Source organism: Telluribacter roseus (assembly GCF_017355915.2).
Lineage (GTDB): Bacteria > Bacteroidota > Bacteroidia > Cytophagales > Spirosomataceae > Telluribacter.
In genome coordinates, this window is the sequence record NZ_JAFEUV020000003.1 from 597987 (window position 1) to 706713 (window position 108727).

Below are 108727 nucleotides of genomic sequence, written 5' to 3' on the forward strand. Positions count from 1 at the left end.
GTAGGTAAAATCCTGCTGGCTACCGTAAAAGGTGATGTACACGATATTGGTAAAAACATAGTAGGTGTAGTACTGGGCTGTAATAGCTACGAGATCATTGACCTGGGGGTAATGGTACCTACGGACAAGATACTGGCGGCGGCCAAAGAGCATAATGTCGATATTATAGGCCTGTCGGGGCTAATCACGCCTTCGCTGGACGAGATGGTGGGCGTAGCCAAGGAAATGGAGCGTCAGGGCTTCAAGATACCGCTGCTGATCGGCGGAGCTACTACCTCACGTATCCATACCGCCGTCAAGATCGACCCGCACTATTCGGGTCCGGTGGTACACGTACTGGATGCTTCGCGCTCGGTACCTGTGGCCGGTAAACTGACCCAGAGTGATAAGAGCCAGGCCGAGGTATTGAAAGATATTAAAGCGGAGTACGCCCAACTTCGCGACGATCACGCCCGTCGTAAGACGGACAAGGCGCATCTGCCGATAGAGGCCGCCCGTCAGAACAAAGTAAACATAGACTGGAAAGAGTACATAGCTCCCAAGCCTTCCTTCCTGGGGACTCGCGTATTGGAAGACTACGACCTGGCCGAAATCGCTAAGTACATCGACTGGACGCCTTTCTTCCAGACCTGGCAGCTACACGGCAAGTACCCCAAGATATTTGAAGATCCGATAGTAGGAGCCGAAGCCCAGAAACTGTACGAAGATGCCGCTGTACTATTGGGCCAGATTATCCGTGACAAGTCGCTGCAGGCGAAGGCGGTGATCGGTTTCTGGCCGGCCAATGCCATCGAGGACGACATCCTGCTGCACGATTTTGAAGAGCAGACGCGCGAAGTACCCTGCGAGCGCCATGGCTCGCATACTCACATGGAGTACAAGATCAGCCGCCGCAACGCCGAAGCAGTCATGAGTGGGCAGAGCCAGGCCGCGCCAATAGGTGGTGAAGTAGTAGTAGATACCCTTACCGTGCTGCACAACCTGCGTCAGCAGACTCAGAAAGCGGCAGGACTACCCAACTACTGCCTCTCTGACTTCATTGCTCCTCTTGAAAGCGGCCATACCGACTACATCGGTGGTTTTGCTGTAACGGCCGGTATCGGTATCGAGGCTCTTCTGGAAAAGTACGAGCGTGAGCACGACGACTACAACAGCATCATGGTCAAGTCGCTGGCTGATCGCCTCGCTGAGGCTTTTGCCGAATTGATGCACGAGCGCGTCCGGAAGGAAATATGGGGCTACGCCGCCGATGAGAAACTGGATAATGAAGACTTGATTAAAGAGAAGTACCAGGGAATTCGTCCGGCACCGGGTTACCCCGCCTGCCCTGACCATACCGAAAAGCAGACCTTGTTCAACCTGTTGGATGCAGGCAGAGCCGATATCATTCTTACTGAGAGCTTCGCCATGTACCCGGCTAGTTCGGTGAGTGGCTGGTACTTTGCGCATCCGGATAGCCGCTACTTCCCCGTGGGGAAGATTCACAAAGACCAGGTAGAAGACTACGCCCGCCGCAAGAACATGTCCGTTGAGGATGTAGAGCGCTGGCTGGCACCTATATTAGCTTATTGATAGTATAGAAATACTTAGGTTTAGAAGCATGGTACTGTGCCTGGTACCATGCTTTTTTATGATATTAGATTAATGAAACAACAAGTACTGGACCACTTTCATGCTCGTCCTGATTTGCAATCAGGACGGCTTCGAATAGCGACTACGCGTCCCGGTTTTAAACGCTACCTGATTCTTCCCCAATTACAAAGTGGGGAGCCCGTTGTGAGTTTCAATAACTACCTGATACAATTAGTACAAAGTTATATTGTTCGTATTAAGTACTTTACTGTTGTCTTGCCTGCCATTCTACTCGTTCTTTTACCCAATGAAAATTAGTAGAGTCCATCTCTTTTCTTTCTGCGGCTTGCTGCATCAGATCCAGGTACTTAGCTAAATAATGTTTGTCATTGCGCGCATGCCAGACAATGAGCCATGCTGCATCAGCGCCCTTCTCCCCAAACTGACTGATGGTGGGCCAGCCTACTTCTTCGATAATTTTATCCAGTAAGATACGATTCGCAGCATCACAAGCTCCCATCCTTTGGCTATAAAATCGGTCTCTGCCAGGTCTATTCTGGTTTAGAAGACTGTCCCGATACCGCTGGTCTACTTCGTACATTTGGTAGAGTAAGTCCTTTATCTCCGCCTGAGATCTCCCCTTAACAGATATAGTTGGATCAATATCTGTGTATAAAATCCTGGGCAACAAAGTTGATGAAGTAACTTTGGGACTATGTGAATCACTTTGGAGACTCTTTTTATCTTCTGGCGAAGAGGTACATTGAGTAATCACCAAAGAAAGAGCTACTAGAGTATATTGAATCTTTTTCATTTGTTGAAGAGATCTAGTAGTGTAACCAATAGTCTATTGTAGAAGTACTATAAATAAACCTATTATTGTAGCTATTTTCAAAATTGTATGAAAGTAACTCACTGTGATTAACCTGATCTTTCATATTATAATCTACTGCTATGTGTCCCGATTATAAAATGTAGTGAACAGGCCTACTGATAATACTTACGTAATGAAGCAACAAGTACTAGCCCACCTCAAAGCCCTGCTCGACGAGCGGATGGCGGTATCGTGGCAGGCGATGGAGGCCGCTCAGGCCTCAGCCAATGAACAAAGCAAAAGCTCCGTGGGAGATAAATACGAAACTGCCCGGGCCATGGGGCAGCTCGACCGCGATATGTATGCCCGGCAGTATGAGCAGGCCCGGCAGGAGCGCCTTGTGCTGGATCGTATTAATGAAACCGAGGTACTTACCCGTGTGGCCTTGGGTAGTCTGGTCAGGACTACGGCGGGCCAGTTCTTTGTGGCGGTAAGCGTGGGGCCGGTGACACTGGATGGTACCACAGTCATGGCGGTATCGCTGGCTTCACCCATTGGTAAACTGCTGATGGGAAAGGGAGCAGGAGAAAGCTTCCAGTTCCAGGGGAAGACGCACAGGATAGAAGCTATCGAATAAGAAGAGGCGGCCCCGTAGGGTCGCCTCAACTAATAAAAAGCTAACAGCTAAAAACTAACAGTTACCAGTTACTTACGCCATGTTATGGAATACGCGCTGCACGTCGTCGTCTTCCTCGATGCGCTCAATAAGCTTTTCTACTTCGGCGGCCTCTTCTTCGGAGAGCTTCTTGGTATCGTTGGGGACACGTTCGAAGTCAGATTCCACGATCTGGAAGCCATTCTCTTCCAGGTAGCTCTGGAGAGAGCCATAAGCGGCAAACTCACCGTAGATTACAATCTGATTGTTCTCTTCGTCCAGGAATACTTCGTCGGCGCCGAAATCAATTAGTTCCAGTTCCAGCTCTTCAATGTCCTTCTTGCCGTCGTTGGCTAACTTGAACACGCACTTCCGGTCAAAGATGAAGTCCAGCATGCCCATAGTACCCAGGCTGCCTCCCAGCTTATTGAAGTAGCTGCGTACGTTGGCTACGGTACGGGTAGGGTTGTCGGTGGTACTTTCCACCAGGATGGCTACACCATGAGGGCCGTACCCTTCGTAGACCATTTCCTTGTAGTCTTCCTGATCTTTGGCGGTAGCCCGCTTGATAGCCCGCTCGATGGTATCTTTAGGCATGTTAGCTGCTCTGGCATTCTGAAGCAGCGCCCGCAAACGAGCATTGGTATTAGGGTCGGCACCACCGCTTTTCACGGCCAGTACTATGTCTTTACCGATACGGGTAAAGGTTTTGGCCATGTGGTCCCAACGTTTAAACATTCGTGCTTTCCGGTATTCAAATGCTCTTCCCATTTTGTATGAGTTGATAAAGCTTGGTTTAGATCAAATTTATTTCGCAAAACTACAAAACCATTATTAACTGAACCAACAATTAGAGCATAAGCCGGTACAAGTGAGAGTAATTTTTAGGAGATGCTTCCGAATTTTTGTCTCCGGTGGATTTCACTACCGTTAATTTGTTTCAATGCATTTATTTTGAGGGGCTACTTGTAGGAGTAGCCTTTCCATTTTTTTAAGATTAACAACATCTACATGCAGCTTACCTGGTCGTTGAAACCCTTTTATAGTCTTACCCTTGATGAGTTGTACCAGTTCCTGCGCCTCCGGAGCGAGGTATTTGTGGTAGAGCAGACCTGCCCTTTTCTGGATATAGATAACAAAGACCAGCCGTGCCACCACCTGATGGGCTGGACGCCGGAGGGGGAACTGGCGGCCTATACCCGTCTGGTACCCCCTGGGCTCTCTTACGAGGAGGTTTCGATCGGGCGGGTGGTATCGTCGCCGCAGTACCGGCGGTACGGTATTGGGCGAGAATTAATGCAGAAGTCCATCGAGAGCATCGGGCAGTTGTACGGCCAGGTACCTATCCGGATTGGGGCCCAGCTCTACCTGAAGAAGTTTTATGAGTCCTTCGGTTTTGAGCAGGTGGGGGAGATGTACCTGGAGGATGATATCGAACACATCCAAATGCTCCTCAAAGTGGGGTGACGTATACAGTTTGGGGAACAATGGGAACGAGTGGGGAGCGCATATTGTGGAAAGTTTTCCCACAAAATTGGAGAATAAAAAATATAAAAAAAAATAAAATGCTGATTTTGAGGTACTTGCACAATGGTGTAAAACTTCTTCTGGAGGTGGCACAGAGATTTAATAAATCTTATTGTCAAACTTATTGACATGCTAAGTAAATGAACATTTACATCGCATGAAATAATAACGACAATCACAGATAGAGGAGGGTTTACGTGGAATAGCCAACTGTAATGCGGTTGGCTATTTTTATTATATGTGGACTTTTCAGAACACCTGCTACTGCCAAAAGCGTATATTACTTCCCAGATTCTTCTTTCCTGCCCTACTTACCCCACTGGAATACGAATTGTTTACTACTTCCTGACATTGGCCCTCCGGTACCGGAAGGTCCCTGCTTGCTAACAACTATTGAATCCATACAGCTATGAAGTCCAAAGAAACCATTGAAGAAAATGATAAGAACGTAGAGGGAGGAAGCCCTTCACCGGCCGGAACGGCTGATATCCAGAAGCATCTGGACGATACCTACAAGTCATCTGAAAGGTTGGATGATGATGCGGTGGATGAGTTTGAGGAGAACAATATGAACAAGCACAAAGGGTATAACGAAATGCCGCCCGACGTGCCGGTCACGAAAAAAGAAACAAGACGTTAGGCAACAGCATAAACATAGTCCGGACAGATACGTAAAGAACATGGAAAGGCATATGAAAATGTGTGAGCTGGCCTGGCGGCTGCTCTGGTTCAGTACCATGGTAGGTGGGGTAATGTACATGGCTTCTGCCTGATGGTACCCAATGGGTCATCGCTAAAAAATTTATGTGCCTGTTCCAACTTTTTGGGCTATTGTAATCTCTTTGTCTAAAAACCAATCAAATAGATGAAGAACTACCTTGTATTAGCCATGTTTGCACTGGGAGCCGTGGCCTGTGAGTCAGGCGAGCCCAAAGATGAGCTGGCCGCCCTGGCCGAAAGTCAGTGCAGCTATGCAGATCGTAAAACAGTAAGTACCCTCGACAACCGTCAGGGCGCCGTGCGGGTCACAACCACGGAGTCCGACAAGTGGGTGGATATCTACCTGAATGACGATCCCAACACACCCTATTGCCCCTGTAACATTCCGGCGTCATTAGCATTGGAAGGTACCAGGGTAGAGTTTACTGCCGAAGTAAAAGAGACATTGCCCAATGAGCGCTGGCGGTGCCAGCCCGTTGTTCTGAAGTCGATCAAGAAGTTATCTTCAGAAGGAAAATAAGTAACAGCAAAGCCCGGTAGCCATCTTCCGGGCTTTGCTGTTTAAAGTAGTCCTAAACGTTGTTAATTGGCAATAGTTTAGTTCAAAAGTTGGAAACTAAGTACCTTTGCGGCTGTTTAAGCTATATAAAGGTACTACATGACCAAAGTAACGGAGTACATTAGTCAGGCTAACGGCAAGACTCTATTTTCCATCGAGATCATCCCACCACTCAAGGGGCAAAATATCAATCAGCTACTGGATTCGGTAGAGCCTCTCATGGAGTTTAAGCCGCCTTTCGTAGATGTCACTTACCATCGTGAGGAAGTCATTGAAAAGCAATTAGAGAACGGATTGATTCGTCGTATTCCGGTGCGTAAGCGTCCGGGTACGGTGGGGATTTGTGCCCGCCTCATGGAGCGCTTCAAAGTAGATGCGGTACCGCATATTATCTGTGGTGGCTTTACCAAGGAAGAAACCGAAGATATGCTGATCGACCTGCATTACCTGGGTATCGATAATGTACTGGTACTGCGCGGAGATCCAGAAAAATCGGTAGGCGTATTCAAACCCAAAGAAGGTGGACACTGCTATGCTTCTCAACTGATTGAGCAGGTAGTCAATATGAATAAGGGCATACTGCTGCACGAAGAGACGCAGGGCTATCCTACGGACTTTTGTATCGGTACGGCCGGGTATCCCGAAAAGCACCTGGAAGCACCTGATTTCGATACCGACTTCAACTACTTCAAAGCGAAGATAGACGCCGGTGCTGATTATATAGTGACCCAGATGTTTTTTGATAACCAGAAGTACTTCCAGTTTGTGGAGCGTTGTCGGGCAGAGGGTATTACAGTACCTATCATTCCGGGTCTGAAGCCACTCTCTACTAAAAAACAACTGACGGTACTACCTAAGATATTTCATCTGGATATGCCTGAGGAACTGGTAAAGGAAGTTGAAAAATGTGAAACCGATACCGAGGTACGCCAGGTAGGTATAGAGTGGGGCATCCAGCAGAGTAAGGAGCTCATGGCCTACGGAGTACCGGTACTGCACTTCTATACCATGGGTAAGTCAGATAATGTGATGAAAATTGCCCGCGAGGTATTCTAAATCTGCTATATATAAATTTAAAAAAGCCCAGGGTACTGCAGTATTCTGGGCCTTTTTAGTGATTAGTCTATATGGGCTATCTTCCACTTGCCGTCCTCCTGCCTGAGCCGGTAGGTAAGAGTGTAGCTGGGCTCTGTGAAGGTGACGGCTACCGTAGCTTCTGGCCCGGCTACTTTGATTTGGGCGGCTGCACCTAGTTGGGTAAGAGCTGCATCGTAGGCAGGTGGGTCCTGCGAGTTGAAGTACCGGTCGTAATCTTTAGAAGCGGCATAGCCTTCCTGTTTGATAGCCTGCTGCATCCGGGCATATTCTTCTTCCAGACCATGCAGGTAGGAGGAGGCAAAAAGGCCGGTTGTGCGCAGACTCTGGATATGTTGTCTGATGCAAACGGTATCTACATCGGTCACGTCCACACCATCCATCGTGAAACAGCCTCGCTCATCCGCCTGCTCGGGATGATTTTTCAGCCACCCGATCAGACTGCTCACCGTGCTAAGGGGGGCAGCGCCCTCCTGGGCAGGAGCTTCGGCAGGCGGCTGTGACTCCGATAAAGTTGTGGAGGTAGTCTGGCAGCTACTAATGATCACAGCCAGAATCAGCAGCCAGGTGGCGGAACGGGTAGGGTACTTAGGGTGTGTGTGCATAGTGGTAGGCAGTGGGACCTATTCAGTAATAACAGCGGTACCGTTGGCACTCACCATCAGGATGGTGTTGGTGTTGCCGATGGTCTGGTAGTCGAGGTCCACGCCGACTATAGCGGTGGCCCCCAGGCGCTGGGCTTGATCCATCATCTCCCTCACGGCAATGCTCTTAGCCTCCCGCAGGCCCTGCTCATAAGCACCCGCACGGCCACCCACGATGTCGCGGATGCCGGCAAAAAAGTCCTTGATAAAATTAGCCCCGATGACGGCTTCGCCGTTGACGAGGCCGATGTACTTTACGATTTTTTTACCTTCAATGGTAGGGGTGGTAGTGATGAGCATAGGTTGGTGATGTTAATAGTGGTACCTGGGTGATTATTGAATGACACAAACCTACTTATAATATTTATTTTCTTGTCTGCCTGATGGATAACCCCGCTAAGTTTCAGGATAAAAGGCCATACATTATCCATAAATGGTACATGGGATCTAACGGTCAATGCTTCCCTGCCGGGTAGCTCCGTAGCATCCAATGTACCGGGTGCTATGTAGGCCTCTGCCCAAAAAGAAACCACCAGGAGGAGAAACAAGTCCCTTCCTGGTGGTTGTCTGATCAGGTGCCCTTCTACCGGGCAAGTGTATTTCTACTGTTCGGGCCCCTGACTAAAACAGGTCCGGGTAATCCGTAATAATCCCATCAACACCCAACTGACGAAGAGAATCGATCTCTTCTTTGGTATTCACCGTCCAGGGAATAATCTGCATACCCTGCTGGTGACAGGCCTTTACAGTTTCGGCCGTTACGGTCTTGTAGTAGGGGCTGTATACCACCGGCGTAAACCCAAGCGCCGCCAGGTTGTCGGCCAGGGGCTTCCTATTCGCCGTCAGATACGATAGGGTTACGTCAGGAAACTGCTTATGGAGCAACTGCAGCGGCCTCACATCAAACGACTGAATCGTTAGCCGTGATCCGAGGTTTTTCTGGCGGCAAACCTCCATCACCAGATTCACAAACGTCTGCGGATCGGGATGATATACACCATCTGCCGCCGGGTTTGACTTGATCTCTATGTTGAGCAGAGGCAGCGGCATCCCTTTGGCTCTGGCGTAGGTATCTACCGAATCCAGGAGTTCGGACAGCAACGGCTTGTAGATGCTCATTTTCTGCTGACGGGCAAACTCCGGGTGCGGCTTGCTACCTACGTCGAACTTTTTGATCTCGGCGTAGGGCAGCTGGTACAGATTGATCTGCTTTTCTTCACTGGCCTGCACGGGTGTACCGTCCGGTTTTAGCGCGATATTCGACGACATGTACGGCTCGTGTGAGACTACCACCTGATGGTCTTTGGATATGACTACATCCAGCTCCAGTGTCCGCACGCCCAGGTCCATCGCTTTTTTCATCGCGGGTACCGTGTTTTCAGGCATCAGCCCCCGGCTGCCCCGGTGCCCCTGCGTGTTGAAGGGCTCCTGCGCCAGCGCCATATGGGAGCACAGCATCAATCCTAACCAAGCTATCTTTTTCATAGTCTGTATTCTTTTTCCGGATTAGAAGCTATAACGAAGACCTAACTGAACCTGGTAAGGATCGCCCGATGGGTTAACAACACCTGCTGTGTTGACCCGGTACACAAACCGCTGGTTGGCCCGGTCGAAAGGAGCCACCGCAGGCGTAGTACCCGAAGCCGGCATACCCAGTGCGTACAGTGCCTGTGAGCCGAGCGATTTGTTGACGCCCCACGCTTTGTTCAGCAGGTTAGCAAAGTTAAATATATCGGCCGAGAACTCTATGCTGTGGTTTTTGTAGAAGCGGAACCGCTTGCTGGCGCGTATATCCCATACGCCATAGAAGCCGTTGATACCGCCGTTGCGCTCGGCCATCTGACCGGAATATTTCAGGATGTAATCCTTGATGCTCTGGCTGGCGTTGGGGTTGTCCAGAATAGCCTGCAGACCTGTCCGTACGTTGGTAGGTACTTCTGTACTGTTGCGGTCAAAGATGAAGGCCAGGTCGTTTTGTCCTGCCACGAAGTCGGCGTTACTGTTGGCGCCCGACAGCAGCGTGTAGCGCGTTCCGCCCAGACCTGAGTACCGCACACCTACACTAACACCGTAGAAAGTAGGCAGCGTACCGAAGAATACTACCTTGTGACGGAAGTGGTTATCCGAGTACGTAACGCGGCTCAGGTTGCGCGGATCGTCTTTTACCGGCTGCACAAGGGTGGCCGTGTTGGCTACGTTACCGTTGTACGAAGTGTTATCGCGGGTGTCATTCCAGGTATAGCTGGCGTTGAACTCGCCGTCGCGGAAGTAGCGAAAAGTCGCGTCAGCTACTACGGCAAACTGGTTTACTTTTCCATCGCTGGTCAGCTCCAGTACCCGGCCCAGTCGCTGGCTGATACGGCCCTGTAGCCAGTCGCCCGCACCGTTAGCTGGCATAGATGCCAGGGGTACATACACGCCCCGGTTGCCTTCGTTGGCCAAGCGGAAGAACGGCTCTGTTACCATGTTGCGGTCTACGTACGTATAGTTATTGCGGGCCAGCGACATAAATCCTGACAAGCTCACCTTCAGGCGGTCGCTCAGGAAGCGGGTGTAGGATACGTTGGCTTTGTAAAGCACCGGTACGCGGGCATTAGCGCCGGTCATGTTGATGGTAGGCAGCTGGAACTGGGCCAGGCTCGGGATGTTGGCGTAGTTCTGACGGTAAGCCGCGAAGTCAGGCGTAGGGACATTGGCTCCGCGCACATCCACGGTAGCCAGGTTGGTACCGTCGAACGTCAGGTTATTTATGACAGCGTAGTTGTTGATATCTGAGGCAAATACTCCGGCACCAAAGCGGATGATGTCTTTCTGACGCTCGTTTACATCCCAGCTAAACTGCAGTCGTGGCTGCACGATGAACGACCGTAGCCGGTTATCCGTACGTAGCTTCAGATCTTCCAATACCACTTGGTTCAGGGCTGCTTTGGGGTAATGCGCGTAATCCAGGCGCAGACCGGCAGTCATATCCAGGCCAGTAGCCAGTCGGGTGTGCATCTGACCGTATACGCCGGCGTTCCATATGCTACCGCGTACGCTCCAGTCGTCTTTCAGAGGTACTTCGCGGAAGTACCGGTAAGGCTGCAAGCGCTCAAATTTATCCAGAGCCGAGGCCGAGCCATCTACTGTATAGTGGAAGCGGCCATTTACTTCGCTACCATATACGGAGTTGGAGTGGGTGTACATCAGATCAGCTCCGAATGTAAACTGGGCCCGGTCGGTGTTGTAGTACAGGTTGTTTACCAGTTGCACTACGTTGTTGGTAAAGCCTTCCTGCGCGAAGCGGTGACCGCCCATCTGGATGTTGGTAGAGCGGTTGGCCCCGTCGATCGACGATACGACGTTCTCAACGATAGCGCGGGGAATGTTGGCCGAAGGCAACTGATCACCGGGGCTGCTCAACTGGTACGTATGCAGGTGCTGTAGCTTCAACTCGTTCGTTACGCGTGGATTCAGTACACTACGTAGCGTAACCAGCATGCTGTTGTCCCAGTTGAAGTCGTTGCCGTACGATTCATAGATGTTGATGGCCGTGTTATCAGCCAGACCCAGTTTGTTGCGGTCGCTGGTGAAGTTGTTACGCAGGGTCAACAGGTTGTTTCTGTTAATCTGCCAGTCGAGGCGGAGAAAACCTGCGTTGGAACCACGTACTTTATCAAACTGACCGTACTGGGGGGTATTGGCGGTACCGTACAGGTTGCGGGCTATACCCACAAATCGGTCGAGCGTCGTGCGGGTCACGTTGAAGCGGTTTTCGTCGGCGGGCGACTGTATGTCGGCTACAAACAGCGGGCGTGAGTCCTGCTGGCGGTCCCATACTACAAAGTAGTGCAGCTTGTCTTTGATGATAGGTCCACCCAGTGAGAAACCAAACTGATTGGTGGCAAACTTGATGTTACGCTTGTTACCACGAATGTCGTACGGGCTGGACAACCAGTCGGCACGGGTGTAGTTGAATACGCTACCCGTAAGCAGGTTGGTACCGGCTTTAGTTACGGTACTGATAATACCACCGCCCGCACGGCCGTACACTACGTCGTACTGGTTGGTAATTACCTTGAATTCGCGTACGGCCTCAATGGAGATGGAGTAAGGTGCTCCGCTTCGGCTGGTGGTCGCTCCCGCCGAGGTAGGGTTCTTGGCCGTCATACCATCAATGGTGAAGTTGGTCGACGAACCTATCTGGCCCGACAGGTTTCCGCCCCGGCCCGCCAGAGGCGACAGGTCCGTGAGGGTGGTGAAGTTACGGCCGTTCACCGGCAACGTCGAAATAGACCGAGCTGATATGGTGGTGGCCGCACCGAAGTTTTCAACCTTGTTTTTCAGACCCGACGCGACCACCTGCACTACTTCGAGTGTTTGCTCATCGTCTTTCATATTCGGGTTGATGCGCACAGCGTCGCCCTGGTTGAGCATGTACCCGGTGCGCTTCTGCTCACCAAAGCCCACGAACGAGAACCGTATCGTGTAAGGCCCTCCCAGAGGTAGTTCTTTGAACGAGTACTCACCTTGCGCATTGGTGATAGTTCCCGCGCTAAAACCGGTGGCTTCGTTACGTACCTGAACGGTTGCACCCGGTAGGGGCGCTTTATTATTGTCGTAAACAACCCCTGCAATGGACGCTTGGGTCGTTTGCGCCATCGAACGGGTCGTAATGACGCAGCTAAATAAGAGAAGGAAACTGAGTAAAAATAGATTTTTTTTCATGCAGCAGTATGAATGGTTTTTGCTGCCGCAAAATGACGAAGTTACTGTTACCTGAATGTTATCGCTGTATTACCAATTAATGTCTAATCTGGGTGGTCAGTGGCCTGTTTATTCACCCATGGTAAAGCCTACGGGGGAGTAGTTTTAAAACCACTACACCTTCACTATATATTGGCTAAACCTGATCATTTACCCGGAAGGTCAGTGTTTAAGCCGATGAAAGTCGTCTTTAAGGTACATTCTATTTATACTAATTTTTCATGTATCGTTGCTTGCTTATCAGTGCCTTATTTACAATAGGTAGCTTAGGGCTACCGGATCACCACGCCCTAGCCCAGAAGCCAGCGAGTGCCTCCACCGATGCGGCTCAGGCTGCCAGGGGGGAGACTCTTTTTACTACCTACTGCTCGTCCTGCCATAATCTGCAGGACGATGGCATGGGGCCCCGGCTCGGTGGTGTTACCACCATACGCTCTGACCAGGAGCTAACGGCTTTTATTCGTAATCCGGAGAAGGTAATTCAGTCGGGTGATAATCGGGCCGTAGCCCTGCACCAGCGCTACAAGACTATCATGCCGCCGTTTGACTTTCTGAAGCGGGAGGAAGTGGATGCGATCCTGGCCTATATCAAAAACGAAACGCAGCTCCACAAAATACAGCCCCTTCAGCTAACAGTGGAGGCTAATGCGGTGGCGGCTGATAAGCTGATTGCTCCGGTCCAAAAATCACCCATGCGTATTGAGCTGGAGCCTTTTGTGAAGTTTCCCAATTCCAGCGACAAGCCCCCCCATACCCGTATTGCCAGCATGCGGGCGCATCCTTCCGGTGATGGTACCTTGTACGTCAATGACCAGAACGGACTGATCTATCGCATCCAAAATGGGCAGCCAGCGGTTTTTCTGGATATCCGGAAGAAGATCGAAGGCTTTATCAATACCCCCGGACTAGCCACCGGCCTGGGGAGCTTTGCCTTCCATCCCGACTACCTCAGGAACGGCCTCATCTACATTACCCATACCGAAGCCTTTACCGGCAAGCCCGCTGACTACGAGTATGACAAATCCATCAAGGTAGCGATGCAGTGGGTACTTTCGGAATGGAAGATGAAAGATATTAAGAGTCCTGTATTTGAAGGAGAGCGGAGGGAAATGCTTCGTATCAATGTACCTTCGCAGGTACACGGCGTACAGGACATAAAGTTTGCACAAGGGGTGAAGAAGGGCGAGCCTGATTACGGAAAGCTGTACATAGGTATTGGAGATGGGGGTACTACCATCGGGCGGCACCCCGAGCTGGCCCACACGATCAAGTCGCCGCTGGGTACCATCATCCGGATAGATCCGCTGGGCCGCAACAGCCGGAACGGCAGGTACGGCATCCCGTCCGACAATCCGTTTGTAAAGGAGACTGATCCGGAGGTCTGGAAGGAGATATGGGCCTATGGGTTTCGCAACCCGCACCGCTTTGCCTGGGCCACTGACCACGGCCATAAGATGATCGCTACCGAAGTAGGGGAGGGTAATGTAGAAGAGGTAAACATCATTGAAAAAGGCGCCGACTACGGGTGGAACGTACGTGAGGGGAACTTCCGCATCTCGGCCAGCGACCTCAAGAATGTCTACGAAGTCAGTGAGGCGGAGGCAGGTCCCTACCGGGCTCCTTTTGCCCAGTACAGCCACGCCGACGGATCGGCCATCAGTGGTGGCTACGTGTATAAAGGCGATCTGAAAGTTCTCAACGATAAATTCCTGTTTGGCGACATCTACAACGGAAGGCTCTTCTACCTCCACTTCGACAGGAAATTATCCGATCCCACCATCTACGAAATGGAGATTGTGGAAAATGGCTCCAAAACCGACCTGCGTAAGCTCACCAACACCCAGCGCGTAGATATGCGCATCGAGTACGACTACTTCACCCGCCAGCTCTACATCATGACCAAAAACGACGGCATGATGCGCCGGGTTACGAAAGCATATCTGGAGAAGGAGCAGTAGGGGGGTACTTAGAAACAACAGATAAAGGCATGTGCTGACTAGCGAACCAGTCAGCACATGCCTTTATTTTACTCATTTACTATCGAGAAAACGGTTCGGTCAATAATAGTTAAAATGCCGTCTTAGTAAGTCCATTGTTATCTTAAACCGTCGCCTCGATACGCTTAGAACCGATCTGTTCGCCATCACTATTATACCTGCTTGCGAAAATTCCTGTGCGTATTTTAGGTTGATCACGTCCTTACGGTTGAGGCGTAGCAGGGGGGCGTGCTCTTCCAGATCTTCTTCGACTAATTTGAGCGTACGGGCTACCAGAAAATCTTTCCCGTTGGATTGGTAGATGCGGGTGTAGTTGCGCTCGGCTTCCAGGCGTACAATGTCATTAGGATTGACTTGTGTGTAGCAGCCGATTCGGGCAGTAGGGGTAGAGTGGGTTGGTTGTGGATTCATCAGAGGGGTGTGTATGTATAGGTACGAACAGAGCTAATCACCAGGAGTAGGTGGTGATAGGGTATGGATACTTTCAAATCTATTTTTAAATGAGCAGGTTTTCTGTTTATTTCGTGTGATTCCCGAAATCACGGACCCTCACCATTAGTGAAATAGTTGATAATGAAGAAGTTTTTGCGGCTTGCCGTGCTCATGATGGCAGTGAGCATTGAGGTAGCCAATGCGGGGGGAGTACCCCTGGTATGGAAGTGGCTGGACTGGCATAATGACACGTTTTACCGCATTAATTTTAAGACCCGCGTCTTTGAAAGGCAGACGAAGGATGCGACCTGGGAGGTGCTGGGAAAGCTCCGGACGGTGAACTTTGATGAGCTGGACCGATCTCCCACCATAGAGGTGCCGCATGTGATACCTCTGAACGAAACGCGTCGCGATTCCCTCTACATTCAGATCCCGGGTACCGGGCAGGTTTTTCTTTTTACTACCAATAATGCTACCCTCGAACGGCTGGACCGTACCTACTACCGGGGGTATAACTTCCGGGCTGAAGTCTTCATGCGGAAGGGGCAGCTTTACTCCGTAGGAGGGTGCGGGTTCTGGACGCAGATCAACTCCATGACTACCTATCTGCCGACGGCACGGGAGTGGGAAATCATAGTACCCAAGTCGGAATCGCCGGCCTATATCATGGGCGACCTGACCCATTACATTCCTTCCCGTGATGTTGTTATCTCCGGCCTGAATTTCCTGAAGGATAGTTTCCATAAGGACTATACCGGCCAGGTAGAGCCTACCTACTGGGAGTATGCATTTGCTACCAATACGTGGAGCAGGAAGGGAGCCGTAAATGCAGCCCTGGTAGAGGACATTACCGAGAACCTGTTTAGTTTTTCCTCCCACCTGGTCGAAGAAGATAAGCTAATCATAGCCCGCCATGATCGTGTTCCTTCCCTGACGTTGTATTACGTCAATCTATCAACCAATAAGCTGTATCGCTATCCGGAAATACTCAAGACAGAAGATTGTGATTCGGTAATGGTATCCAAAGGGGTTGTCTACGTTCCGGTAGACTTTACGACCTACGCCACCAGCTCTACCAAAAGGATCACAATGGACGAGATAGCCAGGGGGGCGGTACTGATAGGTGATTTTGTGCAGCCGGTGGGCGGTACACCTACCCGGCAGTATCTATACTGGATAGTACCGGGACTGGTTTTGCTGGCAGTGGGTGGCTACTGGGTAGTGAAGAAGCAAAAAGGAAAGTCCGTACCTCCCGTTCCGGTGGTGTCTGATCAGCTTTCTGACCTGGACGAGCAGGAAAGAAGGGTGTTGCGGGTATTCATGGATGCCTATCCGGCTGCACTCAGTGCGGATGAGTTGCATAATTTACTACTGCTGGAAGCAAAAAGCATGGACAACCAGCGGAAGCTGCGAAACGACTTTCTGAATGCATTCAATACCAAGCTAAAGCTGATCATTCAGGAAGAGGAGAGTATTATCCGGGTAGCGAACGAGAAGGACCGGCGTATCAATGACTATGTGTTGAAGAAAGAGGCCTGGGAAAAACTGAACGGCAGTTTGGTCATTGTTGGCCGGCGAAGTATATAGAAAGCATGTAAACAGGTAGTTATAAAGTATTATGTGTTGGCCTCTGCGCATGCAGAGGCCTTTTTTATGGCTAATCAGAGAGGTTTTACTCGCACAAAAGCAAAACCTGACGAAAGTCATACTTTCACCCCTACCACCGTCATGCGGTTTGCGGAGCCAGTGCTGCAATTTTGAAGCATGAATACGAGTGTGTTGGCCTGTGTACTTCATCATAGCAGTCAGCATACTTTTACCGCAACAACCCATGAAAGAAAGTACTCTTGCTCCTGAACCGGTGGTTCAGGAAATCCATACCTGTTACCACTGTGGTGAACCCTGCCGCGACGAAATACTCCCGCACGATAGTCACGAGTTTTGTTGTGAAGGCTGTAAGCTGGTGTATGATGTACTGAAGGAGAACGATCTCTGCCAGTACTATGCCTTTGACGATGCCAAAGGCAACTCCCCTGAGTCTACGTACTACCAGGGCAAGTTTGACTACCTGGATCTGCCCGATGTACAGCCGAAGTTACTGGAGTTTACTGACGGACGGCAGTCGCGGATCAACTGGCTGGTACCCAAGATGCACTGCAGCTCGTGTATCTGGCTGCTCGAAAAACTGGACCATCTGCACCCCGGCGTCTCAGGCTCAGTCGTGAACTTCCCCGAGAAGAAAGTACGGGTTTCCTTTTATCCCGATAAGATAAAACTGAGTGAACTGGCGGAGCTGCTGACTAAGATCGGCTACGAACCCTACATCAGCCTTAATGATGTCGAGGGGAAAGCCGGAAATAAATGGAATCGCACCCGTCTGTACAAGATGGGCATCGCGGGTTTCTCGTTTGCAAACATCATGATGCTGAGCCTGCCCGAGTACTTCCACCTCGGTCAGACTTCCGAAGACCAAAACCTGAGGGTACTTTTCAGCGCTCTGAACGTCGTACTGGCGCTGCCGGTGTTCTTCTATAGTGCTTCCGATTTTTTTGTGTCGGCCTGGAAAGCCCTGCGTGGTCGCTATCTGAATATAGATGCACCCATTTCGCTGGCCCTGTGGTCTGTATTTCTGACGAGCCTGTACCAGATCCTGTCCGAGACCGGTCCCGGTTACCTGGATTCGCTGACAGGTTCTATTTTTTTCCTGCTGATCGGGCGGTACTTTCAGGACCGGACCTACGCCAGTATTTCGTTCGACCGCGACTATAAGTCGTATTTTCCCGTGGCGGTGGCCGTGTTGAAAGAGGGGGTGGAAACCCGGTTGCCCATTACGGACCTGCGCCCCGGCGACCACATGATCGTACGGAACCGGGAGCTGATACCCGCCGATGCGGTACTGGTAAGTCCACAGGCCATGATTGATTACAGTTTTGTTTCGGGTGAGGCTGAGCCCGTAGAACGGCGCAAAGGAGATACCATCTACGCCGGAGGCCGGCAGAGCGGAACGGCGGTAGAGATGGAGGTACTGCGCCGTGTATCCCAGAGCTACCTGACCCAACTCTGGAACAATGATGCCTTTACCCGTAAAAAAGAGGACGAGAACCAGACGCTGGCGGCCCGCTTTAACCGGTACTTCTCTTCGATCGTACTGGTCATTGCTACGTTAACTTTTACGTACTGGATGTATACCGAAGAAAGTTTTGCCCTGGCATTTACTTCTTTTACTGCAGTACTTATTGTGGCTTGTCCCTGTGCCCTGACGCTGTCGGCAACATTTACCAATGGTAATATGCTGAGTCTTTTTGGTAAGTACCGGTTCTATCTGAAAAATGCGTTTGCCATTGAGCGTCTGGCTAAGATAGATACCGTCGTATTTGATAAAACGGGTACCATTACCCTGGCCAGCGAAGCTGAGGTAACCTTTGAGGGAGAGCCGCTATCGGCCGATGAGCAGGTCATGATAAAAACGCTGGCTGCACAGTCGTCGCACCCGCTGAGCCGGCTGCTTGTACAATGCCTGCCCGAAGTGACGCTGAGTCGCAGGGTACTGTCTGACTTTGAGGAAATAGAAGGAGCCGGTACCCGGGCGCTGTGGGGTCGGTACCAGGTACAACTTGGCTCAGCACGCTGGGTGGGAATAGATACGTTCGACGGTGACAGCCACAACGCGTCACGGGTGTATGTATCGGTAGATGGGCTGGTGCGCGGGTTCTTCTCTATCCGTAGCAAGTACCGTCCCGAACTTGCACAGTCGGTAGTTAGTCTGCGGGAGGATGGCTATAATCTGTACCTGCTCTCCGGTGATAAACCTACTGACCAAAGTTATCTGAGTACTTTGTTCGGGAGTACATCCCGGCTATTTTTCAGACAGCATCCCGATGAGAAACTGGCCTTTATTCAGAAGATGCAGAAGGACGGGAAGCGAGTACTGATGGTAGGCGACGGCCTGAATGATGCCGGTGCCCTGCGGCAGAGCGAAGTAGGACTGGCGGTATCCGACGACGTCAATAACTTTTCACCTGCCTGCGATGCCATTATAGAAGGAGAGCGCCTGGCTGACCTGCCGCGTTACATCAGGATGGCACGCGCCGGACAGCGGGTCATAAAGCTGAGCTTTGCCTTGTCGCTGGTGTATAATATCATCGGACTCACCTTTGCGGTAACCGGTAATCTGACTCCTGTTCTGGCAGCTATTCTAATGCCGGTCAGCTCCATCATCATTGTCCTGTTTACTACGGGGGCTACCAACCTGGCGGCGCGAAAGTGTATGAAAAAGTAAGTGTGAACGATGGTTATGAAAGCGGCGGAGTGCTACTCCGTCGCTTTTTTCTTTTGAGGTATACGAATATCGGAACAGGTAGTATAAATAATCATGTACTTTTTACTTATTTTGTTATACCTCAGGTGCTTATACAGGCTACTACTTGATCCGCTACTCCATGACACAAACCGCTACGCTTTCGTCTCCCCCAACCCAAGTATTGACCCGCGTAGGTAGCATAGATGTGCTCCGTGGGCTCGTGATGATCATTATGGCGCTGGACCACACGCGTGACTTCCTGCATATCAATGGCTTCTATTATGATGCTACGGATATGGCTACTACTACACCCCCCTTATTTTTTACCCGCTGGATTACGCACTACTGCGCACCCATATTTGTATTTCTGGCCGGGACGTCGGCCTACTTGTCCGGCCGCAAGAAAACGCCCCGGCAATTGAGTAGTTTTTTGCTGACCCGGGGCCTGTGGCTCATCTTTCTGGAGATTACCATCATCAACTTTACCTTTTGGTTTAATCTTACCTTTTCTTTCCTGATGCTGCAGGTGATCTGGGCCATTGGCTTCAGTATGATGGTACTTGGTGGGATGGTGTTTCTGCCCTGGCGGGTGGTGCTGGCAGTGGGGCTAGTTATTATTGCAGGCCATAATACGTTGGACGCAGTCTCTTTTCCCGAGGGTACTACGGCTCATGTTGTATGGGCCCTATTGCACCAGCAGAGCTTTATACGCTTCAGCTCTGGTATGACGCTGGGGGTACTGTACCCGGTACTGCCCTGGATAGGCGTGCTGGTAACAGGCTACTGTTTTGGGAGGTTGTATGGCAGTGATTATACGATGGAGCGGCGAAAGAGATTTCTGCTGGTAGCAGGCCTGGCGGCCGTGGCGGGCTTTATTCTGCTTCGGTTCCTGAACGTGTACGGCGACCCCCGGCCGTGGGAGGTGCAGCGTAATGGCCTTTACACATTCATGTCATTTCTGAATACGACCAAGTACCCCCCGTCACTGCTGTACCTGCTCATGACGCTGGGGCCGGGTATGCTGCTCCTCTACGCCTTCGAAGGGCGTCAGTACCGATGGATAGACTTCGTGAGTGTGTACGGAAGGGTACCTTTGTTCTACTATGTACTCCATTTCCTGGTGATCCACCTGCTGTCGGTGGCAGGGATGCTGCTATCGGGCGTATCGTGGTCAGAGCTTGAAATGCAGGAGGGAGTGCCTCCTGAGCAGGGGTTCAGCCTGGGCGTAGTGTATATTTTCTGGGTGGGGGTAGTCTTGTTTTTCTACCCCCTGTGCCGGTGGTATGCGGGCTTCAAGGCCCGCCAAAGCAGCCAGGTATGGAGCTACCTGTAGCCCGCTCAATACGTTTAGATTGGTGGCAGCAGCTTTCCCGGATTCATCCGGTTATCCGGATCAATGGCTTGCTTAATGGCCCGCATCACCTGTAGGGCCCCCTTATGCTCCATAGGCATATAGGGGAGTTTGCCCATACCAATGCCGTGCTCACCGGAGCAGGTACCTTCCATGGCCAGGGCCCGCAGTACCAGCCGCTCGTTGAGGTCTTTGGCTTTTTCAAATCCATCGGGATCGTCCGGGTGGATGAGCATGGTCAGGTGGAAGTTGCCGTCGCCAACATGTCCGACTATGGGAGCGAGTACCCCGGTAGCCTCTGCATCGGCCTGTGTATCAACAATGCACTTCGCCAGACGGGAAATAGGTACACATACATCGGTCCCCATAAGTTGAGATCCAGGTATCAGAGCCATAGCGGCGGGAGCCGCATCAGTGCGGGCGCGCCATAGCCGGGTGCGGGAGGGTTCGTCATCGGCCCATACAAATCCGCTCACAGCCTGAGCCTCGGCGTATTCCTGTACTTTCCGGACCTGCTCATCTACTTCGCCTGCCGTACCGTGGAACTCCATAAAAAGAGTTGGTTTTTCGTCATAATCCAGGTATGAATACTGATTCACCGCTCGCATCATGACGGTATCCAGCAACTCTACCCTGGCAATGGGTATGCCTTTCTGAATGGTGGTAATGGCGGTTTTGACGGCGGCCTCCACCGTAGGGAACATACAAACTGCGGCCCGAATAGTCTCGGGGCAGGGGTGTAGCCGGAGCGTTAGTTCGGTGATAACACCCAGGGTACCCTCAGAGCCTACAAAAAGACGCGTCAGATCGTAGCCCGCGGAGGACTTCCGGGCTTTGCTTCCGGTCTGGATGATCTGTCCGTCGGGTAGCACGACCGTCAGGGCCAGTACATTATCCTTCATGGTGCCGTAGCGGACGGCGTTGGTGCCGGAGGCGCGGGTACCGGCCATACCGCCCAGCGTAGCGTTGACACCGGGACCGATCGGAAAAAAAAAGCCACCTCTTTCCAGGAGCTTGTCCAGCTGATTGCGGGTTACTCCTGCCTGTACGGTTACGTACATATCCTCGTAACTGACCTGAATGACCTGATGCATCTGCCGGAGGTCTATACACACGCCTCCTTCCAGAGCTGCTACGTGACCCTCTACCGAGGTGCCCGCTCCAAAGGGGATAACCGGTACTTTATGCCGGGCACAAATAGAGACTACTGCTGCTACTTCCTCAGTACAGCTAGGGTACACCACCAGATCGGGTGGCATACAGGTGTGGTAGCTGTAGCCAGCACCATGTTCCCGACAGATATCGGTATCCTGCGTGACGCGGTCGCCCAACAGGTCTCTCAATTCATCAAACACACTTATAGTCAGGACCTTATTCATAGCTGGGAGGAGGACTTATTTATTAGACACGTTCTTATCAGCTAATATAACAAGACTAGTGGATATAGTTGACAATCACTACTTTAATTCTTTGTAATGATTGGGTTTTTGCCAAACCTGACAAAAGTCATCTTTCCTGCCTGATGGCGCTCATCCTTTGCCGAATGGGGACCGAGTAGTTTTGAAACTGAAAACAACCAGTAACTCAACCTATTCACCAGCAACTATGAGCGCGCTATTTATCCTGATCGGTTTTAGCCTTCTGGCCGCCCTGGGCTTCCTGATCGCCTTCGTGTGGTCGGTGCGTGTCGGGCAGTACGACGACGACTACACGCCTTCGGTGCGAATCCTCTTCGACGATACCACACCGGATAGTAAGGCGGCTCCCAAAGCCTGAAATCCTCCTCTAACTTATACCAATTACTCCCAAAACAAACAACACTACAAGTAATATGAGAAATGTCTTGAATACAGGTGCTGCACCGGTCGAGCTGGACGAATTTCAGTACGACAACAAGATCGTGCGGGACTTCGCGATTGCCTCCGTGGTGTTCGGACTGATCGGGATGCTCGTCGGACTGCTGGCTGCTTTTCAGCTGGCGTTTCCGCAGCTCAACTTCGACCTGCCGTTCACTACCTTCGGCCGTATCCGTCCGCTGCATACCAATGCGGTAATCTTTGCCTTCGTGGGTAACGGCTTCTTTGCCGCCATGTACTATTCGGCTCCCCGCGTACTCAAAGCCCCCATGTGGAGCCCGCTGCTGAGCAAGTTTCACTTCTGGGGCTGGCAGCTGATCATCCTGGGCGCTGCCATTACGCTGCCTATGGGTATCACTACCTCCAAAGAGTACGCCGAGCTCGAGTGGCCTTTTGACATTGCCATCGCGGTAGTATGGGTAGCCGCCCTCGTGAACCTGGTGATGACCATGCTGAACCGCCGCGTGGAGCACATCTACGCCGCCGTATGGTTTTATGTAGCGTCGTTTGTAGCGGTAGCCATGCTGCACGTAGTGAACAGCGTAGCCCTGCCGGTGTCGTTCTTTAAGAGCTACTCCTGGTACGCCGGGGTGCAGGATGCACTGGTGCAGTGGTGGTACGGACACAACGCCGTGGCGTTCTTCCTAACTACTCCGTACCTGGGTATGATGTACTACTTCCTGCCCAAGGCGGCTAACCGTCCTATCTATTCGTACCGTCTGTCAATCGTACACTTCTGGGCGCTGATCTTCCTGTATATTTGGGCGGGCCCGCACCACTTGCTGTACAATGCCCTGCCTGACTGGGCACAGACACTGGGTACCGTATTCTCTATCATGCTGCTGGCTCCATCGTGGGGTGGTATGATCAATGGTCTGTTTACGCTGCGTGGCGCCTGGGATAAAGTACGGGAGGATATCGTTCTGAAATTCATGGTAGTAGCTATCACGGCTTACGGTATGGCTACTTTCGAAGGACCGATGCTGTCGCTGAAAAACGTGAACGCCATCAGCCACTTCACCGACTGGACTGTAGCGCACGTACACGTAGGTGCCCTGGGCTGGAACGGCTTCCTGCTGTTCGGTATCCTGTACTGGCTGCTGCCCCGTATCTACGGCCGCTCGCTCTACTCTAACAAACTGGCCAACTTTCACTTCTGGATTGGTACCCTAGGTATCCTTTTCTACGCGGTACCTATGTACTGGGCCGGCTGGATTCAGAGTGCCATGTGGAAAGAATTTACGCAGGAAGGTCTGCTGAAGTACCCTAACTTCCTCGAAACCGTAACCCAGCTGGCTCCGCTGTACTTCCTGCGTGGCGTAGGGGGTACCCTGTACATCATCGGTTTCATCGTGATGATCTATAACCTGCTGATGACCGCCCTGAACGGTAAATTGATCGCTACCGAAACCGCTAAGGCTCCTGCCTTGAGTGCTATTACGCACAACGATCCACAGGAGCACTGGCACCGGCGCATATTCGAACGTCGTCCGGTATTCCTGACCATTATGGCCCTGGTAGCCGTAGCCATCGGAGGTCTGATCGAGCTGGTACCCACCTTCATGGTCGACTCCAATGTACCTACCATTGCCAGCGTGCAACCTTACACGCCACTTGAACTACAGGGCCGCGATATCTACGTACGGGAAGGCTGCTACGTGTGTCACTCTCAGATGGTGCGCCCCTTCCGCGACGAGATTGAGCGCTACGGTGAGTACTCCAAAGCCGGTGAGTTCGTGTACGACCGTCCGTTCCAGTGGGGATCAAAGCGTACCGGTCCGGATCTGCACCGCATAGGTGGCAAGTACCCCGACTCATGGCACTACAACCACATGGATGATCCAGCCAGTATGTCGCCGGGCTCTATTATGCCTAAGTACCCCTGGTTACTGGAAGACGAGCTCGATACTACGACTACGGCCGCTAAGATCAGAGCCATGCAAACCCTGGGAGTACCTTATGACGAAGGCTTCGACCAGGTGGCTAACAAAGACCTGCAGAAGCAGGCGGAGAAGATCACCGAAAGCCTGAAGCAGAGCGGTATCAAGACCAAGTCCGACAAGGAGATCATCGCGCTCATCGCGTATCTGCAACGCCTGGGTACCGACATCAAAGCTGGGCAAGGCGTAGCTGTTAAATAAGGAATAAAGAAGAAAAGCCGGGAAGGAGAGTGGCGACATTCTCCTTCCTCCCAAGCACAAAACGTATAAACCGATGAAATTCCGTAATTATCTCGAAACCATATCCGGTGTCAGCATTTTTCCGCTGATTTCGCTGGTGATCTTCTTTGTCTTCTTTGTGGTGCTGATCTGGTACGTGATACAGATGGACCGCAGCAAGGTAGAAGCCGTGAGCAAGATGCCACTCGAAGATGGTATCCTGCGCAAGGGGGCCCTGGCTCTGTTAGCCTTCTTCGTGATTCCAGTGGCCAATGCGCAAAGTGCTACTCCATCACCCAACGAAAGCTTAAACATTGGCATTCTGACGGGCCTGCTGGGGCTGCTTATTCTGACGCTGGTGATTGTGCTGGTACAGGCGGTAATAGTACTTCAGAGAGTTAGTGCCAATCAGAAAGCGGCGGAAGCTCTGGATACTGCACCTGAGTCAAATGTCAGCTGGTGGAGCCGTTTCAGTGGATTTGGCGTGTCACTTACCGAAGAAAAGAAAATCCTGATTGCGGACCATGATTACGATGGCATCCACGAGCTGGACAACCGTATGCCCCCCTGGCTGCAGTTCCTCTTTGTAGGTACCATATTCATCGCCATTGCGTACGTCATCTACTACCACTCGGGCTTTGGCGACCTGCAGCAGGCTGAGCTGGACAAGGAAATAGCGCAGGCCGAAGTAGCAAAGAAAGCGTACCTGGCTAAGGTAGGAGCCAGCATCGACGAGAACTCCGTAACCCTGCTGGAAGACGCCGGTATCCTGAAAGAAGGTCAAACGATCTACCAGGAAAAATGCGCCGCCTGCCACGGTCCCGAAGGGGGTGGGGTAGTAGGTCCTAACCTGACCGACGAGTACTGGCTGCACGGTGGCGGAGTGAAAAGTGTCTTTAAGAGCATCAAGTACGGTATTCCTGAGAAAGGGATGATCTCCTGGGAGAAGCAGCTGAGCCCGACCGACATCCAGAAGGTGTCCAGCTATGTGATCTCTCTCAAAGGTACCAAGCCGGCTAATCCTAAGGAACCTCAGGGTGAGCTATATACCGAAGGCGGCGACGCTCCTGCCAGGGACAAGGCCGTAGCTATGAATCAATAAAAATGCCCCGGAGGAGGCACCAGCTCTCCTCCGGGAAACAACCCATACCACGTAAAGAAATCATTAAAATGCAACCTTCCCCAACCGCCTGGTCCGTTGCCGACGAGTCATTCCGCGACCACTTCAACGAAGTGCGGGAGGATGGCAGGCGCAACTGGTTCTATCCGCAGAAACCAACCGGTACCTGGCATACCCGCCGGGTGTGGTTTACGGTAGCACTGCTGACGGTCCTGTTTGTGACACCCTTCATCAGGGTCAACGACCAGCCGCTGTTTCTCTTCAATATTATCGAACGCAAGATCATCGTGTTCGGGCTCTTCATCGGTCCGCAGGACTACTGGCTATTCGGCCTTACAATGCTGTCGTTCATGGTATTCATCGTGCTGTTTACGACCATTTTTGGCCGGTTGTGGTGCGGCTGGGCCTGTCCGCAGACCGTGTTCATGGAAATGGTGTTCCGTAAGATCGAGTACGCCATCGAAGGCGACCGACCCAAACAGATGGCCCTGGACAAAGCCCCCTGGACCTCGGATAAGATCATGAAGAAGGGCGCTAAGTGGACTATCTTTCTTTTTATCTCATTTCTGATCGCCAACCTGTTGCTGGCCTACGGGGTGGGCGTGGATGAACTGCAAAAGATAGTAACTGAGCCTGTTGCTGAAAATCCGGGACTTTTTTTCGGTGTGGTAGTTTTTACGGCCATCTTCTTCTTCAACTTCACCTGGCTGCGCGAGCAGGCCTGTACCGTAGTGTGTCCGTACGGCCGCCTGCAGGGAGTACTGATGGATCGCAACTCAGTAGTGGTAGCCTACGACTACAAGCGCGGCGAACCCCGCGGAAAGTTGCGCAAAAATCAGGAGCGTACCGGCGGCGACTGCATCAGCTGTATGCAGTGTGTGAATGTATGCCCTACGGGTATTGACATCCGCAATGGTATCCAGATGGAATGCGTTAGCTGCACGGCCTGTATCGACGCCTGCGACCATATCATGGAAAAGGTAGGCTTCGAGAAGGGACTGATTCGCTATACCTCCGAAAATGCCATTACCAACGGTACCAGCAAACTATTCACCACCCGTACCTATGGCTACATCGCCGTGCTGGTCCTGTTGTGGAGTGTGCTGGGGTACATGGTCGTAACCCGTACTAATACCGAAACTACCCTGCTACGGGCACCCGGTACTCAGTACATCGAGAACCCCGACGGCAGCATCAGCAACCTGTATACATTCAAGATATTCAACAAAACCAACCGTATCATCCACCCTACGCTGCGGGTCGATACGCCCGGCGGTACCCTCCGCTTTGCGGGTAAGCCGGACCTGAGCCTAGAGGGAGCGGGTATGTCGGAAGGAACAGTGTTCATCACAGTACCTAAGTCATCCCTGACGGGGCGTAAGAATGAAGTAAAGCTATCGGTACTGGAAGGGAGTCAGATGCTGGAAGCATTCAGTACCACCTTCATCGCACCGGAGGAATAGTAATTAGCTAAATCAAAATAATAAATAACCACAGAGTAGCAGGAGGCAGGCACAGAGGTAAAGAGTACTCGGTGAAACTCAGTGCAAGAAACTCTGTGGCAAAAAAAATAATATTCACCAACAGCCTACTGCCTAAAGCATACGGCCTAAAGCACTAAAACCATGAAATTCAATTGGGGAACTGGCATTGCGATGCTCTATCTGGGATTTGTGATCGGTATGTTGACCCTGGTCACTATGAGCATGCGCCAAAAAATAGATCTGGTAGCCGACAACTACTACGAGCAGGAACTGGGCTTCCAAAAAAAGCTGGACAAAATGAACCGCGCCAATACCCTGGCTGAGCCGCTCCGCTGGGAGGTTACTGAGCAGGGGGTACTGGTTAGGTTTCCGCAGGGCATAGGTAAGGAAAAGGTAGGAGGTACGATCAACCTGTACTGTCCGGCCGACAACCGCAAGGACACGCGCTTTGAAGTACTTCCCGGTGCGGACGGAGTACAACTGATCCCTGCCAACAAGCTGCAGGCAGGCCGCTACCAGTTGCAGATCGACTGGCAGGCCGGTGAGGCTACCTACTGGAACGAAGGTACCATTGTAATCAATGAGTAGATTGGAGTAACCATGGAAACTCTGCTTCCTTACCTGGCTTTGAGCATGGGGCTGATGAGCAGCTTCCACTGCGTAGGTATGTGCGGTCCCATCGCGCTGGCGTTGCCGGTGCATAAGGGCAGCCGCTGGCAGCAGGTGGTAGGTCTGCTGGCCTACAACGGCGGCCGGGCTACTACCTACGCCCTGCTGGGTGGGCTCTTCGGTCTGCTGGGTAGTTCGTTTGCCCTGATGGGGTACCTAAGGTACCTCACCATCGGGGCGGGCCTCCTGATGCTGGCTTATGTGTTGTGGCCCGCCAATCTGGAAAGCCGCCTGCACCCGCCCAGGGTATGGCAGCAGTTTGTACAGACTATTAAGAGCCGCATGGCCCGGCTGCTAAGCAGCCGCAGCGTAGCGGGTTGGATAGGCCTGGGTATGCTCAATGGACTACTGCCCTGCGGGCTGGTGTACATGGCCGTGGTAAGTTCGGTAGCTACGGGGAGTGCTATGCGCGGGGCAGGCTTTATGTTCCTGTTTGGCCTGGGTACCGTGCCCGCCATGATGGCCGTAGGCTTCTTTAAGCAATGGTTTACACCTACGCTTCGTACCCGCATCCGCCGCCTCACACCCGTACTGGTAGCGGTAGCCGGCATCTGGATCGTGATGCGCGGGGTACTTATTCAGCCTCCGGCTACGGGGGGAGTGGGGCACGGTACCCATACCGAAATCCCAATCTGCCATAAAGGAATTGGACAGTAATAGTACTGACGAGTAAGAGGTGAGGAGTCAGGGAAATCGTCAGGCAGATTTCTCTGACTCCGCTTTTGTAATAAAGTACCTCCATGTAGTAGTTTGGGTACTTGTGGGTCTTTCCGTAGTAGATTCAGGTTACACCATAGCTGCTCATGAAACAGTTCAATTCGCAGGAAGAGGTACTCCGGTACTTTTCAGACTTGCCCTATGAGGCTCTACTAGAGGCCCGACACGAGAATCACGTACCTATACCCAAACAGATGGGTATCTACTTCTGGTTTCTGCGCGAAGAGGGGTTCGATAAGTTGAGCGGGAAGTTACCGGTCATAGTCCGGCCTCCCCAAAGTACCTTCAGGATTGGTGATGCGTACCTGGTATACTACGGGTATGTGGGTATCGATACCAGTTTCAAATCTGTGCAGAATGCCAACAATCTACAGTACTACTTCCAGTCTACTATTCCGCACAAGCAGCTAGAGTGTAATCTCGAATGCTACTCTTTTCTCTCCTGTTTTCGAAAAACGGTGAGTGGTCTGCTCTGTGATGATATCCTGGCCGGGCAGGAAGAGGTAAAAGCCTTCTTCCACGACTACTTCCGGATCTACTATCTGGCCTACGAAGCTACCAGTCCGGAAGAGGCGGCGGCGGCCAGCCGAGCTATAAAGGCAGACTTTCAGCTGATACAGCGGGCCCTGTTCTCTCTGAACCATTCCTTCGGTGCGATAAGTCATCCTACTACAAATGAATTTGTCTATGATACGGACGGGCTTGATGTACGATTCATCGTTGAAAATCGCCGGTTCCGGGCTGAGCTAACTACATTAGAGAACCTCCGTCAAAAGTTTAATCTGGATATGGATGCGGGGCGTGATCTGGTGGAACCCAGGCTGTTTTTTGAGGGTAAGCACCAAGCGGATACTTGATTCCTTAAGTCATTCTTAAAGCTGACTTCTGTCATGTTTTAAGGGGTGGAGCCTGTGTAGTTTTGATAAAAAATACGGAGCCATAACAGGCTCTTAAAAATCAAAACTAACAACCCAGCTCCCTATGGACCACAACCTGCTTCAGAAATACAACGTGCCGGGACCTCGGTATACCAGCTATCCCACCGTACCCTACTGGCAAAAGACACCTCCTTCCGCTGAGCGGTGGAAAGAGCTCGTATCGGATACCTTTGCCGTTACCAACAGCAAGCAAGGCATTAGCCTGTATATTCATATTCCTTTTTGCGAAAGCCTCTGTACCTACTGCGGTTGCAACACGCGCATCACCGTCAATCATAAGGTAGAGCGGCCTTATATGGAAGCGCTGCTTAAGGAGTGGGCCCTGTACCTGCAGGTATTTGGCGATACCCGCCCTCTGATCCGCGAGCTGCACATAGGTGGAGGTACGCCTACCTTTTTCAGTCCGGCTCACCTCAAAGAACTGATCAATGGTATACTGGCCGGAGCCGATGTACACCCACAGGCTGAGTTTAGCTTTGAGGCGCATCCCGGCAACACTACCGATGAGCACCTGGAGGCCCTGTACGAAGTAGGCTTCCGCCGGGTGAGCATAGGGGTACAGGATTTTAATCCGCTGGTACTCGAAATCATCAACCGTCACCAGACCTACGATCAGGTCAGACACCTGACCGAAAAGGCGCGGGAGCTGGGCTATACCTCCGTCAACTTCGATGTAGTATACGGGCTGCCCCAGCAGAAGGTGTGCTCCATGACCCAGACTATCTTTCAGGTCATCAACCTGCGCCCCGACCGCATCGCTTTCTACAGCTACGCGCATGTACCTTGGGTGAAGCCGGGACAGCGACGTTTCACGGAGCAGGACCTGCCCGACTCGATGAAGAAGCTAGCTATCTACGAAACCTGCCGCGGTGCTCTTGAAATGGCCGGCTACATGGATATAGGTATGGACCACTTTGCCCTCAGGACGGATGGCCTGTACAAGGCGTACACCGAAGGCCGCCTGCACCGCAACTTCATGGGCTATACCGACACCCAAACCGCCCTGCTCGTCGGACTGGGTACTTCTGCCATCAGTGATGCCTGGTGGGGCTACGTCCAGAACGAAAAGGGCGTAGAAGCCTATTACAAGCGGCTGGAGGAAGGCGAACTGCCCTTCTTCCGGGGACACGTGCAGTCGCGTGAGGACCTGATCCTGCGTCGTCACATCCAACGCATCATGTGCAACTTCGAAACCCGCTGGGATGGTACCGGCGATGTGTGCGGAGGCTTCTACGACGGTCTGGAGCGACTGGAAGAAATGGAGAAGGACGGGCTGATTGATATCAATCCCTTCCACCTTCGGGTGACCGAAAAAGGAAAGAGCTTCGTCCGGAACGTCTGTATGGCTTTCGATGCCCGCCTTTGGGCTGATGTACCCCAGACTACTCTGTTCAGTCAGACTATTTAGTTGTAGTATACCCATACCCTGTTCAGCCTTAGGTGGTTAGGGGGTATGGGTAAGTTATAATAAAGCATTGGTAATCAGTAGGTGACGAAAGTCGTTGTTATCTATTTATGTGGTAAAAGTTGGTCAATTGAAGTTCACCTCCTAACTTGGTATGTTAGATCTATATATTAAACATACAGAAGCAATGAAGCGGCATATTGAAATGCTGGATGCACTTTTCAAGCATGCTACCGAAGGAATCGTAGTGGTTGACGGCGATGGGAGTATCTTTATGGTCAATCCCAAGGCCCGCGAGATGTTTGGATATGATGAAGGTGAACTGGTTGGAGAAAAAATAGAAGTACTGGTTCCACGGCGCCACGCCAAAGCCCACGTGCAGAACCGGGTAGGCTACTCGCTGGGGCCCCACGCCCGGGGTATGGGTAGTTCACTGGACTTGTTTGCGCGCCGTCACGATGGCAGCGAGTTTCCGGTGGAGGTGAGTCTGAGCCCTTTTTCGACCAGTGAGGGCGACTTTGTGGTAAGCTTTATCATAGATATTACCGAACGGAAAAAGCAGGAAGATACCATCCGGATTGCCAATCAGGAAATACAGAAGCTAAACGCCGAGCTGGAAGAGCGGGTGGAACTGCGAACGCGTGAGCTGGGCGAAGCCCTTAGCAAACTGGAAGAATCGCAGCACGAAGTGATGCGGGCGCTGGAGAAGGAGCGTGAGCTCAACGATATGAAGAGCAAGTTTGTCACTATAGCCTCGCATGAGTTTCGTACACCGCTGGCTACCATTCTGTCGTCGGCTTCGCTGATTGGCCGGTATTCGCGTACAGAAGACGAAGAGAAGCGCCAGAAGCACGTGCAGCGTATAAAATCAGCCGTTACAAATCTGACCGAGATACTGAACGACTTCCTTTCTATCGGCAAGCTGGAAGAGGGTAAAGTACATACAGTACCGGTAGAGGTCAAACTGCCGGACTTCTGTAATGATCTGATTGAGGAAATCAGAGGTGTATGTAAGGAAAAGCAGAAGATCTACTTTGAGCACGAGGGGGCGGAAGAGGTATGGCTGGATAAGCAGCTGCTCAAGAACGTGATCATCAACCTGCTTTCTAATGCCATTAAGTACTCCGAGGCGTGTACGGACATATACCTGCGTACCCGGGGTGAAGAAGATACCGTTTATTTTGAGATAGAAGATCAGGGCATAGGTATTCCCGAAAAAGATCAGCCCTACGTATTTGACCGGTTCTTCCGGGCGCAAAATGCCGGCAATGCCCAGGGAACAGGCCTGGGGCTGAATATTGTGAAAAAGTACATCGATCTGCTCAATGGTGAGATTACGTTTAAGAGTGAGTTCGGCAAGGGGACTACCTTCTACGTGAAGCTGCCTAACCACAAGCAGGTTTTAGTTTAGTTTCCGAAACGGAATTTCTGAGATGAGTACCAAAAAGATATTACTTATAGAAGATAATCCCGAGATGCGGGACAACACGGCCGAGATTCTCGAGCTGGCTAATTTTGATGTAACGACAGCCGTCAACGGGAAAGAAGGCGTAAAGCTGGCGCACCAGCTACAGCCCGACCTGATCATCTGTGACATCATGATGCCCGAGCTGGACGGATACGGCGTGCTGCACATGCTGAGCAAAGACGACCGTACGGCCGGTATTCCATTTATCTTCCTGACGGCCAAGGCTGAGAAGAACGACTACCGCAAGGGCATGACCATGGGCGCCGACGACTACCTCACTAAGCCCTACGATGATATAGAGCTGCTGAGCGCAGTAGAAATGCGTATCAAGAAGAGTGAGCGCATCAAGGCCGAATTTAGCCGTACGGCCGAAGGGCTGGACAAGTTCATCCAGGAGGCCCGCTCGTTTGACTCGCTCAGCAAGCTGGCCGAGGATAAAAAGATCAAGTACATCCGCAAGAAGGAAACGATCTATACCGAAGGGAGCTACCCAACCGGTATTTTTTTCCTACAGAAGGGCAAAGTAAAGGCCTATAAAGCCAACGAGTTTGGCAAGGAGTACATTACCGACCTGTACAAGGAGGGCGACTTCTTCGGCTACGTGGACCTGCTGCAGGGAGTACCCTACCAGGATAGCGTAGTAGCCCTGGAAGATGCCGAGATTGCCATTATCCCCAAAGACGATTTCTTTAACCTGCTGCAGGGAAGCCGCGACGTCTCTTCCAAGTTCATCAGGATGCTCTCCAACGAGATCAAGGAACGGGAAGATCGTCTGCTGCAACTAGCCTATAACTCCGTCCGGAAGCGGGTAGCGGAGGCCCTGGTGATGCTGGTCAACCGCTACCAGGACGACCACTCCAAGCCCTTCTCCATGGCTATTACCCGCGAAGACATCGCGTCTATAGTAGGTACCGCTACCGAAACGGTCATCCGTACGCTCTCTGACTTCAAGGAGGAGCAACTGGTAGACATGAAGGGTAGCCTCATCACGGTACTTAACTACGACAGGCTGGCTAAGATGCGGAACTGACCCACTCCCGGATCTGCCGTACCAGTACTTCGTTGATCCGCACGTAGCTCTCGTGTGACCACCCGGCTATGTGCGGGGTCAGTACCACGCGGTCGGAGGTACGGAGGTAGTCAAATGCAGCCTGCTGAACGGGACTCAATTTATCCAGCTTTTCATTTTCCAGTACATCCAGGCAGGCTCCCCGTAGTTTGCCGCTTTCCAGCCCGCGTACTACCGCCTCCAGGCTTACGACTTCGCCCCGGGATACATTCATCAGGAAAAAGGGCTTTGCCATATTGTCAATAAACGCATCATTTACCCACTGACGGGTTTCGGAGGTGAGGGGTACATGCAAACTCAGTACATCCGCCTCCGAGCAGATCTGCTCCAGCGTAGCTTCCTGAGCGTAGGCATCACCGTACTGGTCGCGATACTTATCATAGGCAAGTACTTTACAGCCGAAGCCACTCAGGCGGCGGGCGGTGGCACTTCCGTTGTTGCCATAGCCTATTATTCCCACCGTCTTTCCCATTACTTCAATACCCCGGTTGCCTTCGCGGTCCCAGACTCCCTGTCGTACCTCGCGGTCGGCCCGCAGGATATTGTTGAAGAGGCAAAGCAACATACCCAGCGCGTGCTCGGCTACGGCGTCGCGATTGCCCTCGCCCGCGTGGAACAGCCGGATGTTCTTCCCCTGCACCGCTTCCAGATCAATCAGGTCCAGGCCGGCACCGGCGCGGGCAATAAAGCGCAGATTTTGGGCCTGTGCCAACAGTTCCTCGTCAACTCTTGTTTTACTTCGTATAAAAAGTCCGTCGTAGGACGAAATATGGCTGAGAATAGCGTCGCGGCGAAACTGAGGCTGGTAGTCGTAGCTCCAGCCTTGCTCGTCAAGCATCCCCAAAAGGGAGGGATGCATTTCATCAGCAATCAGGATTTTCATGCGGGAGGTGGAATTTTCGTAACTTGCCGTTAAATTATGATGCAAAAGTAAAAGGAAGAAATCTGTAAACCCGCATATATCTGTAAACTGCGTTTTAAGACTATCCTATGAGTGAACAATATAACGATAAGCCCCTGATCGGGATAAGCCTGGGCGATTACAACGGAATAGGACCGGAGGTAATACTCAAAGCGTTGGAAAGCAACCAGTTGTCGAGTATGTGTACGCCGGTCATCTATGGCTCGCTACGCGTACTGAACCGGTACCGCCACCTGCTGAACATGAAAGACTGGAACCTGCACGGCATACAGCGCCCCGATCAGGCCAACCCAAAGCATACCAATGTCATTACCTGCTGGAACGATCAGCAGACGGAGGTAGAGCCGGGCAAAGTAACTCCCGAGGCCGGTCAGGCAGCTTTTGCTTCGCTCAAGCGGGCTGTGGAGGATCTGAAAGCTGGAAAGATACAGGCTCTCGTGACCGCTCCGATTAATAAGGACAACATCCAGAGCGAAGAGTTTAAGTTTCCGGGCCATACAGAGTACCTGGCCAGCTCATTCGGAGCCCGGGAAGCCCTGATGTTTATGGTGGCCGGTGACCTGCGGATAGGGGTACTGACGGGGCACATTCCGTTGGGAGACGTCCGGCACCAGGTAACGCGGAACAAACTAGCCGCCAAGATCAAGCAGATGCTTACTTCGCTCAGAGAAGACTTTGGAGCCGGAAAACCAAGAATAGCGGTACTGGGCCTTAATCCGCACGCGGGTGAAAATGGTCTTCTGGGCAAGGAGGAGCAGGAGGTTATCATACCGCTGCTCAATGAGTTTCGTGAGAAGGGTGACCTGGTATTTGGTCCTTTTCCAGCCGACGGCTTTTTTGCCGCCAAGACCTACCGCAACTACGATGCCGTACTGGCTATGTACCATGATCAGGGGCTGATTCCGTTCAAGACGCTGGCCTTCAACGAGGGAGTTAACTTCACAGCGGGCCTCCCGGCAGTACGCACCTCACCCGACCACGGTACTGCCTACGACATTGCCGGTAAGAATCAGGCCGAGCCAGGCTCGATGCTGCAGGCCATCTACCTGGCGTGTGATGTATCGCGCTACCGAAGTGAGCTGAAAGAGCTCCAGAAAAATGCGCTACAGGAAAAGCCGCAGCCATCCGAAAGCCAGCACCCATCCAATAAGCAATACCAACGCAATAAATTCTAAAGAATACACATGCTAAAATCCATGACCGGCTACGGAGTAGCCACCGTAGAATCGGATACGCTTACTATCACAGTAGAAATAAAAACCCTGAACTCGAAGTTTCTGGATATTTACTGCCGGATTCCCAAGAACTACTCAGAGCGGGAGATCGAAATCCGCAATATGCTTACGCAGGCCCTGGAGCGTGGTAAGGTTGAATGTACCCTTACGTTTCAGCAAACAGGAGAGGCGGCAGGTACTTCGGTAGTGAATCGTCCTCTCGTTAAGGCGTACTTCAACGATCTGAAGCAAACGGCCAGCGAGCTGGCTTTCGAACCCGACCCAACCGAGCTGCTACGCATAGCTCTGCAGCTGCCCAATGTATATAACTCAGATGTGGCCAACGAAGAGCGTCGCGAGCAGGAGTGGGGGATTATCAGGCAGGCCGTAACCGAAGCCCTGCAGAAGTGTAACAACTTCCGCCAGCAGGAAGGAGAGCTGACCGCTAATAAGTTCAAAGAGTATATAGAAACGATACGTACGCTGCTGGATCAGGTGCAGGAGCAGGATGTACTGCGTATACCGGCTGTCCGCGAGCGCCTGGAGAAGAATGTGCGGGACCTGCTGTCAGACGAGAATTTCGACCCCAATCGCTTTGAGCAGGAACTGATCTACTACATCGAGAAGTACGATATATCGGAGGAAAAGATGCGGTTGAGCAACCACCTGAGCTACTTCATCGAAACGCTCAACGCCTCAGACAGTAATGGTAAAAAGCTCAACTTCATAGCGCAGGAGATAGGCCGTGAGATCAATACCATCGGCTCCAAAGCCAACGATGCCGGCATCCAGCGTCTGGTGGTACAGATGAAAGATGAGCTGGAGAAGATCAAGGAGCAGACCCTGAATGTAATCTAATAAAAAAAGCCCGCTCTTCTGACTTTGCAGAGGAGCGGGCTTTTCCTGTATTCCTATACCAGGTACTAGTCCTTCTTGTACTGCTTCTGGATCTGCTTAATAACCTGCTCAGTGGCATTCTTAAGAAGTTGTAACCAGTCGCTTCCCTTTTCTGCCGCAAACGGATCCCGTCCGGGAATTCCTACCTTAATATGTACAGACTTATCGTTGGTAGACTGATTAGGCTCCCTTCTCAGAAAGAAAGTGGCATAAATAACATCTACGCTCGAAAACCGACGAATGCGCGCAACGGCCGCTTCAATTCGATTCAGAAAGCTTTCATCCAGTTCAAAGTCAATGGCATGTATCTCTAACTGAACGCCATCTATATTTGTGTTGTAGTGCATAGTAGTAGTAGTTTAAGTAATCCATAAAGGGGTTATGTTATTCACCCGTACTCTTTGCTTAGGTAAACAAAAGAAACATACCTCCATTTATTAAAAGGGATAAGTTGTAACCGTTTTTCGTCGTTACCACTGGATTATTATACGTTTACCTATTTAATGCACTGAAATATAGCATTTTGTGTAGGATTGAGAAGGGCAAAGCTGATCTGGAATATCATAAGCTACTGCATTAAATTTAGATTGAATAGGGAAGATTCACCCCAAAATTGAAACTACTGTCTACGTGTTACCCATGAAGGAGAAATTATCCGCCGATTTTTACCAAAGCCACGATACCCTGACGCTCTCCCGTAAGCTGCTTGGCTGCGAGTTGGTGCACGATAGTCCGGATGGTCGTACGGCGGGCATTATCGTGGAAACCGAAGCGTACCTGTGGGGGGATCCGGCCTGCCATGCCTATCGCCGCAAAACCGCCCGAAACGCCGCGATGTTCGGTACGGCCGGAACACTGTATGTGTACCTGATCTATGGGATGTACTACTGCGCCAACATAGTCAGTGGCGAAGAAGGGGTAGGAGAGGCCGTACTGATCCGGGCACTTCAGCCTACTGAGGGGGTAGAACTGATGCAGTGGAGGCGCCAACTGCACCCCAAGACACAACTCCCCCAGAACAGAAGTAAAGTTCTACTGGAAAAAGACTTGTGTAGTGGACCCGGAAAGTTGGTACAAGCCATGGGCATTAGCCTGAGGGAGCACAACGAGACTTCGCTTATTACTGGTCCTGTTTATGTAACCGCACCAGTTGTAACTGATTTTGATGTATTCACTACTACCCGCATCGGCATTACGCAGGGAGCGGAGCTTCCGTATCGGTTTTATATAAAAAACAGCAGTTACGTGAGTAGAAAGTAACAGGCGGTTGCTTTTTATTTCTGTCAAAAGTACACTTATATATTTTCTATCTTCCGCTATATCAGTAGTGTAGGTAGATTTAGGGCTTATTAAAGTATAAAATTGCTAAGTGAGGATACAGTGGGGAGTTTAGCTTTTTTATATTTATAATCAATAGATGTCTATTGTAGCTAATTTGTGGGTGGTGTACCTACCCTGCCTCAAGAAAAATATGTATCTTTCGAGCGTATAGTTTATTCGAATGAGAATATTTTTAACGTTTTTTTTCTGCTTTTTTCTTGCTGGTATAGTTACAAGCTATGCTACCAGCAGAGAGGATTCTAGTCAGTTGTTCAAGCGTATTCAGCTCCTGGAACGCAAGTCCCCTTCTTTTCGATACGATACGGCACTGGTACATGCCTACGTAGATGCAGCCTTTTTCTACCTGCACAGAGATAGTCACCTGGTTGAGAAGTATGCTCAGAAGGCGTTGCATCTATCTCAGGAGCAAAGATGGGATAAGGGAAAGGTAATGGCGTATAACGCTTTGGGGTATTCCTATTTCTACAACGGAGATTTTGATGTACTGATGGAGCTGGCAACAGAAAGCTTTCTGCTTTCTGAAAAGCTGGAGTTACCGCTTTATAACGCCCATGCTGCCCGCTTCATTGCCGATAGTTACTCTGAATACAGTCGCTGGGACTCCGCCGGCGTCTACTATAACCAGGCTATTGAGATCTACAAAGCTGCCGGTGCGGATAGTCTGATGGCTTCGGCCTACGAGAACCTGGCTAACCTGTACCGCGAACGTAACGAATATTCGCAGGCACTCTACTACTATCGCCATTCGTACAAGCTGTTTGACAAGATAGGTTCGGAATGGGGTAAAGCCAATGTCCTGCAGAGCGAAGGCTTTATGCTGGTCAAGAAGCAGAAGTACCCGGAGGCATTGAATACATTTAATAACGCCCTGGCTATATTCCGTCGGTTAGGTAACCGCTTTGGGATCATGAATGCACTCAATGATATAGCCAATGCGTACTTTTATCTGCAGCAGTACGATAAGGCCATACAGGCGGCACAGGAAGCCTTATACCACGCCGAGCAGTACCACTCCACTCAACAGAGCAACTGGGCCCTGGCTTCCATGTACAGAGCATACAAAGCCAAGGGCGATCTGGCCTCGGCCCTGAGTGCGTCGGAAAAGATTAACCACACCAAACGGAAGATACGCGAAGAGAGTGTTGAGCGTAAGTCTACTATGCATCAGCTCCTGTTTGACAATCACCAGAAGGATGTAGAGATTCAGAAAGCCATCATCGAACAGCAGGAGGTTACGCAGAAGTTTCTGATCGGTTTTTCGATACTTATCCTGCTGGTTGTGGGGTTGCTGTGGTATAACAACATCAAGCTTCGGGAAAAGAATGCGGAGATCCGGGAGGCGCTGGTAAAAGGGCAGACCCTGGAACGCAAGCGGGTAGCAGCCGAACTTCATGACAACCTCGGATCCACGATATCCTCCATCACCTGGTTTCTTCACGGTCTGGACAAGAAAACACTATCTGAGGATGAGCAGCAGATCTATGAGCGCGTAAAAGAAATGATGAGCAACGCCTACGATGAGGTACGTAGCCTGTCGCATAACCTGTTGCCTAAGGAATTGGAAAAAGATGGCCTGAGGATGGCCTTGGAAAAGCTGAAACAGAAGCTTAACGCCAACGGTAGGATCAGCTTTACGCTGGAAGTGGATGGCTTTCAGGGGAGACTGGACCGGCGAACTGAGTTTGAGCTGTACAGCATGGTACTTGAGTTGGCCAACAACATCATCAAACATTCGGATGCTACACAGGCTATTATCTCGCTGCATAACAGCGAAGAGCAGATAGCGCTTTGTGTGGAGGATAATGGCAAAGGAATGGATTCTGTCGGCTCCGAAGGGGCAGGGCTGAGTAACGTGCGGAGCCGGGTAGATAGCCTGCGCGGAAAGATAAGAATAGTCGGGAAAGATGTACGGGGTACTCGTGTACAGGTGCAGATTCCTAAGAAAATAACTGCCTAGGCTGGCGGACCAGTCCAGGCAGTTATATAGATAGGTCGGGTAGTACTATCAGAAATCGATACGGTAGTAGAATACCGGCAGGAAGCCCAGCTGGTACTCCTGCTTGATAAAGGAGCCATCCGGCTGTGGCGCATAGCTCAGTGACAGCAGGTTCTGAATCCCCAGCACATTTACCAGGTCTACGGCAATGGTGTGGGTCAGTCCGGCCCGGTTGATCTTATATTCGGTCTTGATATCAAACCGGCGGTAGGGCGCGAATTGCAGTGTATTGCGTCCGGCATCTTCATACACAATCTCCTGCTGAGCACGTGAAGCCGCTTCGTCTACCGGGCCGTACCAGCGCCCGCCAATCGCCGTAAACTTCGCTCCAATATTGAGCCGTGACCGCTCCTTAATTACGAACTCCTTCGAGAACAACGCGTTGAAAGCGTAGCGTCCGTTGAAGTCGGTGTTGCGCCATACGCCATCGTTGGCCCGGTACCTTGAGTCAAAGATGGACGAGGTAATCAGGAAGTAGTACCCCTGGCTGAAGAATTTTTCCAGTGTCAGCTCTACCCCGTAGTTGCGTCCAATGCCCTGGTTGACCAGCTGGTTGGGAAAGATGCGGGTAAAGGCCGAGCCGGTATTGAGGATAGAAAACGAGCTCGTTGGCGAAGCCTCCACGGGTACATCAAACAGGCGCTGGTAGTAGGCCTCAGCGAGCAGGCGCATGTTCTGTCCCAGCAGACGGCTGTAGCCGGTTACCCAGTGCCAGCTCTTGGTCAGTCCCACATCCCGGTTAGGAAGTTTAGCTTTGCTGGTGACAGATCTGAGATCATCCCCATAAAAGTACGTATAGGTGGGCATCATCTGGCTGTGCAGTCCTGTCGCGAAAGTCAGCTTCTGACGATCAGGCAGGTCCCACGAGAGCCCGGCCCGGGGCTCGAAAGGAGAGAAGCTGTTGGTGTTAATAGAATTGTACAGGCTGCTTGCACCCAGGCTGAGCGTCAGCTTATCCGACAGCAAGTACTTCCACTGTATATAGGGTTGCAGCATCACGAAGGCCTCATTCGCATCCCAACGGCTGCGCCAGTCGCCGAGTTCCGTATTGGCTACATCTGTGAATGTGCGGGTACTATCCGTGGCTTTGAAGTTAAATACATCCGCATTGATACCGATCTTCAGGGTAGAACGGGCGCTGAACTTCCGGTTGAGCGAGGTAACGGCCGAAACCTTCGTCTCGCTGAACAGGTAGTCGAGGATGGGCGCCTTCCGCTCCACCACAAAACGATCGTTCTCAATGACCGGATTACCCTGGTTGTCTTTGCGCATAAACAGGTAGTCGTGGTTAGCATCCTGTGTATTGTTGGATACCGCCAGCGTAGCCCGGAAGAAGGTAGCCCGGCTCAGTGGCTGGTTGTAGGTCAGTCCCATTACCCCCATTTTGGAAGTATAGTACTGGTCCCGGTCATTCTGCCCGAAAATGTTGCGGTCGTCGGCCTTCTGCTTACTGATCAGGATATCGACGGTACTGGTACCGCCTAGTCCCCACAGGGCTACGTTACCGCCGTTGCGGGTAGGGAAGTTGAGGCGGAAAAATCCATCCTGATAGGTAGGTACGGCCTGGGTACCTATGTCGATACCTGCTTTGTTGAACAGCCAGAGGTTGGCGTAGCGGTAGCTGGCCAGGTACGATGAGCCGGACTTCTTGGAGATGGGGCCTTCGGCCATACCCTCCGTACCCAGAAAGCCAAACTGCGCCATAAACTCGTGTTTCTGATTGTTACCATTGCGCAGCTTCAGGTCAAAGGCACCGGCGATGGAGTTGCCGAACTCGGCCGGAAATGCGCCGGTAAAAAAGTCGGAGTTGGCCAGATACCGGTTGTTGACTATACTTACCGGTCCACCCGAGGTACCGGCTATGGCAAAGTGGTTGGGGTTGGGAATACTTACGCCTTCCAGCCGCCACAGTACTCCCGAGGGCGAGTTCCCCCGGATCACGATGTCGTTGCGCGAGTCGTCGGCTCCCTGTACTCCCGCAAAGTTAGAGGCCATACGGGCGGGCTCGCCGCGGCTCCCGGCGTAGCGCTCCGTTTCTTCCACCGAAAACTGCCTCGCCGATACAATAGCCATTTCGTTGGTAGCCTCTCCGTTGCGGCGCGCTCGGACGGTCACCGCCGTCAGCTCCGTAACGCTCTCTTCCATCTCTACGTTCAGGATGGTCTCGCGTCCGGCATCTATGACTATGTTATTAAGCAGTACATCTTTATAGCCTACCAGCGTAAAACGTACACTGTGACGGCCTACGGGTACATGGGCAATCCGGTATACTCCGGCCGTATCCGTAATAGTACCCAATGTAGAGCTACCATCTACTACTATCGTAGCGCCGGTCAGCGGAAACCGGGATTCTTTATCAACGGCCCGCCCGCGTAGGGTTTGGGTAATCTGGGCCGTAGCGGTGAAGGCAATGCCAAGGATAAGGAGTGAGCTAAGTATAAAGTTCTTCATGCGGTGTAAAGAGGGGTACTATGCTGGAAATTAGGTGCAAAATTATATTTATTACTAAGAAAACATATATTTGCCCAAACCGCTGTAAAAGATTTGAATCCAGCCATTAACATACAGCTTGCCCATATGGCTTTTCTCCGCAGCATGAGTTCCCATGTGCCGGGCATGTAAGTACTTTCTTTTGGCCTTTCTGGTCCTTCTATCATCTATTTTATCGTAAAGTGGCTATTGAAACATCCTCTTTCGGGGAGAGTTATTTCTATACTATACCTCATACGTTCATTCTAATCAAGCACTCTATTATGAAAAAAATCCTTGTCATTGGCATGGGAAAGGTGGGCTCGCTGGTGGGTACCTTACTGGCCAAGCAGTTTGATGTTACCGGTTTTGATAAAGCGCAGCCTGCTGTTGAACTGGGCTTTCCTATAATCAAAGGTGATGTGACCAATGTAAGTACCCTGGAGCAGATAATTCCGGGTTATGATGCGGTGGTATCGTGCATGCCTTACAATCTCAACCTTCCAATCGCACTGGTAGCTTACAAAGCAGGGATCCATTATTTTGATTTGACCGAAGATGTACCTACCACTACGGCTGTCCGCGAAATGGCCAAAGACAGTAAGGGCGTGATGGCCCCGCAGTGTGGGCTGGCACCGGGCCTGATCGGCATTGTCGGGGCTGATCTGGCGGGGCGCTTTAGTAAGATACGCGATATGGAGCTACGGGTAGGCGCACTGCCCCGCTTTCCCAATGGGTTGCTGGGCTACTCCTTTACCTGGTCGCCGGCGGGTGTGATCAATGAGTACATCAATGATGCCGAAGTAATCCATAACGGAGTGCGCAAGATGGTACCTTCGCTGGAAGGCATTGAGATGATCAACATCGAAGGGCAGGAGTTTGAGGCTTTTAGTACTTCCGGTGGGCTGGGTACCATGTGCGAGACCTACGAAGGCCGGCTCGATACCCTCAACTACAAGACCATCCGCTACCCCGGTCACTGCCGACTGATGCGCTTCATGCTGTACGAACTGATCCTGAAAGAGCAGCGGGAGCTGGTAGAGAAAATATTGACCGAAGCCAAGCCCCCCGTCCAGGATGATGTCGTGTACGTGTATGCCGTCGTAGAAGGCTGGAAGGGTGACCACCTGGAGCGTGAGGAGTTTTATAGGGCCTACCATCCCATCGAGATCGACGGGCAGCGCTGGCGGGCCATATCGTGGACTACGGCCGGCTCCATAGCGGCGGTAGTAGAGATGGTCGCGGCGGGTACTTTGCCCCGACAGGGCTTCCTGAAGCAGGAAGAGATACCGCTGGAGGCCTTCCTGGCTACCCAAAACGGCAGCTTATTCGTAGATCGTGATTAAGCACTCCCTACTTAATGTATTAGACAAGATATATCAACAAACTACCATGAAAGAGATACTGGATAAATTAGGGATAAAGTCTGAGAACGCGGGCATAAGTACCGGGCAGCAAAGCTGGGAGGGAGGCGGAGGCCTTATTGAATCCTACTCGCCCGTAGATGGGCAGCTGATCGCCAGCGTCAGGGAAGCCAGCCGCGAAGACTACGACCGGGTGATCGAACAGGCCCTGGTGGCCTTCAGGGAGTGGCGGGTACTACCCGCACCGAAGCGCGGAGAAGTAGTACGGCAGATTGGGGATCAGCTTCGTGCTTATAAGCGTGAGTTGGGTACGCTGGTGAGCTACGAAATGGGCAAAAGCCTGCAGGAAGGTATGGGTGAAGTACAGGAGATGATCGACATCTGTGACTTCGCGGTAGGTTTGTCACGTCAGCTCTATGGCCTCACTATGCATAGCGAGCGGCCCCTGCACCGCATGTACGAGCAGTGGCACCCGCTGGGGGTAGTAGGCATTATATCGGCCTTTAACTTCCCCGTAGCGGTTTGGTCCTGGAACTCGATGCTAGCCTGGGTATGTGGCGATGTATGTGTATGGAAAGCTTCCGAAAAAGCACCTTTATCATCAATAGCCTGTCAGAATATCATCCGGGAGGTACTCGTCCGGAACGGGGTACCCGAAGGGGTATCCTGTCTGGTAACGGGGGGGCGTGATGTGGGGGTATGGCTGTCGGAAGATACGCGGGTACCGCTGGTATCGGCTACGGGTAGTACCCGTATGGGCAAAGCCGTGGGCGAGGCCGTAGGGCGGCGCCTGGGACGGAGCCTGCTGGAGCTGGGAGGGAACAATGCCATTATCGTAGCTCCCTCGGCGGATCTGAACATAGCTATACCGGGTATAGTATTCGGTGCAGTAGGTACGGCCGGGCAGCGCTGTACCTCTACCCGTCGCCTTATCATCCACGAGAGCATCTATGAGGAGGTAAAACAGCGGCTTGCCAAAGCGTACTCGCAGCTCCGGATCGGGAACCCGTTGGACGAAACCAATCACGTAGGGCCACTTATTGATCAAGATGCCGTAGAAGCGTACCTGGCCGCCGCTGAGGAAGTCCGCAAAGCGGGAGGTACCTTCGTGGTGGAGCCTAAGGTGCTGGAAGGGCCGGGCTACGAGTCGGGCTGCTACGTGGCGCCCTGTATTGCGGAGGTAGAGAATCATTACTCCATCGTACAGCACGAAACCTTTGCTCCCATCCTGTACCTGATCCGGTATAGTACCATCGAAGAAGCCATTGAGCTGCAGAATGGCGTTCCGCAGGGATTATCATCAGCTATCTTCACCCTCAGCATGCGGGAGTCGGAGCTGTTCCTGTCGCACGCCGGCTCAGACTGTGGCATTGCTAACGTAAACATAGGTACTTCGGGGGCGGAGATCGGAGGAGCCTTTGGAGGAGAAAAAGATTCCGGTGGGGGACGTGAATCCGGCTCCGACGCCTGGCGTGCCTACATGCGTCGACAGACTAATACCATCAACTATGGAAACGCCCTACCACTGGCTCAGGGTATCAAGTTTGATCTTTAATTCTATATTATCTATATAAATAGAAAGAGCCTCCCGGTTTGGTGCTAACTGGCACCGGCCGGGAGGCTCTTTTAATTAAGTAGTACCTATTACTTGATCACCGCTGTGATCTTGTCGTAGTACAGAGTTGTTTTTCCTTCGAAACCTGAGTCAGTACCTACGCACAGCCAGATCTCACCGTTAGCGTTAGGCTTGACCGATACAGGTGTTTCAGCGTTACCACGCTTTACCAGTTTGTAGACGAAGTCTTCTACACCGTTGCTTACATCGCCTAAAAGAATTACTTCTTTGCCACCCACAGCCTGTTGGCCTTTGTCGATGGTGACGGTGTAGAAATCGTCTACCAGTTTCTTCACGGGCTCGTTAGGTGAAGCTCCCGCTTTCAGGTACACCGAGCTACCGGGTGATCCACCGATTCCTACGCTGTTGGCGGGATAGTCGGTACCCAGGTCAATCTCGAAAGTTACTTTGTAGGTACGGTTAGGGTCGAGGCCGGTAACCTTTCTTTTGAGGAACATAAACATGTCGTCGCTCCGGTTCATACCTTCGATCTTCATGGCCTTTCTGGAGGCATCGATCGCAGCAGGGAGTGAAGTACGTTCCAGTTTAAATTCCATAATGGAATCCTGTGCAGTAGAGTATTCAGCAAAGTCTCCGGTCCAGTCGTCCGCGCTGGTTTCAAAGTCTGAAACGATCTTTTTTTCGGCATCTACTGTGTCTTGCTGAGGGTCACAAGCTGTCATGCTTACTACTGTAAGGGCGGTGAAGCCCAACCACATCCATTTCTTCATGGCGTTGAGTTGTTTGTTGAGTTAGGTTATTAAAATAATTAAAGAACTACTCAATAGACTCGTGCCTTAGCGTGTAGGTTGGAATGGCAGAATAAAATTTTGTGTATTTTTTTGTAATCACTTGGCTACCTGTATTATAGAATATACGTAAAAAATATAATTTTAAAGGAGGCCTTGCGATGAAACCCAACGTGCCCAAGTACCCCTTTAGCCAGCCTCAGCAACCTGTCGCTCCTGAGATCTGACGTTTTTGTGACGGTGTAGCAGGTGTATGGATAACAGGTCAAATAGAAGAAGAACAGCTCCCTGCAGGAGTACTGAATAGCCAAATCCGGTGAAATAGGCAGCATATTCTCCCGCTAACGTTCCTTTTTTCAGCAACCACAGACCAGCCATGAGGTAGGTACTATCCAGAAAAATATTGATCAGGAGTACTTTTCTGAACTGCCGGGATCGGGACAGGGCACTACCAGGGGTAGTGGTTTGGGTAGTCGAATACCACAGGATCAGACCTACTACCAGATTGACACTCCCCCAGGCGGCGTTCATGTGTAGAAAATGATGGAGGAGTCCTGCGCTGAAAAACATACCTACGCCACCTACCGTCAGGTTCAAAATGGCCCAAGCTATAAGCGCATACGTGTGCCTTAGAATGTGACGCTGTACGTAGTCGGATGGGATTGTCATAAGAGTAGGTGTAGTAGTGGGTGCTCTTCTTACCCGCTAAGAGTGATCAGCTGTCTGCATATCAGGTGTAGTGGCCCGGGACGAATAGCGAGCCAGGTACTGCCAGAGGTATTGATGGCTTCTTCTTTGGTAAAGTAGGTAAAAGCTGGCTGCCATCAGGAGCGTAGACGGAAATGCCGAGCCAAAGCCTAACGGTGCTATACCCAGGCAGAAGGCTATCCCTCCCACGCAGCCCCACCGGAACCAGCTTCCTTTTAGGAGCATGGCCAGGGCTATGGCTACTTGTCCCGCGGCTATACTCACTATGATAGGTACCGTAAACTGGCTGAAAGGCTCTTCAATAAACCATTTGTAGATGGACAGGAAGGTATAGTCGGCGTAGTCGTAGTACACCCAGGGAGATTCCAGAGCGGTTCGGGTATTGAAGTAGGCCGCTCCGGCAAATAACAGAAAGAACAGAAAGCGGGTCAGGTTGGGAAACCACTGGCTTCCGGCCAGCAGCAGCAGTGCCACCAGGTTGGTGATGCCATAGGCCATCCATAGGCTGGATTCGGGGATCATAGGAGATTCCATAGACAGAGGTTGTTTAGAGGATACAGATGGGTGCCGGTTATTTAAATACAGCGCCACCGCCGAGCGTAAGGGACGCATAGAAGCCCGCCGGACGACCCAGGGCCGTAAACTGCCAGCTACTGCTACTGATATCCCTTTCGTAAAACTGCGGTTGCCAGCTCCACAGGCACCCGACGCGTATCCCCAGCATCAGCAATTGTCCGGTTCGGCCCGGGCTCGCAGGGCTCTGGTGGAGGACTACGTCGGCGTTCATTCCTACGTCGGATGTGTACTGGTAAAAGTGGCGAAGCTGATCCGTAGTGACGGTACGTTCGTTGAAGCTGATGGTGGTCAGGCCAGGACCCAGGGAAGGGTACAGAGCGTAGCGCTTGGTTTGCTTTACGATCCACCCTACCTTGAGGTGGCGGGTTGAGCCGGTGATGCTACTTTCGCTCCCGTCGGGGGCTACCCAATGCTTCCCCAGCCCCGCCACATTCAGTGAGAAAACAGCTCTTTGGGTGCGGTAAAACAGCTCACAACCCGCTGTACCGTAGCGGGCAGAAGGAGTACCCGGGTACTTAAGTACTTCTTCTGATAGGGCATGTACGTTGGGCAGAGCGGCATATCCTCCGCTCAAAAAGCCACCCACTATACGTTGAGCCACGGCTGTCGAAGCAGTCAGTACGCCCAGTAGCAGTATAATAAACGCTGGTTTCATAGCTAGTGGTCAGGTTAAAGATCCGAATCGGAAAGCGTGGTGGTACACAGAGAAACTTCTATATCCATAAAAGAAGCCCCGGTAGAGGCCGCATCAGGACTGAGCAAATACCGGGATAAAGGTACTAGTCTTCGTGCTGCTAATACCTGATGAAAATCAGTGGGTTAAGTGATTGTAGGCAGGTGCTGCCGGCGCGCCTGCTGTAAGGCAAACTGATAAGGATCAGTGGCTGGACCAACTTTAGTCATTAGATACCCGGCTTGTTGACCGGATATTTGTACCGGAATAACTTCTTAAACCATAATTGTTCACTCATATGAAAACAGAAAATGTAGTACTAGGTATAGCACTGGCCGCTGTGGCGGGAATCGCCGTCGGAATGTTGTTTGCACCGGAGAAAGGAGAAAGAACCAGAAGAAAAATCAAGGAAAAGGGCGAAGACCTGCTGGATGATCTCCAGCACGATTACGATCGGTCGGTGAAGCAAATCAAGCGTAAGGTAGAGACAGCCTACGAAAACCTGAGTGCCGAAATAAGCCAGTCAGAAGTACCTGTTTAGTAAAATCCATCCATAAGTTACACATCCGAAGGGGAACTGTCGAAAGCGGTTCTCCTTCGCTTTTATACACTATCCCAGTAAAAAAATAGTTGGTTTTTTGTGCAGATCAGGTTTTTGCTGCTTCCAGGATTTGATGGCAAGAGTCCGGATCAACTGATCGGGAGCTGTAAGATTGCAGGCAATGCAGAGGCGGGTGTCGGGGTGGCAAGCCTCCAGTACCGCTTCCAGCAGTTGATTATTGCGGAAGGGTGTTTCCATGAAGAGCTGCGTCTGGTGGCGCTGGCTGGCATTCTGCTCCAGCTGCTGGATGGTCTTGCGGCGCTGTACTTTGTCAATGGGCAGGTACCCATGAAAGGCGAAGGACTGCCCGCTCATACCCGAGGCCATCAGGGCCAGCAGGATGGAGGAAGGGCCTACTAGTGGAACCACCGTATATCCCAACTGATGAGCCAACCCTACGGCTACCGCGCCGGGGTCGGCCACACCGGGGCAGCCGGCTTCGGATATGATACCGGCCGTACTGCCAGCCGGAAGCTGGCGGAGCTGCTCGTACGTTTCAAACTCAGGGGTATCTTTGGTTAGCTCAAAGAAGGTCAGTTCATCAATGACTTTGCCCAGCCTGAGGCTACTTATAAAGCGGCGGGCCGTACGTACATTCTCCACAAAGAAATGGTCCACCTGCCCTATTACTTCCAGTACCTGCGGAGGGAGTACCTGCTGGGCGGTATCTTCGGCCAGTACGGTGGGTATGAGGTAGAGGGTAGTGGCGGGTGGCTGGTGGTTAGTCATGGATGGCAAGTCAGGTACTTCGTTAGTATGATATTGAGTGGACACAAAGGTAAAGCTTCTGCGCCGAAGGCAGACATACAACTTTGGCTATTGTACGAGTACCTGCTGGTATCGGTACTAACATAATTTTTGGCCCAACCGCTTCCAACCAATGTGGAGGTGGTTGTCTCTTAAGTGTATAAACGGGTTTACAAATGATGTATATAAAGTATGTGTTAATGGTCCTGCTAATGGTGGGATGTGCCAAAGGTGATGTTTCTCCGGAAGTAGTGAAGCCTCTGGTAGGTACCTGGCGAGTGGCTGCTTATGAGCAGACTGTTAATGATAAGAAGGAATGGGTAGAACTACCGGTTGAGAATGCCTATAAGCTGCAGTTCAGGGAAGATGGAGTAGTACTTGACGTAGCGGGGCTGCCCATCTGCTGCGGGCCATCAGCCTTGCGTATCAACGGGACTCTACTCCAAATAAGACCTGCCACTGCCTTGCCCGAAAACCCTACCTGCCAGTTGGTCAATTGTGCAGTTTGTGAAGTTTGGGATATAGAGCTTAGTAAGGACGGACAGGAGTTTGTCTTTGAATGCCAGTTCAGTAGCGGGTCGTATAAAACAAGATACGTACGTGTATAAGGAGTAAGGCCCGGCCAGGAAGGCCCAGCCTGGAAGATCCTACCATTAAATAGGGCTTTCCAGGCTGGGCTTTTGTACTATTTTTTCAGGAAGCTTATCAATGACTCCACAAAAGCCTTTGGCTGCTCGGCATGGATCCAGTGACCTGCTCCCGCAATGGTATCGAGCTCGGCATTAGGGAATATCTTTTTGATCATGTTCTGGTCCGTATCCAGTACGTAGTCAGATTTGGCTCCGCGCATGAATAGGGTAGGGGCTGTGACGGCCTCCGTAGCGGCTATGGGTACACCTACCTTTTCGATGTCACGAGTCAGTACTTGTAGGTTAAACCGCCAGTCGAAGGTATCATCCTCCTTGCGGTAGAGGTTTTTGAGCAGGAATTGCCTTACCCCCAGGTTCGGCTCGTATTGCGCAAACGTCTCATCCGCCTGATTCCGATTTTCCAGTTCATGCAGCGGTACGGCATTAAGTCCTCTCAGGATGTCGCCATGATGTACCGGGTAGGCTTTGGGAGCCATGTCCACCACGACCAGTTTATCAAACGTGCCCGGATAGGTAACCGCATACTGCATCACCGTTTTGCCGCCCATCGAGTGCCCTACCAGCACCGGGTTAGATAGCTGGTGCTCTTCCAGAAACTCTTTCAGGTCGGCTGCCATGTGCTCGTACGAAAACGCATCATCGTGGGGCGAGCGTCCGTGGTTGCGCTGATCTACCAGATACACAGTATAGCCCTGGTTGGCAATGGCTTTGCTGAGGGTAAGCCAGTTGTCCAGCGACCCGAAGAGGCCGTGCAGGATGATAAGGGGCTGACCTCCTTCCCCTACTTTTTTATAATTAAGAGTCATGCGTCAATTGAGTGATATCATGAATGAGTGAATGAGTGATTGAGTGATTGAGTGATTGAGTGAAGAGAATAAGAATCCGGATCTCTTTCTCCTTTCTCCCTTATCTCCTTTAGTTAACATATACCACCTTTTCACGGGGGGCTACCAGTTGGCCGATGGGTTCGGCTTCTATGCCGTTTTCGGCTAGTACCTTTTCTACCTGCTCACGCTCCTGTGGCTCTACGGCTATCAGCAGGCCGCCGCTGGTCTGGGGATCGGCCAGGATGTAGCGTTGGATATCGCTCAGCTCATCTACTTTATGTCCGTAGCTGTTCCAGTTGCGCGTGGTACCGCCCGGGAATGACTTCAGGGCCAGGTACTCCTCTATATAAGGTAGCTTAGGTACTTTGTCGAAGTCGATCTCGGCGCTGAGTCCGCTGCCACCGGCCATTTCGATCAGGTGACCCAGTAGTCCAAAGCCGGTCACGTCGGTAAGCGCCTTTACGCCGGGTAGTGTACCCAGGGCAGCCCCTACCTTGTTGAGCTGTCGCATCTGGTCGGGAGCTATGTGTGCATGCTCCGGTTTCAGAAGCCCCTTCTTCTGGGCCGTGGTCAGGATACCTACTCCGAGCCGCTTGGTCAGGAACAGCAGGCAGCCTTCGGTGGCAGTATTGTTCTGCTTCAGATGTTCTATCCTGACCTTGCCGGTTACGGCCAGTCCGAATATGGGTTCGGGGCTATCGATACTGTGGCCTCCGGCCAGGGGTATACCCGCTTCGGCGCAGATGGCCCGGCTTCCCTCAAGTACCTGTTGCGCTACCTCGGCGGGTATCTTATCAACGGGCCAGCCCAGGATAGCAATGGCCATAAGGGGCGTACCACCCATGGCATATACATCACTGATGGCATTGGCCGAGGCGATGCGTCCGAAGTCAAAGGCATCGTCTACGATAGGCATAAAGAAGTCGGTAGTGCTGATCACAGCCTCGCCGTTGCCCATGTCCAGTACGGCCGCGTCATCACGGCTGTCGTTCCCAACCAGCAGGTTCTGAAACAGGGGGGAAGGCGTTGTGCTATGCAGTATTTTCTCCAGCACGGAGGGGGCGATCTTACAGCCGCACCCGGCTCCATGGCTGTATTGGGTAAGTGCAAAGGCAGAAATTTCTGTATTCATAAAAAAATGGGAAATCCGGTCAGAGACTAAAACCGGAGGATTTCAGGTAGTACAAAGAGCGGGCAAAATACCACTTTATCGTTGAAAAATTAGATTATATCACAAACCTTTTTTACGCTTTCGGGTTCAAACAGGTGAAATGAATTTCTTAACAAAAACTTAATATAATAAATATTGAATTAAAGGGGTACTATTCTGGACTATTCCAATAGATCAACGGGTTACGATTGTTGAGATAGTATTTTAGTAGGAAGTGTGCCGTTGTTTAGTAAGTAAAATTACGCTTATTTTGCGGGCGAAAATTCAACCATAATGTTGTGTTCAGCCTCCAACAATCTAAAACCAAATCCCAAAATCCAATGAACAGGAAAAGTTTACTTTTCAAGGCAATGGGTGCCACGTTTTTGGCGTTCGTGTTGTCGCTTTTGAGCGTACAATCCTTCGCGCAGGTAACGTCATCATCCATTACTGGCCAGGTAACTGATGCGAAGGGTGAAGCCCTGCCGGGTGCTACGGTAGTGGCCATACACCAGCCTTCAGGTACCCAGTATGGTACTATTACCAATGAAGCAGGGCGCTATGTGTTTCCGGCTGTGCGTGTAGGTGGTCCTTATCGTGTTACAGTAACGTATGTGGGGTACACGGACATAACCCGTGAGAATATCTCAGCTAACTTGGGTACTGCGGCTAACGTAGATTTCAGACTGACTGACGAAGGTACTCAGCTCGGTGAAGTAACCGTAGCTGGTTCAAGAAGTGATGTATTCAGCTCGGATCGTACCGGTGCTGCTACTACAGTGACCAAAGAAGTACTGAACAGCCTGCCTACAGTAGGCCGTACGATCAGTGACTTTACTCGTCTGACTCCTCAGGGTAACGGACGTTCGTTTGGTGGTCAGGACAGCCGTCTTAACAACATTACGGTTGACGGTGCTGTATTCAACAACGGTTTCGGATTGGGTGACCAGCCCGGTGCCCGTACCAGCGTAGCTCCTATCTCTCTGGATGCTATCGAAGAGATTCAGGTTAACGTGGCTCCTTTCGACGTACGTCAGTCTGGTTTTACCGGTGCTGGTGTGAACGCCGTAACCCGCTCAGGTACTAACGAAGTAACAGGTTCAGTATTCCACCTGTGGTCTAACAACAGGTTAGTAGGTACCCAGGCTGGTGATCAGAAAGTAACCGTACCTAGCTTTAACAAGCAGATCACAGGTTTCCGGGTAGGAGCTCCTATCATCAAGAACAAACTGTTTATCTTCCTGAACGGTGAATTTGAAAAGCGGGTTGATCCGGCCGATCAGAATAACTGGGTAGCTAACCGCGGACAAGCCGGTGATAACGTAACCCGTGTACTTGCCAGCGACCTCGATGCCGTTAGCGCTCTGATGAGAGATAAGTTTGGCTACGAAACAGGTGGCTACGAAAACCTTAGTCTCAATACGAAGGGTAACAAGTTCCTGGCTCGTGTAGACTGGAACATCAACCGTAACCACAAGTTCAACGTACGTTTCTCGATGCTGGATGGTGGTGCTGAGAACCTGATTTCAAACAGTGCTTCGGCCGGTGCCGGTAACCGTCGTACCAACGCCAACGCTATGTCATACAAGAACTCAGGCTACATCCTGAACGAAGACATCGTGTCGGTAATTGGTGAATTGAACTCGACCTTCGGCAGCAAAATGTCAAACAGCCTGATCGTAGGCTTGACCAGCAACAACGAAGACCGCGAGTACCTGTCACCTGGCTTGTTCCCAACTATAGACATCCTGCAAGGTAATAGTACGTATATCTCAGTAGGTATGGATCCATTTACTCCATACAACCTCCTGAACTATAAGACGTTCCAGTTTATTGACAACCTCTCGTACTTTGCTGGTAAGCATACCATTACTGCCGGTATCAGTGTTGAGCGGTTTACTTCTAACAACTCGTTCTACTCAGCGGCTAACGGAGTGTACGTATTCAACTCACTGCAGGATTTCTACAGTGCAATGAATGGTACCGACCCTGTTACCCTAAACCGTTTTCAGTATCGCTACTCACTTCAGGGAGGTGGTCAGCCACCCCTACAGCAGATCAAAGTACTTTACCCTGGTGCTTATATCCAGGACGAGTACCAGGCTACGCCTAATCTGAAACTGACGGCTGGTCTGCGTGTGGATGTACCTATCTTCGGTAATACTGCTCTCGAAAACCCACTGGTGTCAGAGATGAACTTCCGCGCTCCGGATGGAACTATGCTAAGGACTAACACAGCTAACCTGCCCGACGCTCGTCCGCTGTGGTCACCTCGTTTCGGATTTAACTGGGATGTTACCGGCGAAAAAACAACGCAGGTACGTGGTGGAACGGGTGTATTCACCGGTCGTCCTCCATTCGTATGGATCTCTAACCAGGTTGGTAACAACGGGGTGTTGAGCGGATTCCTGGATGTACAGAATACCAGCGCTTATCCTTTTGTGGTAGATCCTTCGGGCTATGCACCTACTACTACGGATCTTTCGCGTGCTACATTTGACCTGGCTAATACTGACCGCAACTACAAGTTCCCACAGGTATGGCGTACCAACCTGGCGGTGGATCAGCGTTTGCCACTGGGTCTGATCGGATCACTCGAGTTTATCTACGACAAAAACGTTAACCAAACTATCTACTGGAACGTCAACCAGAGAGAAGTAACAGGTACATTCGCTGGTCCTGACAACCGTACCCGCTATGCCGGTACTGCTGCGGCCAACCGTCTGAACTCTAACGTTACCCGTAACATCTACCTGACCAACACCAACCTGGGTGGAGGTACTCTGATCACTGCCAAGATCGAGAAGCCGTATACAAGAGGTTTTTATGGTATGGCTGCCTATACTTACGGTAACACCAGAGATGTTACCAGCGCCGGATCAGTGGCTTCTGGTTCATTTGAAGGTAACCCAACCGTAAACGGTGGTAACTTTGCTCCGCTTTCGTACTCAAACAACGATCAGCGTCACCGTGCGATCGCTTCGCTATCGTACCGTATCAACTACGGTGGCAAGCTTGGTGCATCAACTCAGATCGGTCTGTTCTGGGAAGCTCGTAACCAGGGACGTTATAACTTCGTATACGCCGGTGATATGAACGGTGACGGTATTTCTAACAACGACCTGATCTTCGTACCTAACAACGCCAGCGACATTCGTTTTGCCAGCCTTACTGCCAGTGGACAGACTTTCTCTCCTGAGCAGCAGGCCGCCGCTTTCGAATCATTCATCAAGCAGGATCCTTACCTGAGCAGCATCCGTGGTCAGCACTCTGAGCGTAACGGTGGTGTAGCTCCCTGGAGATTCACGGCTGACCTGAGCATTGTTCAGGAGTTCCACTTGATGATCGGTGGTAAGCGTAACACCATCCAGCTACGTGGTGATATCATGCGTGCAGGTAACGTTATCAACAGCAACTGGGGTGTAGGTGATAACCAGGTTAACAACCGTCCGCTGTCATTCGTACGGGTTGATCCGGACGGAGTACCTGTATTCCGTATGGCTACTCAGCAGAAGGCCGGACAGACTGTACTGCTGCAGGATACTTTCGTGAAGAGTGCAGGTATCAGTGATGTATGGCAGGCCCAGATTGGTGTCCGCTACATCTTCAACTAAGCGCATCTTAGCAGATACAAATACAAGAAAAGGCCCGCTTTGTAGCGGGCCTTTTCTTATTATCTATCCTCCTTAAAGCGCAACTACTATACAGCCTTATTATTCACTTCTTCGGCACGCTTCATGGCATGGAGTCCTTCCTTATAGCCTTCTACGATAAGTCGCGAAATATCTTTTTCGGTAAAGTGCTGCAGGTTCAGGATCAGGGGCTCGCTGGGCCGGATCACCGTAAGCTTCATGTTATTACCACGCAGGATGGACCGCTCTGCATAGTTCTCAGCCCAGTTGATGTCGTTATTCACAATCTGGTTGACGGTAATATCCCGTACCCGCTCAAACAGGCTGACCAGGTTGCGATGACTAAAGCCTTCCTGGTGGTAGATCTTCTTGGAGTGGCACGCTATAATAACTACCTCCGTGGCTCCGTCCTCGATAGCCTGTCGTACGGGAGCTACTTCGCGCAGACCACCATCCATAAATATATCTTTGACGCTACCGATGGGTATGGCTGGCATCAGCATGGGTAGCGAAGCACTGGCCAGCACGTATTCCAGGAAGAACTCGTCCTGGGGCGAAGCATAGATCAGCTCCCCGCTGGTAATATTAACGGCACCTACCTTCAGCTTGATGGGGCTGTTGCGCAGGATAAAGCCTTCGACATTCTGACGAATGGTATTGTGCAGAGGAGTAGGATCGAGTACGCCATCGTATCGGCTCATCAGGGTATATACACCCAGCGCCATGCGCGACCGCAGCAGAGCGATGTCCTGCGGCTGAGCGATATTCTTGATCCAGAACTCCAGCAGCTTTCGTCCTACCGAAGGCCATTTGATACCTTTTTCTTCAATGGCCTGACGTCCGGCTTCATTGACCAGGAAAGTAGAGTTTAACGCACCGACTGATATACCGTAAACCATGTCGGGCTCAAAGCCGCTTTCCAGTACCGCCTGTACGGCGCCTACCTGATAGGCGCCTTTTATAGATCCTCCTCCGAGTATGAGTGCTTTCATAGAGTAGTAATTTCCCTGGTCGGGAAGATAAGTCTGAATGGTAATTCCTGTATATGCGTACCGCCCCGATGAGGCAAATGTTCGGGTAATAAAACAGGTGCTTGGCAAAAAAACAACTACTCAGCTTTGCTTATGTTTATTTGTTCGGGCTGGCTGGCTAAACATTTTCAATCATAAATAGGTATAAACAGAAGATTTTGTAAGAAATTTGGACGTTCATTGCACTCAGCGCTATTTCGGGGCTAATGTGCCGTACCTGCCGCTACTGATACCCACTACCAGCTACGACCTGCGGCGGTCAATTTTGTTTAGTATGACCCTTTCTATACGCGAGATACAAGCTCCCATTGCCGACGAGATGAAAGTTTTCGAACAGAAGTTTCGTCAATTCATGAAAAGCGAGGTGATGCTTCTCGACCAGATCATGAATTACATTGTGCGCCGGAAGGGAAAGCAGCTCCGGCCCATGTTTGTATTCCTGTCGGCGGGAGTATGTGGGACTATCAATGAATCGACGCACAGAGGGGCTGCCCTGATCGAGCTGCTGCATACGGCTACGCTGGTACACGACGACGTGGTGGACGACTCCAACTACCGGCGTGGGTTCTTCTCGGTCAATGCCCTCTGGAAAAATAAAATTGCGGTGCTGGTAGGTGACTACCTGCTGGCCCGGGGCCTGCTGCTCTCGGTGGATAATAAAGATCACGGCCTGCTCAGGATCGTATCCACTGCGGTACGTGAGATTAGTGAAGGAGAGCTGCTACAGATCGAAAAGGCCCGAAGGCTGGATATTACCGAGGATGTGTACTACGAGATCATCCGCCAGAAAACTGCCTCGCTGATCGCGTCGTGCTGTGCGACCGGAGCCTGCTCAGTGGACGCTGACGAGACCATTGTACAGCGGATGCACCAGTTTGGCGAGAAAGTAGGGATTGCCTTCCAGATTAAAGATGACCTGTTTGATTACGGCGATGCGGAGGTAGGTAAGCCACTGGGTATTGATATCAAAGAAAAGAAAATGACCCTGCCGCTGATATACGCCCTCAATCAGGCGAGCTGGGTAGAAAAGCGCCGGATCATCAATATCATCCGGAACCAGAGCCACAAGCCTAAGAAAGTGGCCGAAGTGATTGCCTTCGTGAGGGACTCTGGAGGGATCAGCTATGCGCAGCAGGTTATGCAACGCTACGTAGAGGAAGCCCGTCTGCTACTTCACGAATTTAGTGAATCGCCCTATCGTACGTCGCTCGAGCATCTGGTACAGTACACCATCGAGCGCAGCAAGTAAAATCTGCAAAATTTATTTCTGGGTAATGGAATGAGTCAGCTCACGGGCCTTGGGTAGCCTCCACCAGGGCAGGTAGGGGTAGGCGTGGTGCTCCATATGGTAGCCAAAGAAGTAGCACGTCAGAAACGCCCAGGTGTGGTTGAGGGTTTGGCTGCGGGCGTTGAGGGGCGGGTTGTGGTGCTCGCCGCGGTGGGGCAGGTAGGTGCCGAAGAAGAACAACTGAAACGTACTGAGTACCGCCGGAGCCATCCAGAATACCACCAGATTTTCCCACGGAAATACCAGCTTCAACAGGTTATAGGTCACTGCCATCAGCAGGATCTGCTTCCACGATATATATTCTTTCAGAAAACTGTAGTACCAGGCCAGGAAGGAGGCGTTGCCTTCATGAAAGTCCGGATCATCGTCGGTACCTGAGTGCCGGTGGTGGAGGTGGTGCTTACCAGAAAGCTTCTTATAATCATTAAAAGCAAAAAGCGTAGCCGACAGCCAGCCGATGGCCCCGTTGAGGCGCTTGTTGTGCGGAGCTACTACGCCATGAATGGCATCGTGAGCCGTGATAAATACACCCGTATAGAGGTGCATCTGTACCAGCACCAACAGGTACACCAGCGGATCCGTGAAGTCGACGGGATAGTGCAGCAGGTACACCAGACTCACCATCCACAACAGCAGGACGGTGCAGGCGATGAGGAGGCCCTTATAGCCAATGGGTACGGGTGCTATGCGTGGTAGTGATTGCATGGAAGGTGTATAATCTACTGCCTTCAAAACGCAGTGTCCAGGCGATTGGTTTGGTAGCTAAGGTATTATCGCTTCATTTTATCATTAAGTTACCCTGAATGTACCTTTTTCTGAATGATAGCCCCTAACTTTAACGTCACAATCACCAACATTTCAGTACCTGATGAAAAGTAATTATGTAAAAGTACTTTGCTACTGGATGGTAAGCCTGGCTCTGGTGGGTTCGGCTGCTGCTCAGACGGCAAGGAAATCAACCCCCAATACTAGTCCCTCCCCGCTGGCTCGTCCTAAGCTAGTGGTAGGTATCGTAGTAGATCAGATGCGCTACGACTACCTGTACCGCTTTTATGATAAATACGGTGAAGGAGGATTCAAACGACTAATGAATGAAGGCTTCAACTGCCGTAATAACCACTACAACTATGCCCTCACAGTAACCGCGGCCGGTCATGCGGCTGTGTATACCGGCTCTATACCTGCCATCAATGGGGTAGTCGGAAACGAGTGGTATGATCCCATAGCCGGGCAGGGTGTATACTGCGTAGAGGATAGTACCGTAACTACCATTGGTAGCACCAATACTACTGCCGGTAAGATGTCGCCCCGTAACCTGCTGACCAGTACCGTAACGGATCAGCTGCAGATTGGTACCAACTTCCGCTCCAAGACCGTCGGAGTAGCCATTAAGGACCGGGGCGCTATTCTGCCCGCCGGACATACCGCCACCGGCGCCTACTGGTTTGACTCCAAAACAGGAAACTGGATATCAAGTACCTTCTACGGTACTGAGCTACCCCAGTGGGTAAAGGACTTTAACGCCCGGAAGCTCCCTTCGGAGTACCTCAAGCGCGGCTGGAACACCCTGTTGCCGATTGACCAGTACGTCGAAAGTACCCCCGACGATCAACCCTACGAACGCAAGCTGACCGGAGCGGCCAAGCCGGTATTCCCGTACGAACTGGCCGGTATTGCCGGTGATGCTTTCGGAGTGATTGCCACTACACCCTGGGGAAACACCATGACCAAGGATATAGCGATCGCGGCAGTGAAAGGGGAGAATATGGGTAAGGGAGCTTTTACGGATTTTCTGGCGGTTAGCTTCTCTACCCCTGACTACGTAGGCCACGCCTATGGGCCTAACTCCATCGAAGAGCAGGATATATTCCTGCGTCTCGACCGGGAGTTGGCTGATTTCTTTACTTTCCTGGATGGCTGGGTAGGCAAAGGCAACTTTACGGTGTTCCTGACGGCTGACCACGGGGTGATGGATGTGCCCGCGTTCTGGCAGGAGCATCGCCTGCCGGCCGGTCTGCTGGAAGCAACCAAGATCAATGCGGCCGTTAACAAGGCTCTGACCGATAAGTTTGGCGAAGGCAAGTACGTACGCGCCAGCGAAAACTATCAGCTTTACCTGGACCCCAAGGTACTTAAGGATAAGAAGGTAAGAGTGGAGGATGTATATGATGTAGTGCGGGAAACCCTGCTACCCATGCCCGGTATTGCCGATGTACTCAACATCAGAGAGCTGGGGGAGTCACACCTGAACCCCTACCAGCTCGAGCTGTATAAGAATGGGATCAACGTAAAACGGAGTGGGGATATCCAGATTATTCCGCAGCCAGGCTGGTTCTCGGGCGGAATGACCGGTACTACCCACGGTTCGCCCTACAACTACGATACCCACGTGCCCTTCCTGCTGTACGGATGGGGAGTGAACAAAGGTGAAACCCTGCGTCGCACCACCATTGCTGACATAGCGCCTACCATATCGGCCCTGTTGCGCATCTTGCCGCCGGATGGTGCGGTGGGGCTACCGGTGCAGGAAGCCCTGAAGAAATAGGGTAGTAGAAACCAAAAAATGAACGGGTGCCTAAATCAGGCACCCGTTCATTTTTTAAGAGGTATAAGTAAGACAACTCGTAGCAGCACTTCCCACTACAGTACCTTTCTCCCTTCCTCCTTTATACCTTTCCTCCTCTACTCACGATTCCTCTACGATCAGCTTGATACCTTCCGTCCGGCGGATAACTACTTTACTACCCGCCTCGATGGGAGAATGATTGGCCGAAATAGCGGTCCATTCGGCTCCCCGGTAAAATATACGTCCTTCACCCGTAGCGGGTATATCTTTGATGACCATAGCCGTTTCGCCGGCGTACTCGTTATACTCCTGGCTCTTCCCCCGGCTGTCGAGAAGCTGCCGGGCTTTCTTCCTGAAAAACAACAGGGACAGTAGCGAAGTCAGCGAAAAGGCAATCAGCTGCGAGTCCAGATCCGGCGCTATACCTAAAGCGGCCAGGAGAGCTGTCAGTAAGGCTCCAATCGCGAAAAAAGCAAAAACGAGCACTACACTTACTAATTCCGCGAACAGCATCAGTAGCCCGATGATCAGCCATATGTGCGGAAGTGATAAATCCATAATCCTTATATTGGTAAAAGTGTACGAACGACCTGTTGAGGGCCGCCTGTCAAAAGGTAGAGCCCTTTATTTCTTGGTTTCTGATTTTACTACGCTCATAGCTGCAGCAATAAGTGAGCCCATATCCGCGAAGTTGGCCGGAAGTATAAGCGTATTATTTGTCTTAGCCAACTTTCCGAACTGATCCACCAGGTTATCGGCTACCCTCAGCTGGACCGCCTCCATGCCGCCTTCAGTTTGGATGGCCTGTGCTACCAGTCGTATACTCTCAGCCGTAGCTTCTGCTACCGAAAGAATAGCCGAAGCCTCTCCCTGGGCTTCGTTGATAGCCCGGGCGCGCAAACCTTCCGATTCGAGTACTACTTTCTGTTTTTGTCCTTCGGCCACATTAATAGCCGCCTGCTTTTCTCCATCTGATTGCAGGATGACCGCCCTGCGCTCTCGTTCGGCCTGCATCTGCTTTTCCATAGCCATCAGCACGCTCTGGGGAGGCGTAATATTCTTGATTTCGTAGCGTAGTACCTTCACTCCCCAGCCCGTAGCCGCTTCGTCGATGGCCTCTACTACGGCCCGGTTGATGGTCATACGCTCCTCAAATGTCTTGTCCAGCGCCAGCTTACCTATTTCGCTACGCATGGTAGTCTGGGCCAGCTGGGTTACGGCAAAGGTGTAGTCAGCAATTCCGTAGGCCGCTTTTTTAGGATCAATGACCTGAATAAAAATAACGCCATCCATCCGTACCTGTACGTTGTCATTGGTAATACAGATCTGTTCGGGAATATCTATGGCTGCCTCTTTCAAGGTATACTTATAGGCAACACGGTCAAAAAATGGAATAATGAAGTTGATACCTGGCTGAAGAACAGCATAAAACTTACCCAGGCGTTCTACCACGTAGGCGGTTTGCTGGGGAACTACCTTTACCGTCATCAAAACGGCCAGAATCACTAAAGCCAGTAGTACATATAAAGCGATCATAGGTTAAGAGGGGTTAGTCCGGTTTGTATTGATACGAAAGTAGTGAGGGAGTTGTAAGCTTACAACTAGTGTCGGATAAGCGACCCGGGTGTAGGGTTGTCGGTACGCTCCGTGGATAAATGGTAAGGAGTAAAAACAAGAGTGCCGTCATAGTTATATGACGGCACCGGTAGTAGTTTAGTCTTTAAGTATCTCTCTTGAAATAACCAGCTTCTGTATCTCACTGGTACCTTCACCAATGGTACAGAGCTTACTATCGCGGTAGAACTTCTCAACGGGATAATCCTTGATAAACCCATAGCCGCCGAATACCTGTACGGCTTCGTTGGCTACCCTGACGGCCGTTTCGGAGGAGTGGTACTTGGCTACAGAGCTGGCCAGACTTACCTTTTCGCCCCGGTCTTTGCGATCGGCGGCATCGTACGTAAGCAGGGTAGAGGCCTGTACATCCGTATACATATCAGCCAGCTTGAAGGCAATCCCCTGAAACTTGGAAATAGACTGTCCGAACTGTTTGCGTTCCTTGGAATAAGCCAGAGCTGCTTCGTAAGCGCCCCAGGCGGTACCTACTCCCAGGGCCGCAATAGAAATTCGCCCCCCGTCCAGGATCTTAAGCGACTGGATAAATCCGTCACCTACTTCGCCGAGGCGCTGGCTGTCGGGTATACGGCAGTCCTCAAAGATCAGTTCGGCGGTTTCGGAAGCCCGCATTCCCAGTTTATCCTCCTTCTTGCCCGCCGAAAATCCTGGAGTACCTCTTTCTACAATAAAAGCGGTGGCTCCGTGTTTATCACCGGGCTCGCCGGTACGGGTTATTACTACGGCTACGTTGCCACTCTTTCCGTGGGTAATGAAGTTCTTGGAGCCATTGAGTACCCAATGGTCTCCATCGCGCACGGCTACGGTACGCATATTACCAGCGTCAGAGCCGGTATTGGGCTCAGTGAGGCCCCAGGCACCAATCCATTCGCCCGAAGCCAGCCTGGGCAGGTACTTGCTCTTCTGATCTTCGTTACCAAACATCAGGATATGATTGGTGCAAAGGGAATTATGAGCCGCCATCGAAAGACCGATGGAGGGGTCTACTTTGGACAGCTCTACGATGGCGGCCACGTACTCGCGGTACCCCAGGCCAGCGCCACCGTACTCCACAGGTACCAGCACACCCATGAGCCCTACTTCTCCTAGTTTATGGAAGACCTCAACCGGAAAGTGCTGGGCTTCGTCCCATTCGCGTATATGAGGACGTATATATCTTTCGGCAAAGTCACGAACCGTTTGCTCAATGAGGGCTTGGTTTTCGGCTACTTCGGTTGTCATATGGTTGCTTCTTTTTAGAATGTTGATGCGTTATGGATGAAGCTTGCTTGCAACAATATAACGATTTTAAGACTGCTTTGTTGGTAAGCATTATATAATACTCCGTAAGGCGATTTCCTGTAAAAATGACACTTAAAATGCTGATAAACCGCTTGCTAATAAGTGATGAACGGAGGTTTGAAATCTGTAGAAAACAACTATTTTTGGGCAGAGTTAAGGAAACAATTCCTAAAAAATAGTTTAGAGGACAGTTGTAATATAATATCTCACACTTATCAAACTAATCAACAAGATATGAAGATCGCAGTAGTAGGTACCGGCTATGTAGGGCTGGTAACCGGAACATGTTTTGCCGAAACCGGAAACCAGGTATGTTGCGTAGACATCGACGAAAATAAAGTAGCCCGCCTTAACGCCGGTAAGATACCCATCTACGAGCCCGGCCTGGACGTGTTGTTCGACCGCAACGTGGCCGAAGGACGCCTCAAGTTCACCACCAACCTGGCCGAAGGTATCGCCGGGGCACAGGTGATCTTCCTGGCGCTGCCTACCCCTCCCGGTGAGGATGGCTCTGCCGATCTGAAATACATCCTGCAGGTAGCCAATGACCTGGGCCCCATACTAGATCAATACGTAGTAGTCATAGACAAGAGTACCGTACCCGTAGGTACCGCCGAGAAAGTACGCGCGGCTATCGCTCAGAATGCTAAGGTAGAATTTGACGTAGTCTCCAATCCGGAGTTCCTGCGCGAAGGTGTAGCCGTGGAAGACTTCATGAAGCCCGACCGCGTGGTAGTAGGTACTACCTCAGACAAGGCCAAGAAGGTGATGGAGAAGCTCTACGCGCCGCTGGTGCGCCAGGGCAACCCGGTGATCTTCATGGACGAGCGCTCAGCCGAGATGACCAAGTACGCCGCTAACTCCTTCCTGGCCATGAAGATCACCTTCATGAACGAGATCGCCAACCTGTGCGAGAAGGTAGGAGCCAACGTGGATGATATCCGCCGTGGTATTGGTACCGACAGCCGCATTGGCAAGCGCTTCCTGTTTGCCGGTATCGGCTACGGGGGTAGCTGCTTCCCCAAGGACGTACAGGCGCTGGCTAAGACATCCGAAGACTATGACTACGACTTCCGCATCCTCAAATCGGTGATGGAGGTGAACGAAGACCAGAAGAAGAAGCTGTTGCCACGGGTGAAGGAGTACTTCGGCGGCGAGCTACGTGGCAAGACCATTGCGGTATGGGGACTGGCGTTCAAGCCCTATACTGATGATATCCGTGAGGCACCGGCCCTGGAGAACATCAAGGCGCTGCTGGCCGAAGGAGCCAACGTGACGGCTTATGATCCGGAGGGAATGGAGAATGTGAAGCGCCAGCTGCCGGAGATTACCTACTGCCATACGCCCTATGCGGCCCTGGATGATGCCGATGCACTGATGATCTTCACGGAGTGGCCGCAGTTCCGCACGCCGGACTTCGAGAAGATGACACGCCTGCTGAAGAACAAGGTGATCTTTGACGGACGTAACCTGTACGAGCTGGATGTCATGCGTGAGCAGGGCTATACCTACTACTCAATAGGTCGTGAGGCGGTGAATGCCGTAGTCAATCAGGCTGAGCCCACTTTGTAAGAATTTAATTCTCATATTCTACCCATACCTTTTATTAATGAAACGCGTACTTATAACCGGAGCAGCGGGATTTCTAGGGTCGCACCTGTGCGATCGCTTTATTAAGGAAGGCCACTACGTGATTGGCATGGACAACCTCATTACGGGGGACATGCGCAACATTGAGCACCTGATGCCGAACCCTAATTTTGAGTTCTATCATCATGATGTAACCAAGTTTGTGCACGTACCTGGCGATCTGCACTATATCCTGCATTTTGCTTCACCCGCCAGTCCCATTGACTACCTTAAGATCCCCATCCAGACGCTGAAAGTAGGTGCAATGGGTACGCATAACCTGTTGGGGCTGGCCCGGGCCAAAGGAGCACGGTTTATCATAGCCTCTACCTCGGAAGTATACGGTGACCCGCTGGTACACCCACAGACCGAAGACTACTGGGGACACGTGAATCCTATCGGGCCGCGTGGCTGCTACGACGAAGCCAAGCGCTACCAGGAGGCTATTACCATGGCTTATCACCGCTACCACGGGCTGGAGACGCGCATCGTTCGTATCTTCAATACCTACGGACCACGCATGCGCCTGAACGACGGCCGTGTACTGCCTGCCTTTATCGGACAGGCTCTGCGGGGCGAAGACCTGACGGTATTTGGTGATGGCTCACAAACCCGCTCGTTCTGCTACGTCGATGACCTGGTAGAAGGTATCTATCGCCTGCTCAAGAGTGACTACCCGTATCCGGTCAACATCGGAAATCCGGCTGAGATTACGATCGGGGAGTTTGCTGAGGAAATCATCAAAATAACCGGTACCAGTCAGAAGGTGATTTACAAGCCACTGCCACAGGACGACCCCAAGCAGCGTCAACCAGACATTAGCAAGGCCAGGGAAATACTGGGTTGGGAACCTAAAGTAGGTCGTGAAGAAGGACTCCGTATTACCTATGATTACTTCAGGAACCTACCGGAAGACCGCCTCTATGAGGAAGCCGGACACAGGGCTTTTGCAGAATTCAAGAAAGACTAAGTACAGTCAAAACGGTACTAATACATCCGGAAAAGCCTCCCACTATGGGAGGCTTTTTTATTATTTGTCTATCAGGATCGTGCCAGACAGGGCGTGGAGTACTTTACGCAGTACGGGTGTAGACCAGGAGGGACACTAGGCTTTAAACAACTTTATTTATATAGTTTACATAGCTTAGGTACGACTTTTTATCTATCTAAGACGAGCTTTGATCTATGATAATGAGCGTGTTAACGTATATATGTGATTGCAAAGCTCTTAAATGATGTTGAACTAAAATATGAATACTATCATGAAAAAGTTAAAAAAAGCACTTGTAGTACTATTAGCCTTTGTCGCGACACCTATACTAGCACAGAACACAAACTACCGGGTAGAGTCAGACAAGGATTTATCCGCGCCGTTTAGTAAGTACAAAACCTTTGCATGGGCACAGCAGGTTAATTCAGCCCAAAGCCTGGCTTATGCTGTGAATGATGCCATCTTCAAGACTGCCATAAGAGATGCCGTTGCGCATGAATTAGCCGCTCGTGAGTACAAAATGGACAGCCAGAATCCGGACATTCTGGTAAACTTCCGCGTATTTGATCAGCCTGTTGAAATGACGGGCTATGAGGGATATTTCCGTGATGCCAATTACTGGGGTGCCAATGAAGTTCGTAATAACAATCTGGGACTTATAACTCGTACGCACAATACTACAGGTACTACTGATCGGGGTAAGCAGTACTACTTTGATAAAGGTACAGTTATGATCCAGCTGGTTGATGCCAAGAAAGGTGTAGTAGTATGGCAGGGATACGCCAGCGGACTTACCGATGGTAATGCCTTTGATAAGAACACTGACCATGTAACCAAGGCCGTACACCAGATCTTCCGGGAGTATGACCTGGTACTGAATAACTAGTAACAGTTTGTTGCTGATAAAGCCTTAAAACAAGAAGGCTCTTTCCATCCGGGAAGAGCCTTCTTGTTTTATATAAGTAGTGTATAGTACTACACTTCCATGATATCCTTTTCTTTGGCAGCAAATACCTGCTCAACTCGGGCAATGTAGCTGTCGGTGATCTTTTGTACCCGCTCTTCTCCTACCTTTACCTCGTCTTCCGAAACACCTTCCTTGGTAAGCTTACGGATGGAGTTATTGGCGTCCTGACGGATGTTACGGATGTTGATCTTGGCAGTCTCGGCCTCCTGCTTAGCGCGCTTAACCAGATCCCGACGGCGCTCCTCGGTCAGCGGTGGTATATTGATACGGATAAGCTCCCCATCGTTTGAGGGAGAAAAACCGAGGTTGCTGTTACGGATTGCTTTGTTGATCTCACCTATCATGTGTTTTTCGAAAGGCTTGATGGCAATAGTACGGGCATCAGGTGTATTGATAGTGGCTACCGTATGTAGCGGAGACATTGAGCCGTAATACTCTACCTGAATTCCATCCAGCATCTGGGGAGTAGCCTTTCCTGCCCGAATTTTTGTCAATTCGATGTTCAGGTGCTTGAGGGCTCCTTCCATGGTGTCTTTGGCGTCTTCCAGATATAATTCTATCTCTTCCATGAGGTTTGGTTAAATAGTTATTTATGAAGTTACGCTGTTATTCGTTGGCTACCAGTGTACCTACTGATGCACCCATAACCAGGTCATACAGGTTACCATTCTTATTCATGTCAAACACGATGATGGGCAGGTTGTTTTCCTTGCAAAGCGTAAAGGCAGTCAAATCCATTATTTTCAGATTCTTGCTCAGCGCTTCATCAAAGGTCAGACGGTCGTACTTGGTAGCGGTGGGATCTTTCTCCGGATCAGCCGTATACACACCATCCACGCGGGTACCTTTGAGTACTACGTCTGCTTCGGACTCAATAGCCCGCAGGCTGGCGGTCGTGTCGGTAGTAAAGTAGGGGTTACCGGTACCTGCACCAAATATAACGATCCGGCCTTTTTCAAGGTGTCGGATAGCCCGGCGACGAATCAGCGGCTCACTTACCTGCTCCATCTTGATGGCCGACATCAGCCGTGTGTACATGCCGTGCTTCTCGAGCGAGCTCTGGATGGCCATGCCATTGATCACAGTAGCCAGCATACCCATATGGTCGCCCTGTACACGGTCAATACCTGATTTTTCAACGGATGCACCTCTGAAAATATTTCCTCCGCCAATCACAATGGCTATCTGAACGCCGGTTTCGGCTACGCGCTTGATTTCGCTGGCGTAGGTATCAAGGATATTGAAGTCTATTACCTGGGTTTTGTCACCACCATTTAGGGCTTCCCCGCTAAGTTTTAGAAGAATACGTTTGTATTTAGGTTCCGGCATGATGTAAGTATTGGAATGGATTCGTAAAAATAAGGACAGGGGGGGCAGAATTACAAGCTATTTACTCAAACTCTACCAATACCTGATTCTTTTCCACATTATCTCCCGCATTTATACGCAGCGCCTTTACCTTGCCTTCACCGGGAGCTTTGATGGCATTTTCCATTTTCATAGCCACCAGTACCAGTAGGGTATCGCCCTTCTGTACCTCATTACCTACCTGTACACTAACCGATTGGATCAGGCCGGGCATGGGGGCTTTGACATCATTTACCTTAGTACCAGCGGCTTTGCTCATCCCCATGCTTTCGAGCAGAAGGTCAAAACGATTTTTGGCCGAAGTAGTGTACAACTGGCCATTGATACGCAGGGTACAGGTCTTGGCGGCGCGGTCCGATTCCACTATTTCGATATTGTAGGACCGGTCATTCCAGATCACGTGGTAACGCTTGTCTTGTAGATCGACGATGTTGCCGTCAAAAGGGGTGTCTCCCAGCCACCACTGGTCTTTATCCTGGCGTAGTTCGTATGTGTCTGACTCATTAACAGTGATCTTGAGCATGGGCTATGTAGTATAGTTTGTGATGATTAAACAATAGGTTCTTCTTTGGGGGATGGGGGTATCTGAGCGGGGGGCGGATACATTTTTCGTTTCCGGTTGATCAGGTACACGCCCACCAGGATCACCAGGGTGCCCATCCACTGCTGCACACCTACCGCCTCGTGGTCCAGGATACCCCACGACAGGGCCACGATGGGCATCAGGTAGGTTACGGAGGACGCAAATACGGCGCTGGAAAGCTGGATGAGCCGGTTGAAAAGGATGGACATAAGGCCGGACGACAATACCCCCAGGCACAGTAGGAACGAGGAAGGGAGCAGATAGGCCGGATTGGACATCTTACCAAAAAAACTGGTAGAGAACAGGATGCCCAGAGCCAGTGGCCCTACTCCCGCAAAAATCCAGGCAGTGGACACCACGGCAGACAAACCACTCAGATGCCTGGCTACTATATTGATGTTGGTGCCATAAAATACGGTAGCGGCTACCGCAAAAAGAGCATAGGGGTTAGCCACGGACAAGGATGAGCCGCTTCGGGTCAGGATGAGCATGAGAGCCCCGCCAAGCGCAATAAGCAGGCCCAGTACCTGCATCCACCGGGGGCGCTGACCAAAAAACAAAGTACCTATCAGCATGGTAAACATGGGGCTGAGGGCATTGAGGGTACCAGCCATGGCGCTGCTGATGTGCTTGGCCGCCTGCGCAAACAAAAAGGCCGGCAGCAGATACCCCAGCAGCCCTGACAGGAACAGGTACTTGAATAGAGGACGCGGTACCTCTTTGTAGGAACGTAGCAGTATCGGCAGAAAGAAAACAAAAGCCAGAAACACCCGGCCCGCTGCCACCTCCGCCACGCTATATACCTGCAGGCTCTTTTTGATCAGGATAAATGAGCTTCCCCAGATCAGGGCCAGGAACAGCAATAGCCCCCAGATAATCAGGGGGGAGTCGGTCCTGGATTTGGGGAAGGTGGTGATGCTACTCATGCAGTGACAGGTTCGGCCTGGCTAAATACATCAGAGATTTCGTCCAGAATACTATTTAGTTCGAGGTACGACAGGCTCTCGACCAGCCTCATGCGATAAGGCTTGAAGTGGTTGAGTCCCTTGAAGTAGTTGGTGTAGTGGCGGCGCATCTCCAGGATACCCGTCATCTCACCCTTCCAGCGTACCGAGAACTCAAGGTGTTTGCGGCAGGCTTCTACCCGCTGTGCCAGGGTAGGAGGGGCCATCATTTCGCCCGTCCGGAAGTAGTGCTTGATCTCGTTGAAGATCCAGGGGTACCCAATGGAAGCCCGTCCGATCATGATGCCATCTATGCCGTAGCGGTTGCGGTACTCGAGGGCTTTTTCGGGGGTATCAATATCACCATTCCCGAATATAGGAATCTTGATCCGTGGGTTTTCCTTGATTTTGGCAATAAGGGTCCAGTCGGCCGATCCCTTGTACATCTGTACACGCGTGCGGCCGTGTACCGTCAGGGCCTGTATGCCTATATCCTGCAGGCGTTCGGCTACTTCCTCAATATTTTTTGTGCTTTCGTCCCAGCCCAGTCGCGTCTTTACCGTTACCGGCAGGTGGGTGGCTTTTACAACGGCTTCGGTCATCCGTACCATCTTCGGAATATCCTGAAGCAGGGCCGCTCCGGCTCCCTTACAGGCCACATTCTTAACGGGACAGCCGTAGTTAATATCAATCAAATCCGGACCGGCTTTGGTGGCAATCTGGGCGCACGAGCGCATGGTTTCGACATCGCTACCGAACAGCTGTATCCCTATCGGACGCTCATACTCAAATATATCCAGCTTCTGTACACTCTTGGCGGCGTCACGTATCAGGCCTTCTGACGAAATAAACTCCGTATACATCAGATCTGCCCCATTCTCCTTACACACGGCACGAAACGGGGGATCACTGACGTCCTCCATTGGAGCCAGCAGCAGTGGAAACTCACCCAGTTCGATTTGCCCTATCTTTACCATTCTATGACTAATTTGTTAGATTATTTTTAACTCGTCCGGTACCTCCGCTGGTTCCGGCAGACTACTATTTCAAACACCTCACTGAAGAAACTTGTTCTCGGATATGAAATTAGCCGTAAATTTACACCAATTATGGCAGAAACTAACCATCCCCCGGTACGTTCGCGCGTGCCCAATACCTGGCGAAGTCTACTGGTACTGATAGGATTTATCCTGATTGGTATGTCGGTAGGTAATATCCTGGCGGCTCTCCTGCTGGTGGCCTATCTGGCTACGCAGGGTGACTTTTCAATGGACGTAGTCAGTACTCTACTCCAGAATCCCCAGCAGGTACCCAATGGCTGGTACGCTCTGATGATCCTGCAGAGTACCGCTCATCTGTTTACCTTTCTGGTGCCTTCGTTGATGTACTGGTACTACATTGAGCGGCGCAAAAACGATGATTTTAATTTTAAGGAAGAGGCCAACGGCCGCATATGGCTGCTGGTATTGATACTGGTGATTGCCTTCATGCCATTCAACAGTCTGATCATCGAGTGGAATGCCGGGATGAAGTTCCCCCACAGCCTGCAGGGACTTGAAAACTGGATGAAAGGCAAGGAAGATCAGCTGGCACGCCTGACGAAGTTTCTGACGGAGTTTGAGAGCCTGCCCCAGCTGATCATAGCGCTGGTGGTGATCGCGCTCATTCCGGCCATCGGCGAAGAAGTACTTTTCCGGGGGGTACTGCAGCGGAAGCTGGCCGAGTCGTGGTCCAATGTGCACCTGGCTATATGGGTGACGGCGGCTATCTTCAGCGCTATCCATATCCAGTTTTACGGCTTTTTGCCGCGCCTGCTGCTGGGGGCCTTGTTTGGCTACCTGTACTTCTGGTCGGGCAGGCTGTCGCTGGCTATTTTTGCTCACTTTGTCAATAATGGCTTTACGGTACTGATGGTGTACCTGTACCACCACCGGGCCGTTGATATCAATATCGAGGATACGCGCTCAGTACCTTTCGGAACGGCTGTATTCTCCTTCGCGGCCACGGCTGCCCTGCTGTACAGCGTATGGCGCTGGACCGGACACTTCAAAGACAACAGACTCGTATAACATCGGGCAGGGCAGCAGCCTCCGATCGAACCAATAATCCTATGCAAGATAACTGGGAAAAGATATTTTCGACCAACCAACTCGTACGGGCTGAGATAGCCCGGTCGGTGCTGGAGCAGCATGGCATAAACGCCGTAGTACTCAACAAGCAAAGTAGTAGTTATCCGATATTCGGACTTTGTGAAGTGTATGTACCAACCGATGATGCCAGTAATGCCCGAAACCTTCTTGATAATGAGTCAGCACTTAAAGAATCTGAATAACTTACAACAACGAGTAATTGCCGCATTGGTTGGCGTCACGATCATCGTAATGTCCATCCTGTACAGTGATCTGACTTTTATGCTGTTGTTCTGTACGTTAAGTGCGCTTACACAGCTTGAATTTTATAAGCTTCTGGGCCTGGACGGCAACCAGCCGCTTACGCACTATGGTACTATGTGCGGAGTAGTACTGATTATACTTACCTACATCATCGAAAAAGGATTAGTAGCTTATGAGAACTACTTCATCATAAGCCCGCTGCTGGCGATGATCTTCTTTATCAAGCTCTACAAGCGTAACGATCTGAAGCCCTTTACCAACATTGGTTTTACCTTCCTGGGGCTGATCTATGTGGCGTTACCTTTTTCGCTGATCATAGTGGTAGCTATGCGCGGGGGTATCTATAATCCCGAAATTGTACTGGGAAGCCTGCTGCTGCTGTGGGCGAGCGACATAGGCGCCTACTTTGCCGGTACCAAGTTTGGCCGTCGCAAGCTGTTTGAGCGGGTATCACCCAAGAAGTCCTGGGAAGGTGCCGTGGGAGGAGCTGTTTTCGCGGCCTTTGTAGCCTTTTGTCTGGGCTTTTATTTCCGTACCTACGAGCCCTGGAAGTGGTACTGTATCGGGGCTATCATTACCGTGACAGGTACATACGGTGACCTTGTAGAGTCACTTTTTAAGCGTAGTATCGCCATCAAGGATTCGGGGAGTAGTATACCCGGTCACGGGGGATTTCTGGACCGCTTTGATGGGTTATTGCTGTCCACTCCGTTTATTGTGACCTTCATCAAGCTGTTTTCCTGAGATGGCACTCTTTTTTTTCTTAAATTTTCTTAATTACAATTAGTGGGAAGGTAGGGCGTTTATCTTTGAGAGGAATTCGTAATTTAGAATAAACAGCAGGCTCTTTCTTAGTCGATGGAGCAATCTTCAGACCCACAGATAAAGAAATGTAGTCATGAGATATAGAATAATCCTGTTATTGATAGTGTTGCTGGGGTGCCTCGGAGGCAAAGAGGCCGCTGCACAAGGTCAACAAAAGGCAATTATATTTACTGGCGTTGTAGTAGCAGGTAGTACTACTGAGCGCCTGCCGGGTACGTATATATTCATTCCCAAGGCCGGAAAAGGCACGCTGGCAAGTAGCTCAATGCAAAGCTTAGGACACTTTGCTATCCCTGTTTTTCCGGGCGATAGTATTGTGTTCAGCTACGTGGGTTATAAGACGCAGTACCATGTAATACCCCGTAACTACAATGCCGAAACCTATTCGGCTATTATAGCCATGCGTGAGGATGTACAGATGCTGGCCGAGGTACGGGTATACCCGTATGCTACCGAAGAGGACTTCAAGAAGGCTTTTCTGGAGCTGAAACTTCCCGATCAGGCCGGACGTGATGCGCTGGCCCGCAATACCGATCCTGACTACATCAACCGCATGGCGGCCCAGGTACCCAACAACGCACAGACCAACTTCAGGTACACCATGGACCAGCAGTTGTTTGGGCGTGAGTCGGCGGCCAATAAGGGTTTCGCAACCACATTTCCCTTCCTGAACCCATTCGCCTGGGCCAACTTCATCAAGTCGGTGCAGAACGGTGACCTGAAGCAGAAAGACTGGCGTAAGGAACTCAACCAGACGCCCCGCGAGAACATGACGCGGCAGGACTTCATGCGGGAAAAGTAGGGCTAGGCCTGATAGCTCAGCAGCTCTACCGTGGTACCATCAAATACAGCGTAGTGCTGCTGAGTCACCCACTCACCCAGATTGATATAACGGCTCTGCGCATTGACGCGCAGGTTGAGAGGTAGGTGGCGATGCCCGAAAATGTAGTAGTCGTGGTGCTGGATACCTTCCATAGCTACGCAGTACTGAAACAGCCACTCCCGTTCTTCACCCAAAAACTCATCTTCTGCTTTCTTATTATTTGAGATCCGGCTTCGGCGCGACCAGCCGGTAGCCAGTCGTATGCCCAGGTCAGGGTGAATCTGCCGGAACGACCAGCGCGCTAATGGATTTTCAAATACCTTTTTGAGCTGCTTGTACACGTGGTCACCCGGTCCGAGTCCGTCACCATGTCCAACCAAGATGCTGCGTGTAGTACCGGAGGAGGTAGTAAACTCGTAGCGTACCGGATCGCGGTACACCTCCGCATGGAGCTCTTCCGTCAGGTAGTCCGACATCCACATATCGTGATTACCCGTAAAGATCACCAGCCTGATTCCCTCGTCCGACAGCTCAGCCAGCTTGCCCAAGAGCCTGACGAAGCCTTTGGGTACGGCATGCTTGTATTCAAACCAGAAGTCAAAGATATCGCCCACCAGGAAGATAATCTGCGCGTTGCGCCGAATCGACTCCAGCCAGTTGACTATCTTCTTTTCCCGCTCGCGACTGACGGCGGGATTGGGAGCTCCCAGGTGGAAGTCAGATGAAAAGTATACGTGTTTTCCTGCCTGCAGGTGTACTGATTGGGAGGGTATGGTTAGCTTCATACGGTAAAATTCCAAAAGTCGCGCAAGTTACGACGTCCGACCAAACTGTGGTACTGGTAGGGGCTAATAGTTAGGTAGAGTACTTAAAACTTTGCCAAACCGGCAGGTGTGTTGTTGACTATCTGTACCACAGGCTGGTAGAAGATAAGGCAGACGTATAGGGACAAATGGCATGTTCTTTGCGCAAAAAATAGTACGTTTTGTATTAGTACTATTACTTCTTTCGGATGAATAAAATAAAAGGCTGCCATGGGTGGAGTAAAAACTGGATGGCAATCTTTATGGTCCTGTTCTTTCAATCTTACTACTCTACCGCACAAGAACTACGTTGTGGTACTCCCGAACCAACGGGAGCCGAAGTAGCCCGCCAAAAATCCAGCCTGACCGCCCTGAATGGGGCACGAAAGGGAGCGCGTACCAGTGGAGGTACTCTATACGTGCCGATCCGATTTCATGTACTGCGCCAAGGGGATGGGGCTGGAGGAGCCAGTCTGGGGGAGCTCAATCTGGTTCTGTCTGATCTGAATCAGCATTATTTACCGGGAGGTATCCAGTACTACATGGCAGGCAGCACTCCTGACTACATCGACAGCGACATCTACTATGACCTGGACATTACGGAGGAAGCGGCGCTATGCGCAACTCATGATGTACCCAATGCCATAAACCTGTACCTGCCGGGCACGATTACCAGCGAGGGCTCCCTTATCACCGGCTATGGCTATTATCCCTCCACAAGTGCCATGAGCAACCGGCTCTTTGTCCGTAAGGACAGGGCGCTTGATCATAAAACCATAGCGCACGAGCTGGGGCACTACTTTAATCTGCTACATACCTTTTATGGCAATGCCAGTACGGCCGTAGAGAACCGCGAGCTGGTCACACGCGGCGAAGGAGCCAACTGCAACCTAGCGGGTGATCTGGTGTGTGATACGCCCGCTGATCCGTACGGGCTACCTGGTACCAGTACCACCGGCTGTACCTACACGGGTACGGCTACGGATGCACGGGGAGAGCAGTTTACGCCTCTTCTTTCTAACATCATGTCGTACTACTACTCGTGTGGGAATAGGTTTACTCCCGGCCAGTACGCCCGTATAAGTGATGGGGTAGTACTCAGACTAAGCCCGCACAACCAGTATACGCTGGATTATGCACCGGCGCCGGGCGAGGTAGTAAGTAACCTGATCGCTACCTATACCGAGCAGGGAGTCCGGCTGGGCTTCACCGATAACAACTCTAACGAGAGCGGGTACCTGATCGAGCGCGCTACCTCACCCGATGGACCTTTTGTGGCCCTAACCGGGCTGGCGCCGGATGTTACCACCTACCTCGACACCCAAGTTGATTCCCATCATACCTACTACTACCGGATCAGGGCTTCGAACGGTCTCGCGTATAGCGCTACTGCGTCGGTGCAGGTACAAAAACACTACTGCCGTCCCTCGTATACCACCGCCTGCTCTCCTGTGTTCATTGCCGATTTTTTGCTAAGGAATGCCAGCCAGACGCTGATCAGTACGCTAAACTCAGACTGTGGCCAGGGCGGTTACAGCGACTATACCAGCGTCGCGAGTCCGGTGAAGGTGGGAGAAAGGTACACCTTTACGGCCAGAGCGGTAGCAGGTGGAGCAGGAAGCTACTACAAGCAGCACCTGACCATCTGGATTGATTATAACCAAAATGGTACGTTTGATGGGGCTGAGATGGTGTTTCAGTCCGATGAAAGTACCATGATGCTGCCTACCGCATCGGCGTCGTTTACAGTACCATCCACAGCCCTGCCGGGTACTACCCGCATGCGGGTACGGTCGCAGTACCATACCTACGGGCCGGTTAGTGACCCTTGCGGCCAGCTCGCATTCGGAGAAGTAGAGGACTATACCCTTCAGATCATTACGACTCAGCTGCCGACTATCGCTACCACCTCGTTGAGTACTAACGTGGTATACCCGGGGGAGAGCCTGGAAGTAGCTTTTGAGACTACGGGAGAATTTGGAGAAGGAAATAGATTTACGGTCCAGCTGGGAGGAGCTAGTGAGGAGGAGTTCTTTGCCATCCCGACTACCGGAGCGGGTAGTCCACTCACTGTAAAGATTCCGGACGAGCTGGTAGGTGGAACAAACAACCGGGTACGCGTGGTGGCCAGTCAACCAGCCACTATGGGTACCGTAAGTACGCAGCTACTACAGCTCAGGCAGTTACCGCCAGCGCCGTTGATTTCAGCCGATAAAACTACCATTTGTGAGGGAGAGAAGGTGGTGTTAAGTGCTACGGGCTGCGAAGGTACTGTTACCTGGTCGCACGGGGCTACGGGAGCATCGGTAGAGGTACTGCCTGTAACACCCTCCTCCTATACCGCTACCTGTACCGTTGAAGGCCGTACAGGCGGCGCCGCCGATAGTATACGCATCACGGTTCAGCCCAGGGTAAAGGCTACCATCGGCACTGATGCAGACATACGCCTGGGTGAAAGTACTAAGCTAACCGTAAGGCGTACGGCCGGTGCGTCGCCCTGGGGCTTTACCCTTTCGGATGGTTCTGTGTATGATAATCTGGTGGATTTGGTGGTGACTGTACCGGTTACACCTGCTGCTACCACTACGTATCGTCTGGTACAGGTGCAGAATATGGCCTGTGGAGTGGGCGAGGGGAGTGGTGAGGCTACGGTTATAGTTAGTAAGAGTCAGGTAGTGGATCTACAAATCAGGGTACTTCTGGAGGGACCGCTGCGACGCAATACAAATCAGATGGTGACCAGCCTGAATCAGCGTGGGCTACTGCCGGGACAAGTACCCGTCAATCCTGCGGCGCCACCTACACTGGCCGGACAGCCGTATAGCGGGAGCCCCTGGAACTACGCAGGCACCGAATCAGTAGACAGCTATCCGGCTGATGTGGTGGATTGGGTATTGGTAAGCCTGCGTACATCCCCTTCGGCAAAAGACTTAGTACACCGTATGGCCGCTCTGTTGCATTCGGATGGGCACCTGAGTTTCCCGGGTACATTACCCGAGCTGTACAAAGGGGAGGCGTACTACCTGGTAGTGGAGCATCGCAACCACCTGGGCGTACTGTCGCACCAGGCCGTGCCGGTACAGAATGGTACCATTTTCTATGATTTCAGCCAGCAGGATGCCTACACCGCGACCACGCCCCGCTCGGCCGGACAGAAAAAGATTGGCACCTTATTTGCTATGTTTTCGGGCGATGGAAACAAAGGTTTACCTAATCAGAACTTTGATCTGAACGTAAACGATTTTAGCCTCTGGAAGCTGTCGAATGGCATTTTTGACCGGTATCAGCAGGCCGACTACACTCTGGACGCTCAGGTGTCGGTAGCAGATAAGGTACTTTGGAGCCAGAATAACGGCAAATTCTCAATGATCGGCAGGCAGTAGTACTATCCTCGCAGCCTGACTGATAGACACGTAAACGCTACTTATGAAGTACCACTTATACTCCACGTCACCCCTCCGCTACCTGTTACTCCTCATCCTGTGCCTTGCCTACAGCGCCACGACTATGGCTCAGAGCGGCCGGTTTGATCTGAGGCTGCGGCAACAGTCTTCCGACTGTGCTACACGTAAGGTGGTGTTTGCGCTTGAAGTCCGGGCCTCCGATGCGGATCATACCTTTACCCTGGCTTCGTCTAACCTGCGCTTTTCGTACCCAACTGCCGTGCTCAACAATCCGGTACTGAGTTCGCAGGTGAGTTATGCGACTGGTAACTACGGCGCCCAGACTTTCGTGAATCAGGATGGCATTGTAACGATCAACATCAACTACCAGGGCGGTGTACATACCGATACGATCAATGTTAACACCACCTGGCGGACCGTGTCGCAAATTACGTTTGATATACCCCAGGCTTCGACCGGTTGCTACAGCCTTAACTGGAATACTACCGACTTTCCAAGCCTGGAGGTGTACCAGTTGGATGGCGGCCCCAGCAACGAAGTACCGGCTACGCTGGGAACCGCTAGTAACGCCACAGGCTGCGCTTTTACAGTTCCAACGGCTACACTAACTGGTACCCAGAGCGTGGATAAAGACGAGGCGGCTATGCTTACCATCGCATATACGGGTACTGCCCCCTGGAAGGTGACCCTCTCCAACGGCAATACCTACACCAGCAGCAACACCATGCAGATGATCGAGGTATACCCTACGGCTTCCACTTCGTATACGATTACAAAGGTTGAAGATGCCTGCTCGGTAGGTACCTCCAGTGGCAGTGCGGTGGTATCTATCAAGGACCCCGGCCCCACATGCCGGACACTCTGTGCACCGATCAGCTATCGGATCATCAGGAACTAGCTACTTAGGGTACATCTATAACACAAAAGGCCTCTGGACTTAGTCCAGAGGCCTTTTGTTGCATGAGTTATCGCTTACTGCTCAGTAGCAGCCCGCTCCGCCATTACCTCCGACAGAGGACGCAGGTTAGCCGGAATCTGTTCTTCATCTGTATCGCTGCTGTACGGAAATACATCCAGAATAGTGGTCAGGTTCAGATCCGTCGTTTCGTAGGGGACCAGCATGGTACGCAGGCTATCGGTGATACGCTCCAGGGCCTGGGTGATATCTTCGGCGTTGAGCAGCATGTAGTTGGTTACCTTCTTTTCTTTCCCGCTTTTCTCGTCGATGGAGTAGTACACAACCTTAGCCTTAAACCACTTTTCACCCTCTTCGAAGGTAAACAGGTCGGCCAGACGCATACGGGTGATACTGTTAACTGTAAAGTCCGAAGCACCCGTTACAATCTGCTTGTAGAGCCGGGCTTCGGCTTCGGTATATGAAAGGGCATCAACCAGATAAGTCTCATTGATGGTCTTTAATTTTCCGCTCTCTTCTTCCTTTTGGTATCGGATTTTTCCTAGGTACCAGCTTGCCATGATATATCGATTTGAAATGTTGAACTTCGTAGTCAGGGCCGCAAAGGTAGCTGCTAACGGGGCGCCTTGCAACGGAAGCTCCACATCTTTTCACCAACAAAAAAAGCATCGTACGCAGGCACGACGCTTCTCAGGAATCTATCAGATTTATACTGTACAACAGAGGCGATACTTAGGTAGTCGCTCTTGTCTTCTTGATCTTTTTTCCCCGGTTTTCGCCCCATTCCTCGGCCTTGGCCGTAGCAATGGCAATGGCTCTGCCTTCTTCGTATCCCTCATCAAGTAAGGCATTGGCAATCTCGATGGCTTTATTGCGTACAGGAGCCATCAGGTTTTTCATGGAAGCCGGATAGTTTTCTTTGGTCCAGGGCATAGCTGTCGATGTTAAAGTGGTGACTTGTATGGGTAGGAAAACAATTATGCCAGAAAGTCTGTATTTATGCTGAAAATCAGTTTGCAACTTCCCACATTGGTTTAGTTTTTAGTAAATTTTTGATTTCCACACAAACAAAGAAAAGCTAATTCAACTTAGATAAGGCATAAACAGACCTTAAAAATGTTATCACCCGATACCTATCTTTACGCATACTTTCTTATTACGCTTCTCCTACTTCTCCTATTTGGTATTGCTATTAGCCGATATCCCAGTACCTCCCTCTCCAAGATTACAGGGTACGGGTTGGTAGTCTTACCCATAATATACTTCTTTTATATCATTTACAGCCATGCCGTAGACATCCCCTTTACCGATGACTACGAACTGCTCCAGTCGTTTTACAAGCTACTGTATGCTCCCGAGCCCTTAGACAGGGTTAAGGCCTGGTTTGAGCAGGTCAATCAGCACCGCTTCGCCTTTGAGCGGGCGGTTATGCTGGGTATTTACCAACTGGCGGGCTCCGAAAACATAAAAATGCAGATCATAGTCGGTGATTTGTTTCTGCTGGGTATCCTGTTCCTGCTGTATAGGCTTTGGCGGGCAGAGGGCCTATCGCTGGCAGCCTTTGTACCGGTGCCTTTTCTGTTGTTCAACCTGATCTACCACGAGAATGCCATTTGGGGTATTGCGGCCATTCAGAACACCTCCCTCATCTTTTTTGCCATGCTGGCGGCCTACGCCCTAAGTCTTAATACCACCCGGGGGTACTACGGGGCACTGGCCTGTACCGTGACCATCACCTTTGTGAGCGGGAGCGGGTTGGCGGTATGGCCAATTGGACTCCTGATCCTGTTCCTGCAGAAACGGTATAAACACATGGGAATATGGATAGCTGCCGCCGTGGCGGTGGGGCTTTTTTACTTCCTGTTCGACTACGAGTACATCAAAGGTGATAATGCGGCCCTGTTCAGCCACCTGTTCTATAATCTTATCTATGGGCTGAGTTTCATGGGCGGTACTTTTTATATGGACAGGCCGCATCCACATCCCTCGAGCTACTACCTGGATGTAATTGTATCGGTGGTGGCAGGGGCTGTATTGATCACTATATTCGTCTTGTTCTTTCTGCGGATTCTTCAGCAGAAGTCGGCTTCGGTACGCTGGACCTACTGGTTCTTGCTGGGCAGTATGCTATTTCTGCTGGCTACGGGAGCCATGCTGGTACTTAGCCGGCCGGTTAGTGTCAATATCATCTGGGGAGGTGAGGTATTTGCCCGCCGGTACATGATTTTTGGTACTGTATTTCTGGTTTGCTGCTACCTGGCAGTGGTGCTCCTGATTAAAAGTTATCCTGCCACCATAATGCGGGCATGGGTTGGGGCTTCGCTTGTACTGGCGGTGGGGGTGAATCTGGCGAGCTACTATATTTCGTTGCATCAGGTACGCATCTATCGCGAAGATCTTATTGCCGACACCTACTACTGGCCTACGCACCAGATGCTGCTAACTACCGGGCAGGACTACGGGCAGAAGTTTTTTTGGAACCACCCCACCATGATGACGGACCTGACGCGTAATCTTGACCGGAGCGGGCTCTACCGGTTCCCGGTGCACCCCCTGACGCCTCTAACAGCCAGCTTAGCGTCTGTGCCGGTACAGGAAGATCCGGAGCAGAAAGGGATTATGGATATAAAGTCGGAACAAAAGCCAGGCTGGGCGGGAATGGTGAAAAACCGGGTAACCCTCGCCTATGAACTGCCGGAGGAGCCCACCGGAGAACTCAAGTACGTGGCTTTACGTTCTGACAAGCACCTGTTTCTGTTACCAGCTGTACCCAGGCCCAATCCTTTTATGGATTTTGTCAGAACGGGCAATTATTACGGTACAGAGTACAAGTATTCCTTCTGGGGGACCAAGTTGTTAACTGATACGTACGAAATCTGGTTGTTGTACGTAGACCAGGCCGGTAACTGGAGCCGAACGGCAACCGGACAAGTTTTAAACCTTTGAATGGCTGACGCATCTAACCAACCGAAGGCGTCACTGAAACAAATAGATTAGCTTATATGAAAAAAGTACTTTTTGGAATACTCGCTCTTATGGTCGCGGTGGTATTCACTCAATGTAGTGTAGGAAGACAGATCAAAGAAGCAAAGGCTTTGGCTGATTGCAAATTCCAGATCACCTCCGCCGATAGTATCTACCTGGCAGGAATTGATGTACGCGAATTCCGGACTATTACCAATCCCAGTGAATTGGATCTGGCTCGTTTCCCTCGTTTGGGTGTGGCGCTACTACGTCGTGATGTACCGCTGAACCTCCGGCTTAACCTCAGCATCATGAACCCTACTAACCGGGTAGCCGCTGTTAACCAGCTTGAGTATAAGATACTACTGGCCGACACGGAATTATTTAAGGGATTGCTGGATCGTCGTATTGAGGTATCACCTGACTCCGGCAGGACTACTATACCCATCAGCCTAAGTACCAATGCTTACCAGTTGATCTCTAATCAGCAGACGAGAGATGAATTCCTGGCGATGGTACAGGCCCTGTCGGGTAGAGCGGATGCCAAGCCGGCCATTCTGACCATACAGGTTAAGCCTACCCTGGCAGTGGGAGATAAGCAAGTAGATTATCCTGGTTATATCACCATCAAGCAGGAAATCACCAGCAAGACCTTTCTTGGATATTAAGAAAAAACAAAGCTTTCAGTCGGTCAGGTGGAGTACACCCACGTTGTGAAATTCTATCTGACCGACTATATGTAGTCCTCTGACCTGTGGACTTTGGTCCTGAATAGTAACGGTATGGCCGGGACTAATAATAGCTTTTTCAGTACCCGAAGGAAGGCAGTGGCAGGACCAGGTAGAGGGAGTACTCCAGTTCCCTGACTGTATACTTTCGATTTCATTGGTTTTTATCCGGTATATTTTTCCTTCAAAAAAAGTGGCTACGTACAACTCACCTGCCTGATCTTCCCCAAAGGCAACTGGATTTGTTAACTGTACCCCGTGGTCAGTTACAGTAGTGGTCTGATCCAGATTTCGGTAGATACTCCCTATTCTCCCGGAAGCATTGTCAGTAAACAGGTACCTGCCGTAAAGTGTTGGGTACCTTTGTCCCCGGTACACGTAACCACCTATTACCGATGCTGATTTATTTCCGTTGTTGTTAAAACCCGGGTACTCATAGATCGGGTTCGTGAAGCTACTACTCGCTGGACAATTGTTATAGGGATGGGTACCCTCGTAACAACTCCAGCCATAGTTAACTCCCCCCGCAGTTCCGGCCGGTGTAAAATCAATCTCTTCCCAGCCATCCTGGCCGTTTTCTCCGAGCCATAGATCACCTGTCTGTTTGTCAAAGCTAATCCGCCAGGGGTTCCGCAGACCCAATGCCCATATTTCATCCGGAATATTATCTCCATTACTAATATAGGGATTGGTAGGCGGTATGGAATAAGGAGTACCTTGGTCCACATTGACTCGAAGTATCTTGCCTTTTAAGGATTGAAGGTTTTGGGCAACCCCTGTGGGGTCACCTACCTCGCCCCGTCCACCGGGCTCACCGTCGCCCGTTGGAATATACAAATACCCATCAGCTCCGAACGCAATATCTCCAGCCCGATGCCCACCCTGGTAGGGTACAGTAATTATAATTTGCTCACTGGCCGGATTTGAAAAGTCCGGGTTAGTGGCATCCCTTTGGAAGCGGGAAACTACCAGGCTGCCATCCTTCCCAATGTATTTGACAAAGAAGTAGCCATTGGATGCATAGTTAGGATGAAAAGCTAATCCAAATATACCATTCCATTCCGTATCGCTTAACTTGTGACTAATGTCCAGCAGGGGCAGGGGGAGCAGGAGGCCACCGGGAGAAATGATTCTTATTTTTCCTCCTACCTCTGCCACATACAGTCTGCCGTCATGGACGGAGGCGATATCGGTTGGTCGGGTCAGGCCGCTGGCATACTCCTGTACTTGCACAACGGCCGGTTGTGCCATGACTAGACTACCCAATAAAACAACCAGTAAAAAGGTGTGTGTAAGGTGGCTCAAGATAGTAGTGTGTTAGGTACAGTGTTTATAATGGAAAAATACTAAACTGGCTGTTATTTACTTTATGCTTAATAAGAAAAGCCAGCGAGTCCCCTCGCTGGCTTTTGTATAATACTGACTGGATAATTAATGGTTGCCTTTTAATTTCCCGGTATAATTCTCCTTGAACTTGTTAAAACGGGGGAGGGACACCTGCTGTACGTAAGGGTTGTCGGGGTTATGCTCGATGTAATCCTGGTGGTACCCTTCGGCCCGGTAGAAGGCATCCAGGTTTTTGATCTCCGTGACGATTCGCCCGTTGAAGCGCTCCTGATTCATGGTAGCCGTTACACGCTCGGCTATCTGTTTTTCTTCGGGTGAGCGGTAAAACAGGATGGAGCGGTACGATGAGCCCCGGTCAGGTCCCTGCTGGTTAGGCGTGGTGGGGTCATGGGAGAGGTAGAATATTCTGGCCAGCTCTTCGTAGTTCACCTGCTCGGGATTGTAGTACACCAGTACCGTTTCGGCGTGGCCGGTGGTCTCGGTATTGACGAGGTCATAAGTAGGGTTAGGTACAGTACCTCCGGCGTAGCCCGATACGACCGAATCAACCCCTACGACTGCTTCGAAAATCTCTTCGGTACACCAGAAGCAACCCGATGCAAAGGCTGCGATGGCTCGGCCTTCGGGGGCTAGTAGTTGTACCTGGCGTACCGCGCTGGTGTCACCATTGCCTTTGTTGGTATTCTTTGAGGTATTACAGGCTGTAAAGGCTACAGCGAGTGCAACAATGCAAATGCGGGTGGCTATGCTTTTCATGGGAGTAGTACGACTAATGTACTTATCCAACAGTGTGTTCAGAAATTATGTTCGCAAATGCCCAAAAGGACAAAAAGCGGGAGCAGCAGACCCTTTCAAAGCCCTGAAAGATACTTTTTTATCCTTAAGGTAATTGGGAGGGGTAAGTTCTTGTAAAAATCGTCTTTTATTTTGTAATTGTTCATCACCCAAAAAGAAGACCCTCCTCCCGTGACACCAGCTCTTATTCCAACGCCAGGATCAGGTATACCGGAAGTGCTTCTCATCCGGTGCCAATGCAATCCAATCTTTTCAAACTTTTAAATCTTTATTAACTAGCAATGAATAGAAGAGAAGCTGTTCAGAGAATTGCTCTGCTCATGGGAGGTGCCCTGTCGGCTCCGGTCATGGCGGGTGTAATGGGAGAGAAACTGTACGATGGTCCCAGCGTGAATGTTACAGCTGAGCAGGAAGCCCTGCTGGCTGAGGTAGCTGATGTGATCATTCCTACTACCAGTACCCCCGGTGCCAAAGCAGCCGGTGCGGAGAAGTTTATCGTGCGGGTGATGCGTGACTGCTTTCCGCTAAAAGATCAGGAAACATTCTACAACGGTCTGACACGTCTGAACACCGAGAGCAAGAACAAGTTCGGAAAGAGCTTTGAGCAGCTGCCGCTATCTCAAAAGAATGAGATGGTAAAGCATACTATGACCAGCGACACCCCTTTCTTCCGCCGCATGAAGGAGCTTACCGTAACGGGGTATTTTACGTCTGAAATCGGAGCGACTCAGGCGCTGGAGTACCTGCCTATACCGGGCCGGTTTGAGCCCTGCATACCCCTCAAGCCGGGACAGAAGGCCTGGGCTATCTAAGTTTGTTTCTATCACTATTCTTACGCAAGTACATAACGAATGGCTAATCTAAATATAGATGCAGTAAAAGACATGACCTACGATGCCATCGTCGTGGGGTCGGGTGTGTCGGGCGGCTGGGCTGCCAAAGAACTGACCGAAAAAGGGCTGAGGGTACTGATGCTCGAGCGGGGTAAGCAGCTCGAGCACGTAACCGGCTACGAGAACGCGCTGAAGGCTCCCTGGCAGCTGCAGTACAACGGTAGACTGACTGAAGAGCAGAAAGAAACGCATCCGAAGCTTTCGCGTGACTACCCCTATAATGAAATGACCGAGAAGTACTGGATGAAAGATGCCGACTCTCTCTACAAAGAAACAAAGCGATTTGACTGGTTTCGGCCCAATATCGTGGGTGGTAAGTCCATCATGTGGGGACGGCAGTCGTACCGGTTGAGTGATATTGATTTTGAAGCCAACGCCAAGGAAGGTATCGCGGTAGACTGGCCTATCCGCTATAAGGATATTGCTCCCTGGTACTCATACGTAGAAAAACACGTAGGTATATCAGGTGAGAAACTGGGGCTACCTCAGTTACCCGATAGTGAGTTCCTGCCCCCGATGGAGATGTTCTGCGTGGAGAAGGAAGTGCGTAAGCGCATTGAGAAGCAGTTTCCCGGTCGTGTAATGACCATCGGACGGGTGGCCAATCTGTCGGCGGCCGGTAAGGCACAGCTAGGGATTGGACGCTCGGCCTGTCAATACCGCAACCAGTGCGCCCTCGGGTGTCCCTACGGAGCTTACTTCAGCACACAATCGTGTACGCTGCCACCGGCCGCCAAGACGGGCCGCCTCACGCTCCGCCCCGACTCTATGGTAACCAACATCCTGTACAACAAAGATACCCATAAGGCCACGGGGGTACGTGTAGTTGATGCGGTGACGCTGGAAGAGCGGATCTACAATGCCAAGATCGTATTTGTATGTGCCAGTGCACTGGGATCCACTGCTCTGCTGCTTAACTCCACTTCGGAGCGTTTTCCGGATGGCATGGGTAATGACTCGGGTCAGCTGGGACACAACCTCATGGACCACCACTTCCGCATTGGAGCGAGTGGCGAGTGGGAAGGGGATCTAGACAAGTACTACTACGGACGCCGGGCCAATGGTATCTATATACCGCGCTACCGCAACATCGGCAACGATAAGCGTGACTACCTGCGTGGCTTTGGGTACCAGGGACGCGCCAGCCGCGAAAGCTGGCAGAGAGGTATTGCTGAGCTGAGCTTTGGAGCCGACTTCAAAGAAGAAATGACCACTCCGGGCCACTGGCAGATGGGAATTGGTGGCTTTGGTGAAACGCTGCCTTACTACGAAAACAAGATGTACCTCGACAAGACCGAGAAGGACAAGTGGGGTATGCCGCTGGTAGTGTTCGACGCGGACCTTCGTGAAAACGAAATAAAGATGCGCGAGGATATGAAGAATGATGCCGCCGAGATGCTGGAAAAATCAGGTCTGAAAAATGTGAAGGCTTACGACCGGGGCTCGTACCTGGGTATGGCGATTCATGAGATGGGTACCGCCCGTATGGGACGCGATCAGAAAACGTCTGTACTTAACGGCAACAACCAGGTGTGGGGAGCCAAGAACGTATTCGTTACCGATGGTGCCTGTATGACCTCTGCCTCCTGCGTGAATCCGTCGCTTACCTACATGGCTCTGACGGCCCGCGCCGCTGACTTTGCGGTGAAGGAGTTGAACAAGAAGAATATATAGTCGAGATAAGTCACTGATAGTAAATAGAAAAGGGGCGGCCTCACTGAGGCCGCCCCTTTTTGTGTTGTATTCTACCAAAAATTGATTTGTCCAGAAAAAAAGCTTATCGAAATTCAATAAGCTTTTCTGACTTAACCAATCAATCTTCTATGATAGAAGAACTCTTAGATATCTTTGTATTATACAATATTATGCCGTTGTTCCTGTGACGATTTTAACATCCACCGTAAAATTATCATAAATCAGCTTATCCCCCAAATTTTCGAAAAACGAGCCTGAGCGGTACTGCAGGCCAAACTTGGTGCGGTCCACATCAAACTTGGCTTCGGCCGATACATTGCCCTTGGCGTCCACTTTGACCTTAGCCGGGAAAGTCACACTCTGCTTCACGCCTTTGATGGTCAGGTCGCCGGTGATGTCGTAGTTCTCTCCACCCTTAGGTACGGCCTTGGTGATCTTAAAGGTTGAAGTTGGAAATTTCTCTACATCAAAGAAGTCCGCTGATTTCAGGTGCGTCACCAGCCGCTGGTTAGGAGCATCCTTGCCGTCGGTGTTGGTCAGCGTATTCATCTCAATGGTGAAGTCACCTCCGGTAAGCTTACCCTTGTCTACTAGCAGGGTACCATCCTGGATGTTGATGGTGCCGTAGTGCTCACCCGTTACTTTCTTGGCCAGCCAATTGAAGGTACTGGCCTTGGTATTTACTTTTACCGGAGTAGGCCTGGCAATGGCCGCGGTGAGTCCTGCTACAAACAGGAGCATGAGCAATAGATTCGACTTTTTCATAGGCATTGAGATTTGGGTTATAGATGGATTACAGATACTCAGGTACTGTCAGGATCACTCTATTCTCTACAAAAGTCTTAGTTCATGTCGCCACCGCTCTTGACGTCGTCGTTGCGGACGCCACGGGTTTTCTTCTTCTCCACGAAACTCATCTTACCTATCTTATAACTGAACGTCAGTTTGATGTTCTGATTGTAGATGTAGTTGACATTCCGCTGGTTAAACAGGGGAGAGTTCAGCGAAGTCACCATCCGCATTCCGCCAAAGAAGTTCTCGGCGGCCAGTCCCAGGCTTCCCTTTTTGTTGGGGAAGTCTTTGCGTACACCTACTGAGTACATACCCATTCCTCGCTGATAGCCCTGTAGCTGCACCCGGTTGCCGCGATACCCCCCGAAGGCCTGGATACCCCAGCCGTGCGGTAGCTGTACCTGTGACTGCAGGCGTCCGCCTACCACAAAGCCTGAGTTGCTCACAGGTACCGATGTACCCGTTATATCCTGCTGCATACCTTCGAGGTAGTTGTAGAAGACATCCATGCCTCCATTGAGCGTCCACTTGGGAGTCAGGAACACGTTACCAAATACGTTGGCTCCTGTAGCCTGCTCGCGACCGATGTTCTCCCAGGTAGTGATCACAGCTCCCGCCAGCGTGTCGGAAGGTACGGTTAGGCGCGTAATACCGTTGTTGGTAGAGCGGCTGAATACTGATATGTTCAGGTAGGTCTTCTTGATGCTGGTGCTCAGGCTCAGCTCTACGTTATCCGTTAGTTCGGGGCGCAGCAGAGGGTTACCGATGTTGATACTCTGTGGGTTGGCCGCGTTGAAGTTGGGGTTCAACTGCTGCAGGCCCGGGCGCTGGATCCGGCGGTTATAGGCCAGCTTTATGGTAGAGCTCTTACTCAGTGCCTTCGAAATGTTCAGGCTGGGTACTAGGTTGGAGTAAGCCGGTATGTTGATGGTACTCCTCTGGTCAAAGGCATCGATGGTCGTATGCTCAAAGCGTGAGCCTACCTTGAAGGTATACTTGTTGGCAGTCGAGAACGTGTACGACAGGTACCCCGCTGCTATGTTCTGGTTGTAGTTCAGGTAGCCTGCCGGATTGCGCGCATCCGAAGAGAACAAGCCCGTAGGGCCGGCAATCTGGTACTGGAAGTCAGAGTTTACCTCGCGGAAGATACCCTTCACCCCAAACTCGATCTGCTGGTTTTTTCCGATTGGATTTACGTAGTCGGTTTGTACGGTAAGCTCGCTGTTGGTATTGCCGTTGATGTTTTTCTGACGGCTGGTCAGGCTGCCCGATTCAGTCAGTAGATCCGCGTCGAAGTTGTTGGTCAGGTTGCTGGTACTGTACAGGGTAGATACCGACCACTCCTGTCCTGGCTTGAACGTACGGATGTAGTCCACGTTGATATCAACGGTGTTGGAGTAATCGCGGCTGTCTACGTTGCGGTAGGTGGTAGAGCTTAGTACATTATCACGGAACAGGTCAGTTGTAAAATCCTGGTCGCGGGAGAAGTTACGGGTACCAAAGTTGATACCAGCCGTCAGCGACTGATTCTTGGCCAGGTCGTAGTCGAAGCCCAGGTTATAGCGGCCAAAGAGGCCATTGTCGTAGGCGTCAGCCGTCTGGCGGGTAAGTACGTTAGTACCATTCTGTACGGTGTTCTGGTCCAGGGTTATGAACGCTTTGTTATAAAAGGCACGTCCAAAACCACCCAGCGTTACGCCCAGCTTGCCCTGGCGGTAGCTACCGTTCAGGCCTAGGTTAGAGCCCCGCAGACCTATACCGGTGTCGACATTGAGGGTAAGGCCCTGCAGCGTTGATTTTTTGGTGATAATGTTGATGATTCCCCCCGATCCTTCGGCATCGTATTTGGCCGAGGGCGACGTGATTACTTCCACGGTTTTGATCAGCTCGGCAGGAATCATTTTCAGAGCATCGGCAATGCTGCTGGCTACGATGGTAGAAGGCTTGTTGTTGATGAGTACCCGTAGATTAGAACTACCGCGCAGACTGACGTTACCGTCCAGGTCCACCGACAGCATGGGTACCTTCTTGAGTACATCCGAGGCGTCACCTCCCTGGGCGGTCAGGTCCTTTTCGGCGTTGTACACCAGGCGGTCTACCTTTTCCTCGATCAGGGCCTTTTCGCCCGTCACGTTTACGGCATCCAGCATCACGGTGTTTTCCGAGAGCTTAATTACCCCCAGGTCCAGGTCCTTACCCTTCTCTACTTTGATGTTATTGATTTGCTTTTCGTTGTATCCAATGAAGGTGATCACCAGGCGGTACTCTCCTTCGGCAATACGGTTGAGGCTAAACTTACCTTTTTCGTCGGCTACAGTACCATCGATGGGCTTTTTGGTATTCTTGTCTACCAGGGCAATGGTAGCGTACTCTACGGCTTTGGTCAGGGCGGAGTCTACCACAAATCCGCTGATCTTGGAATTACCACGCGGACCGTTGGATTCCATATTAAAGCCAGGGGCGTCATTGGCAGGGCGGCTGCGGCCGTTGCCGTCTCCCATAGGTCGGCCTCCGGGGCCACCCGGAAACTGAGCCATGGCCACACTTCCTGTCATAAGTAGCAGGATGGCTAAGGAGTAATGTTTTTTCATGGGTAAAAGATGGGTAAAAGTTATGTATGGAAATAAGATGTTGTAAAGTTGAATGGCTCCCTTTGATAATACCTTACAAATCAATAGTACTTTTTTTATATAAATTCGAATAATAGACCAGCAGACGTTTTTAGTCGACAGTCGGCCTACTTTTGGCCTATTTCCTGAGTATAGATCAAAAGGGGGCATTTATAGACCTAACAGGGTAAAGAGTCGAAAATAAGGTAGTACGTATCTGTACAGGCATATAAATTTTGTAGTTTTCGACCCTGATCGGGATTATGGAGGCGAGAGGATGTACCTGCGTATTGGTTTGATCCTGTGTTTATTGAGTACTCTACTATGCAAGGCATACAACAGCGCAAGCAAATCTTCTACCTGCACCTGTCATTCTGGTGTCTGTACTTCTCTTTTTTCTTCTACCAGATCACAGGGGGGAGGCATGGGAGTGAGCCTAATTTGGTACTGGCTTTCTGGGATGCCACCACGCACGTACTGTTGATGGCCTTTATAGCCTATCTCAATTATTTTATTTTTCTGCCGCGCTTTCTGGAGCACAGGCAGGTGGGCCGGTTCCTCGTCGAGTTTCTGCTACCCTTTGTACTGATCGTAGCCGGGCATATCTGGCTGAAACGTTTTATATACGGAGGTGCCCCTTACAGAGGGTTTCTTTACAGTGACAGGTTTATTATTCAGCACGTGCTCATTACCCTGTTCATTGTCATCTTTGTGGGGATGCTCAAATTCGTGGAGGATTGGTTTGACCTGCAGGCCAAGAAGAAAGAAATTGAGAATGAACGACTGAATGCCGAGCTTCGGTTTCTGAAGGCCCAGATCAACCCGCACTTCCTGTTCAATACGCTCAATAACCTGTACTACCTGGCCTTCACCAATTCGCCCAATACTACTACCGTCATAGAGAAGTTGTCGCAGATGATGCGGTACATGATCTATGACTCTAATCAGACTAAGGTATCTCTCAATAAGGAGATTGAGTACATGAAGAACTACATCAGTCTGGAGCAGCTACGACTTAACAACCAGATACCGATCTGCTTTGAGGTAGAAGGTACTACCGGTCATCAACTAATTGTACCCTTTATATTTATTACCTTTCTGGAAAATGCTTTCAAGCATGGGGTAAGCAATTCTTTTGAGGAAGCCTGGGTACACGTACGGATTAGGGTGGAGGGCAACGAGTGTACCTATACCGTAGAAAACAGCAAGCTACCCCAAAGGGAAGAGGAGGCGCTTGAGAAGTCGGGAATAGGCTTACAGAATGTACATCGCCGGCTGGAGCTGAGCTACCCCGGTGCCTACACGCTCCAGGTCGATAACCAACCAGATCGCTATGCTGTACAACTCCAACTGACGCTGCTATGACCTATACCTGTATAATAGTAGAAGATGAGCCGCTGGCGCGGAGCCTGCTGGAACAGTACATCCAGAAGATACCCTACCTGCAGCTGGTCAATCAATTTTCGAACGCGTTGTCGGCTCTGGACTTTCTGCACCACAATTCCGTAGATATCATGTTCTCGGATATACAGATGCCCGAAGTGACTGGCATTGCCATGCTTAAGATCCTACAGAAAAAGCCACTGATCATCCTTACGACGGCTTACTCGGAGTACGCGCTGGAAGGCTACGAGTTGGACGTGGCCGACTACCTGCTGAAACCGATTACGTTTGAGCGATTTATCAAGTCCGTTGAAAAGGTAACACGGCGCCTTCATGTGGCTCAGCCTACGGTAGCCCAGCCACTGCCTGAAGTACCTGCCCTGTCCAAGGCTGCGGAGCCTCAGCAATCCTTCATATTTGTAAAAGATGGTACCCGGTTGGTGAAGGTACGCCTGGATGAGATTACCTATATCGAAGGGTTGAAGGACTACGTAGCTATACATACCATTCAAAAGAAGATAGTGTCGCTGCAGACGATGAAGTCGCTGGAATCCCAACTACCCGCCGATCGCTTCATACGGATCCACAACTCCTACATTGTAGCGCTGGAGGCCATCGAAAGCATCGACCGGGAGAAGGTCCAGATCGGAGCGGTGTACCTGCCTATCAGCGATACCTACCGCAAAGCCTTCCGGGAGTTTATAGAGCGTAATCAGATAGGCGAGTAACAAAAAAGCGCGGAAGCTATGCCTCCGCGCCCTGAATCTGTATTTCAGAAAGCCTTATTTGAGCTGATAGGCCGTCACGTTATTCTTCATGAACGTAGGTACATACACGATCTTCTTTACCGGATCGTAGCCTATATCCGCCGAGTTCGTTTTGTCCTGGCGGGTATCCAGCAGGGTATGCTTGCTGCCGTCCGACTTTACATGATATACCACGCCCGACCAGCAGGATACCAGGTACTCGCCCGGTCTGATCTCCTCGATACCATCCGTACTGGCATCCATACCTTCGGCCAGCGTGGTTACGTTTTTCTTCGCATCCAGTTTCAGTAACTTCCCACCGATCGCCATGAGCAGACCATCGTTTACCGACAGTACACCATTCGGGTTAGCCGATGTTTCGTAGTAAGTACTTGCTTTACCGTCCTTGATCAGGTGGATCTTGCCGGTTTGCATGTCCGATACGTATACTTCACCCTTCTTGTTGGCCGAGACGTCGTTGAGGTGCTGACCCCCTTCAATGGCGATACGCTGTGTCACCTTGCCCGATTTACGATCAATGACCACTACCTCGTCCATGTCGGCTACGTATAGCTGGTTACCCACTATACCCATACCCTTGGGGGCATGCAGACCAGTCACCCAGGTGTTGCTGATTACTTTTCCGTCCAGACCTACCTTGGCTATACCCCCCTGGCCGTCCTTATCCCACGGCTTACCGTCAATCAGGGATACGTACAGTACCTTATCAGTAGGGCTGTACAGTACTGATTCGGGTATGGGCAGGGTCGATTCGCTGGTCCAGAGTTGGGTGAGTGAACTCTGCTGAGCCTGTGCCATGGTAGTACACAGCATAGCGGCCAGCATAGAGCCTAGTAGTTTTCTTGTCTTCATAGTGAATGGAGTTAGTGAATATTGAATACTAATTCAATAACACAAAAGTATAGGTATCCGGCTTTTTTACTATGGAATCAGGGTCAATGTTCTTTAGTCTATGGGCGGATCAGTAGTTTGACTGACTAGCTGAGTAGTTACACAGCACTCTCCGGGCTTTTCCTTCGTCATCCATCTCGAATACTTCTGTGACCTTACGCCCATTCACCGACGTATAGTACAGTACTACTGTATTGACGCCCGTAAAAACATTATGCAGCCGGAAGTGCAGGTCAGGAAACGCGTTGAGCCCGATCCGGAAGTAGCTTTTCAAGTCGTCTTTATTCGTTATGAGCCCCTGGTCGTTAACCTTGAGCAGTGTGATCATGGGAGAATGAAATTCTACTTCATTGCTGTAGTGCTCCATAATGGCGTCCAGGTCATGGCTATTCCAGGAGTTGATCCAGTGTTCGGCAAATTGGTTAGCTTGTTCCTCTGTCATAGGTATGAAATATTAGCGTATGTAGTGGCGCTTTATGATTTTAGGATACGGAGAAAATCAATCCAGGGACCAACTTCCTCTGTGTACTGCTTGGCCATTATTCTGGATATCTGGGCGATATGATTAAGATCATGAACTACCCAGGTAGCCAGGAGCTGGCGCAACGTCACCGTGCCAAAGGTCGGATGGATGCCCGTTTTGGCAAGATCTGCCTCGGTAATGTTCAGCTTCCGTAGCCTTTCTATATTCACCTGCCTGAGCTCTCTGAACTCGTGAAGTAGCTGGTCCAGAGTTTTGCCTTTACTGGTTTCAAACTGAGCAAATCGGTCAAAGGGGTCGAACGTTTTAGTATTCTGATCGGATAGAATAATCCTGGTCCTGACGAGCCAGTCCGTTTTATCGCCGTGAATCAGATGCCCGACTACATCAAAGACACTCCAGGTACCTTCGCCTTCGTTAGGGGAGGTCCAATCCTCCGAAATGCCGTGCAGCATCCGATGCAGAACCTCCGGCGTTCGTTCGAGTACTTCCAGCGAATGAGGTAGTGAAAAGTCCATAGGCAGCAGGTCTACTTTTCTTCCTTTTTGAGAAATTCATCCGTAAAATGCTCGTTATGTTTCGGCTTGGCAAATTTTTCGGCATTAAAGCTTTTGGAACTACCCTTCGGAATGGATAGGGAGTCCCACTTTTCGGCACACATTTTCCCGATGAATACAATCTGCCCGATATGGTACGGGTAGTGGGCCAGCTGGCGGTTGATGGCTTCCATAACCGTGTGTCCCTGGTTACGGATATAGATGGTCTTGTCAAGGTCTTCCTCACGAAGGCGGTGTAGCGTGTCGAGGAGTACCTTCCAGCCCTCATTCCATTTGCTGAGCAAGTCCTCCCTCGAAAGGACATCATTGTCAAACTCGGCGTCCCGGTCGCGCCACTCTTTTTCTCCGTCCGTTGTCAGGAAGTCGGTCCAGCGGCTAAGCATATTACCCCAAAGGTGTTTGACAATGGTAGCTATGCAGTTGCTTTCGTCGTTGTACTGCCAGAAGAGCTTCTCATCGGGAATTTGCCCGAATGTCTTTTCGCCCAGTAGCTTGTAGTACTCAAATTGCCTGATGACGCTGTCCAGATAGTTGGTTGGCATGGCTTATCCAATTTAGTGATGAGTATTGTAAAATGGGACCCTGTTTTTCTGTCAGGCACTCCGGTAGAGTACCTGACTGCTGTAAGTACTGTGTGGGTACCTTCGGCAAGTTCCGGACAAGCTCACAAATAGTAGTTACGCTAATGGCTCAAAAGCTTTCTCTCCTGGTTCAAATTCAACGGGCTAACTATTTAGCAAACTTTTGGGCGAGAGGCCGAAGTGTTTCTTAAATTCAGTACTAAACGAAGATAGATTTTCGTAACCCAATTCAGCATATATTTCGGATGCCCGCCTGCCCATCATCAGCAACTGCCAGGCTCGCTGCATTCTTTGCTCGATCAGGTACTTTCTGGGGCTGGTATTGAACATATGCGTAAAATGCCGTTTGAAGGTAGAAACGCTCATGTTACACAGAAAGGCAAGCTCATCACTGCTGAGTCCTTTGTCTACGTTGGCGGCAATAACCTGCCTGATCCGCTGCTCGGGCGAGCTGGTGAGGGCCTGGCTGACGAACGAGCCAAAGGGGGTTGGGTACCTGATTTGTAAGTACATCAACAGCTCTTCTACTTTAATCTTCTGTAGCTCCGCGAGGCTCTCTTGTTGCATAAGCTTCAGGGATACTTCGAACTGGTGAAGAAATGGGTCTTTGCCGATAGTAATCAGGTCGTGTGGCTCACCGGCTTTTTGGGAGGCATGTACTTTATGCCTAATACAAAAGTCGGTAAGAAACTGGTTGCTGAAAAAGATGAGGATGCTTTCCAGATGGCTGTTGCCTGGTACCCTTTCCGACATCAGTACACTCCCGGCGTTCAGGAAGAAGATTTCATCGTGGCTGATCTTCTTATAACTGGTTGACGTAAACACCTCCTTGGTACCGTGGATCAGGATGCAGATCAGGTTCTGCGAGAACACTACCTTGTTTTTAACGGATGGGGCTGCCGTAGCGTAGAAATGAATGGAAGCATCCGGGCTGCTGCTGCCGCCGATGAGCGAATCCGGCAGGTTATAAACATCGTCTTTCATTTCTACCACCTTATAGTTTACTCTATAAATGTAGGTAGTTTACCGCAAACCCGGAGTCTCGTAGCCAGGTATTTTAGGGTAGATAAAATCCAGTACATCAGGGGGGCTACTAAACAAGAACGGAGCCTCCTCAGGAGGCTCCGTTCGGTAGAGACATACGAAGTACCTGCTATTATTTTTTACCGATTCGGTACAGTCTTCCCTGGTCAGTAACGGCGTAGAGAGCACCATCTTTGCCCTGGTGCACGTCGCGGAAGCGCTGGGTCTGATCAGCCAGCAGGCGCTCTTCGCCTACCACGCGGTTTTTGTCAAGTACCAGTCGTGCTATGTGCATACCGCTCAGGGTACCAATGAAGAGGTTGTTCTTCCACTCAGGTATCTGGTTGCCGGTGTAGAACGTCATACCGCTGGGTGATACCGACGGATCCCAGTAGTACACGGGCTGCTCCATGCCTTCCCGCTCCTGCTTATTTTCTCCGATGGTCTTGCCGCTGTACTCAATACCGTAGGTGATGGTAGGCCAGCCATAGTTTTTGCCGGGCTCGATGCGGTTGAGCTCATCACCGCCGCGGGGACCAAACTCATTCTCCCACAGGTCACCGGTTACGGGGTGGAAGGCCAACCCCTGCACGTTGCGGTGTCCGTACGAGAGGATCTCGGGGCGGGCACCTTGCTGCTTCATGAATGGATTGCCGGATACGGGCTTGCCATCGGTTGTAATGCGCACAACCTTACCCAGGCCCGAATCCAGCGACTGCGCCTGAGGGCGCGTAGCCAGGTCAGAACGCTCACCGGTACTCACGATTAGGTTGCCCTGCTTGTCAAACAGGATACGACCACCGTAGTGTAGGTTGCCCTTATAGTAGGGAGTAGCGCGGTAGATCACCGTGGCGCCTTCAATTTTCTTATCGTCAGCCGATAGTTTTCCTTTGGCTACGGCCGTCAGGTTGCCCTCATCCGTAGGCTCCGAGAACACCCAGTATACCATGCGATTCCGGCCAAAGTTAGGGTCCAGGGTTATGCCCAGCAGACCTCCCTGTCCTTTGTGGTGTACTTCGGGCAGGCCCGTGATCGGCTCGCTTACTTTTCCGTCCTGCGTTACGATGCGCAGATTACCTGCCTTTTCGGTCACAATCAGGCGCCCGTCCGGCAAGCTTGTAATACCCCAGGGCTGCTTCAGCTCCTCGGTCAGTACCTTACCTTCGTAGGGGGTTGTGGTTTTTATACCGGCTACGCGGGTCTGGCCTTTGAATGCAGGCGAGTTGTTAGGTGAGTTGGCCTCTTTGGTCTCAACGGGAGGCAGGTTACCAGCCTTTGCGGTGGCTGACCCGTTTTGAGCAAAGGCAGCAGTACAGGCACTTATGATCAGTGCGGCGGCTGTTGTGTAAATTGAAATGGGTTTTGTCATTGTTTCTGTGGTTATCAGGCTTCCTAATAAAGGCGTAAATATAAGTACTTAGAGGTCGATAGTCTACTGTATTGCCCCTACAGACTGGTTTCCGGCCAGGATGGCCTCTATTTCGGCCAATTCCTGCTCCGTAAATTGCAGATTCTGCAGGCACTGTAGCGAGTCGGTGATCTGCTGTGGCTTACTTACGCCGAGTATGACGGAGGTAATCCTGGGATCTTTCAGCACCCACGACAGGGCCATCTGCGCCAGGTTTTGTCCACGTCGGGCTGCTATTTCGTTAAGCTTAATGGCTTTGTTTACTTTTTCTTCCGTAATCTGCCCTTCCTCAATGGCACCGTTACCGCGGGGATTTGCCGCGCGGGAGTCGGCCGGTATACCCTTCAGGTACTTATTGGTCAGCAGGCCCTGCTCGAGGGACGAAAACGGAATGCATCCTACGCCCTTCTGTTCCAGTACATCCAGCAGTCCATCTTCCACCCAGCGGTCAAACATCGAGTACCGGGGCTGGTGAATGAGGCAGGGTGTACCTAACTGCTTAAGTATATCTATGGCCTTAGCCGCTTCGGCCGGGCGGTAGCTGCTGATGCCTACGTACAGGGCCTTACCCTGGCGTACAATATGGTCCAGCGCCGTCATGGTCTCTTCCAGCGGGGTGTTCGGGTCGGGTCGGTGGTGGTAGTAGATGTCTACGTAGTCCAGCCCCATCCGTTTCAGGCTTTGGTCCAGGCTCGCCACCAGGTACTTGCGCGATCCCCAGTTGCCGTAGGGACCTTCCCACATGGCCCAGCCCGCCTTGGTAGATATCACCAGCTCATCACGGTACCTCTGGAAATCGTCTTTGTAGATCCGGCCGAATACCTCTTCGGCTGAGCCCGGCGGCGGACCGTAGTTGTTGGCCAGGTCGAAGTGGGTGATGCCCTGATCAAAGGCCAGCCGCAGCATCGCACGGGCGTTTTCGAGGTTGTCTATATGGCCAAAGTTATGCCAGAGGCCCAGCGACAGGGCCGGCAGCAGTAAGCCACTGTTACCACAGCGCCGGTAGGTCATATCCTGGTAGCGTTGCGGAGAAGGTAAGTACGTCATGAGTTAATATGGGTTTGGTACTGTATAAGGAGCAGTGTCGACCGGTACTCCACTGGTCACTGCCGGTACAAAAGTCCGAAAAGGGGAGGCCACCACGCATTGAACTAGGACAAGAAATAGCTGTCCCCTATATTCGAAAGTTGTTTCTACACGTAAGTAGCTGAACCCCCATTGGCAGCAGGATGTTTCAGAATATTCATAACTACATAGCCCGGTACATTCAGCTCACGCCGGAGGAACTGGTGCTTGTTCAGGACAGCCTGGTATATAAGCTTGTACCTAAGAAGACGATACTGTTGAGGGCAGGCGAAGTATGTGAGTTTGAGGCGTACGTCAACCGGGGCTGCATCCGGGAGTACCTACTGGACCGCCGGGGTACGGAGCTGACGCTGGAGTTTGCGGTGGAGGACTGGTGGGTGAGTGACATTACCAGCTTCGAAAATGGCACTCCCAGCTTTATGTACATTGAAACTCTGGAAGACTGTGAGCTGCTGCTGCTATCGCGGGCGTCCAAAGAGCGGCTACTGGAGCAGGTACCTAAGCTGGAGCGTATGTTCCGCCTGATGATTCAGCGGCACCTGTCTGTTGTACAGGGCCGCCTCTTCAAAACAGTCACCTACTCGGCTCTGGACCAGTATCAGGAGTTCCTCCGGCGCTACCCCACCATCCCCCAGCGGGTCCCCCAGCACTACATTGCCTCTTATCTGGGTATTACCCCCGAGTTCCTGAGCAAGCTCCGCAAGCAGCAGATGAAGCAGGCAGGGGAGTAGGGGGAAATATAGCTAGTACTCCTGAATAAGTACATTCGTCGGAATATTCAGTTCCTTGTGGAGTCTCCTAATCATTTCCAGCGTTAGTTTCCTTTTTCTGTTCAGCACTTCGCTCACCCTGCTTTTAAAGCCAAGTACTTCGGCTAGGTCCTTCTGCTTTATGCCCAACTGCTCCATTCTGAATTTGACCGCTTCGATAGGGTCTGGCGCTTCAATAGGAAAGTGTTCTTTCTCGTAGGAATCAATAAGAAAAGAAAGTACCTCTAGCTCATCCCCTTCCTGCGTACCCGGTTCAGCATCAAATATGGCTTCCAGCCTTTGTAGGGCTAGCTGGTAATCCTCTTCTGTTTTTATCAACCTGATGTTCATTTCTCCCTAAACTTTAGTAGCATCCACTTTATCATATTCGGCATGAGTACCTACAAAACGAATCCATACAATGCCGTACTTGTAGTTGATTTTGACAATTAGCCTATAGTTATTCCCCTTAATGTTGAAGACCATCCTGTTATCTTCTAGAATACTAGCCGAAGGATACTCTTTCTTGATATCATTCGGAGATTTCCAATCAGCTTGTTCGGCTTCATTATACCAGGCTTTTAGCTGCTGCTCACTATCGGCATGTTTCTCCCAGAAATCCCGCAGCGTTCGTTTAGCTATTACTCTCACCGTTACGATTTTTGAAACTCAAATATAAAAAGAAAAGTTACCGTCTTGGTAACTTTCTGTCTAGGTATTATGAGTCTTCTTATACTAGCGGTACCCCGACACGAGATCACCCCCAGATTTCTGAGCAAGCAGCAAATAAAGCGGGTAGGGGAGTAGGGGGGGGAAGCATACACCTCTTTATCGGCTATGCTATTGATGATCTTACCGGCCGAGCTTCTGATACCGGCATCGATCAGAAAACCTTCTGCCACATAACAGTTTATGCTGTTCATGGGCATTACTGGCAGGTGATACACATCCCTGGCTACTTGTTTCATAAGTTTTAGTAATGATATTTTATTGGAGGGGTATACGGGGTACTTGTTATTTTATTTTTTCACCGAGTGCCTGTACTTTTTCCAGCCACTTCTCCCGAAATGGTACACTCGACTCTTTGATCGGGGCAATGTAGGTTACCCGCACCGGGCTGATGCCGCAGAATTCCAGCGTACCTTTTTTAAATTGATTAATAGCAGGACTCCTCATGAACAGGTAGTCATACCACCTGGGTGCATCGGCCGTGACTATGATATGGCCGGTTTTGCCTTTGAGTAATTTGCGGGGGAAGGGCTTGCCGGGTACAGGTTGGTAAGTAATACCCGGAAGAAAAGTACGGTCAATGAAGCCTTTCATGATAGCCGGGTATCCGTACCACCACATCGGAAATACCCAGACCATATGATCGGCCTGTTTGATCTGTTCGATGGCCTCTACCAGGTCGGGTTCCAGTTCGGTTCTTTGCCTGTACCCATATCGTAAGCTGGGGTTGAAATGGAGCTCGCCGATGTTGATTTGCGTAATGGTGGCGCCTGTCCTGCTGAGGCCTGCCCTATATGCACTAGCCAGGGCGTGGTTATAGCTATCGGGATCGGGGTGCCCGTTGATGATCAATACGTTTTTCATGTTGTCTTTTTTGCAAAGCAGGGGAATATAGCTCTGGCAAAAAATGACAAATGTCTAATTCCGGATCAATCCCCGTATCCGGCTCAGATGCCGTTGGGTGATGCCCAGAAAGGAAGCCAAGTGGTTGAGCGGGATTTGCTGGAGGTACTCAGGATGGTTGTGTAGCAGGTCCAGGTACCTGATCTCGGCGTTTTCCTTCAGGATAAATACGCGTTGCTCCATTTTCATAAACTCCTGCTCGGCCAGCATTTTGCTAAGCCGCAACCAGTTGACGCTCGTTTGTTCCAGCTGGAGGATTCCCTCCCTGGGGATCACGAAGATCTCAGCATCCGTCATGGCATAGATATTCTCTACTGACTTCTGCTGGGTTAAAAATGAAGAATAAGCTGCAATGAACGTTCCGGCAAACGAAAAGCAGTAGGTAATATCTTCGCCGGTGCTATTGTGGTAATACGATCTGAAGAAGCCTGACTTTACAAACGCTACATCCTTACATACCTGCCCCTCCCGAATAAAGAAATCATTCTTCCTGACTGTTTTAGTTCGTCCCAGCTGCAGGGCAAGTTCTATGTCTTCATCGGTAAGTATGTTGAATGCCTTTAAGTAGTTTTTCATGTACTGTCATGTTGCGGCCACCAGCCAAAGAGGAGGTTTATAGGTGTTGGAGGAGGTGAGAAGGCTAGTATTCCTGATGGAGTACATCTATTGGAATACTAGCCTTCTATTCTAGTTACCTACTAGCCATTTTCTAATTGCACGTACTGCTGCCAGTTATGCTGCTCCTTGAACCCCAACACTTCCCGGATTTTGCGATTGGAGAAAAGAGCTTCGTGTTCCCCTAATTCACGGGTAATGGGTACACCCGGGAAAAACCGTTCAGCCAGTTCTTTGCTGGGGATAACTGCCCCGTTGTGATCGTTACCGGCATTGAAGATTTGAAAGCCTAGACCATCTTTTTTCAGACACAGATCCACAATCTGTCCCAGGTCACGCGCATCGATATAGCAGAAGGCATTCCGGCGACGTACTTCGGGGTTTTTGAAGTAGTGCGGGAACAGTTCAGCGTATTCGTGCGGTTCAATCACATTACCGATACGCAGGGCATATATATCAAAGCCTGACCGCCGCTGGAAGCTGCGTGCCGTCTGCTCATTCACCACCTTCGACAATCCATAGCTATCCATGGGATCAACATCATAGTCTTCCTCCAGAGGCAGCACATGAGGATCGGTTTGGCCGTCGGAAAAACAGATACCGTAGGTAGTCTCGGACGACGCAATAATGATCTTCTTAATACCCAACTTAACCGCCGCTTCAATTACATTATAGGTACCTATAGTGTTAACGCGAAACGTTTCGTTATCCGGTTTGATCAGGATTCGGGGCACGGCCGCAAAATGTACTACCGCATCAAATTGGGGGACGCCATTGCCTGGCTCTAGCTCATCTAAGGCAGCATACGAACTCATGGCGTTGAACATTTGTCCCGAATCTGTAATATCAGCTACTAGATTATCTACCCCCGGGTGATTCAAAGGTGTCAGATCTACATTCACTACTCTGTGTCCCTGGCTGAGCAGGTAAGGGATCACGTGCTTTCCTGCTTTTCCTGATCCTCCCGTAAAGAATATTCGCATTTTAATCATGTAACCTTGTAATTAGTAATGATTAAACTATTTACCCCAGCCCAACAACATCTTATGTGCAGTTACCTGCAGCACCATATTACTTCTATTAGAAGAAGGTACTTTAGCTTAGCTCAGAGCAATTTCAACCGCTTTTTCTGCGTGAATCTTTGTCGTCTGAAATAGGTCGACTCGAATGTCCCCTGGTTGTATCAGGAGTTCTATTTCTGTACAACCCGATATGATTGCTTCTGCTCCTTTCTGAATCAGATTGTCAATGATCTCCATATAACGTTGCTTGGACTCGGCTTTGATGATTCCCTTTACCAACTCTTCATAAATAATCCGATGAACCTCCTCCCGGTCTGCTTTATCAGGGACAATAGTCTCCATGTTGTATTTGCTTTTGTACCGCGACTTCAGGAAGTCTTCTTCCATGGAGAATTTTGTCGCTAGCAAGCCAAGTTTCCTGTACGATTTCTTTTGGATTTCCTCCGCTGTCGCATCCACAATATGTAAGAATGGAACCTTAATATTGTCCTCAATATCGGCCGCTACTTTATGCATCGTATTTGTACAAAGTACTATCAGATCAGCGCCAGCCAGTTCAAGTTTTTGAGCAACGGATACCATTTTTTTAGATAATAAGTCCCATTGTCCTTGATGTTGTAAGTCGGCAATTTCGGCAAAGTCCACCGAGTACATCAGGCAGTCGCAGGAATGGACACCTCCTAATGTAGCTTGTACCTTTCTATTGATTATCTGGTAATATAAATCCGAACTCTCCCAAGACATCCCACCAATGAGCCCGATTGTCTTCATTTGATTGTCAGTATTTTTTTAGATTTATTAATCATTCAGGTGAAAGGTGTTGCTTACAGACTCATCAGGCATGATAAACTACTTGCACTTCAGTACTCCCAACCTCCTTATTGTATTCCTCTACTTCGCCAGCTTTTTCAACTCATTCTGAATGAAGTCCTTCGGCAGCCAGCGGCTATCCAGAAGTACTCCCTCTATACGGCGGGTCTGGCCGATGTCCTGTAAGGGGTTTCCTTCCAGAAGGACCAGGTCAGCTTCCTTACCTACCGCAATGGTACCCATGTCGGAGCGGCCCAGGTACTGAGCTACGTTGACAGTACCCGTCTGGAGGGCCTGGTAGGGAGTAAGGCCCGAGTCGACCAGGTACTGCAGTTCGTGGTGAACCGAGAAGCCCGGTACATTAAATACCTGCGGACCGTCGGAGCCGAGTAGCAGACCTACGCCATTCTGCTGGCAAGCCTTGATCAGGTCGCGGCGTAGCTTGAGGTAGTCATTGATTTTGGCTTTATTATAGGAAGGATTTGCCTGCAGGTCCTGCTTGGTCTTTACCCAGTTGTTGCGGGTCTGGGCATTCATGTACACCATCTCAGGCGCATTGTTAAGTTCCTCCGGCGCAATGGGCGACAGCCACCTTTCGGCGAGGGCCTGCGTAGGTACTACCCATACTTTCTTGTCCTTAAGCGCCTGCATCAGTTTCGGCATCTGGCTCCGATCTGCTTTGTCAGCTATGTACATCCCAAATAAACCTATCTGTTGCTCGTTCATGGATTCGATACCGGGTACCATTCCTTCGATAAAACCGTCGAGGTGGTCAATGGAAGAGTAGCCGGCATCAATAGCCCGCCATACGCCCACCTCATGGGATACGTGCCCCACAAAGGGTATCCCTACTTCCTTGGCCGTTTTGGCAACCGATTCAAAGTTTTGGCGGGTGAGGCCGGGGTGTAGTTTCAGGTAATCGTAGCCCGCCTGCTTCTGCGCCCGTACCATCTCGGCTCCCTGGGAAGGGATCTTGACGGAGTAGCCGTTGAAAGAAGGACCAGTACTATAGAGGTGCGGGCCCAGCAGTTCTCCCTTCTTTAGTCGCTCCCGTACGTCGAGGTGGCGGGGGTGGCCGAGCATGCCCCGTATGGTAGTGACGCCATTGGTAATAAAGAGCGTAAGTACCTCCTTGATGGGATCCATATCGTCTACCGGCGGTACGTGCGCGTGCATCTCGGCTAGGCCGGGGATGAGGTACTTGCCTCGGGCCTCTACCACGAGAGCATCCTGCTTGTAAGTAGTCTGCGCGGCCGGAGTAATAGCTGCAATCTTACCATTTCGGACCACGACATTCTGATTAGTAAGTACCCGTTCCTGATCCATGGGGATGACATTGACGCCCCGGAATACAATTTCCCGGTCTTTCAGATCAGTCAGGTTCTGGCTGTCTGCTACCAACGAAGTGAGTAGGAGCAGGACTACGAGTAGGTAGGGGAGTGGTCTCATAGCTAATATAGTTTAAGTGTGTTGACAGGCGAATCGTGTGGCTGGATCGCTGAGATAAAGGTAGGTAATTGTATAAAAGTAAAAAAGCCCCGCCCAAAGGCGAGGCCATTCCTAATATTGAACAAAAAACTTGTCAGGAGTGAGGGGTAAGTTTTTTAAAATTACAATTAAGGAGCGTCTAATAAGGTGTCGCTCCTACGGAGCTACCAACTTGCACTAGCCGGGAAGGCTACTAAGGTGAGGCCCCGCTGGGGCATCAAAATTCCTTATTCTTCTTCCTCTCTATATTACTTTCCTTCTTTCCTCCCTTCCTGCTTTCCTCCTTTTACCCTTACAAGTCTATTTTACCGACCATATCTTCGGGTTTCACCCACTCGTCAAACTCTTCGGGAGTAACGTAACCCAGCGCAACGGCCGTCTCTTTCAGGGTCGAGCCGTTCTTATGGGCAGTCTGAGCAATCTCAGCCGCTTTGTAGTAGCCGATCCGGGTATTCAGAGCGGTTACGAGCATCAGTGAGTTGTTCACGTGCTTGCGGATATTGTCGTGCAGCGGCTCGATCCCCACGGCACACTTATCGTTGAACGCCACGCATACATCACCGATCAGGCGAGCCGAGTGCAGGAAGTTGTACGCCATCAGCGGCTTGAACACGTTAAGTTCGAAGTGTCCGTTAGCCCCGCCAATGTTAATCGCTACGTCGTTACCCAGTACCTGAGCCGCTACCATGGTCATGGCTTCGCTCTGGGTAGGGTTTACTTTACCGGGCATGATCGAGCTACCAGGCTCGTTGTCGGGGATGAATATTTCACCGATACCCGAGCGAGGTCCTGACGACAGCATCCGTACGTCATTGCCAATCTTCATCAGGCTTACGGCTACGGTTTTCAGCGCACCGTGTGCTTCCACGATGGCGTCATGAGCAGCCAGGGCCTCAAACTTGTTCTCCGCCGTTACGAAAGGCAGACCCGTCAGGTCAGCTATGTGGCGGGCAACATTTTCTGAGTAGCCTTCGGGCGTATTAATACCCGTACCCACCGCAGTACCTCCCAGCGCCAGCTCCGACAGGTGAGCCAGTGAGTTGTTAATAGCCCGCAGACCGTGATCCAGCTGCGATACATAGCCCGAAAACTCCTGGCCCAGCGTCAAAGGTGTCGCATCCATAAAGTGCGTACGACCGATCTTTACTACATTTTTGAATTCCTGCGCTTTGGCTTTGAGTGTATCGCGTAGCTTGGTAATACCAGGGATGGTTACTTCTACCAATATCTTGTACGCCGCGATGTGCATAGCCGTAGGGTAGGTGTCATTGGACGACTGTGACTTGTTGACATCGTCGTTGGGGTGCAGAAACTTCTGCTTATCGCTCAGTTCGCCACCCTGCAGTACGTGTCCGCGGTAGGCTACTACCTCATTCACGTTCATATTGGACTGGGTACCGGAGCCCGTCTGCCATACTACCAGCGGAAACTGCTCGTCCAGCTTTCCTTCCAGGATTTCATCACACACGCGTCCGATCAGGTCTGACTTTTCTTTGGGAAGTACGCCCGCCTCGTAGTTGGTAATAGCGGCGGCTTTTTTCAGGTAAGCAAATGCCTTGATGATCTCCTTCGGCATCTTATTAATATCCTGCGCGATCGGGAAGTTCATGATCGAGCGTTGCGTCTGAGCGCCCCAATACACATGAGCCGGTACCTGTACCTCACCCATGGTGTCTTTTTCTATACGGTATTCCATTAGTTATAAATAGATGTAGAAAGTAAAAAGAACCCAATTGAGCGGGTAAAATTAGGGCAGGCGGGGGAGTTTTGGTATTTTTTACGGATAAATGTTTGCTGCTGCCGGATAATCTTTGTTTTCGCTTTCACCCCGCCCAAACAAAAAGATGTATCAACAGGTATTGTAAGCATAGCTTTGTGAAAAAGTATCCTGATGAAAATAAACTTCTGGTTCCTGGTAATGATGCTTTGGTCCCCCTGTACTATGGGTGCCGTATCTGATACCTTGCAGCCGGAAAAACGGAAGTTCCTCCGGGACAAGACCATCGTACCGGTGCCGGTGGTGTTTCGTCTGCCCGAAACGGGTTTTGGGGCCGGAGCGGTAGTGGCAGCCACCTTCTCCTTCGCCCGTGATTCGATCGGTGCCAAGCCTTCGCAACTATCCCTTGGCAATACATATACCCAAAAGAAGCAGATCCTGGTGTTTCTGCCTTTTACGATTTTCTATGACAACAACCGCTACTACTTCAGTGGGGACAATGGCTGGTACAAGTACAACTACTTCTACTACGGCATAGGGGAGAATCGGGTAGAGCAGGAGGTGTTTGATGTACAGTACCCCCGGATACGTCTATTGGCCGCTAGGCTAGTAGCACCCAATACCTACCTGGGACTCCGGTACCAGTACGAGGGGTACAATGTCACAGGTACCCGACCTGGTGGTGAACTGGCTTCCGGTCGGATCGAAGGGAGCGATTTCAGCCGTACCTCCGGCCTTGGCGTATCCGTACTTCGGGATACGCGGGACATTGTGTTCTATCCGCGCCGGGGTATTTTTGCTGAGGCCTATATATTACCCACATCCCGTGTATTTGGCGCCGACCGCAACTTTACCCGCTTCTACGTAGACCTGGCCCACTACCAGTCTCTCCACAAAAAGGTGGTACTGGCTACTAATTATGTGGCAAGCGCCACCGTCGGAGACAACATTCCATTCAGCCAGTTGTCATTCCTGGGAGGGCAGAAGAAAATGCGGGGCGTCTACGAAGGCTTCTTCCGGGACAAGAATGCCCTGATCGGGCAGGCTGAAGCGCGCTGGGAGGTGTGGCGGTTTATAGGACTGGTAGGTTTTGGAGCCGTAGGATTCATGGGTAACGAAAAAGATCTTGTACGACTCAACAAGCCCAAGTACACCTACGGAGTAGGCCTGCGCCTGACCGCTCAGAAAAAGAACCACCTCAATATCCGCATCGACTACGGTATGTCTCCCTACGGTCATGGCAACTTATATGCTACCATCGGCGAGGCTTTTTAAGTTGTCTTCCTGTTATCCTATATATATGTAATAAAGAGCCTACCTCCATCCCTGCTTTTGTAGGAACTTCGGAAACACCACGTGGTGTTATATATGAGGTCGCACAGATAGAGCCGGGCCGTTCCAAAGTAGCTGTTCCTTTACAGGAAGAATCATCTAGAAAGTCATACTGTATTAAGGAACTTCACGAAGAGTAACTGCTGTTATACTTCTGGTCCCGCTACTAAATCGGGGCCCTTTCTTTTAACAATAAGAAAGTCCTATAAAACTTCCCGAGCATAGGAACTCCGGGAGCATCTACCGTTGTTCTTTCTAAGGCTCCGATACGGAAGCAAACCCATCAGCCGCTTTACCCTCCTTATGAGGCACTTAGTAAAAGCTGAAAAAATATCTGCTAAAACACTTGCAATATAGGTAGTGCATATACTACTTTTGCACTCCCAATCAACGGGAAGCAGGCAGGACAGACGGTCCGGCCGGGGCACAAGAAGCCCCTAGTAGTGAAGCAGAAAGTTCTTCTGAAAAAGTAACAGCAGAAGGAACT

General features: G+C 50.9%; 99 protein-coding genes (1 of these 99 running past the window's edge). 48 read left to right on the forward strand and 51 right to left on the reverse strand.

The window, feature by feature from the left end; genetic code table 11:
• A protein-coding gene (metH, locus tag JTN23_RS08615) for a methionine synthase (RefSeq protein ID WP_247233903.1) crosses the window boundary here: on the forward strand, positions 1-1572 show its final stretch. The gene continues 2280 nt to the left of window position 1, outside the view; 1572 of the gene's 3852 nt are visible here — the last part of the coding sequence; its start codon lies off the left edge, out of view; it ends in the stop codon at positions 1570-1572.
• Between the two features lie 265 nt (positions 1573-1837).
• Here metH and JTN23_RS08620 read toward each other — a convergent pair whose 3' ends face one another.
• Positions 1838-2386 (reverse strand): hypothetical protein, encoded by a 549-nt coding sequence (locus tag JTN23_RS08620; protein ID WP_247233905.1) that lies wholly within the window; start codon positions 2384-2386, stop codon positions 1838-1840.
• 193 nt (positions 2387-2579) lie between these two features.
• On the opposite strand from JTN23_RS08620, the gene JTN23_RS08625 reads away from it, so the two are divergent.
• A complete protein-coding gene (locus JTN23_RS08625; RefSeq protein WP_247233907.1) occupies positions 2580-3023 on the forward strand; it encodes a transcription elongation factor in 444 nt (147 codons plus the stop codon).
• 72 nt (positions 3024-3095) lie between these two features.
• Here the strand turns inward: JTN23_RS08625 and JTN23_RS08630 are convergent, their stop codons facing one another.
• A complete protein-coding gene (locus JTN23_RS08630; protein ID WP_247233909.1) occupies positions 3096-3812 on the reverse strand; it encodes a YebC/PmpR family DNA-binding transcriptional regulator in 717 nt (238 codons plus the stop codon).
• Between the two features lie 240 nt (positions 3813-4052).
• On the opposite strand from JTN23_RS08630, the gene JTN23_RS08635 reads away from it, so the two are divergent.
• The 4 genes from JTN23_RS08635 to metF all read left to right on the forward strand — a co-directional run bounded on the left by JTN23_RS08635 (position 4053) and on the right by metF (position 6903).
• Positions 4053-4508, forward strand: a complete 456-nt coding sequence (locus tag JTN23_RS08635) for a GNAT family N-acetyltransferase (protein WP_247233911.1) — start codon at positions 4053-4055, stop codon at positions 4506-4508.
• A 469-nt stretch (positions 4509-4977) separates the two neighbouring features.
• Positions 4978-5208: a hypothetical protein gene (locus JTN23_RS08640; RefSeq protein ID WP_247233912.1), complete on the forward strand. Its 231-nt coding sequence runs from the start codon at positions 4978-4980 to the stop codon at positions 5206-5208.
• Between the two features lie 225 nt (positions 5209-5433).
• Positions 5434-5808, forward strand: a complete 375-nt coding sequence (locus tag JTN23_RS08645; RefSeq protein WP_247233914.1) for a hypothetical protein — start codon at positions 5434-5436, stop codon at positions 5806-5808.
• 138 nt (positions 5809-5946) lie between these two features.
• Complete coding sequence (metF, locus tag JTN23_RS08650) at positions 5947-6903, forward strand: methylenetetrahydrofolate reductase [NAD(P)H] (RefSeq protein ID WP_247233916.1); 957 nt, start codon at positions 5947-5949, stop codon at positions 6901-6903.
• Positions 6904-6965: 62 nt separating this feature from the next.
• On the opposite strand, the gene JTN23_RS08655 is transcribed toward metF, so the two are convergent.
• The 4 genes from JTN23_RS08655 to JTN23_RS08670 form a co-directional block, all read right to left on the reverse strand.
• On the reverse strand, positions 6966-7547 hold the full coding sequence (locus JTN23_RS08655) for a YqhG/Tai3 family protein (RefSeq protein ID WP_247233918.1): 582 nt from the start codon (positions 7545-7547) through the stop codon (positions 6966-6968).
• An 18-nt stretch (positions 7548-7565) separates the two neighbouring features.
• Positions 7566-7886, reverse strand: a complete 321-nt coding sequence (locus JTN23_RS08660) for a heavy metal-binding domain-containing protein (RefSeq protein ID WP_247233920.1) — start codon at positions 7884-7886, stop codon at positions 7566-7568.
• A gap of 321 nt (positions 7887-8207) precedes the next feature.
• Positions 8208-9071: a glycerophosphodiester phosphodiesterase gene (locus JTN23_RS08665; RefSeq protein WP_247233922.1), complete on the reverse strand. Its 864-nt coding sequence runs from the start codon at positions 9069-9071 to the stop codon at positions 8208-8210.
• Positions 9072-9092: 21 nt separating this feature from the next.
• The gene (locus JTN23_RS08670; protein WP_247233924.1) at positions 9093-12293 is read right to left on the reverse strand and encodes a TonB-dependent receptor; all 3201 of its coding nucleotides are present in this window, start codon (positions 12291-12293) and stop codon (positions 9093-9095) included.
• 260 nt (positions 12294-12553) lie between these two features.
• On the opposite strand from JTN23_RS08670, the gene JTN23_RS08675 reads away from it, so the two are divergent.
• Positions 12554-14290 (forward strand): PQQ-dependent sugar dehydrogenase, encoded by a 1737-nt coding sequence (locus tag JTN23_RS08675; RefSeq protein ID WP_247233926.1) that lies wholly within the window; start codon positions 12554-12556, stop codon positions 14288-14290.
• A 99-nt stretch (positions 14291-14389) separates the two neighbouring features.
• On the opposite strand, the gene JTN23_RS08680 is transcribed toward JTN23_RS08675, so the two are convergent.
• Complete coding sequence (locus JTN23_RS08680) at positions 14390-14740, reverse strand: LytTR family DNA-binding domain-containing protein (RefSeq protein ID WP_247233928.1); 351 nt, start codon at positions 14738-14740, stop codon at positions 14390-14392.
• A gap of 162 nt (positions 14741-14902) precedes the next feature.
• Between JTN23_RS08680 and JTN23_RS08685 the strand changes: the two genes are divergently transcribed.
• The 3 genes from JTN23_RS08685 to JTN23_RS08695 all read left to right on the forward strand — a co-directional run bounded on the left by JTN23_RS08685 (position 14903) and on the right by JTN23_RS08695 (position 20394).
• Positions 14903-16348, forward strand: a complete 1446-nt coding sequence (locus JTN23_RS08685; RefSeq protein WP_247233931.1) for a hypothetical protein — start codon at positions 14903-14905, stop codon at positions 16346-16348.
• 244 nt (positions 16349-16592) lie between these two features.
• On the forward strand, positions 16593-19040 hold the full coding sequence (locus JTN23_RS08690) for a heavy metal translocating P-type ATPase (protein WP_247233933.1): 2448 nt from the start codon (positions 16593-16595) through the stop codon (positions 19038-19040).
• Positions 19041-19200: 160 nt separating this feature from the next.
• Positions 19201-20394: an acetyltransferase domain-containing protein gene (locus JTN23_RS08695; protein ID WP_247233935.1), complete on the forward strand. Its 1194-nt coding sequence runs from the start codon at positions 19201-19203 to the stop codon at positions 20392-20394.
• 14 nt (positions 20395-20408) lie between these two features.
• Here JTN23_RS08695 and JTN23_RS08700 read toward each other — a convergent pair whose 3' ends face one another.
• Complete coding sequence (locus JTN23_RS08700; RefSeq protein ID WP_247233937.1) at positions 20409-21791, reverse strand: FAD-binding oxidoreductase; 1383 nt, start codon at positions 21789-21791, stop codon at positions 20409-20411.
• A gap of 226 nt (positions 21792-22017) precedes the next feature.
• Between JTN23_RS08700 and ccoS the strand changes: the two genes are divergently transcribed.
• The 10 genes from ccoS (at position 22018) to JTN23_RS08750 (ending at position 33258) form a co-directional block, all read left to right on the forward strand.
• Positions 22018-22188, forward strand: coding sequence for a cbb3-type cytochrome oxidase assembly protein CcoS (ccoS, locus tag JTN23_RS08705; protein ID WP_247233939.1), 171 nt, complete (start codon positions 22018-22020; stop codon positions 22186-22188).
• A gap of 55 nt (positions 22189-22243) precedes the next feature.
• The gene (gene ccoN, locus JTN23_RS08710; protein ID WP_247233941.1) at positions 22244-24409 is read left to right on the forward strand and encodes a cytochrome-c oxidase, cbb3-type subunit I; all 2166 of its coding nucleotides are present in this window, start codon (positions 22244-22246) and stop codon (positions 24407-24409) included.
• 73 nt (positions 24410-24482) lie between these two features.
• Entirely contained in the window at positions 24483-25529 is a 1047-nt protein-coding gene (locus JTN23_RS08715; RefSeq protein ID WP_247233943.1) for a cbb3-type cytochrome c oxidase N-terminal domain-containing protein, read from the forward strand.
• A gap of 68 nt (positions 25530-25597) precedes the next feature.
• On the forward strand, positions 25598-27010 hold the full coding sequence (ccoG, locus tag JTN23_RS08720; RefSeq protein ID WP_247233945.1) for a cytochrome c oxidase accessory protein CcoG: 1413 nt from the start codon (positions 25598-25600) through the stop codon (positions 27008-27010).
• 162 nt (positions 27011-27172) lie between these two features.
• Positions 27173-27619 carry a FixH family protein gene (locus tag JTN23_RS08725; RefSeq protein WP_247233946.1) on the forward strand — a complete coding sequence of 149 codons (447 nt, stop codon included), beginning with the start codon at positions 27173-27175 and terminating at the stop codon, positions 27617-27619.
• A gap of 12 nt (positions 27620-27631) precedes the next feature.
• Positions 27632-28357, forward strand: coding sequence for a sulfite exporter TauE/SafE family protein (locus JTN23_RS08730; RefSeq protein WP_247233947.1), 726 nt, complete (start codon positions 27632-27634; stop codon positions 28355-28357).
• A 146-nt stretch (positions 28358-28503) separates the two neighbouring features.
• A complete protein-coding gene (locus tag JTN23_RS08735) occupies positions 28504-29274 on the forward strand; it encodes a hypothetical protein (RefSeq protein ID WP_247233949.1) in 771 nt (256 codons plus the stop codon).
• Positions 29275-29398: 124 nt separating this feature from the next.
• The gene (gene hemN / locus JTN23_RS08740) at positions 29399-30763 is read left to right on the forward strand and encodes an oxygen-independent coproporphyrinogen III oxidase (RefSeq protein WP_247233951.1); all 1365 of its coding nucleotides are present in this window, start codon (positions 29399-29401) and stop codon (positions 30761-30763) included.
• A 184-nt stretch (positions 30764-30947) separates the two neighbouring features.
• Entirely contained in the window at positions 30948-32171 is a 1224-nt protein-coding gene (locus JTN23_RS08745) for a PAS domain-containing sensor histidine kinase (protein ID WP_247233953.1), read from the forward strand.
• Positions 32172-32193: 22 nt separating this feature from the next.
• The gene (locus JTN23_RS08750) at positions 32194-33258 is read left to right on the forward strand and encodes a response regulator (protein ID WP_247233955.1); all 1065 of its coding nucleotides are present in this window, start codon (positions 32194-32196) and stop codon (positions 33256-33258) included.
• Here the strand turns inward: JTN23_RS08750 and JTN23_RS08755 are convergent.
• Positions 33242-34180, reverse strand: a complete 939-nt coding sequence (locus tag JTN23_RS08755; RefSeq protein WP_247233957.1) for a 2-hydroxyacid dehydrogenase — start codon at positions 34178-34180, stop codon at positions 33242-33244. The two genes, JTN23_RS08750 and JTN23_RS08755, sit on opposite strands and share 17 nt — an antisense overlap.
• A 107-nt stretch (positions 34181-34287) precedes the next feature.
• Between JTN23_RS08755 and pdxA the strand changes: the two genes are divergently transcribed.
• Both pdxA and JTN23_RS08765 read left to right on the forward strand, forming a co-directional pair.
• Positions 34288-35394 (forward strand): 4-hydroxythreonine-4-phosphate dehydrogenase PdxA, encoded by a 1107-nt coding sequence (pdxA, locus tag JTN23_RS08760; protein WP_247233959.1) that lies wholly within the window; start codon positions 34288-34290, stop codon positions 35392-35394.
• Positions 35395-35403: 9 nt separating this feature from the next.
• The gene (locus JTN23_RS08765; protein WP_247233961.1) at positions 35404-36291 is read left to right on the forward strand and encodes a YicC/YloC family endoribonuclease; all 888 of its coding nucleotides are present in this window, start codon (positions 35404-35406) and stop codon (positions 36289-36291) included.
• A 65-nt stretch (positions 36292-36356) separates the two neighbouring features.
• On the opposite strand, the gene JTN23_RS08770 is transcribed toward JTN23_RS08765, so the two are convergent.
• On the reverse strand, positions 36357-36677 hold the full coding sequence (locus JTN23_RS08770; protein WP_247233962.1) for an HPF/RaiA family ribosome-associated protein: 321 nt from the start codon (positions 36675-36677) through the stop codon (positions 36357-36359).
• Positions 36678-36969: 292 nt separating this feature from the next.
• Here JTN23_RS08770 and JTN23_RS08775 point away from each other — a divergent pair, with 292 nt between their 5' ends.
• Complete coding sequence (locus JTN23_RS08775; RefSeq protein WP_247233965.1) at positions 36970-37590, forward strand: DNA-3-methyladenine glycosylase; 621 nt, start codon at positions 36970-36972, stop codon at positions 37588-37590.
• A 328-nt stretch (positions 37591-37918) separates the two neighbouring features.
• Positions 37919-39628 carry a tetratricopeptide repeat-containing sensor histidine kinase gene (locus JTN23_RS08780; RefSeq protein ID WP_247233967.1) on the forward strand — a complete coding sequence of 570 codons (1710 nt, stop codon included), beginning with the start codon at positions 37919-37921 and terminating at the stop codon, positions 39626-39628.
• Between the two features lie 48 nt (positions 39629-39676).
• On the opposite strand, the gene JTN23_RS08785 is transcribed toward JTN23_RS08780, so the two are convergent.
• A complete protein-coding gene (locus tag JTN23_RS08785; protein ID WP_247233969.1) occupies positions 39677-42118 on the reverse strand; it encodes a TonB-dependent receptor in 2442 nt (813 codons plus the stop codon).
• Positions 42119-42420: 302 nt separating this feature from the next.
• On the opposite strand from JTN23_RS08785, the gene JTN23_RS08790 reads away from it, so the two are divergent.
• Positions 42421-43482: a saccharopine dehydrogenase family protein gene (locus JTN23_RS08790; RefSeq protein WP_247233971.1), complete on the forward strand. Its 1062-nt coding sequence runs from the start codon at positions 42421-42423 to the stop codon at positions 43480-43482.
• Between the two features lie 46 nt (positions 43483-43528).
• Complete coding sequence (amaB, locus tag JTN23_RS08795; RefSeq protein WP_247233973.1) at positions 43529-45055, forward strand: L-piperidine-6-carboxylate dehydrogenase; 1527 nt, start codon at positions 43529-43531, stop codon at positions 45053-45055.
• 89 nt (positions 45056-45144) lie between these two features.
• Here amaB and JTN23_RS08800 read toward each other — a convergent pair whose 3' ends face one another.
• The 4 genes from JTN23_RS08800 to JTN23_RS08815 form a co-directional block, all read right to left on the reverse strand.
• The gene (locus JTN23_RS08800) at positions 45145-45846 is read right to left on the reverse strand and encodes a hypothetical protein (RefSeq protein ID WP_247233975.1); all 702 of its coding nucleotides are present in this window, start codon (positions 45844-45846) and stop codon (positions 45145-45147) included.
• Between the two features lie 207 nt (positions 45847-46053).
• Positions 46054-46533 carry a DUF6992 family protein gene (locus JTN23_RS08805; protein WP_247233977.1) on the reverse strand — a complete coding sequence of 160 codons (480 nt, stop codon included), beginning with the start codon at positions 46531-46533 and terminating at the stop codon, positions 46054-46056.
• 36 nt (positions 46534-46569) lie between these two features.
• The gene (locus JTN23_RS08810) at positions 46570-47106 is read right to left on the reverse strand and encodes a hypothetical protein (protein ID WP_247233979.1); all 537 of its coding nucleotides are present in this window, start codon (positions 47104-47106) and stop codon (positions 46570-46572) included.
• A gap of 37 nt (positions 47107-47143) precedes the next feature.
• On the reverse strand, positions 47144-47803 hold the full coding sequence (locus JTN23_RS08815; protein ID WP_247233981.1) for a hypothetical protein: 660 nt from the start codon (positions 47801-47803) through the stop codon (positions 47144-47146).
• Between the two features lie 316 nt (positions 47804-48119).
• Here JTN23_RS08815 and JTN23_RS08820 point away from each other — a divergent pair, with 316 nt between their 5' ends.
• The gene (locus tag JTN23_RS08820) at positions 48120-48362 is read left to right on the forward strand and encodes a YtxH domain-containing protein (protein ID WP_247233983.1); all 243 of its coding nucleotides are present in this window, start codon (positions 48120-48122) and stop codon (positions 48360-48362) included.
• A 69-nt stretch (positions 48363-48431) separates the two neighbouring features.
• Here JTN23_RS08820 and JTN23_RS08825 read toward each other — a convergent pair whose 3' ends face one another.
• Entirely contained in the window at positions 48432-49151 is a 720-nt protein-coding gene (locus JTN23_RS08825) for an SAM-dependent methyltransferase (RefSeq protein WP_247234112.1), read from the reverse strand.
• Positions 49152-49345: 194 nt separating this feature from the next.
• Here JTN23_RS08825 and JTN23_RS08830 point away from each other — a divergent pair, with 194 nt between their 5' ends.
• Positions 49346-49777 (forward strand): hypothetical protein, encoded by a 432-nt coding sequence (locus JTN23_RS08830; protein ID WP_247233985.1) that lies wholly within the window; start codon positions 49346-49348, stop codon positions 49775-49777.
• 77 nt (positions 49778-49854) lie between these two features.
• On the opposite strand, the gene JTN23_RS08835 is transcribed toward JTN23_RS08830, so the two are convergent.
• Positions 49855-50625, reverse strand: a complete 771-nt coding sequence (locus JTN23_RS08835) for an alpha/beta fold hydrolase (RefSeq protein ID WP_247233987.1) — start codon at positions 50623-50625, stop codon at positions 49855-49857.
• Positions 50626-50734: 109 nt separating this feature from the next.
• Positions 50735-51778 (reverse strand): selenide, water dikinase SelD, encoded by a 1044-nt coding sequence (gene selD, locus JTN23_RS08840; RefSeq protein ID WP_247233989.1) that lies wholly within the window; start codon positions 51776-51778, stop codon positions 50735-50737.
• A 359-nt stretch (positions 51779-52137) separates the two neighbouring features.
• Between selD and JTN23_RS08845 the strand changes: the two genes are divergently transcribed.
• On the forward strand, positions 52138-55410 hold the full coding sequence (locus JTN23_RS08845) for a TonB-dependent receptor (RefSeq protein ID WP_247233990.1): 3273 nt from the start codon (positions 52138-52140) through the stop codon (positions 55408-55410).
• 86 nt (positions 55411-55496) lie between these two features.
• Here the strand turns inward: JTN23_RS08845 and JTN23_RS08850 are convergent, their stop codons facing one another.
• The gene (locus JTN23_RS08850; protein WP_247233992.1) at positions 55497-56420 is read right to left on the reverse strand and encodes a patatin-like phospholipase family protein; all 924 of its coding nucleotides are present in this window, start codon (positions 56418-56420) and stop codon (positions 55497-55499) included.
• Between the two features lie 313 nt (positions 56421-56733).
• Between JTN23_RS08850 and JTN23_RS08855 the strand changes: the two genes are divergently transcribed.
• Positions 56734-57708, forward strand: coding sequence for a polyprenyl synthetase family protein (locus JTN23_RS08855; RefSeq protein WP_247233994.1), 975 nt, complete (start codon positions 56734-56736; stop codon positions 57706-57708).
• 12 nt (positions 57709-57720) lie between these two features.
• Here JTN23_RS08855 and JTN23_RS08860 read toward each other — a convergent pair whose 3' ends face one another.
• The gene (locus JTN23_RS08860) at positions 57721-58452 is read right to left on the reverse strand and encodes a fatty acid desaturase (RefSeq protein WP_247233995.1); all 732 of its coding nucleotides are present in this window, start codon (positions 58450-58452) and stop codon (positions 57721-57723) included.
• Positions 58453-58615: 163 nt separating this feature from the next.
• Here JTN23_RS08860 and pafA point away from each other — a divergent pair, with 163 nt between their 5' ends.
• Positions 58616-60292 carry an alkaline phosphatase PafA gene (gene pafA / locus JTN23_RS08865; protein WP_247233997.1) on the forward strand — a complete coding sequence of 559 codons (1677 nt, stop codon included), beginning with the start codon at positions 58616-58618 and terminating at the stop codon, positions 60290-60292.
• A 141-nt stretch (positions 60293-60433) separates the two neighbouring features.
• Here the strand turns inward: pafA and JTN23_RS08870 are convergent, their stop codons facing one another.
• From JTN23_RS08870 to JTN23_RS08880, 3 genes are all read right to left on the reverse strand, one after another.
• Positions 60434-60871, reverse strand: a complete 438-nt coding sequence (locus tag JTN23_RS08870) for an NfeD family protein (protein WP_247233999.1) — start codon at positions 60869-60871, stop codon at positions 60434-60436.
• Positions 60872-60937: 66 nt separating this feature from the next.
• Positions 60938-61849, reverse strand: coding sequence for an SPFH domain-containing protein (locus JTN23_RS08875; RefSeq protein ID WP_247234001.1), 912 nt, complete (start codon positions 61847-61849; stop codon positions 60938-60940).
• 177 nt (positions 61850-62026) lie between these two features.
• Complete coding sequence (locus JTN23_RS08880; RefSeq protein ID WP_247234003.1) at positions 62027-63169, reverse strand: acyl-CoA dehydrogenase family protein; 1143 nt, start codon at positions 63167-63169, stop codon at positions 62027-62029.
• A gap of 294 nt (positions 63170-63463) precedes the next feature.
• Here JTN23_RS08880 and JTN23_RS08885 point away from each other — a divergent pair, with 294 nt between their 5' ends.
• From JTN23_RS08885 to JTN23_RS08895, 3 genes are all read left to right on the forward strand, one after another.
• A complete protein-coding gene (locus JTN23_RS08885; RefSeq protein WP_247234005.1) occupies positions 63464-64801 on the forward strand; it encodes a UDP-glucose dehydrogenase family protein in 1338 nt (445 codons plus the stop codon).
• A 37-nt stretch (positions 64802-64838) separates the two neighbouring features.
• On the forward strand, positions 64839-65828 hold the full coding sequence (locus JTN23_RS08890) for a UDP-glucuronic acid decarboxylase family protein (protein ID WP_247234007.1): 990 nt from the start codon (positions 64839-64841) through the stop codon (positions 65826-65828).
• 292 nt (positions 65829-66120) lie between these two features.
• Entirely contained in the window at positions 66121-66735 is a 615-nt protein-coding gene (locus JTN23_RS08895; protein ID WP_247234009.1) for a DUF4136 domain-containing protein, read from the forward strand.
• 89 nt (positions 66736-66824) lie between these two features.
• Here JTN23_RS08895 and frr read toward each other — a convergent pair whose 3' ends face one another.
• From frr to dusB, 5 genes are all read right to left on the reverse strand, one after another.
• The gene (gene frr, locus JTN23_RS08900; protein ID WP_247234011.1) at positions 66825-67385 is read right to left on the reverse strand and encodes a ribosome recycling factor; all 561 of its coding nucleotides are present in this window, start codon (positions 67383-67385) and stop codon (positions 66825-66827) included.
• Between the two features lie 37 nt (positions 67386-67422).
• Positions 67423-68145, reverse strand: a complete 723-nt coding sequence (pyrH, locus tag JTN23_RS08905) for a UMP kinase (RefSeq protein ID WP_247234013.1) — start codon at positions 68143-68145, stop codon at positions 67423-67425.
• Between the two features lie 61 nt (positions 68146-68206).
• Positions 68207-68707, reverse strand: a complete 501-nt coding sequence (locus JTN23_RS08910) for an acyl-CoA carboxylase biotin carboxyl carrier protein subunit (RefSeq protein WP_247234016.1) — start codon at positions 68705-68707, stop codon at positions 68207-68209.
• Between the two features lie 26 nt (positions 68708-68733).
• Positions 68734-69693, reverse strand: coding sequence for a DMT family transporter (locus JTN23_RS08915; protein ID WP_247234018.1), 960 nt, complete (start codon positions 69691-69693; stop codon positions 68734-68736).
• The gene (gene dusB, locus JTN23_RS08920; RefSeq protein WP_247234020.1) at positions 69690-70688 is read right to left on the reverse strand and encodes a tRNA dihydrouridine synthase DusB; all 999 of its coding nucleotides are present in this window, start codon (positions 70686-70688) and stop codon (positions 69690-69692) included. Before dusB ends, JTN23_RS08915 begins: the two co-directional genes overlap by 4 nt.
• A 132-nt stretch (positions 70689-70820) precedes the next feature.
• Between dusB and JTN23_RS08925 the strand changes: the two genes are divergently transcribed.
• The 4 genes from JTN23_RS08925 to JTN23_RS08940 all read left to right on the forward strand — a co-directional run bounded on the left by JTN23_RS08925 (position 70821) and on the right by JTN23_RS08940 (position 73731).
• Positions 70821-71780, forward strand: a complete 960-nt coding sequence (locus JTN23_RS08925; RefSeq protein WP_247234022.1) for a CPBP family intramembrane glutamic endopeptidase — start codon at positions 70821-70823, stop codon at positions 71778-71780.
• A gap of 41 nt (positions 71781-71821) precedes the next feature.
• A complete protein-coding gene (locus tag JTN23_RS08930; RefSeq protein WP_247234024.1) occupies positions 71822-72043 on the forward strand; it encodes a putative signal transducing protein in 222 nt (73 codons plus the stop codon).
• Complete coding sequence (locus JTN23_RS08935) at positions 72015-72848, forward strand: phosphatidate cytidylyltransferase (protein WP_247234025.1); 834 nt, start codon at positions 72015-72017, stop codon at positions 72846-72848. The genes JTN23_RS08930 and JTN23_RS08935 overlap by 29 nt, the downstream gene beginning before the upstream one ends.
• 154 nt (positions 72849-73002) lie before the next feature.
• Complete coding sequence (locus tag JTN23_RS08940) at positions 73003-73731, forward strand: peptidase associated/transthyretin-like domain-containing protein (protein ID WP_247234027.1); 729 nt, start codon at positions 73003-73005, stop codon at positions 73729-73731.
• Between the two features lie 2 nt (positions 73732-73733).
• On the opposite strand, the gene JTN23_RS08945 is transcribed toward JTN23_RS08940, so the two are convergent.
• Positions 73734-74537: a UDP-2,3-diacylglucosamine diphosphatase gene (locus JTN23_RS08945; protein WP_247234029.1), complete on the reverse strand. Its 804-nt coding sequence runs from the start codon at positions 74535-74537 to the stop codon at positions 73734-73736.
• 227 nt (positions 74538-74764) lie between these two features.
• Here JTN23_RS08945 and JTN23_RS08950 point away from each other — a divergent pair, with 227 nt between their 5' ends.
• Positions 74765-77938 (forward strand): GEVED domain-containing protein, encoded by a 3174-nt coding sequence (locus JTN23_RS08950; protein WP_247234031.1) that lies wholly within the window; start codon positions 74765-74767, stop codon positions 77936-77938.
• 43 nt (positions 77939-77981) lie between these two features.
• Positions 77982-78857 carry a hypothetical protein gene (locus JTN23_RS08955; protein ID WP_247234033.1) on the forward strand — a complete coding sequence of 292 codons (876 nt, stop codon included), beginning with the start codon at positions 77982-77984 and terminating at the stop codon, positions 78855-78857.
• Between the two features lie 74 nt (positions 78858-78931).
• Here the strand turns inward: JTN23_RS08955 and JTN23_RS08960 are convergent, their stop codons facing one another.
• Positions 78932-79435: a DUF4494 domain-containing protein gene (locus JTN23_RS08960; protein WP_247234035.1), complete on the reverse strand. Its 504-nt coding sequence runs from the start codon at positions 79433-79435 to the stop codon at positions 78932-78934.
• Positions 79436-79607: 172 nt separating this feature from the next.
• Positions 79608-79808: a DUF2188 domain-containing protein gene (locus JTN23_RS08965; RefSeq protein WP_247234037.1), complete on the reverse strand. Its 201-nt coding sequence runs from the start codon at positions 79806-79808 to the stop codon at positions 79608-79610.
• A gap of 306 nt (positions 79809-80114) precedes the next feature.
• Here JTN23_RS08965 and JTN23_RS08970 point away from each other — a divergent pair, with 306 nt between their 5' ends.
• Entirely contained in the window at positions 80115-81821 is a 1707-nt protein-coding gene (locus JTN23_RS08970) for a hypothetical protein (protein ID WP_247234039.1), read from the forward strand.
• Positions 81822-81877: 56 nt separating this feature from the next.
• Positions 81878-82507 (forward strand): hypothetical protein, encoded by a 630-nt coding sequence (locus JTN23_RS08975; RefSeq protein WP_247234041.1) that lies wholly within the window; start codon positions 81878-81880, stop codon positions 82505-82507.
• A gap of 15 nt (positions 82508-82522) precedes the next feature.
• On the opposite strand, the gene JTN23_RS08980 is transcribed toward JTN23_RS08975, so the two are convergent.
• Together JTN23_RS08980 and msrA are read right to left on the reverse strand one after the other, a co-directional pair.
• Complete coding sequence (locus JTN23_RS08980) at positions 82523-83818, reverse strand: PQQ-dependent sugar dehydrogenase (protein ID WP_247234043.1); 1296 nt, start codon at positions 83816-83818, stop codon at positions 82523-82525.
• A gap of 180 nt (positions 83819-83998) precedes the next feature.
• Entirely contained in the window at positions 83999-84670 is a 672-nt protein-coding gene (msrA, locus tag JTN23_RS08985) for a peptide-methionine (S)-S-oxide reductase MsrA (RefSeq protein ID WP_247234045.1), read from the reverse strand.
• A 320-nt stretch (positions 84671-84990) separates the two neighbouring features.
• Between msrA and JTN23_RS08990 the strand changes: the two genes are divergently transcribed.
• Both JTN23_RS08990 and JTN23_RS08995 read left to right on the forward strand, forming a co-directional pair.
• The gene (locus tag JTN23_RS08990) at positions 84991-85521 is read left to right on the forward strand and encodes a gluconate 2-dehydrogenase subunit 3 family protein (RefSeq protein ID WP_247234047.1); all 531 of its coding nucleotides are present in this window, start codon (positions 84991-84993) and stop codon (positions 85519-85521) included.
• A gap of 39 nt (positions 85522-85560) precedes the next feature.
• A complete protein-coding gene (locus JTN23_RS08995; RefSeq protein WP_247234049.1) occupies positions 85561-87276 on the forward strand; it encodes a GMC oxidoreductase in 1716 nt (571 codons plus the stop codon).
• A gap of 189 nt (positions 87277-87465) precedes the next feature.
• On the opposite strand, the gene JTN23_RS09000 is transcribed toward JTN23_RS08995, so the two are convergent.
• Entirely contained in the window at positions 87466-88062 is a 597-nt protein-coding gene (locus JTN23_RS09000) for a YceI family protein (protein ID WP_247234051.1), read from the reverse strand.
• A gap of 77 nt (positions 88063-88139) precedes the next feature.
• Positions 88140-90680, reverse strand: coding sequence for a TonB-dependent receptor domain-containing protein (locus tag JTN23_RS09005; protein ID WP_247234053.1), 2541 nt, complete (start codon positions 90678-90680; stop codon positions 88140-88142).
• Positions 90681-91022: 342 nt separating this feature from the next.
• Between JTN23_RS09005 and JTN23_RS09010 the strand changes: the two genes are divergently transcribed.
• Positions 91023-92063: a sensor histidine kinase gene (locus JTN23_RS09010; protein ID WP_247234055.1), complete on the forward strand. Its 1041-nt coding sequence runs from the start codon at positions 91023-91025 to the stop codon at positions 92061-92063.
• Positions 92060-92809 (forward strand): LytR/AlgR family response regulator transcription factor, encoded by a 750-nt coding sequence (locus JTN23_RS09015; RefSeq protein WP_247234057.1) that lies wholly within the window; start codon positions 92060-92062, stop codon positions 92807-92809. Before JTN23_RS09010 ends, JTN23_RS09015 begins: the two co-directional genes overlap by 4 nt.
• A gap of 54 nt (positions 92810-92863) precedes the next feature.
• Here JTN23_RS09015 and JTN23_RS09020 read toward each other — a convergent pair whose 3' ends face one another.
• The 7 genes from JTN23_RS09020 to mgrA form a co-directional block, all read right to left on the reverse strand.
• Positions 92864-93700 (reverse strand): ATP/GTP-binding protein, encoded by an 837-nt coding sequence (locus tag JTN23_RS09020; RefSeq protein WP_247234059.1) that lies wholly within the window; start codon positions 93698-93700, stop codon positions 92864-92866.
• 109 nt (positions 93701-93809) lie between these two features.
• A complete protein-coding gene (locus JTN23_RS09025; protein WP_247234061.1) occupies positions 93810-94181 on the reverse strand; it encodes a nuclear transport factor 2 family protein in 372 nt (123 codons plus the stop codon).
• Between the two features lie 32 nt (positions 94182-94213).
• On the reverse strand, positions 94214-94738 hold the full coding sequence (locus tag JTN23_RS09030; protein ID WP_247234063.1) for a DinB family protein: 525 nt from the start codon (positions 94736-94738) through the stop codon (positions 94214-94216).
• Between the two features lie 11 nt (positions 94739-94749).
• Positions 94750-95319: a DUF1572 family protein gene (locus JTN23_RS09035; RefSeq protein ID WP_247234064.1), complete on the reverse strand. Its 570-nt coding sequence runs from the start codon at positions 95317-95319 to the stop codon at positions 94750-94752.
• A gap of 183 nt (positions 95320-95502) precedes the next feature.
• The gene (locus JTN23_RS09040) at positions 95503-96342 is read right to left on the reverse strand and encodes a helix-turn-helix domain-containing protein (protein ID WP_247234067.1); all 840 of its coding nucleotides are present in this window, start codon (positions 96340-96342) and stop codon (positions 95503-95505) included.
• Between the two features lie 172 nt (positions 96343-96514).
• Positions 96515-97750, reverse strand: a complete 1236-nt coding sequence (locus tag JTN23_RS09045) for a PQQ-dependent sugar dehydrogenase (protein WP_247234069.1) — start codon at positions 97748-97750, stop codon at positions 96515-96517.
• A gap of 63 nt (positions 97751-97813) precedes the next feature.
• The gene (gene mgrA, locus JTN23_RS09050) at positions 97814-98836 is read right to left on the reverse strand and encodes an L-glyceraldehyde 3-phosphate reductase (protein ID WP_247234072.1); all 1023 of its coding nucleotides are present in this window, start codon (positions 98834-98836) and stop codon (positions 97814-97816) included.
• 182 nt (positions 98837-99018) lie between these two features.
• Here mgrA and JTN23_RS09055 point away from each other — a divergent pair, with 182 nt between their 5' ends.
• Positions 99019-99606 (forward strand): Crp/Fnr family transcriptional regulator, encoded by a 588-nt coding sequence (locus tag JTN23_RS09055; RefSeq protein WP_247234074.1) that lies wholly within the window; start codon positions 99019-99021, stop codon positions 99604-99606.
• Positions 99607-99618: 12 nt separating this feature from the next.
• On the opposite strand, the gene JTN23_RS09060 is transcribed toward JTN23_RS09055, so the two are convergent.
• From JTN23_RS09060 to fumC, 9 genes are all read right to left on the reverse strand, one after another.
• Positions 99619-99975 (reverse strand): helix-turn-helix domain-containing protein, encoded by a 357-nt coding sequence (locus JTN23_RS09060; protein ID WP_247234076.1) that lies wholly within the window; start codon positions 99973-99975, stop codon positions 99619-99621.
• A gap of 6 nt (positions 99976-99981) precedes the next feature.
• Positions 99982-100275, reverse strand: coding sequence for a type II toxin-antitoxin system HigB family toxin (locus JTN23_RS09065; RefSeq protein ID WP_247234078.1), 294 nt, complete (start codon positions 100273-100275; stop codon positions 99982-99984).
• A gap of 2 nt (positions 100276-100277) precedes the next feature.
• Entirely contained in the window at positions 100278-100592 is a 315-nt protein-coding gene (locus JTN23_RS09070; protein ID WP_247234080.1) for a hypothetical protein, read from the reverse strand.
• A gap of 46 nt (positions 100593-100638) precedes the next feature.
• The gene (locus tag JTN23_RS09075; RefSeq protein ID WP_247234082.1) at positions 100639-101217 is read right to left on the reverse strand and encodes an NAD(P)H-dependent oxidoreductase; all 579 of its coding nucleotides are present in this window, start codon (positions 101215-101217) and stop codon (positions 100639-100641) included.
• Between the two features lie 54 nt (positions 101218-101271).
• Positions 101272-101832, reverse strand: coding sequence for a Crp/Fnr family transcriptional regulator (locus JTN23_RS09080; protein WP_247234084.1), 561 nt, complete (start codon positions 101830-101832; stop codon positions 101272-101274).
• 122 nt (positions 101833-101954) lie between these two features.
• A complete protein-coding gene (locus tag JTN23_RS09085) occupies positions 101955-102863 on the reverse strand; it encodes an NAD-dependent epimerase/dehydratase family protein (RefSeq protein WP_247234086.1) in 909 nt (302 codons plus the stop codon).
• Between the two features lie 108 nt (positions 102864-102971).
• Positions 102972-103664 (reverse strand): aspartate/glutamate racemase family protein, encoded by a 693-nt coding sequence (locus JTN23_RS09090; RefSeq protein ID WP_247234088.1) that lies wholly within the window; start codon positions 103662-103664, stop codon positions 102972-102974.
• Between the two features lie 120 nt (positions 103665-103784).
• The gene (locus JTN23_RS09095; protein WP_247234090.1) at positions 103785-105152 is read right to left on the reverse strand and encodes an amidohydrolase family protein; all 1368 of its coding nucleotides are present in this window, start codon (positions 105150-105152) and stop codon (positions 103785-103787) included.
• Positions 105153-105483: 331 nt separating this feature from the next.
• Positions 105484-106887: a class II fumarate hydratase gene (gene fumC, locus JTN23_RS09100; protein ID WP_247234092.1), complete on the reverse strand. Its 1404-nt coding sequence runs from the start codon at positions 106885-106887 to the stop codon at positions 105484-105486.
• Between the two features lie 195 nt (positions 106888-107082).
• Between fumC and JTN23_RS09105 the strand changes: the two genes are divergently transcribed.
• Positions 107083-108183, forward strand: a complete 1101-nt coding sequence (locus JTN23_RS09105) for a BamA/TamA family outer membrane protein (RefSeq protein ID WP_247234094.1) — start codon at positions 107083-107085, stop codon at positions 108181-108183.
• Positions 108184-108727: the final 544 nt, after the last annotated feature.

Bases quoted from the DNA above. Each gene is read 5' to 3' on its own strand.
- pdxA (WP_247233959.1), top strand. From the start codon at position 34,288: ATGAGTGAACAATATAACGATAAGCCCCTGATCGGGATAAGCCTGGGC.
- JTN23_RS09090 (WP_247234088.1), bottom strand. From the start codon at position 103,664: ATGAAGACAATCGGGCTCATTGGTGGGATGTCTTGGGAGAGTTCGGAT.
- JTN23_RS09000 (WP_247234051.1), bottom strand. From the start codon at position 88,062: ATGAAAAAGTCGAATCTATTGCTCATGCTCCTGTTTGTAGCAGGACTC.
- JTN23_RS08990 (WP_247234047.1), top strand. From the start codon at position 84,991: ATGAATAGAAGAGAAGCTGTTCAGAGAATTGCTCTGCTCATGGGAGGT.
- JTN23_RS08735 (WP_247233949.1), top strand. From the start codon at position 28,504: ATGAAACAGTTCAATTCGCAGGAAGAGGTACTCCGGTACTTTTCAGAC.
- JTN23_RS08880 (WP_247234003.1), bottom strand. From the start codon at position 63,169: ATGACAACCGAAGTAGCCGAAAACCAAGCCCTCATTGAGCAAACGGTT.
- mgrA (WP_247234072.1), bottom strand. From the start codon at position 98,836: ATGACGTACTTACCTTCTCCGCAACGCTACCAGGATATGACCTACCGG.
- JTN23_RS08770 (WP_247233962.1), bottom strand. From the start codon at position 36,677: ATGCACTACAACACAAATATAGATGGCGTTCAGTTAGAGATACATGCC.
- JTN23_RS08665 (WP_247233922.1), bottom strand. From the start codon at position 9,071: ATGAAAAAGATAGCTTGGTTAGGATTGATGCTGTGCTCCCATATGGCG.
- JTN23_RS08845 (WP_247233990.1), top strand. From the start codon at position 52,138: ATGAACAGGAAAAGTTTACTTTTCAAGGCAATGGGTGCCACGTTTTTG.
- JTN23_RS08755 (WP_247233957.1), bottom strand. From the start codon at position 34,180: ATGAAAATCCTGATTGCTGATGAAATGCATCCCTCCCTTTTGGGGATG.
- fumC (WP_247234092.1), bottom strand. From the start codon at position 106,887: ATGGAATACCGTATAGAAAAAGACACCATGGGTGAGGTACAGGTACCG.
- msrA (WP_247234045.1), bottom strand. From the start codon at position 84,670: ATGAAAAGCATAGCCACCCGCATTTGCATTGTTGCACTCGCTGTAGCC.
- JTN23_RS08625 (WP_247233907.1), top strand. From the start codon at position 2,580: ATGAAGCAACAAGTACTAGCCCACCTCAAAGCCCTGCTCGACGAGCGG.
- JTN23_RS09095 (WP_247234090.1), bottom strand. From the start codon at position 105,152: ATGAGACCACTCCCCTACCTACTCGTAGTCCTGCTCCTACTCACTTCG.
- JTN23_RS08890 (WP_247234007.1), top strand. From the start codon at position 64,839: ATGAAACGCGTACTTATAACCGGAGCAGCGGGATTTCTAGGGTCGCAC.
- JTN23_RS08860 (WP_247233995.1), bottom strand. From the start codon at position 58,452: ATGCAATCACTACCACGCATAGCACCCGTACCCATTGGCTATAAGGGC.
- JTN23_RS09035 (WP_247234064.1), bottom strand. From the start codon at position 95,319: ATGCCAACCAACTATCTGGACAGCGTCATCAGGCAATTTGAGTACTAC.
- JTN23_RS08635 (WP_247233911.1), top strand. From the start codon at position 4,053: ATGCAGCTTACCTGGTCGTTGAAACCCTTTTATAGTCTTACCCTTGAT.
- pyrH (WP_247234013.1), bottom strand. From the start codon at position 68,145: ATGCCGGAACCTAAATACAAACGTATTCTTCTAAAACTTAGCGGGGAA.
- JTN23_RS08685 (WP_247233931.1), top strand. From the start codon at position 14,903: ATGAAGAAGTTTTTGCGGCTTGCCGTGCTCATGATGGCAGTGAGCATT.
- JTN23_RS08745 (WP_247233953.1), top strand. From the start codon at position 30,948: ATGAAGCGGCATATTGAAATGCTGGATGCACTTTTCAAGCATGCTACC.
- JTN23_RS08935 (WP_247234025.1), top strand. From the start codon at position 72,015: ATGAGTCAGCACTTAAAGAATCTGAATAACTTACAACAACGAGTAATT.
- JTN23_RS08945 (WP_247234029.1), bottom strand. From the start codon at position 74,537: ATGAAGCTAACCATACCCTCCCAATCAGTACACCTGCAGGCAGGAAAA.
- JTN23_RS08830 (WP_247233985.1), top strand. From the start codon at position 49,346: ATGATGTATATAAAGTATGTGTTAATGGTCCTGCTAATGGTGGGATGT.
- amaB (WP_247233973.1), top strand. From the start codon at position 43,529: ATGAAAGAGATACTGGATAAATTAGGGATAAAGTCTGAGAACGCGGGC.
- JTN23_RS08940 (WP_247234027.1), top strand. From the start codon at position 73,003: ATGAGATATAGAATAATCCTGTTATTGATAGTGTTGCTGGGGTGCCTC.
- JTN23_RS09015 (WP_247234057.1), top strand. From the start codon at position 92,060: ATGACCTATACCTGTATAATAGTAGAAGATGAGCCGCTGGCGCGGAGC.
- JTN23_RS08875 (WP_247234001.1), bottom strand. From the start codon at position 61,849: ATGATCGCTTTATATGTACTACTGGCTTTAGTGATTCTGGCCGTTTTG.
- JTN23_RS08800 (WP_247233975.1), bottom strand. From the start codon at position 45,846: ATGAAGAAATGGATGTGGTTGGGCTTCACCGCCCTTACAGTAGTAAGC.
- JTN23_RS09030 (WP_247234063.1), bottom strand. From the start codon at position 94,738: ATGGACTTTTCACTACCTCATTCGCTGGAAGTACTCGAACGAACGCCG.
- JTN23_RS08630 (WP_247233909.1), bottom strand. From the start codon at position 3,812: ATGGGAAGAGCATTTGAATACCGGAAAGCACGAATGTTTAAACGTTGG.
- JTN23_RS08680 (WP_247233928.1), bottom strand. From the start codon at position 14,740: ATGAATCCACAACCAACCCACTCTACCCCTACTGCCCGAATCGGCTGC.
- JTN23_RS08640 (WP_247233912.1), top strand. From the start codon at position 4,978: ATGAAGTCCAAAGAAACCATTGAAGAAAATGATAAGAACGTAGAGGGA.
- hemN (WP_247233951.1), top strand. From the start codon at position 29,399: ATGGACCACAACCTGCTTCAGAAATACAACGTGCCGGGACCTCGGTAT.
- JTN23_RS08975 (WP_247234041.1), top strand. From the start codon at position 81,878: ATGAAAAAAGTACTTTTTGGAATACTCGCTCTTATGGTCGCGGTGGTA.
- JTN23_RS09025 (WP_247234061.1), bottom strand. From the start codon at position 94,181: ATGACAGAGGAACAAGCTAACCAATTTGCCGAACACTGGATCAACTCC.
- JTN23_RS08835 (WP_247233987.1), bottom strand. From the start codon at position 50,625: ATGACTCTTAATTATAAAAAAGTAGGGGAAGGAGGTCAGCCCCTTATC.
- JTN23_RS08645 (WP_247233914.1), top strand. From the start codon at position 5,434: ATGAAGAACTACCTTGTATTAGCCATGTTTGCACTGGGAGCCGTGGCC.
- JTN23_RS08885 (WP_247234005.1), top strand. From the start codon at position 63,464: ATGAAGATCGCAGTAGTAGGTACCGGCTATGTAGGGCTGGTAACCGGA.
- JTN23_RS09045 (WP_247234069.1), bottom strand. From the start codon at position 97,750: ATGACAAAACCCATTTCAATTTACACAACAGCCGCCGCACTGATCATA.
- selD (WP_247233989.1), bottom strand. From the start codon at position 51,778: ATGAATACAGAAATTTCTGCCTTTGCACTTACCCAATACAGCCATGGA.
- JTN23_RS08995 (WP_247234049.1), top strand. From the start codon at position 85,561: ATGGCTAATCTAAATATAGATGCAGTAAAAGACATGACCTACGATGCC.
- JTN23_RS08790 (WP_247233971.1), top strand. From the start codon at position 42,421: ATGAAAAAAATCCTTGTCATTGGCATGGGAAAGGTGGGCTCGCTGGTG.
- JTN23_RS08715 (WP_247233943.1), top strand. From the start codon at position 24,483: ATGAAATTCCGTAATTATCTCGAAACCATATCCGGTGTCAGCATTTTT.
- JTN23_RS08810 (WP_247233979.1), bottom strand. From the start codon at position 47,106: ATGGAATCTCCTATGATCCCCGAATCCAGCCTATGGATGGCCTATGGC.
- JTN23_RS08690 (WP_247233933.1), top strand. From the start codon at position 16,593: ATGAAAGAAAGTACTCTTGCTCCTGAACCGGTGGTTCAGGAAATCCAT.
- JTN23_RS08820 (WP_247233983.1), top strand. From the start codon at position 48,120: ATGAAAACAGAAAATGTAGTACTAGGTATAGCACTGGCCGCTGTGGCG.
- JTN23_RS08815 (WP_247233981.1), bottom strand. From the start codon at position 47,803: ATGAAACCAGCGTTTATTATACTGCTACTGGGCGTACTGACTGCTTCG.
- JTN23_RS08675 (WP_247233926.1), top strand. From the start codon at position 12,554: ATGTATCGTTGCTTGCTTATCAGTGCCTTATTTACAATAGGTAGCTTA.
- JTN23_RS08855 (WP_247233994.1), top strand. From the start codon at position 56,734: ATGACCCTTTCTATACGCGAGATACAAGCTCCCATTGCCGACGAGATG.
- JTN23_RS08700 (WP_247233937.1), bottom strand. From the start codon at position 21,791: ATGAATAAGGTCCTGACTATAAGTGTGTTTGATGAATTGAGAGACCTG.
- JTN23_RS09105 (WP_247234094.1), top strand. From the start codon at position 107,083: ATGAAAATAAACTTCTGGTTCCTGGTAATGATGCTTTGGTCCCCCTGT.
- JTN23_RS09075 (WP_247234082.1), bottom strand. From the start codon at position 101,217: ATGAAAAACGTATTGATCATCAACGGGCACCCCGATCCCGATAGCTAT.
- JTN23_RS08895 (WP_247234009.1), top strand. From the start codon at position 66,121: ATGAAAAAGTTAAAAAAAGCACTTGTAGTACTATTAGCCTTTGTCGCG.
- metF (WP_247233916.1), top strand. From the start codon at position 5,947: ATGACCAAAGTAACGGAGTACATTAGTCAGGCTAACGGCAAGACTCTA.
- ccoG (WP_247233945.1), top strand. From the start codon at position 25,598: ATGCAACCTTCCCCAACCGCCTGGTCCGTTGCCGACGAGTCATTCCGC.
- JTN23_RS09070 (WP_247234080.1), bottom strand. From the start codon at position 100,592: ATGAAACAAGTAGCCAGGGATGTGTATCACCTGCCAGTAATGCCCATG.
- JTN23_RS08775 (WP_247233965.1), top strand. From the start codon at position 36,970: ATGAAGGAGAAATTATCCGCCGATTTTTACCAAAGCCACGATACCCTG.
- JTN23_RS09040 (WP_247234067.1), bottom strand. From the start codon at position 96,342: ATGAAAGACGATGTTTATAACCTGCCGGATTCGCTCATCGGCGGCAGC.
- pafA (WP_247233997.1), top strand. From the start codon at position 58,616: ATGAAAAGTAATTATGTAAAAGTACTTTGCTACTGGATGGTAAGCCTG.
- JTN23_RS09080 (WP_247234084.1), bottom strand. From the start codon at position 101,832: ATGAAAAACTACTTAAAGGCATTCAACATACTTACCGATGAAGACATA.
- JTN23_RS08870 (WP_247233999.1), bottom strand. From the start codon at position 60,871: ATGGATTTATCACTTCCGCACATATGGCTGATCATCGGGCTACTGATG.
- JTN23_RS09060 (WP_247234076.1), bottom strand. From the start codon at position 99,975: ATGAACATCAGGTTGATAAAAACAGAAGAGGATTACCAGCTAGCCCTA.
- JTN23_RS08980 (WP_247234043.1), bottom strand. From the start codon at position 83,818: ATGGCACAACCGGCCGTTGTGCAAGTACAGGAGTATGCCAGCGGCCTG.
- JTN23_RS08960 (WP_247234035.1), bottom strand. From the start codon at position 79,435: ATGGCAAGCTGGTACCTAGGAAAAATCCGATACCAAAAGGAAGAAGAG.
- JTN23_RS08730 (WP_247233947.1), top strand. From the start codon at position 27,632: ATGGAAACTCTGCTTCCTTACCTGGCTTTGAGCATGGGGCTGATGAGC.
- JTN23_RS09010 (WP_247234055.1), top strand. From the start codon at position 91,023: ATGCAAGGCATACAACAGCGCAAGCAAATCTTCTACCTGCACCTGTCA.
- JTN23_RS08950 (WP_247234031.1), top strand. From the start codon at position 74,765: ATGAATAAAATAAAAGGCTGCCATGGGTGGAGTAAAAACTGGATGGCA.
- JTN23_RS08695 (WP_247233935.1), top strand. From the start codon at position 19,201: ATGACACAAACCGCTACGCTTTCGTCTCCCCCAACCCAAGTATTGACC.
- JTN23_RS09020 (WP_247234059.1), bottom strand. From the start codon at position 93,700: ATGAAGACAAGAAAACTACTAGGCTCTATGCTGGCCGCTATGCTGTGT.
- JTN23_RS08765 (WP_247233961.1), top strand. From the start codon at position 35,404: ATGCTAAAATCCATGACCGGCTACGGAGTAGCCACCGTAGAATCGGAT.
- JTN23_RS08725 (WP_247233946.1), top strand. From the start codon at position 27,173: ATGAAATTCAATTGGGGAACTGGCATTGCGATGCTCTATCTGGGATTT.
- ccoN (WP_247233941.1), top strand. From the start codon at position 22,244: ATGAGAAATGTCTTGAATACAGGTGCTGCACCGGTCGAGCTGGACGAA.
- JTN23_RS08750 (WP_247233955.1), top strand. From the start codon at position 32,194: ATGAGTACCAAAAAGATATTACTTATAGAAGATAATCCCGAGATGCGG.
- JTN23_RS08805 (WP_247233977.1), bottom strand. From the start codon at position 46,533: ATGACAATCCCATCCGACTACGTACAGCGTCACATTCTAAGGCACACG.
- frr (WP_247234011.1), bottom strand. From the start codon at position 67,385: ATGGAAGAGATAGAATTATATCTGGAAGACGCCAAAGACACCATGGAA.
- JTN23_RS08670 (WP_247233924.1), bottom strand. From the start codon at position 12,293: ATGAAAAAAAATCTATTTTTACTCAGTTTCCTTCTCTTATTTAGCTGC.
- ccoS (WP_247233939.1), top strand. From the start codon at position 22,018: ATGAGCGCGCTATTTATCCTGATCGGTTTTAGCCTTCTGGCCGCCCTG.
- JTN23_RS08955 (WP_247234033.1), top strand. From the start codon at position 77,982: ATGAAGTACCACTTATACTCCACGTCACCCCTCCGCTACCTGTTACTC.
- JTN23_RS08930 (WP_247234024.1), top strand. From the start codon at position 71,822: ATGCAAGATAACTGGGAAAAGATATTTTCGACCAACCAACTCGTACGG.
- JTN23_RS09005 (WP_247234053.1), bottom strand. From the start codon at position 90,680: ATGAAAAAACATTACTCCTTAGCCATCCTGCTACTTATGACAGGAAGT.
- JTN23_RS08925 (WP_247234022.1), top strand. From the start codon at position 70,821: ATGGCAGAAACTAACCATCCCCCGGTACGTTCGCGCGTGCCCAATACC.
- JTN23_RS09085 (WP_247234086.1), bottom strand. From the start codon at position 102,863: ATGATTAAAATGCGAATATTCTTTACGGGAGGATCAGGAAAAGCAGGA.
- JTN23_RS08660 (WP_247233920.1), bottom strand. From the start codon at position 7,886: ATGCTCATCACTACCACCCCTACCATTGAAGGTAAAAAAATCGTAAAG.
- JTN23_RS09055 (WP_247234074.1), top strand. From the start codon at position 99,019: ATGTTTCAGAATATTCATAACTACATAGCCCGGTACATTCAGCTCACG.
- JTN23_RS08965 (WP_247234037.1), bottom strand. From the start codon at position 79,808: ATGCCCTGGACCAAAGAAAACTATCCGGCTTCCATGAAAAACCTGATG.
- JTN23_RS08620 (WP_247233905.1), bottom strand. From the start codon at position 2,386: ATGAAAAAGATTCAATATACTCTAGTAGCTCTTTCTTTGGTGATTACT.
- JTN23_RS08655 (WP_247233918.1), bottom strand. From the start codon at position 7,547: ATGCACACACACCCTAAGTACCCTACCCGTTCCGCCACCTGGCTGCTG.
- JTN23_RS08915 (WP_247234018.1), bottom strand. From the start codon at position 69,693: ATGAGTAGCATCACCACCTTCCCCAAATCCAGGACCGACTCCCCCCTG.
- JTN23_RS08850 (WP_247233992.1), bottom strand. From the start codon at position 56,420: ATGAAAGCACTCATACTCGGAGGAGGATCTATAAAAGGCGCCTATCAG.
- JTN23_RS08910 (WP_247234016.1), bottom strand. From the start codon at position 68,707: ATGCTCAAGATCACTGTTAATGAGTCAGACACATACGAACTACGCCAG.
- JTN23_RS08825 (WP_247234112.1), bottom strand. From the start codon at position 49,151: ATGACTAACCACCAGCCACCCGCCACTACCCTCTACCTCATACCCACC.
- dusB (WP_247234020.1), bottom strand. From the start codon at position 70,688: ATGGTAAAGATAGGGCAAATCGAACTGGGTGAGTTTCCACTGCTGCTG.
- JTN23_RS08785 (WP_247233969.1), bottom strand. From the start codon at position 42,118: ATGAAGAACTTTATACTTAGCTCACTCCTTATCCTTGGCATTGCCTTC.